The sequence below is a fragment of the Oceanisphaera pacifica genome, assembly GCF_017498065.1.
Classification (GTDB): Bacteria; Pseudomonadota; Gammaproteobacteria; order Enterobacterales; family Aeromonadaceae; genus Oceanimonas; species Oceanimonas pacifica.
In genome coordinates this window covers 1-90268 of record NZ_JAGDFX010000015.1, presented here as the reverse complement: position 1 = coordinate 90268, position 90268 = coordinate 1, and the positions used below count along the sequence as shown (strand labels likewise).

General features: G+C 47.8%; 80 protein-coding genes. 42 read left to right on the top strand and 38 right to left on the bottom strand.

The features are described from left to right. Positions 1 to 169: 169 nt before the first annotated feature. Positions 170 to 457: a hypothetical protein gene (locus J3U76_RS12420; protein ID WP_208006298.1), complete on the bottom strand. Its 288-nt coding sequence runs from the start codon at positions 455 to 457 to the stop codon at positions 170 to 172. 159 nt (positions 458 to 616) lie between these two features. On the opposite strand from J3U76_RS12420, the gene J3U76_RS12415 reads away from it, so the two are divergent. Next, positions 617 to 1315: a phosphatase PAP2 family protein gene (locus J3U76_RS12415; RefSeq protein WP_341534348.1), complete on the top strand. Its 699-nt coding sequence runs from the start codon at positions 617 to 619 to the stop codon at positions 1313 to 1315. On the opposite strand, the gene J3U76_RS12410 is transcribed toward J3U76_RS12415, so the two are convergent. Both J3U76_RS12410 and rnk read right to left on the bottom strand, forming a co-directional pair. After that, positions 1301 to 2257 (bottom strand): AEC family transporter, encoded by a 957-nt coding sequence (locus J3U76_RS12410; protein ID WP_208006296.1) that lies wholly within the window; start codon positions 2255 to 2257, stop codon positions 1301 to 1303. The genes J3U76_RS12415 and J3U76_RS12410 overlap by 15 nt on opposite strands. A 90-nt stretch (positions 2258 to 2347) precedes the next feature. After that, positions 2348 to 2755 carry a nucleoside diphosphate kinase regulator gene (gene rnk, locus J3U76_RS12405; RefSeq protein WP_208006295.1) on the bottom strand — a complete coding sequence of 136 codons (408 nt, stop codon included), beginning with the start codon at positions 2753 to 2755 and terminating at the stop codon, positions 2348 to 2350. Between the two features lie 243 nt (positions 2756 to 2998). On the opposite strand from rnk, the gene J3U76_RS12400 reads away from it, so the two are divergent. Beyond that, positions 2999 to 3607 (top strand): OmpW family outer membrane protein, encoded by a 609-nt coding sequence (locus J3U76_RS12400; protein ID WP_208006294.1) that lies wholly within the window; start codon positions 2999 to 3001, stop codon positions 3605 to 3607. Positions 3608 to 3695: 88 nt separating this feature from the next. On the opposite strand, the gene J3U76_RS12395 is transcribed toward J3U76_RS12400, so the two are convergent. After that, positions 3696 to 4985, bottom strand: a complete 1290-nt coding sequence (locus tag J3U76_RS12395; RefSeq protein WP_208006293.1) for a cation:proton antiporter — start codon at positions 4983 to 4985, stop codon at positions 3696 to 3698. A 240-nt stretch (positions 4986 to 5225) separates the two neighbouring features. Between J3U76_RS12395 and metH the strand changes: the two genes are divergently transcribed. Both metH and J3U76_RS12385 read left to right on the top strand, forming a co-directional pair. Further along, positions 5226 to 8906: a methionine synthase gene (gene metH, locus J3U76_RS12390; protein ID WP_341534347.1), complete on the top strand. Its 3681-nt coding sequence runs from the start codon at positions 5226 to 5228 to the stop codon at positions 8904 to 8906. A gap of 85 nt (positions 8907 to 8991) precedes the next feature. Further along, positions 8992 to 10314 (top strand): D-alanyl-D-alanine carboxypeptidase, encoded by a 1323-nt coding sequence (locus J3U76_RS12385; protein ID WP_243454238.1) that lies wholly within the window; start codon positions 8992 to 8994, stop codon positions 10312 to 10314. A gap of 659 nt (positions 10315 to 10973) precedes the next feature. Here J3U76_RS12385 and J3U76_RS12380 read toward each other — a convergent pair. The 3 genes from J3U76_RS12380 to J3U76_RS12370 all read right to left on the bottom strand — a co-directional run bounded on the left by J3U76_RS12380 (position 10974) and on the right by J3U76_RS12370 (position 12584). Continuing rightward, positions 10974 to 11453, bottom strand: coding sequence for a methylated-DNA--[protein]-cysteine S-methyltransferase (locus J3U76_RS12380; RefSeq protein WP_208006292.1), 480 nt, complete (start codon positions 11451 to 11453; stop codon positions 10974 to 10976). A 76-nt stretch (positions 11454 to 11529) separates the two neighbouring features. Further along, positions 11530 to 11841, bottom strand: coding sequence for a YqfO family protein (locus J3U76_RS12375; protein WP_208006291.1), 312 nt, complete (start codon positions 11839 to 11841; stop codon positions 11530 to 11532). Positions 11842 to 12011: 170 nt separating this feature from the next. Then, on the bottom strand, positions 12012 to 12584 hold the full coding sequence (locus J3U76_RS12370) for a PhnA domain-containing protein (RefSeq protein ID WP_208006290.1): 573 nt from the start codon (positions 12582 to 12584) through the stop codon (positions 12012 to 12014). Positions 12585 to 12713: 129 nt separating this feature from the next. On the opposite strand from J3U76_RS12370, the gene J3U76_RS12365 reads away from it, so the two are divergent. From J3U76_RS12365 to J3U76_RS12345, 5 genes are read left to right on the top strand one after another with little or no spacing between them, the layout of a single operon-like run. Then, positions 12714 to 13823: an MlaE family ABC transporter permease gene (locus J3U76_RS12365; RefSeq protein ID WP_208006289.1), complete on the top strand. Its 1110-nt coding sequence runs from the start codon at positions 12714 to 12716 to the stop codon at positions 13821 to 13823. Then, positions 13817 to 14611: an ABC transporter ATP-binding protein gene (locus J3U76_RS12360; RefSeq protein WP_208006288.1), complete on the top strand. Its 795-nt coding sequence runs from the start codon at positions 13817 to 13819 to the stop codon at positions 14609 to 14611. The genes J3U76_RS12365 and J3U76_RS12360 overlap by 7 nt, the downstream gene beginning before the upstream one ends. Positions 14612 to 14614: 3 nt before the next feature. Further along, positions 14615 to 15553 carry an MlaD family protein gene (locus J3U76_RS12355; RefSeq protein ID WP_208006287.1) on the top strand — a complete coding sequence of 313 codons (939 nt, stop codon included), beginning with the start codon at positions 14615 to 14617 and terminating at the stop codon, positions 15551 to 15553. Further along, positions 15550 to 16191: an ABC-type transport auxiliary lipoprotein family protein gene (locus tag J3U76_RS12350; protein WP_208006286.1), complete on the top strand. Its 642-nt coding sequence runs from the start codon at positions 15550 to 15552 to the stop codon at positions 16189 to 16191. The genes J3U76_RS12355 and J3U76_RS12350 overlap by 4 nt, the downstream gene beginning before the upstream one ends. After that, the gene (locus tag J3U76_RS12345; protein ID WP_208006285.1) at positions 16188 to 17918 is read left to right on the top strand and encodes a chloride channel protein; all 1731 of its coding nucleotides are present in this window, start codon (positions 16188 to 16190) and stop codon (positions 17916 to 17918) included. The genes J3U76_RS12350 and J3U76_RS12345 overlap by 4 nt, the downstream gene beginning before the upstream one ends. Before the next feature lie 148 nt (positions 17919 to 18066). Here the strand turns inward: J3U76_RS12345 and J3U76_RS12340 are convergent, their stop codons facing one another. Beyond that, positions 18067 to 18999, bottom strand: coding sequence for a PA2778 family cysteine peptidase (locus tag J3U76_RS12340; RefSeq protein WP_208006284.1), 933 nt, complete (start codon positions 18997 to 18999; stop codon positions 18067 to 18069). An 11-nt stretch (positions 19000 to 19010) separates the two neighbouring features. Next, on the bottom strand, positions 19011 to 19403 hold the full coding sequence (locus J3U76_RS12335; protein WP_208006283.1) for a PA2779 family protein: 393 nt from the start codon (positions 19401 to 19403) through the stop codon (positions 19011 to 19013). A 262-nt stretch (positions 19404 to 19665) separates the two neighbouring features. Between J3U76_RS12335 and J3U76_RS12330 the strand changes: the two genes are divergently transcribed. After that, on the top strand, positions 19666 to 20475 hold the full coding sequence (locus tag J3U76_RS12330; protein WP_481130286.1) for a glutaminyl-peptide cyclotransferase: 810 nt from the start codon (positions 19666 to 19668) through the stop codon (positions 20473 to 20475). 360 nt (positions 20476 to 20835) lie between these two features. On the opposite strand, the gene uvrA is transcribed toward J3U76_RS12330, so the two are convergent. Continuing rightward, the gene (uvrA, locus tag J3U76_RS12325; RefSeq protein ID WP_208006281.1) at positions 20836 to 23673 is read right to left on the bottom strand and encodes an excinuclease ABC subunit UvrA; all 2838 of its coding nucleotides are present in this window, start codon (positions 23671 to 23673) and stop codon (positions 20836 to 20838) included. Positions 23674 to 23819: 146 nt separating this feature from the next. Between uvrA and J3U76_RS12320 the strand changes: the two genes are divergently transcribed. Further along, the gene (locus J3U76_RS12320; protein ID WP_208006280.1) at positions 23820 to 25193 is read left to right on the top strand and encodes an MFS transporter; all 1374 of its coding nucleotides are present in this window, start codon (positions 23820 to 23822) and stop codon (positions 25191 to 25193) included. Between the two features lie 14 nt (positions 25194 to 25207). Next, entirely contained in the window at positions 25208 to 25807 is a 600-nt protein-coding gene (locus tag J3U76_RS12315) for a single-stranded DNA-binding protein (RefSeq protein WP_208006279.1), read from the top strand. Positions 25808 to 25882: 75 nt separating this feature from the next. On the opposite strand, the gene J3U76_RS12310 is transcribed toward J3U76_RS12315, so the two are convergent. Both J3U76_RS12310 and J3U76_RS12305 read right to left on the bottom strand, forming a co-directional pair. Continuing rightward, entirely contained in the window at positions 25883 to 26320 is a 438-nt protein-coding gene (locus tag J3U76_RS12310) for a YkgJ family cysteine cluster protein (protein WP_208006278.1), read from the bottom strand. 120 nt (positions 26321 to 26440) lie between these two features. Next, positions 26441 to 27664 carry a dicarboxylate/amino acid:cation symporter gene (locus tag J3U76_RS12305; RefSeq protein ID WP_208006277.1) on the bottom strand — a complete coding sequence of 408 codons (1224 nt, stop codon included), beginning with the start codon at positions 27662 to 27664 and terminating at the stop codon, positions 26441 to 26443. A 312-nt stretch (positions 27665 to 27976) separates the two neighbouring features. Here J3U76_RS12305 and J3U76_RS12300 point away from each other — a divergent pair, with 312 nt between their 5' ends. After that, positions 27977 to 29926 (top strand): EAL domain-containing protein, encoded by a 1950-nt coding sequence (locus tag J3U76_RS12300; RefSeq protein WP_208006276.1) that lies wholly within the window; start codon positions 27977 to 27979, stop codon positions 29924 to 29926. Here J3U76_RS12300 and J3U76_RS12295 read toward each other — a convergent pair. Then, complete coding sequence (locus J3U76_RS12295) at positions 29876 to 30832, bottom strand: 1-aminocyclopropane-1-carboxylate deaminase/D-cysteine desulfhydrase (protein ID WP_208006275.1); 957 nt, start codon at positions 30830 to 30832, stop codon at positions 29876 to 29878. The genes J3U76_RS12300 and J3U76_RS12295 overlap by 51 nt on opposite strands. A 175-nt stretch (positions 30833 to 31007) precedes the next feature. On the opposite strand from J3U76_RS12295, the gene J3U76_RS12290 reads away from it, so the two are divergent. From J3U76_RS12290 to J3U76_RS12240, 11 genes are all read left to right on the top strand, one after another. Then, the gene (locus tag J3U76_RS12290; protein WP_208006274.1) at positions 31008 to 32051 is read left to right on the top strand and encodes a rod shape-determining protein; all 1044 of its coding nucleotides are present in this window, start codon (positions 31008 to 31010) and stop codon (positions 32049 to 32051) included. Positions 32052 to 32087: 36 nt separating this feature from the next. After that, positions 32088 to 32972, top strand: a complete 885-nt coding sequence (gene mreC, locus J3U76_RS12285) for a rod shape-determining protein MreC (RefSeq protein WP_208006273.1) — start codon at positions 32088 to 32090, stop codon at positions 32970 to 32972. Beyond that, positions 32969 to 33457, top strand: coding sequence for a rod shape-determining protein MreD (gene mreD, locus J3U76_RS12280; RefSeq protein WP_208006272.1), 489 nt, complete (start codon positions 32969 to 32971; stop codon positions 33455 to 33457). The genes mreC and mreD overlap by 4 nt, the downstream gene beginning before the upstream one ends. Before the next feature lie 34 nt (positions 33458 to 33491). Beyond that, positions 33492 to 34085, top strand: coding sequence for a Maf family protein (locus J3U76_RS12275; RefSeq protein ID WP_208006271.1), 594 nt, complete (start codon positions 33492 to 33494; stop codon positions 34083 to 34085). Positions 34086 to 34148: 63 nt separating this feature from the next. Next, entirely contained in the window at positions 34149 to 35618 is a 1470-nt protein-coding gene (gene rng / locus J3U76_RS12270) for a ribonuclease G (protein WP_208006270.1), read from the top strand. After that, positions 35618 to 39385 (top strand): YhdP family protein, encoded by a 3768-nt coding sequence (locus tag J3U76_RS12265; RefSeq protein WP_341534345.1) that lies wholly within the window; start codon positions 35618 to 35620, stop codon positions 39383 to 39385. The genes rng and J3U76_RS12265 overlap by 1 nt, the downstream gene beginning before the upstream one ends. Before the next feature lie 102 nt (positions 39386 to 39487). Then, a complete protein-coding gene (locus tag J3U76_RS12260) occupies positions 39488 to 40306 on the top strand; it encodes a carbon-nitrogen hydrolase family protein (protein WP_208006269.1) in 819 nt (272 codons plus the stop codon). Then, positions 40306 to 41751 (top strand): metalloprotease TldD, encoded by a 1446-nt coding sequence (tldD, locus tag J3U76_RS12255; protein WP_208006268.1) that lies wholly within the window; start codon positions 40306 to 40308, stop codon positions 41749 to 41751. The genes J3U76_RS12260 and tldD overlap by 1 nt, the downstream gene beginning before the upstream one ends. A gap of 186 nt (positions 41752 to 41937) precedes the next feature. Further along, positions 41938 to 42468, top strand: coding sequence for a hypoxanthine phosphoribosyltransferase (gene hpt, locus J3U76_RS12250; protein ID WP_208006267.1), 531 nt, complete (start codon positions 41938 to 41940; stop codon positions 42466 to 42468). Positions 42469 to 42561: 93 nt separating this feature from the next. Continuing rightward, complete coding sequence (locus tag J3U76_RS12245) at positions 42562 to 43485, top strand: ABC transporter ATP-binding protein (protein WP_208006266.1); 924 nt, start codon at positions 42562 to 42564, stop codon at positions 43483 to 43485. After that, positions 43482 to 44255 carry an ABC transporter permease gene (locus tag J3U76_RS12240; protein WP_208006265.1) on the top strand — a complete coding sequence of 258 codons (774 nt, stop codon included), beginning with the start codon at positions 43482 to 43484 and terminating at the stop codon, positions 44253 to 44255. The genes J3U76_RS12245 and J3U76_RS12240 overlap by 4 nt, the downstream gene beginning before the upstream one ends. Before the next feature lie 577 nt (positions 44256 to 44832). On the opposite strand, the gene J3U76_RS12235 is transcribed toward J3U76_RS12240, so the two are convergent. The 8 genes from J3U76_RS12235 to dksA all read right to left on the bottom strand — a co-directional run bounded on the left by J3U76_RS12235 (position 44833) and on the right by dksA (position 51100). Continuing rightward, positions 44833 to 45519: a GNAT family N-acetyltransferase gene (locus J3U76_RS12235; RefSeq protein WP_208006264.1), complete on the bottom strand. Its 687-nt coding sequence runs from the start codon at positions 45517 to 45519 to the stop codon at positions 44833 to 44835. A gap of 156 nt (positions 45520 to 45675) precedes the next feature. Continuing rightward, positions 45676 to 46062, bottom strand: coding sequence for an aspartate 1-decarboxylase (panD, locus tag J3U76_RS12230; protein ID WP_279382287.1), 387 nt, complete (start codon positions 46060 to 46062; stop codon positions 45676 to 45678). A gap of 57 nt (positions 46063 to 46119) precedes the next feature. Continuing rightward, positions 46120 to 46965 carry a pantoate--beta-alanine ligase gene (gene panC / locus J3U76_RS12225; RefSeq protein ID WP_208006263.1) on the bottom strand — a complete coding sequence of 282 codons (846 nt, stop codon included), beginning with the start codon at positions 46963 to 46965 and terminating at the stop codon, positions 46120 to 46122. Positions 46966 to 46994: 29 nt separating this feature from the next. After that, a complete protein-coding gene (panB, locus tag J3U76_RS12220) occupies positions 46995 to 47789 on the bottom strand; it encodes a 3-methyl-2-oxobutanoate hydroxymethyltransferase (RefSeq protein WP_208006262.1) in 795 nt (264 codons plus the stop codon). 14 nt (positions 47790 to 47803) lie between these two features. Then, entirely contained in the window at positions 47804 to 48295 is a 492-nt protein-coding gene (gene folK, locus J3U76_RS12215) for a 2-amino-4-hydroxy-6-hydroxymethyldihydropteridine diphosphokinase (RefSeq protein WP_208006261.1), read from the bottom strand. Next, the gene (gene pcnB / locus J3U76_RS12210; protein WP_243454240.1) at positions 48292 to 49644 is read right to left on the bottom strand and encodes a polynucleotide adenylyltransferase PcnB; all 1353 of its coding nucleotides are present in this window, start codon (positions 49642 to 49644) and stop codon (positions 48292 to 48294) included. Before pcnB ends, folK begins: the two co-directional genes overlap by 4 nt. 115 nt (positions 49645 to 49759) lie before the next feature. Continuing rightward, entirely contained in the window at positions 49760 to 50641 is an 882-nt protein-coding gene (gene gluQRS / locus J3U76_RS12205; RefSeq protein ID WP_208006260.1) for a tRNA glutamyl-Q(34) synthetase GluQRS, read from the bottom strand. 6 nt (positions 50642 to 50647) lie between these two features. Then, complete coding sequence (gene dksA / locus J3U76_RS12200) at positions 50648 to 51100, bottom strand: RNA polymerase-binding protein DksA (protein WP_208006259.1); 453 nt, start codon at positions 51098 to 51100, stop codon at positions 50648 to 50650. Between the two features lie 288 nt (positions 51101 to 51388). On the opposite strand from dksA, the gene sfsA reads away from it, so the two are divergent. Beyond that, a complete protein-coding gene (gene sfsA, locus J3U76_RS12195; protein WP_208006258.1) occupies positions 51389 to 52150 on the top strand; it encodes a DNA/RNA nuclease SfsA in 762 nt (253 codons plus the stop codon). Positions 52151 to 52221: 71 nt separating this feature from the next. Here the strand turns inward: sfsA and J3U76_RS12190 are convergent, their stop codons facing one another. From J3U76_RS12190 to J3U76_RS14745, 7 genes are all read right to left on the bottom strand, one after another. After that, positions 52222 to 52989: an SDR family oxidoreductase gene (locus J3U76_RS12190; protein ID WP_208006257.1), complete on the bottom strand. Its 768-nt coding sequence runs from the start codon at positions 52987 to 52989 to the stop codon at positions 52222 to 52224. 10 nt (positions 52990 to 52999) lie between these two features. After that, complete coding sequence (locus tag J3U76_RS12185) at positions 53000 to 54010, bottom strand: ABC transporter substrate-binding protein (RefSeq protein WP_208006256.1); 1011 nt, start codon at positions 54008 to 54010, stop codon at positions 53000 to 53002. A 2-nt stretch (positions 54011 to 54012) separates the two neighbouring features. Beyond that, entirely contained in the window at positions 54013 to 54768 is a 756-nt protein-coding gene (locus tag J3U76_RS12180; protein WP_208006255.1) for an ABC transporter permease, read from the bottom strand. After that, entirely contained in the window at positions 54765 to 55514 is a 750-nt protein-coding gene (locus J3U76_RS12175; RefSeq protein ID WP_208006254.1) for an ABC transporter ATP-binding protein, read from the bottom strand. Before J3U76_RS12175 ends, J3U76_RS12180 begins: the two co-directional genes overlap by 4 nt. A gap of 12 nt (positions 55515 to 55526) precedes the next feature. Next, the gene (locus J3U76_RS12170) at positions 55527 to 56978 is read right to left on the bottom strand and encodes an acyl-CoA reductase (protein ID WP_208006253.1); all 1452 of its coding nucleotides are present in this window, start codon (positions 56976 to 56978) and stop codon (positions 55527 to 55529) included. Next, positions 56975 to 58072, bottom strand: a complete 1098-nt coding sequence (locus J3U76_RS12165; protein WP_208006252.1) for a LuxE/PaaK family acyltransferase — start codon at positions 58070 to 58072, stop codon at positions 56975 to 56977. The genes J3U76_RS12170 and J3U76_RS12165 overlap by 4 nt, the downstream gene beginning before the upstream one ends. 271 nt (positions 58073 to 58343) lie before the next feature. Then, on the bottom strand, positions 58344 to 58457 hold the full coding sequence (locus tag J3U76_RS14745; protein ID WP_424022312.1) for a diguanylate cyclase domain-containing protein: 114 nt from the start codon (positions 58455 to 58457) through the stop codon (positions 58344 to 58346). A 406-nt stretch (positions 58458 to 58863) separates the two neighbouring features. Here J3U76_RS14745 and hrpB point away from each other — a divergent pair, with 406 nt between their 5' ends. From hrpB to J3U76_RS12145, 3 genes are all read left to right on the top strand, one after another. Beyond that, a complete protein-coding gene (gene hrpB, locus J3U76_RS12155) occupies positions 58864 to 61308 on the top strand; it encodes an ATP-dependent helicase HrpB (protein ID WP_208006251.1) in 2445 nt (814 codons plus the stop codon). A 2-nt stretch (positions 61309 to 61310) separates the two neighbouring features. Next, positions 61311 to 63644 carry a penicillin-binding protein 1B gene (gene mrcB, locus J3U76_RS12150; RefSeq protein ID WP_208006250.1) on the top strand — a complete coding sequence of 778 codons (2334 nt, stop codon included), beginning with the start codon at positions 61311 to 61313 and terminating at the stop codon, positions 63642 to 63644. Between the two features lie 226 nt (positions 63645 to 63870). Next, positions 63871 to 64299, top strand: a complete 429-nt coding sequence (locus tag J3U76_RS12145) for a VOC family protein (RefSeq protein ID WP_208006249.1) — start codon at positions 63871 to 63873, stop codon at positions 64297 to 64299. Positions 64300 to 64310: 11 nt separating this feature from the next. On the opposite strand, the gene hemL is transcribed toward J3U76_RS12145, so the two are convergent. Beyond that, the gene (gene hemL / locus J3U76_RS12140; protein ID WP_208006248.1) at positions 64311 to 65597 is read right to left on the bottom strand and encodes a glutamate-1-semialdehyde 2,1-aminomutase; all 1287 of its coding nucleotides are present in this window, start codon (positions 65595 to 65597) and stop codon (positions 64311 to 64313) included. 145 nt (positions 65598 to 65742) lie between these two features. Here hemL and J3U76_RS12135 point away from each other — a divergent pair, with 145 nt between their 5' ends. The 4 genes from J3U76_RS12135 to J3U76_RS12120 are packed head-to-tail and all read left to right on the top strand — an operon-like array spanning position 65743 to position 67578. Continuing rightward, positions 65743 to 66375 carry a DUF6776 family protein gene (locus J3U76_RS12135; protein WP_208006247.1) on the top strand — a complete coding sequence of 211 codons (633 nt, stop codon included), beginning with the start codon at positions 65743 to 65745 and terminating at the stop codon, positions 66373 to 66375. Positions 66376 to 66430: 55 nt separating this feature from the next. Further along, positions 66431 to 66775, top strand: coding sequence for an iron-sulfur cluster insertion protein ErpA (gene erpA / locus J3U76_RS12130; RefSeq protein ID WP_208006246.1), 345 nt, complete (start codon positions 66431 to 66433; stop codon positions 66773 to 66775). Positions 66776 to 66823: 48 nt separating this feature from the next. Further along, complete coding sequence (locus tag J3U76_RS12125; protein WP_208006245.1) at positions 66824 to 67147, top strand: glutaredoxin family protein; 324 nt, start codon at positions 66824 to 66826, stop codon at positions 67145 to 67147. Continuing rightward, positions 67144 to 67578, top strand: coding sequence for an HIT domain-containing protein (locus J3U76_RS12120; RefSeq protein ID WP_208006244.1), 435 nt, complete (start codon positions 67144 to 67146; stop codon positions 67576 to 67578). The genes J3U76_RS12125 and J3U76_RS12120 overlap by 4 nt, the downstream gene beginning before the upstream one ends. 97 nt (positions 67579 to 67675) lie before the next feature. Here the strand turns inward: J3U76_RS12120 and J3U76_RS12115 are convergent, their stop codons facing one another. Beyond that, on the bottom strand, positions 67676 to 68962 hold the full coding sequence (locus J3U76_RS12115) for a peptidoglycan DD-metalloendopeptidase family protein (protein ID WP_208006243.1): 1287 nt from the start codon (positions 68960 to 68962) through the stop codon (positions 67676 to 67678). 170 nt (positions 68963 to 69132) lie between these two features. Here J3U76_RS12115 and tyrS point away from each other — a divergent pair, with 170 nt between their 5' ends. Further along, positions 69133 to 70329 (top strand): tyrosine--tRNA ligase, encoded by a 1197-nt coding sequence (tyrS, locus tag J3U76_RS12110; RefSeq protein WP_208006242.1) that lies wholly within the window; start codon positions 69133 to 69135, stop codon positions 70327 to 70329. A gap of 453 nt (positions 70330 to 70782) precedes the next feature. Here tyrS and J3U76_RS12105 read toward each other — a convergent pair whose 3' ends face one another. The 4 genes from J3U76_RS12105 to mtnN form a co-directional block, all read right to left on the bottom strand. Then, positions 70783 to 71412, bottom strand: a complete 630-nt coding sequence (locus tag J3U76_RS12105; protein WP_208006241.1) for a trimeric intracellular cation channel family protein — start codon at positions 71410 to 71412, stop codon at positions 70783 to 70785. 92 nt (positions 71413 to 71504) lie between these two features. Next, positions 71505 to 72341: a cobalamin-binding protein gene (locus J3U76_RS12100; RefSeq protein WP_243454237.1), complete on the bottom strand. Its 837-nt coding sequence runs from the start codon at positions 72339 to 72341 to the stop codon at positions 71505 to 71507. A gap of 4 nt (positions 72342 to 72345) precedes the next feature. Continuing rightward, positions 72346 to 73278: a cobalamin biosynthesis protein gene (locus J3U76_RS12095; protein ID WP_208006240.1), complete on the bottom strand. Its 933-nt coding sequence runs from the start codon at positions 73276 to 73278 to the stop codon at positions 72346 to 72348. A 2-nt stretch (positions 73279 to 73280) separates the two neighbouring features. Next, positions 73281 to 73979: a 5'-methylthioadenosine/S-adenosylhomocysteine nucleosidase gene (gene mtnN, locus J3U76_RS12090; protein WP_208006239.1), complete on the bottom strand. Its 699-nt coding sequence runs from the start codon at positions 73977 to 73979 to the stop codon at positions 73281 to 73283. A 208-nt stretch (positions 73980 to 74187) separates the two neighbouring features. On the opposite strand from mtnN, the gene arcB reads away from it, so the two are divergent. The 3 genes from arcB to J3U76_RS12075 all read left to right on the top strand — a co-directional run bounded on the left by arcB (position 74188) and on the right by J3U76_RS12075 (position 79821). Next, positions 74188 to 76584 carry an aerobic respiration two-component sensor histidine kinase ArcB gene (gene arcB / locus J3U76_RS12085; RefSeq protein ID WP_208006238.1) on the top strand — a complete coding sequence of 799 codons (2397 nt, stop codon included), beginning with the start codon at positions 74188 to 74190 and terminating at the stop codon, positions 76582 to 76584. After that, positions 76581 to 77948, top strand: coding sequence for a dGTPase (gene dgt / locus J3U76_RS12080; RefSeq protein WP_208006237.1), 1368 nt, complete (start codon positions 76581 to 76583; stop codon positions 77946 to 77948). The genes arcB and dgt overlap by 4 nt, the downstream gene beginning before the upstream one ends. A 613-nt stretch (positions 77949 to 78561) precedes the next feature. After that, positions 78562 to 79821 carry an inverse autotransporter beta domain-containing protein gene (locus J3U76_RS12075; RefSeq protein WP_208006236.1) on the top strand — a complete coding sequence of 420 codons (1260 nt, stop codon included), beginning with the start codon at positions 78562 to 78564 and terminating at the stop codon, positions 79819 to 79821. 38 nt (positions 79822 to 79859) lie between these two features. Here J3U76_RS12075 and rfaH read toward each other — a convergent pair whose 3' ends face one another. The 4 genes from rfaH to metN form a co-directional block, all read right to left on the bottom strand. Then, positions 79860 to 80366 carry a transcription/translation regulatory transformer protein RfaH gene (gene rfaH, locus J3U76_RS12070; protein WP_208006235.1) on the bottom strand — a complete coding sequence of 169 codons (507 nt, stop codon included), beginning with the start codon at positions 80364 to 80366 and terminating at the stop codon, positions 79860 to 79862. Between the two features lie 156 nt (positions 80367 to 80522). Next, a complete protein-coding gene (metQ, locus tag J3U76_RS12065) occupies positions 80523 to 81353 on the bottom strand; it encodes a methionine ABC transporter substrate-binding lipoprotein MetQ (RefSeq protein WP_208006234.1) in 831 nt (276 codons plus the stop codon). 18 nt (positions 81354 to 81371) lie between these two features. Then, positions 81372 to 82025 carry a methionine ABC transporter permease gene (locus J3U76_RS12060; protein WP_208006233.1) on the bottom strand — a complete coding sequence of 218 codons (654 nt, stop codon included), beginning with the start codon at positions 82023 to 82025 and terminating at the stop codon, positions 81372 to 81374. After that, positions 82006 to 83049 carry a methionine ABC transporter ATP-binding protein MetN gene (gene metN / locus J3U76_RS12055; protein ID WP_208006232.1) on the bottom strand — a complete coding sequence of 348 codons (1044 nt, stop codon included), beginning with the start codon at positions 83047 to 83049 and terminating at the stop codon, positions 82006 to 82008. The genes J3U76_RS12060 and metN overlap by 20 nt, the downstream gene beginning before the upstream one ends. Before the next feature lie 240 nt (positions 83050 to 83289). On the opposite strand from metN, the gene J3U76_RS12050 reads away from it, so the two are divergent. From J3U76_RS12050 to gmhB, 6 genes are read left to right on the top strand one after another with little or no spacing between them, the layout of a single operon-like run. Beyond that, positions 83290 to 84309, top strand: a complete 1020-nt coding sequence (locus J3U76_RS12050) for an ABC transporter permease subunit (protein WP_208006231.1) — start codon at positions 83290 to 83292, stop codon at positions 84307 to 84309. Further along, entirely contained in the window at positions 84302 to 85369 is a 1068-nt protein-coding gene (locus tag J3U76_RS12045) for an ABC transporter permease (RefSeq protein ID WP_208006230.1), read from the top strand. Before J3U76_RS12050 ends, J3U76_RS12045 begins: the two co-directional genes overlap by 8 nt. 15 nt (positions 85370 to 85384) lie before the next feature. Further along, positions 85385 to 87190, top strand: coding sequence for an extracellular solute-binding protein (locus J3U76_RS12040; protein WP_243454236.1), 1806 nt, complete (start codon positions 85385 to 85387; stop codon positions 87188 to 87190). A 23-nt stretch (positions 87191 to 87213) separates the two neighbouring features. Beyond that, entirely contained in the window at positions 87214 to 88194 is a 981-nt protein-coding gene (locus tag J3U76_RS12035; RefSeq protein WP_208006228.1) for an ABC transporter ATP-binding protein, read from the top strand. Continuing rightward, positions 88191 to 89255, top strand: coding sequence for an ABC transporter ATP-binding protein (locus J3U76_RS12030; RefSeq protein ID WP_208006227.1), 1065 nt, complete (start codon positions 88191 to 88193; stop codon positions 89253 to 89255). The genes J3U76_RS12035 and J3U76_RS12030 overlap by 4 nt, the downstream gene beginning before the upstream one ends. A gap of 54 nt (positions 89256 to 89309) precedes the next feature. Continuing rightward, positions 89310 to 89867: a D-glycero-beta-D-manno-heptose 1,7-bisphosphate 7-phosphatase gene (gene gmhB, locus J3U76_RS12025; RefSeq protein WP_208006226.1), complete on the top strand. Its 558-nt coding sequence runs from the start codon at positions 89310 to 89312 to the stop codon at positions 89865 to 89867. Positions 89868 to 90268: the final 401 nt, after the last annotated feature.

Here is a 90268-nt window from a genome sequence, read left to right as displayed (position 1 = left end):
TTTTTAAAAATTATGAAGACATCATGAGCAGCGTCTGCGAGGCCTGGAACACCTTTATTGAAAGTGCCGAACGCGTGACACAAATGTGCTCCAGAGAGTGGATAAATCTGACCAGTTAATTTTACAGGATGGTATAAGTTGGTATTAATCGTCGGGGCTTGTTCGTTCTTTACGAAGTCAGCGTTTGAACAATTTGCTGCCACTCTTGCTGGGTGCTGCAATTGGGGCGCTTTTTCTTGGCGCGGCCGTACCAGTAATCGGCATTCCACAGCACACCTTCTACATGATGTAAGTAAGCATGTACCCAGGCAGATGGCTGATCGGTATTATCACGGATCACTTCGTGAGCTTCTTCCCACTGACCATTGGCATCTAACCATAAGGCGGTAAGCGCATCGGATAGGCCGGCAGGCGGTGTGGGTTGCTTTAGGGAGGCGTTAAATTCTTTAAAGTTCATGCTGTGCATCCTTGTCTAAAAATAAAATTGGGACTGACCTATTTTAACATAGGCTGAGCACTAGCGAGTGGATTCACCCAAGAGGGTGTACGCTGGGCGAGTAGAAGAAAATTTCGTACAATGGCGCCTATAACAAAACATATAAAAGCAGAGGCTAGGGTGTCGTTACAATTTAATAAGTGGTTATTTTGGAATCTACTGGCGGCGGCTGTGTTGGCTAGCTGGTATTGGTTGCCAAACCATGGCTTTTGGTTAGATATAGATAAGAGTTTCTTTTATTACTTTAATAACAAAATTGGTAACAGCGATGCTTGGGTCAATGTCATTGCCATTGCTAACAACAGAGCTTTTGATGGGGTCGCTTTATTAGCGATGGGGCTAGTGTATTACAGCTACTATCGAGGGCAAAGCGATGAGCGGAAACGCCAACTGCTGATTATTGGCTTAGTTATGCTGTTAAGTGCAGTGGGGCTAAACCAATTAGGGCGTGCAATACCCGTAGAAAGGCCGAGCCCAACTTTGGTATTCGACAATATTTATCGCTTAACTGAGCTGGCCACCTTTAAAACCAAAGACTCATCGGGTGATAGTTTCCCCGGAGACCATGGTTTAATGTTAATGATTTTTACCGCTTTTGTATGGCGTTTTTTATCTTGGAAAGCGGGATTATGGGGCTGTTTGTTTGTGGTGATTTATTCAGCTCCTAGAGTTATGGCAGGCGCGCACTGGTGGAGCGATATCTACGTAGGCGCGCTTTCTGTTGCTTGTTTTGGTATGGCGTGGCTAATGCACACCGGCTTTTATGACGGACTAATTAGTTGGCTTGATCGCCACTTACCGCGGCTAAAGAAAGCCTAAACCTTTGAGTAAGGCGGCGCCTAGGCTGGTACTGATCAGGGAGCCTAAGGTGGTTACAGCGATAATGTTAGCGGCTAAGGCGGCATTGCCGCCCATGGCTCGCACCATCACATAACTGGCGGCGGCTGTGGGTGAGGCATTAATTAAAAACAGTATGCTGAGCTCCATCCCTCTAAACCCCACCCAATAGCCGCCAAAAGTAATGACTGCTGGTACCACTAATAATCGCAATATAGCGACCGTGGGTAGCAAGGCTGTGTCATCTTTGTGACCCTTTAGGCTTAAGCTGGCTCCAGTACAAAGTAATGCCAGCGGTAGAGAGAGTTGAGCAAGGTAAGCACCCGTTTTCATTAGTATTTCAGGCAGTACCCAGTCGCTGGCCGCTAAGGGTAAGGCGGCGACTATGCCAATAATTAGAGGGTTTTTTATAATATTTTTAGCCAGCAGACCAAGTTGCATATTGTCATTGTGATGAAGGCTTCGACTTAGGGTAAACACCGCCAATATATTAAATAAGATGGTCAGGCTGGCGACGTACATAGCCGCTGCAGCGACCCCCGAATGACCATAGGCATTATTCACATAGGCTAACCCCACTATGGCCATATTAGCCCGAAACACGCCTTGCACGACTATGCCCCGTAATCCTTGGTTGCTGACATATCGACTCGCCCACCACTCTAACAACACAAATACGGTTAAAGTGGCTGCAATGCCATAAAGGATGAGCTTAAGGCTACTCATTTGACTAAAATCAGTTTGCGCTATGCTAGTAAACAGTAACATGGGCAGAGCGATATTAAATACCAACTTACTGGCGCTATCAATAAAGCCGTCGTTCATCATTTGGCTACGGCGTAAAGCAAAGCCTAATAATAGTAAGAGACAAATAGGCCCTGTGATAGAAAGAGCAAATAGCAGGCTGTTAATAAATAAGTTCAAGTGTCACTCGTGGTTATGTTTTGCGAAAGTTAAATACTGCTTAGATAAACCTAAATAGAAAAAGGCGCACAATTGTGCGCCTTTTTCTATTTAGGTCTGATAATCGCCAGCACGCTCTGGTTGGTAGTCAAGCGCAGCAATGCTTACCTGCATTACTTTGCCATTAGGGGCGGGCCAGTCGATAGTTTGGCCCACGCTTAAGCCCAATAGCGCTGCACCTATGGGGGCTAATACCGAAATTTTAGTATTGCCGTTGTCCATATCGCGTGGGTAGCACAACGTTTTGGTAAAGGTTTCTTTACCCGTAGCGATAGCAAAGGTAATAGTGGAGTTCATGGTTACTATGTTGTCTGGTACCTCAGTGGGGGCAACCACTTTGGCGCGGTCAAGCTCGTTTTCTAGCCGGGTAACGGCATCGGACTCGGGCTGTTTTTCTAGTAAGGCTTCAAGGCGTACTAGATCTAGGGTAGAGACAGTAATGTGTGGCAACTTGGCCATATAAACCTCCATAAATAAAGCAGGCAACGCTAAAAGCGCTGCCTGAACCCGATGACTTAGATATACCTTAAGCGTCTGTATTTAGCTAGCTATTGGCTTTGTTATTTTTTATGAGAAGTAAAAAAGCAGTAATAAAGGCACTTTTACCAACAAGTTTGCGTTAAATCAAAAAGTGGTTATCTAGACTCAGGCAGACTAACTGCAATTAAGTTCAATTACTCGAAAATAAAGTAAGGATTAAGCATGAAAAAAGTTGCTTTGTTAGTTGCCGCAGCCTTAATGGCCCCTTCTGCTTTTGCTCACCAAGCCGGTGATATTCTAGTGCGTGGTGGCGCCGTGACTGTTACCCCTAACAGCAGTGGTGACGATGTGCTAGGTACTGGCCATTTAGATGTTCAGAGTAATACTCAGCTTGGCTTAACCTTTTCTTACATGCTGACCGATAACTGGGGCGTAGAGTTGCTTGGCGCGACCCCTTTCTCTCATTCAGTGAGAACAGCAGGCCTTGGCGAGGTAGCCAAGGTAAAGCACTTACCACCGAGTTTAGTGGCCCAGTACTATTTTGGTAACGCACAAAGTAAAGTACGCCCGTATGTAGGTGCCGGTATTAACTATACCTTCTTTTTTGATGAGAAAGGCCGTGGACCTTTGGCGGGCACCGATGTAGAAGCGGATGATTCTTGGGGCTTAGCGGCTCAAGCAGGTATTGATATGGCCGTGACTGATAAATTATTTGTTAACGGCTCTATCTGGTATATGGATATTGATACTGAAGTGACTACGGCAGTGGGTAATTTTGACACCAGCATCGACCCTATCGGCCTAATGGTCGGTTTAGGCTACCGTTTCTAAGTTATGCTAACCTGAGTTAAGAAACTTTATGTTTCAGTAAAAAAGGCAGGCCGTGGGCCTGCCTTTTTATGTTGAGCTTAGTTAACCATTATTCTATTGGAAAACCGGCTTTTTCGGCGGTCTTGGCCTTGTTGATCATAGGGGTAATGGTCATGCCTTGTACTATGATTGAAAACAGCACAATGGCGTAGGTCATCATTAGAATAATATCCCGTAAATCAAACTGTCCTTGTGCGCCTAGCTTAACGCCAGCAGGAATAGACAGCGCCATGGCGAGCGATAAGCCGCCTCGTAAGCCGCCCCAAGTAAGAATGCGTACCGAAAACTTGTTGTAGCTTCTAAAGCGACGAAACGCGAGGTAAGGTACAGAAACACTCAGAAAGCGGCTGGCCAGCACTAGGGGTACGCTGCACAGTATGAGTACCCATGCCTGCCAGTGAAACTCCACTAATAACATCGCCAAGCCAATCAATAAAAATAAAATGGCGTTAAGAAACTCATCTAACAAGTGCCAAAACTCATCTAGGTATTTTTCACTCTGCTCAGAAAAGCCGGTATAGCGGGTCCAGTTACCAATCATAATACCGGTGACCACCATAGCCAGGGCGCCAGATACTCCTAACAGATTAGCAAGTGCGAAGCCGGCGGTAGGAATACAGAGCGTCATTAACAGCTCCATAGAGCCATCGTCGGTGGCACTGATCATTAGGTGTGCCATCAGCCCCAATAAGGCGCCAAAAATAATGCCGCCAATGGCCTCGTGCATAAATAGGGTCATCACCGAGCTAACCGTGGCCTCGGTGCCGCTAAAAGCCACAGCAAAAATGGTTAAAAAGATGACCAAGCCAATACCATCATTAAACAAGGACTCGCCTTCAATTTGAATGGCAATTTGTTCTGGTGCCCCTAGCTTTTTAACGATGGCCAGCACGGCAATAGGGTCGGTGGGGGAAATAAGTGCGCCAAATAATAAACAATATACAAATGGCATGGGAATGGCAGCAAGATAGGCGAGTAACCAAAGCCCAAGCGCCACAATAGCGGTAGAAATAAGCACGCCAACAATCACTAAGATAGATATTTCCCACTTCTGAGTTTTAAGGGCGGGCAGGTTAATACCTAAGCCGCCAGCAAACAGTAAGAAGCCGAGAATTCCTTGTAATAAGAAATCACCAAAAGCGAGACTTTCAAGGGTATTAATGGCGTGGGTTTGTAGTTCTGGCCAAGCCGTTTTTCCGAGCACCAACATGATAATAGACATAATGAGGGCGCCAGAGGTGATGGCAATGGTGGTTTGTATTTTTATTATATATTGATTGACGAAAGCGATAGTGATCGCCGTGGCCGCCAAAAAACACAGGGTGTAATAGACGCTCATGAGGGACAGTTCCGGTAAGAGTTTTTATTATAGTTGCAAGCTTGCTGGTCTTTGCCAGCGGTATCTATTGTGCCTTATTTAGGTGTGCTTCCCTAGAAAAAACTGCGGTTAAATTGCACAACATTGGCCCTGAGCCTTGATCTTTTTTAGAGCTAGACATAGATGTCTAGATTTCTCGTTTGCCAGAGTGTGATAAGATGCAATTTGCGAAAGGGAACCCAGTTGTAACAGGAGTTAATAGTGTCTAGATCCCCCGTTTTTTCTCAGCTAGAACAGGCGCTTGCCGAGCGTATTTTAATTATAGACGGCGGAATGGGCACTATGATCCAGTCGCACCGTTTAGAAGAAGCCGCCTATCGTGGTGAGCGCTTTGCCGATTGGCCATCGGATCTTAAGGGCAATAATGATTTATTAGTGTTAAGTCAGCCGGAGCTGATTGCACAAATACATAATGATTATTTTGCGGCTGGTGCCGACATTGTTGAAACCAATACCTTTAATGCGACTCATATCGCCATGGCCGATTACCAAATGGAATCGCTGGCGGTAGAAATGAACCTTGAGGCTGCTAAACTGGCGCGCAAAGTGGCAGATGAGTGGACCGCCAAAGAGCCGCATAAACCGCGCTTTGTGGCTGGGGTATTGGGCCCCACCAACCGTACCGCTTCTATTTCGCCGGATGTAAATGATGCGGGTTATCGAAATATTTCTTTCGATCAATTAGTGGATGCTTACACCGAAGCTGCACAAGCGCTGATTGACGGTGGCGCACACATGCTCATGATCGAAACCATCTTCGATACCTTAAATGCTAAAGCCGCCGTATTTGCCATCGAAACGCTGTTCGACAAATTAGGTACCCGCATTCCGGTGATGATTTCGGGCACCATTACCGACGCTTCAGGCCGAACTCTCACCGGTCAAACCACCGAAGCTTTTTATCACTCATTGCGCCATGCTAACCCGCTGTCTTTTGGTTTGAACTGTGCGCTGGGTCCCAATGAGTTACGTCAATACGTACAAGAGTTGTCACGTATTAGTGAGACCTATGTGTCGGCCCACCCTAATGCGGGCTTACCCAATGCCTTTGGTGAATATGATTTAGAAGCCGATGAAATGGCGGAGCATATTCGTGAATGGGCTGAAAGTGGTTTCTTAAACTTAGTGGGTGGTTGCTGTGGCTCTAGCCCTGAACATATTCGGGTGATGGCTGAAGCGGTAGCGGGGATTAAGCCGCGCGTTTTACCAGAGATAACGTCTGCTTGTCGTTTATCAGGCCTTGAGCCCTTTAATATTTTTGCCGATAGCATGTTTGTGAACGTGGGTGAACGTACCAACGTAACGGGCTCGGCTAAATTTAAGCGCTTAATTAAAGAAGAAAATTACGATGAAGCGCTGCAAGTAGCATTGCAACAGGTAGAAAACGGCGCGCAAATTATCGATATCAACATGGACGAAGGCATGTTGGACTCGAAAGCCTGTATGACGCGCTTTTTAAACTTAATTGCTGGTGAGCCCGATATCTCACGGGTGCCCATTATGATTGACTCCTCTAAGTGGGAGGTGATTGAAGCCGGCCTTAAGTGTATTCAGGGCAAAGGCGTGGTTAACTCAATTTCAATGAAGGAAGGCGTTGAGCCTTTTATTGAGCAAGCCAAATTAGTGCGCCGCTATGGTGCCGCCGTTATTGTAATGGCGTTTGATGAAGTAGGGCAGGCAGATACCCGAGCGCGTAAATATGAAATTTGTGAACGCGCTTATCGGATCTTGGTCGATGAAGTCGGCTTCCCACCGGAAGATATTATCTTCGACCCCAATATTTTTGCCGTGGCCACCGGTATTGAAGAGCACAATAACTACGCCGTAGAATTTATTGACGTAGTAAAAGACATTAAGGCCAACTTACCTCATGCCATGATCTCCGGCGGTGTCTCTAACGTTTCCTTCTCGTTTCGGGGTAACGAAGTGGTGCGAGAGGCTATTCACTCTGTGTTCTTATACCATGCGGTAAAAAATGGCATGGACATGGGGATCGTTAATGCCGGCCAGTTGGCTATCTATGAAGATATAGATCCCGAGCTAAAAGAAAAAGTCATAGCTGTGGTGCTTAACGAAAGCGAAGAGGCCACCGAAGCCTTATTAGAAATTGCCGAACGTTATCGTAATAGTGGCAGTGAGGCGGTTGATCCGCGCGATTTAGAGTGGCGCACTTGGCCAGTTAATGAGCGCTTATCGCACTCTTTAGTGAAAGGCTTAACGGATTTTATTGAAGAAGATACTGAAGCAGCGCGCCTTGAAGCCGCCCGTCCTCTCGATGTGATTGAAGGGCCATTAATGGATGGCATGAATGTGGTGGGCGACCTATTTGGCGCCGGCAAAATGTTCTTGCCGCAAGTGGTGAAATCGGCACGAGTCATGAAGCGCGCCGTGGCTTATCTCAACCCTTATATTGAAGCCAGTAAAGAGGTGGGGCAAAGTAATGGCCGAGTTGTGATGGCCACGGTAAAGGGCGACGTACACGATATTGGTAAAAACATTGTGGGTGTGGTGCTGCAATGTAATAACTTTGAAGTGATTGATTTAGGGGTTATGGTGCCCTGTGAGAAAATCTTACAAACCGCGCGCGAAGTGAATGCCGACATGATTGGCTTATCGGGTTTGATCACGCCCTCGCTCGATGAAATGGTCAACGTGGCCAAAGAGATGCAGCGTCAAGGCTTTACCATACCGCTATTAATTGGGGGGGCCACTACCTCTAAAGCACACACAGCAGTAAAAATTGAACAAAATTACGATGAGCCAGTGGTGTATGTATCCAATGCCTCTCGTGCTGTGGGTGTGGTACAAACTCTGCTTAGCAAAGAAAATAAACCGGCTTTTGTTGAGCGATTAAATAAAGAATATGAGGTGGTGCGGGATCAGCACGCCCGTAAAAAGCCGCGCACTCGGCCTGTGACCTTGGCCGAGGCGCGGGCCAATAAAGTCGACATTGATTGGAACACTTATGTGCCACCAGTACCGGCTAAGCCTGGCATACATGAGTTTCATAACACGCCGATTTCTGTAGTGCGTGAATATATCGACTGGTCTCCCTTCTTTATGACCTGGGGGCTGGCGGGTAAATTCCCCCGTATTTTAGAAGACGAAGTGGTGGGAGTTGAGGCGACTAAGTTGTATGCCGACGCCCAAGCCATGCTCGATAAGCTAGAAAAAGACGCCACCTTGAGTTGTGCGGGCGTGATTGGGTTATATCCGGCTAACAGTGTGGGGGACGACGTAGAGATTTATACCGATGAGTCACGCACTCAGGTATTACAAACTTTACGTTTCTTGCGTCAACAAACCGAGAAAAAAGACGGCTTCCCTAACTATTGCTTAGCCGACTATGTGGCACCTAAAGGAACACAGCCAGACTATATTGGCGGCTTTGCGGTGACGGGGGGTATTGGTGAAGATGATATTATCCGTGCCTATAAAGACGCAGAAGATGACTATAACGCCATTTTAGCCGGCTCGGTAGCAGATCGTTTAGCAGAAGCCTTTGCCGAATACTTGCACTTGTTAGTGCGTCGCGAATATTGGGGTTATGCGGCCGATGAGACGCTGGGCAATGACGAATTAATTCGTGAGAAATACGACGGTATACGTCCGGCACCGGGTTATCCTGCTTGTCCTGAGCACACCGAAAAAGGTACGCTGTGGAACTGGTTAGAAGTAGAAAAACGTATTGGTATGCGCTTAACAGAGTCTTATGCCATGTGGCCTGGTGCTGCTGTGGCGGGCTTTTACTTTTCGTACCCCAATACCCGCTATTTTGCCGTTGCCCAAATTCAAGAAGATCAATTGCTCGACTATGCCGAGCGTAAAGGGATGACGCGAGAAGTAGCAGAGAAGTGGTTAGCCCCTAACCTAAGTGCGTAACGACCATTACTTGTTATAAAAAGGCGCCTATGGCGCCTTTTTATAATAGTGATCTTTTATTATTAAGGATGATGAGGAGCTTGCTATGTTAGTTTCAATACGTCAGATAACAAGCCAGTGGCTGCTAGCAATGGCGCTATTATGTGTAGGCATCGGGCAAGTGAATGCCGATACCCAGCAAGAAGGTGAGGGAGAAGATAACCCTAAATACGCGGCTATTATCGTCAATGCTAACAGCGGTGAAGTTTTGCATGCCGATCGTGCCGATGAGCCCCGTTACCCTGCTTCGTTAACCAAGATGATGACGCTTTATCTCCTGTTTGACGCCATGGATAATGGCTTAATGAAACTGGATACCCGTATGCCAGTATCGGCCCACGCCGCCTCTATGCCACAAACCAATATTTCATTAGCCGAGGGCGATCGGCTGCGAGTGCGCGATGCCATTCCTGCACTTATTGTACGCTCAGCGAACGATGCCGCCGTGGTAGTAGCAGAAGCATTAGGGGGAACGGAGCGCGAGTTTGCCAATATAATGACGGCTAAGGCCAAGGCATTGAATATGACAGCGACTACCTTTCGTAATGCGTCTGGCTTGCCCGATAATGAACAGCGCTCAACGGCCCGTGACTTGGCTATTCTCGCAATGCGTTTAATGAAGGGTCATGCTGATTATTACCACTACTTTTCGACACTTACTTTTACTTTTAATGGTAAAACCTACGATAGTCATAATCGCATGGTAAAAGATTATGCCGGTACCGATGGTATGAAGACGGGCTATATTCGTGCTTCTGGCTTTAATGTGGCCACCTCTGTACTGAGAGACGGTCAACGTTTAGTGGGCGTGGTGATGGGGGGGAAAAGCTCGCGCTCGCGTAATGCTGAAATGACAGCCCTGCTGGATAAAAGTTTTGTTCAAGCTGAACAGCTGGCGCAACTTTCCCCTAATGGCGCTAATAAAACCGTGGCGGCGCCGGTGAGTAATATTGTAATTAGTACGCAAACTGTGCGTAAAGTGACACGTAAAGCGCCGGATACCAAAGTGAATACACGATCACCCGCTGTGGTTGAGGTGGCGGCACAGCCGCCTGTGGCGCCTAAGCCGTTACCTGCAGCGGCATCGGTGCAGTCTTCAAGTCAGTCTACAGGCTCAGCTCTGGGTTGGGCGATACAAGTCGGCTCTTTTCAAGGTTCAAAGCAAGCGAAAACCAGAGCCGCTAATGCCCAACGCCAATTGGATAATATTAAGCCTTCTCAAATAAAGGTGAGTGAAGTTAGCTTGAGTGATCGTATTTTATACCGTTCACAATTAGTGGATTTGCAGCAAGAGCAAGCTAAGCAATCTTGCGCCCGTTTAGAGCGCCAAGGCATGGATTGCTTAGTGATTAAAATGCCCAACAGCTAGGGAGCCCTTCGGGCAGCGGTATGCTTTAAGCTGTTAGCTATCAGTTCAACACCGAAAATACGAAAAGAGAAATAGAAAAGGGGCAACCTAAGTTGCCCCTTTTTAGATCGTCTATGTGGTTTAGTCCATCAACCGATATTGCTCCCTGCAATCCCTGACGTGCCAGTTCCTTGTTAGCTTTCCTTTTCCCATATCCGTTGGGCAGTCCTTTTATCATCCTAATGGAACGTCCTCTTGACGTTACCGCTCTCAATCCTTGAGGTGTCCTGTTGTCATCTTGACGGCTCGTTTTCCTAACGATGCCTGCTCTCAATCCTTGAGGTGTCCTTGTGTCATCCTAACGGCTCGTTTTCCTAACGATGCCTACTCTCAATCCTTGAGCTGTCCTTATTGCCATCTTGGCGACCTAGCATTCTAGTAGGTGGTGCTTCCTGCGAGATAAATACTACCCCAGCGCCTAAGTAATTTACGCCACTAAAATGACCTATTTAATCTAGTTGTAAATTGCATATTTCATAAGGGTTTGAAAATATTGAGGTATTTTTATTTTGGTGGAGGATCGCGCCTAGATAAAGCGTATATTCCACGGGTGTTTTACGACTTGGCGCACCTTGGCTATGGCGAATGTCGCACACTGCTTTAATGGCGCATGTAATGCATTAAGCAACAACACGGGCTTCATGTTTTAACAGCCAAGCTTTGCGCTCGACACCACCGGCATAACCGACCAGCTTGCCACTGGCGCCAATCACTCTATGACAGGGAATAATGAGCGCAATTGGGTTGCGGCTATTAGCTAAGCCCACCGCCCGCACCGCTTTGGGATTATTAATTTGTTCGGCTATGGTTTTATAGCTGCAATGCTCACCAAAAGGGATCTTGAGTAGCGCTTGCCAAACGCCTTGCTGAAAATCGGTACCCTGCGGCGCTAGGGGTAAACTAAAGTGCTGGCGTGCTCCTGAAAAGTATTGGTCTAGCTGCCGGCAGGCTTCTTGCTGCAAAGGTGTTGAAGGGGCGCAGGGCTGTTCAATATCATCACTAAAGTTTAAGGCGGTGATCACCTCTTGCTGATTGGCATCGATGCTTGTTGCTAGTGTGAGCCAACCCAAGGGGCAAGGGTGAGTGCAAAAGGTAGACATAGCAGGCTCCAAAATAAAAAGCTTAGCAGCAAAGAGTCGTGGTGAGAAAGCCGTGAGTGTTTGGCTGAGTCGTTATTTAAAATTCACTAAGTTGCCAGGCATCAAAGGCGGGTTCTTCGTAAGGGTGAGCGGTACGAAGGGCGGCAATGGCGGGCCTAATTAGCTGATCATCGCAGACTAACTCCACGCGTACCTCTGCCACTTGTTCAAGCTGACCGGCTTTGCCAATAAAAGGGCTGGCGGCGGCCATGGGTTTAAACTGACCAGTGCCGCGAGTTTCAAAGCAGCATTGTTCATAATCGCCAATCTGACCCGCACCCGTAGCAAATACCGCTGATTTCACTTGTTCAAGATGCGACTCGGGTACAAAAAATACTAATTTATACATAGGAACCTGCTAAAAAATGTGAGGGGTAAAGCGTAAGAAGTGAAGGGTAAAGACGCTGTGCTTTGTAAGCTGGCGCTTTAGCTGCCAGCCATTCTATTACGCAAATATGGGGGTGCCTGTTTTGGCCCGTCCTCTTCACGCTTTACACTGCATCCTTTGCGTATCTTTTCTTACACTTTCTTTAAAAAGGCGGCCACTAATTGAATTTGCATGCCATTAACACGGCCCATAATGTGGCCAGGCAGGCTGGCATTAAGGCCAATATTTTTAACTAGAGTGCCGCGTTTGGCGGTAAAGCCGGCGCCTTTTACGTCTAAATCTTTGATGATAGTCACAGAGTCACCGGCCTGTAAGCGCACGCCATTGCTATCTAACAGTACTTCACTGTCATCTTCTTCTTCATCCGCCACACCGGCTTCAACCCATGCTTGTACTTCTGGCTCTAAGTACATCATATCTAATAAGTCTTGCGCCCAAACTTCAGTGGATAATTGTTTTAGAGTACGCCAAGCCAAGACTTGTACAGCAGGCTCTGTGTTCCACATGCTATCGTTTAAGCAGCGCCAGTGGTTTTGGTCTTGTGGCGCTGTTAATTCGTTGCGACACGTTGCGCACAGTAAAACACAATGTTCGGCCTGATCGCCATTATGAGGAGCCACGGCGTGTATGGCGAGCGAGTCGGTGGCGGCACAAAGTTCACAGCTGTGGTTGCTGCGGGTAAGTAATTGTTGTTCAACTGACATGGTTAGGCTTCTCACTTTAGTAAAAAATACGGCTATATCCTAGCATAAAACCGCCTTCTTGTTGTGGTTATAGCTGGGATGCCAGACAATAGGTGTTTCATTTGAGTTATTGTTTATAGGGGCTAATGCATGGGAGATGATCGCCCATCCCTAACGTTAGTGAAGGGATGCGCACAGCTGAAAGGGCCGTGGACTTTAGCGCATTATCGCCAATTAAAGCAGGACTTAGGCGCGGTCACCTCTGTTATCCATCAGTTGGATGTGCGCCAATTAACTGCGTTAGACACAGCCGGAGCCAGTTTGCTCATTGAGTGTGTAGGGGCCAATACCCTAAGCCAATTACTGCCCAGCGCTACAGGTCTATCTGCTGAACGCCGTGCCTTATTGCAGGCGGTGGCTGATGCTATTGGCACACCCGCGCCTGAGGCTGCTGTTGCGTCACATTGGACGGACAGCCTTGCCTATTTAGGTAAAAAAGTACTGAGTGGTTGGCAGCAGTGTGTGCTTTTGCTTGGCTTTATGGGGCTGACATTAAGTACCTTGGTTAGCTCATTATTTATACCAAGACGCTGGCGCCTGACGGCCTTAGTGGCGCAAATGCAGCAATGCGGACTAAATGCCGTGCCCATTGTTGCCTTACTCACTTTTTTAGTGGGCGCCGTAGTGGCGTTTTTAGGGGCCACCGTTTTGGTTAACTTTGGCGCAACCCTGTATACGGTCGACTTAGTTGCCTATTCTTTTTTACGGGAGTTTGGCGTTTTATTAACGGCTATCTTGTTGGCGGGGCGCACGGCGAGCGCATTTACCGCACAGCTAGGCTCAATGAAAATAAACGAAGAATTGGATGCGCTGCGTATTCAAGGGCTTGACCCTATTACATTATTGGTATTACCTCGACTATTAGCCTTAGTCATTGCCTTACCCTTATTGGCATTTATTGCCGTGTTATCCGGCTTAGCTGGCGGGGCCATGGTGTCGTTATTAGCGCTGGATATTTCATTCGTACAGTATCTGTCTATTTTGCAGCAAATTCCTCTGCGACACTTATGGATAGGCCTAGGTAAAGCCCCTATTTTTGCTTTATTAATTGCCCTTATTGGTTGCTTAGAAGGCTTTAAAGTCAGTGGAAGTGCACAGTCTGTGGGGCAACATACTACCTCGAGCGTGGTGCAATCTATTTTTGTGGTGATCTTATTAGATGCTATTGCGGCACTATTTTTGATGGAGATGGGATGGTAGTGCATACCAAACAGGTGATCATTGAGGTGCAAAACCTGGTGAATCGGTTTGGCAGCCATGTGGTGCATCAAGAGCTGGATCTGAGTGTTTATCGCGGTGAGATCTTAGGTGTAGTGGGCGGATCGGGTACGGGTAAATCAGTATTGTTACGATCCATTGTTGGATTACGTCAACCTAATGCCGGCACAGTGCGGCTATTTGAGCATAATATGCCGGCACTGGCCCCAGCCAAGCGCCACCAATTGCAACAGCGTATTGGGGTCTTGTTTCAAAAGGGGGCTTTGTATTCCTCCCTCACCATACAAGAAAATATTGCACTGGCGCTAATAGAACAGGCGGGGCTATCGCGCCAAGAGGCCGCGGCACTGGCCATGGTTAAGATCGGCCTGGTGGGGTTATCGCGAACGGCTGCGAATAAATACCCAGCGGAGCTTTCTGGTGGCATGGTAAAGCGTGCGGCGTTAGCACGATCGTTGGCGCTGGATCCGGATATTTTATTTTTAGATGAGCCAACTGCAGGGCTTGATCCTATTGCTGCTGCGGCATTTGATCGCCTGTTATTAACCTTGCGTGATGCACTTAAATTAACCGTATTTTTGGTGACTCACGATCTTGATACCTTGTATGCCTGCTGCGATCGTGTGGCAGTATTATCGCAAAAGCGGGTCTTAGTCGTCGATAGTTTGCCTAAGGTCGCATTGACCGATAATCCTTGGATCCGCGACTATTTTCAGGGTCCCCGAGGCCGCAGTGCTCAACAGTCGGCGAATGCTTTCGCTCAGGAGTAAATAATGGAAACCCGCGCCCATCATGTATTAATTGGTCTATTTACGCTGGCAGTGGCTGGCGGTATTTTGTTATTTAGCTTGTGGCTGGTGAAGGCGAGTGACCAACAAGATTCACAGTTATACGATATTGTTTTTCGTGAAGCTGTAACTGGGCTCAGTATAGGGAGCAGAGTCGAATACAGTGGCATTCGTGTGGGGGTAGTGACACAGCTGTCGCTTGATAAGCACGACCCTCGCCAAGTGTGGGCTAGAGTTAGGCTCACCGAGCAAGCGCCCATTAAAGTTGATACCCAAGCTCGATTATCTCTTGCCCTTATTACGGGGATTGCCAGCATTCAGCTGAGCCAAGGGTCGCCAAACAGTCCTTTACTCGAGAGTAAAAACGGCGACATACCTCAGATTGTTGCCACGCCTTCTCCTATTGCACGGCTCAGGCTCAACAGTGAGGATTTAATGCAGTCTGTGACCTTATTAGTTGATAATGCCAACCGATTATTTTCAAAAGAAAATAGTGAGCACTTTAGTCAAGTCTTGGCTAATTTAGAAACCACGACTGCGCTGGTGAGCGAGCAAAAAGCAGAATTGCGCCAAGGGGTGCAAGATATAGTGGCGGCGAGCCAACAAATGAAAATGGCCATGACCCGTGCCAATCGTTTAATTAGTGATGTCGAGCATCAGCTTGATCATAAAGGTGAGCGATTATGGAGTCATGCCGATAACGCACTGGCATCACTTAGCCGCAGCAGTGCGCAAATAGAGCATTTACTAAAGGATAACCAACAGGCATTAAGCTCGGGGTTGCAGGGCATGGGGGAGTTGCAACCCATGATGCGTGAATTGCGTAGCACCTTGACGAGGTTGGGTGAGCTTTCTCGACGGTTAGAGCAAGATCCTGTGAACTTCTTAATGGGTAGCGACAATATAACGGAGTTTCAGCCATGAACACCACCAAACTAAGACGCTATCAAACACTGGGGGTTTTGTTGTTACCTTTGATGCTGGCGGCGTGCTCAGTGTTACCTAAGCCTGAGCCGGTGACTCTTTATCACTTACCCTCGCAGCCCCTCGATCTTCAGACAGATACTGAGCGCCCCCTTGCCATTACCTTGCAGATTAATCGCCCTCAAGCCAATGGCTTACTAGCTGGCGAAAGAATAACGGTAAGCCCCAAGCCAAACCAGTTGAGTGTGTATCAAGGTGCACAATGGGCGACCTCTGTGCCTGTGCTGTTTCGCGATCAGCTCATCACTCGATGGCAACAATATAACCACTTTGAGCATATTATTAGTGATCATGAAGCCTTGCCAGCAGACCTTGAATTACAGGGAGCATTACGTGCCTTTTATACTGAATATCAACAAGATAAGCCGAGAGTCGTGATTTACTTTGATGCACAGTTAATTGAGCATCAAAGCCGTACCCTATTGGCCAGCAAGCAGTTTGTGGTGCATCAAGCCCCAGACGCGGTAGAGGTGCCAGCCGTGGTTGCAGCCTTTGGTGTGGCTCATGCACAACTGGCCGATGATATGCTGAGCTGGCTATTGGGCGTGATCGAAAATAAGGGGCGAGATGAATCATGAGCCATTCTAAAAGAACGCTACGCCAGTTATTTACTGGTCCGTCACACAGCCTATTACTGTTAGTGGTCATGGGCTGTGTTATTGGCGTGGTAGCGGGCTTAGTGATGGCAAGCTTTATTGCATTACTCAACCTGGTATTGGGTAGGCTAAATGGTGAGACTTTAGAAGACTTTGAATCACTGTCGATGGGGTGGCGTTTTGGCTTGCCCATATTAGGCAGTTGTTTGCTTATTTTGTTATACCGCTTTACCCCTAAGTCGGCGCAAAGTGTGGGGTTAGTCTATGTATTAGAGCGGTTGCAGTTTGGTCGTGGCCGCTTACCCTTGGCCAATACGCTGTTTCAATTTGTGGCGGCCCTTATTTCATTAGGATCTGGGCACAGCGTGGGGCGAGAAGGGCCTGCGGTGCAAATGGGATCTGGGGTTGCAAGCTTATTGGGGCAGTATACTGATCGGCCACCCAGCCAATTACGGTTGTTGGTGGGGTGTGGCACGGCGGCAGCCATTTCGGCGGCCTTTAATACGCCCTTAGCGGGAGTGCTGTTTGCCATGGAAGTGGTGTTAATGGAATACAGTATATTAGGTTTCGCCCCTATTATTGCCTCAGCCATTACCGCCTCTGCCTTTACTGGCTCACTGTTGGGCACTCATTCCATATTAACGCCAACTCGTTTGTCGTTGGCTGATTATGGTGATATTCCCAGTTTATTAATGACAGGGGTTTGGGTGGGAATCGTCGCGGTATTGTTCCACTATTTGGTGCGGCTGTTTTTACGTTTTCCTGTTAAATCTCGCGCGGTTCGTTTGTTATTAGCGGGATTTATTACGGGCAGTCTGGCGTTATTTGTACCGCAAATATTAGGCTCAGGTTACGATACGATTAATGCCACTTTGGCTGATCAGCTGCCTGTATTACTCTTGTTGTTGGTGCTGGGCGCTAAGTTAGTGGCCACGGCGGCCGCCATTGGCTTTGGTGTGCCTGGTGGGCAAATTGCCCCTATGTTAATGCTGGGGGTGTGTGCCGGAGGCATTGCCGGTGCCTTGGTACCGGGAGGATCTGAACCGGGCTTATATGCATTACTTGGCATGGCGGCCATGATGGGCGCCATGTTACATGCGCCGTTAGCCGCCATAGCCACAGTATTGGAGTTATCACTGAGTGCCGAAGCGATGTTTCCGGCCATGACGGTAGTATTAACCGCCAATTTAGTATGCCAACATGGTTTTCGCCAGCCCTCACTAATTCTCACCCTGCTAAAACAGCAAGGGCGTTTACTGCAAACTCACCCCTTGCGTGCTGCCTTGGCTCAGCGTTACCTGTCTGAGTTGGCGCATTTTGAATTTATAATAGTAGACTTGGGCGCTACTGAGCAGAAACGTCCCCCAGAGCATGACTCCATTGCAACCCTCATTGAGCAGCCAGCACTGTGGTTGGTTATTCGCCAACAAGAACAGTGCTATTTGTTGAAGAAGAGTGTACTGGAGCAGGCTTATCAACAACATGAGTCTGAACAATTGCCCACTTTAAATGAACTACTCACACCATTGCTTAAAGATAACTTACAGTTGATGGAGCTTAGTGAAGATGCCTCTTTGCTAACAGGTTTTAAAATTATCCAAAAAGAAGACATCCGTGGCTTTTTGATCCCCATCGGTCAACAAGGCCTAGGATTAGTCACCCGTCGTCGGCTGGTGAAAATGCTCACCTCAGACGAAGCCATGTATTAACCTGCCGCAGAGCGGCAATGTTGAATAAAATCGGGTTGTATTTTTGTAGGGTCCAATTCATTGGACCAAAATTGAGGCACAGGTTAACGGTCGATTGAAATCGACCCTACAAAATCCAATGCCATATTGTCTATTTATTCCACATTTATTAAAGTTTCGCTAATGCCTGCTTGGCTTGCGCTTGCCACTTGCCCGGCAGGGCTGCGGCTTTTTGTAAGCTGGCGCGGGCGGCTTCTATTTCACCCAGTCCTTGCTGCGTTAGGCCTAGGTTTAGCCAAGCAACGGCGAGGCTATCATCCGCTTGGGTGGCTTGAGTAAAGGCTTGGGCGGCGGCTTTTGGCTCACCGTTGGCGTGCAAGGCATTACCGAGGGCAAACCAGCCAAACGCCTGCTCTGGCCAACGACTCACCACTGCGTGCCAAGCGGGTAGCGCCTTGGTAGCAGAGTTGGCCGCTTCAAAGGCCGATATGCTATCCATAACGGCGGTGGGAGTCAGCGAGTGGGGTAATTGTGCTGGCGGTAACACCACCATGGCCCAGCGATCACTGCGTGCCCAGGTCGCATCAAAGCGGCTCATTTCTATGACCTGACGCGATTGTTCGCCGCTGTGCAAAATAAGGTGTTGGCGCTCTCTGTCATAACCAATAACCACGGCGTAGTGCCACATCGGCAAAAAAGATAAGCCTAGGTTTTGCAATACCACCACTGGGTGTCCGGCATTCACTTCTGTTAATAGCGCATCAAAGCTGCCATTAAGCGGATAACTAATACGCTGGTGGCGGCGCACTGTGGCGAGCATTTCGGGTTGTACGCTGCCTTCGCGGCCGGGCAAAAATACCTGAGGGATCAGCTCATCTACCGACGCAGACTGGCCGCTGGCAGCTAATGCCATCGATAAAGCCGCCGGGCCACATTGAAAGTCACGCTGACTATAAAAGGGCACCCCTGTAATATAAGACTGCTGGGGGAGCGCGGTTGCCGTGTCTTGAGATAACTGAGGTTGACTGGCACAGCCGCTTAGTAAGCCCAGCGTCAATAAGGCAAAAAGGCTCGCCATGCGAGCCTTTGTTAATAACATCATATTCTTCATCATTAGCGAGTAAAGGGATAAACGTTAGTTAAGCCCAGTAAGTCGGTTATCAGCAGCACGATAAACACCGTAAGCAGGGCGCCAATAACGGCGTTTGCACCGGCGGGCATATTGTCGAGCTGGTCGGCCATTTGCAGTACTTCTTGATCAGACATAGCCGCAACACGGGCTTCAACTTCGCTCATTTCTACGCCGTAATTTACTAGTTGCTCTTGTACCTCGGTGCGGGCCAATAAATCATTAATACGCTCACGTTCTGCACTAATCTGTACCGCATCTAATGCGCTTTGAGTAGAAACCAGCTGGCTGGGTTGCGCCTGTACAGCTATCGGCATGGTGCCCATCATGAGTGATAAAATAAGCAGCGGATTAAGAACGTTAAATAATTTTTTCATGGTGATGCTCCTAACTGAATGAGACATTAATAATGGCTGCGGTGATGATAATAAAGATGCAGCGGGACTCTCTTCTATTGTGCTATTAATATTAATTATTGTTAGCGCTTTAAATTTCTATCTAAATCGGTATAAGTGCAAGTTTTTTACTATGATTCAGAGGGTTACTTTTATCTAGACTAGCGGCTGAATTCTTACTCATCAATACTTTAGCCCCACTCTAGGCGTTTTTGTATTGCGACAACAATCGACACCTTGGCTTATCAGAGGGAGAAAAACCATTTATCTTATCAATATTCAGTGGCGTCTGCTGATACTGTTATTGTGTGTAATGACAGTTGCCAGCCCCGCTCGTGCCGTTGAGCAACTGGGGGTAAAAGTGATTGAGCGCCTACCTCACGACGCCAACGCCTTTACGCAAGGGTTGCACTGGCACCAAGGCGTATTCTATGAAAGTACCGGCTTATATGGTGCGAGCAGCTTACGTAAAGTGAACCCACTCACGGGTGAGGTGTTGGCGAGTGTGGAGTTAGAGCGCGCTTATTTTGGCGAAGGGCTAGCGCGGGTGGGGCAGCAATTAATTCAGCTAACCTGGCGTAAAGGGCTGGCACTGGTATACGACCTTGAGAGCTTAGCCTTAGTGCACACATTTGAGTATTCAGGCGAAGGCTGGGGCTTGTGCTTTGATGGTGATAATTTATGGATGAGCGATGGTTCTAGTCGCTTGTATCAACGCGATCCTCATGACTTTACTATGATAAAACAGCTAAATGTGACACTGAATAAAGAGACCGTACCCCAACTTAATGAGTTAGCCTGCGTGGGTGAGCATATTTACGCCAATGTTTGGAAAGAGCCGCGCTTAGTCCGCATTAATAAGGCGACCGGCCAGGTTGACGCAGAGATAGATGCCAGTCACTTAGTTGCTGAAAGTGGCCGCCGTCATCCCGAGTCGGTATTAAATGGCATTACTTATGACGAGCAAGCGCAGGTGTTTTACCTTACCGGCAAGCGCTGGCCCACAGTGTTTAAGGTGCAATGGCAAGCTCCTTCAAAGAGCCGTAAGCCGTAAGTTGTCAGTTTAAAGGGCTAGAGAGCTAGGCGCCTAGCTAAACAGAGATTAAAGATTTTTCGCAACGGAAGAACACGGAATTCACGGAAAAATGAAAACCTAAAGAGATTATTATTTGTAAGGGCGAAAGAAGGCTATACGCCATATGCTGTGCGAAAAAAACGTTGCCTCTTCGGTACAATGCGAGAGCAAGCATTCGCCTACAAAACCACCGCCAGAAGCAGCGGTTTTTACGTAAAGCATATGGCGTATAGCATACGAGTCTCAGCCTTTACTATTAAAAATCCCTTTCAGATCTTATCCCTATTTTTCTGTGGGTTCCGTGGATTCCGTTGCAACAAGCCCTTAGTCTTTTCGCTTTTAGCTAGACGCTGCTTTCTCCAACATAGGTTTCAAGAAGCGGGCTGTGTGTGAGGTGGGGTGTTCGGCCACGGTTTCTGGGGTGCCGGTTACCAAGATCTGACCACCGCCGCTGCCGCCTTCTGGACCAATATCAACAATCCAGTCGGCAGTTTTCACCACATCTAGGTTGTGCTCAATAATCACCACCGTATTGCCATGATCGCGCAAGCGGTTCAGCACGGTTAACAATAATTGAATATCTTGAAAATGCAGGCCAGTAGTGGGCTCATCTAAAATATATAAGGTTTGGCCGGTATCGCGCTTCGATAACTCTTTAGCCAGTTTTACCCGCTGCGCTTCACCACCCGATAAGGTAGTGGCAGATTGACCGAGTCGCACATAGGATAAACCAACGTCCATCAGGGTTTGTAGCTTGCGGTGAATAGCCGGCACGGGGGCGAAAAATTCGCAGGCCGCTTCTACCGTCATATCTAACACTTCGTGAATGTTTAAGCCCTTATATTTTATCTCTAAGGTTTCTCGATTGTATCTGTGGCTTTTACACACATCACAAGGCACATACACATCCGGTAAAAAGTGCATTTCCACCTTAATTAAACCATCACCTTGGCAGGCCTCACAACGGCCGCCTTTGACGTTAAACGAGAAGCGACCTGGTTTATAGCCACGAGAGCGTGCTTCTTGAGTGGCGGCAAATAGCTCACGAATGGGGGTAAAAATACCGGTATAGGTGGCAGGGTTGGAGCGTGGCGTACGACCAATCGGGCTTTGGTCAATATCCACCACTTTATCGAGCTTTTCCATGCCCTCTATGCTGCGATAAGGGGCGGGCTGGCTCACCGTCGCTTTATTGAGTTCGCGATGAGCAATGGGGAATAAGGTGTTGTTAATAAGGGTCGACTTGCCTGACCCCGATACCCCAGTGACACAGGTCATTAACCCCAGTGGTAACTGTAAGTCGACATTTTTTAAGTTATTGCCTGTTGCGCCTTTTAAAGTAAGCCAGTGCTCACTTGTTGGAGTGCGCTCAGCCGGAACAGCAATACTCTTTTTACCGGATAAATAAGCACCGGTTAATGACTCATCATTGGCCATTACCTCGGCGGGGGTACCCTCGGCCACTATCTCGCCGCCATGCACACCTGCACCAGGACCAATGTCTAATACATAATCGGCGGCAAGAATCGCATCTTCATCGTGCTCTACGACTATCACTGTATTACCCAAATCACGCAGGTGCACCAAGGTAGTCAGTAAGCGCTCATTATCGCGCTGATGTAGGCCAATGCTGGGTTCATCGAGTACATACATAACGCCCACTAAGCCGGCACCAATTTGGCTGGCCAAGCGAATACGCTGGGCTTCACCGCCCGATAAGGTATCGGCGCTGCGTGACAGCGTCAGATAATTAAGGCCCACGTTCACCAAGAACCCCAGGCGGGCAACGATTTCTTTAAAAATCTTATCGGCAATTTGCGCTTTTTGGCCGCTCAGCTCCATATTAGTGAAAAACTCATGGGCTTCACCAATCGCCATATTGGCCACTTGTGGCAAGGTGTGCTCTGCCACAAACACATTACGCGGCCCTTCTTTAAGGCGGGTGCCGCTACAAGTCGGGCAGGCTTGATGGCTTTGATATTTGGCCAACTCATCGCGCACCGAGTTTGACTCGGTTTCGCGATAGCGCCGGGTCATATTATGCACAATACCTTCAAAGGGGTGCTTGCGTACCAGCACATCGCCTCTGTCGTTCATGTATTTAAATTCGATGTTAGTGCGACCCGAGCCATATAGTACCGCTTGTTTCACGTCTTCTGTTAACTCTTGATAGGGCTCTTCTAGATCAAAATCATAATGCTCAGCCAGCGACTTCAGCATTTGATAATAGTAGTAGCTGCGTTTGTCCCAGCCGCGAATAGCCCCGCCCGATAAACTGAGCTCGGGATTGCTGATCACCTTATCGGGATCCACTACTTGCTGCGCCCCCAAGCCATCACAGGTTTCACAGGCCCCTGCTGGGTTATTAAACGAAAAGATACGCGGCTCTAACTCGGCAATAGAGTAACCACACTGCGGGCAAGCAAAGTTGGCGGAAAAGACCAACTCAGTATCATTGCTATCATCCATGGCCACCACAGAGGCAATGCCACCCGACAGTTCCAGCGCAGCTTCAAAAGATTCGGCTAAGCGCAGTTGCAGATCGTCGCGCACTTTAAAACGGTCGACCACCACTTCTATGGTGTGCTTTTTTTGTAGCTCTAGCGTGGGCGGATCCGATAAATCGCAGACTTCACCGTCGATTCGGGCGCGAATAAACCCCTGTGCCGAGAGGTTGTCTAGTAACTTGGTGTGCTCGCCTTTACGGTCACGCACCACAGGTGCCAATAACATCAGCTTTTCGCCTTCGGGCTGTGCTAATACCTTATCGACCATTTGGCTAATAGTTTGTGCGGTTAAGGGCAGGGCGTGTGTGGGGCAACGAGGCTCACCAACGCGAGCAAATAACAGTCGCAGGTAATCATAAATTTCGGTAATGGTGCCCACGGTAGAGCGTGGATTATGCGACGTTGACTTTTGTTCAATAGAAATAGCCGGTGATAAGCCTTCAATGTGATCTACATCGGGCTTTTCCATTAAAGAGAGAAACTGACGCGCATAGGCCGACAGAGACTCCACATAGCGCCGCTGCCCTTCGGCATAAAGAGTATCGAAGGCAAGGGATGATTTTCCAGAACCAGATAAACCTGTGATCACTATCAGCTTATCTCTGGGTAAATCCACACTGATATTTTTCAGGTTATGGGTTCGGGCTCCGCGTACTTCGATTTTCTTCATCTGCAACTGCACCTCGCTGTAAATTCGATCAACTAGTATGGCATTGCTTTAATAGCCAGCCAAGGAAGAATAAGCATTAATCTAGAGCGCCGCTCCGTGCTAAACTAGCGGCCATTTATTATCTACTACCACAGTGCAGAGGATTCATGAGCGACGAGCAAGGTTTTAGCCCCCGCGAACGGCGGGCCTCCTTTACCCTAGCAGGCATCTTTGGCATGCGAATGCTGGGCCTGTTTATGATCATGCCGGTGTTTGCATTATACGGTGACGAGCTGATTGGCTTTTCGCCTTTGTGGGTGGGTATCGTCATTGGTGTATACGGTCTAACCCAAGCGGCATTACAGATACCCGCCGGCTGGCTATCGGATCGTATTGGGCGAAAACCTGTTATTTATGGTGGTTTAGCGCTGTTTGCTTTAGGCTCAGTGGTTGCTGCTATGTCTGAGTCTGTTTATGGCGTGGCGATAGGTCGAGTCTTACAAGGTTCAGGGGCGATAGCTGGCGCTATTTTAGCCTTAGCCGCAGATATTACCCATGAAGAAAACCGCACTAAAGCCATGGCGATCATTGGCGTCTGTATTGGTATTTCATTTGCTATTGCCATGGTGTTAGGCCCAGTATTGGCCTCTTTTTTTGGTTTGTCTGGTGTGTTTTGGGCAACCGCTGTTTTGTCTATCGTGGGTATGGTAATGGTATATTTTATGTTGCCCAATAGCATACACAAAGGCCAAATTCGTGATGTAACCGCTGCACCTGAGTTATTTAGTCGCTTATTAAAAGATAAGCAATTGTTGCGCCTCGACTTTGGCATTATGCTGCTGCACTTAACGCTGACGGCCGTGTTTGTGGCATTTCCGTTGACCTTGCTAGATGCGGGGTTAGCGGCGGAGCGTCATTGGTGGCTATACCTTCCTATGTTGTTGTTATCATTCATATTAATTGTACCTTTCTTAATATTAGGGGCTAAGCGTAATATGAATAAACAGCTGTTTTTGGCCTCTATTTTAGTGATGATGGTGTCACTTATTTTAATGGCGACGGGCCAAGGTCATATAGCCGTATTGGCCGTTGCTATGTTGCTGTATTTTACCGCCTTTAATTTTATGGAAGCCTCATTACCGGCATTTTTATCCATGTTGGCACCAGCTGGCGCTAAAGGCACCGCCATGGGAATTTATTCCACTAGCCAGTTTTTAGGGGCTTTTTTAGGCGGTGTGCTGGGCGGTCTGTTATATCAAGAACTTGGCGGAGCGGGCGTGTTTTTATTAGTAGCCGCGTGTATGGCATTTTGGTTTTGGCTGGCCGCGGGCATGACAAATGTTAGTAAGGTGCGATCTCATATTCTGCCTATCGGTGTTAATATAGAAGATACAGCGCGCCGCGAGAGCTTGCTAACCCAGTTATTAGCCTTACCTGGGGTGCAAGAGGCGTTAATTATCCCAGAAGAGGGCGCTGCCTACCTTAAGGTAGACGGCAATGTTTTTGAATTGGATCAAGCAAAACGTTTGATTAACCTGTAAGTACGGAGCGAGTTATGGCCAATAGAGGCATTAATAAAGTTATCCTGATCGGCCACCTAGGTCAGGACCCAGAAGTGCGTTACATGCCTAATGGTAATGCGGTGGCAAACATTACGTTGGCTACCAGTGAAACCTGGCGTGACAAGCAATCCGGCGAGCAGAGAGAGCGTACCGAATGGCACCGGGTGGTGTTTTTTGGCAAGCTAGCAGAAATTGTGGGTGAGTATCAGCGTAAAGGCTCGCAAATATATATAGAAGGCCGCCTACAAACCCGTAAGTGGCAAGATCAAAGTGGCCAAGACAGATACACCACTGAAGTGGTGGTTGATATGGGCGGCACCATGCAAATGCTGGGCGGACGCCCACAAGGTGGCGGCGGTCAACAAGGTGGCTGGGGCGGCCAGCAAAATAACCAGCAGCAAGGTGGCCAGCAGCAGGGTAACTGGGGGCAGCAACAAGCGGCTCCGCAACAGCAGAGCGGCCAAGGCAATTGGGGTGGGCAGCAGCAAGGTGGGCAACCACAGCCTGCTCAAGCACCGCAAAATCCCCCAGCAGCACCGGCACCGACTTACAACGAACCCCCGATGGATTTCGATGACGACATTCCATTCTAGGACTCTTTAGAGCCTAGTGTTGAATGTTGAAATTAAGCCTCTGTTGATACAGGGGCTTTTTTGTTTGCGGATACTTTAAATTTTCTTCGTTTTAATCAGGTGTTGGTGTCTTTTATGGCGAGGAACTTGAGTGGTTAAAGGCGTCTGAGGGTCTACAGTAATGCCCTGTTTACGCATTAGCTGACGGTTACCAGCAATTAAGGGGTGCCAGTCGGCTAAGGGCTCACCTTGGTAGAGGCGGCGATAAGCACAAGACTCTGGTAACCAATTATATAAGGGAACATTTGCTGGCGTTAATTGATGGCAGTGGGGAACTTTTGCAAAACGGTGCTGATAATCACTGCAACGGCTTTGTTCTGCATCGAACAGTTCGCAGCCAATATTAAATACCCGAACCTCGTTTTTTCTCTCTTCACGTACTAAGCAACATTGGCCACAACCATCGCATAGGACTTCCCATTCTTTAGCGTTTAACTCTAAAAGTGAGTAACGCTCCCAAAATTTAGCGCGCATTGATATATCACTTCATATAATCAAACAGGCTAACATTAGACGATATTCGATACATTTAGTCTAATTTTGGGTTTGCTCGCCGCATTTTTGCTTGGTTGTGGCTTGTTACTGTTTGTTACTTTACCCCGTTGTGGTTGAGGGGTTTTCATCAATCACGGCGGCGCCAATGATATCGCCGGTTACGTTAGAAGCGGTGCCGCCCATATTAATTAAAGCATCGACACCGGCAATAAGTGCCACAATTTCTAAAGGTAAGCCAAATAAACTTAACACCGCAGATAAGGTGACTAAGCCTGCGGCTGGTACACCTGCGGTACCAATAGAGAGCAGGGTACCAATCACCACTATGGTCATTAAATCTATCCAAGCAAGATCAAGGCCTGTGATATTAGCGGCAAAAACCAGCGATACCCCCATGCGTAGGGCACCGCCGTCTGAGTTGAAAATGGCCCCTAACGGCAGGGCAAAGTTGGCGGTTTTTTCTGATACGCCCGCTTTTTTTGCTGAGGAAATGGCGATAGGTAAAGTGGCTAAGCTGCTCGTAGTAAAAAAAGCCGTGGCATAGGCTTCTTTTATATCCGCTAAAAAGCGCAGCACAGGGTGACCGGATAATTTTAGGAAGCCGGTGTAGACCAGTGCCCATAAAATTACTAAGCCTAAATAAAAAGTGGCGATAAAGACTAGCAACGACTTTAGCGTTGTCCAACCTTGGCTACCAAAGGTGGCGGCACTAATGGCAAACACGCCGATGGGGGCATACAGCAAAATCCCATCGAGTATTTTGTAAAATAACTCATTAAATGCGCTAAAAAAGCGCTCTAACAAAGCACCGTGGGCCTGCATCTTTTGCTCGCTAGAATAAGTCATGGCTGATATAGCCATGCCCATAATAATGGCGATAAATAAGATGGCCATGAGATCTCCTGCCGCAAAAGCAGAAAATAGATTGTTGGGAACTATCTTCAACAGCATGTCGGAGGCATGGGGCACTTCGGGTGGCTGCACGACGGTATTAGGTAAAGAGAGTTGGCTACCAGGAGAAAAGGTCAGCGCAAGCGTTACCCCAATAATGACCGCCATGGCGGTGGTTGCGGCATAGTAGAGTACCAGTTTGCCACTGAGCCTGCCCATTTGCCGAATATTCATGCGGCCAATGGCCAGTGCCACGGTTAAAAAGATAACCGGAGTGGCAATTAGGCTGAGCAAGCGAATAAAAATGTCCCCCAGAGGGCTGACAATATCGGCTTGCTCTCTAAAAATGAGTGCTACTAGGATTCCCAGCAAAAAGCCGGCAGACATTTTAAGAACGAGCGAAGTGTCTTTGTATGTTTTCCATATATTCAAGGTTGAAATGAGCCTTTTAGTGAAGCGCCAGTGAGACGTGATAAGTACAGATTCTAGTCAGTGTAAAGGGTTGTTAGTAAAGAATGAAATGTAAACTCGGTAATTAATATCTAAATATGGCATAAAGTTAAAGCACGCTGTACGGCACTGTATGTGTGCTCGGGCAATATAAGACTTTACTTGGAAAGCATTGGTATTTTTGTGGTTAGACCATGATAATGATAGTTATGAGCTGCTAGGGGGCAATGTGCTCCATTAAAACAGCATTCAAGGAAGAATACCGGCCGTGACCGGTGTTGTTAGGGACTAGGAATGAAACTTACTAATCAGCTTACTGCCACTATCAGTTTAAGCATACTAGCAACCGTTATCTTAATCATAGTGGGAGCAGGAGTTAGCTTTTATCAGGTAGGTGAAATATATCAGCAACGCCAAGTAGACAGCATAGTGCGTTCTGTAGATAACAGTGGGCAGTTAGACGCGCCTCAGCAGCAGATTATGGGTAATAAGCTACCTGCATTGCTGGAAGCGAATAGTGTGCTTAAGCTGGTGATACTAAAAGGCGAGACTCCTTTGTATCGCTATGATACTCCCCAAGTACTTTCTGAGAGCGAGTTATCTATAGAATATCAGCGCTCCCTTATTGAACATCCAGAGCTTCATATACAGTTAGAGTTACGCCCCCCTCTTTATGAAGTGACACATACCTTAAGTTCACTTTTTTGGCTTGCAGGTGCAGTTGCACTGGTCTTTATTGGCACCTTGTTTATGTTGCGTTGGCTTAGGCGGCAGCTACGTGGGGCTGAACTACTTGATTTGCGTGGACAATATATTTTGCAAGATAAGCAAAATACCTTGCAACATGACCCGCAGCAAGAATGGCCAAGCTCTGTAAGTCAAGCGCTCGATCGATTGTTGCTAGAGCTAGAAGACGCCAGTAAAGAGCGTAGTCGGTTCGATACCTTTATGCGCACTAATGTTTTTATGGATAAAAAGTTAGGTATTGGTAACCGGGCGTTTTTTGATAATCGCTTAGAGGCTATGCTCAGTGATCCTAGTAGCCATGCCGGTGCCTTGCTGATCGTTAAACTGCAAGATGTAGAAAGTATTAACTATTATTTGGGCTATGATCGCGGTGATGAGGTGTTGTCTGCGGCGGCTGTGTACTTAAATAATTTTATTCAGCGTATTCCTGGTGCATTACAAGCCCGCTACAGTGGTAACACCTTTGCTTTGTTATTACCTAATGTTGTCGAAAGTGAGGCGCAAGATATTGCACGCCAAGCGATGAGTGTGTTGCGTCGTTTGCACTGGCCGGATGCGGTACACGATCCGGCAATTTACATCGGCGGAGTTTGTTTTCGCTACAAAGAGTCTTTAGTACAAATTCAAGAGGAAGCTGAGTTGGCTTTGCGCAGTGCCGCGCTGCAGGGCGGTGAGGGTTACTTTATGTATTATAAAGGTATCACTGAGGCCAGTATGGGTAAGGGCACTGTGCGCTGGCGTACTCTGTTAACTCGTTTGCTAGAGCGAAATTTAATTCAACTAGATCGCCAAGGAATTTATACGGAGACTAACCGCGCTCCCATCATGTATGAATTATTAGCGCGTATTCAAGATGAGCAAGGCAAGGTGCTGTCGGCTGGATACTTTATACCCATGGCGGAAAAATGCGGGCTGTCCAAAGAGTTAGATAAAGCCTTAGTGGTGAAAACACTCGGCTACCTAGAGAGTGATGAGCATAAGATTGCGATGACACTCAATATTAGCGCTGCTAACTTGCTGGCCCGTGACTTTTATAGTTGGCTACTTTTTGAGTTAATTCAACGGCCTAAATCATTCCTTAATAGGTTGGTAGTCGAGCTGTCTGAAGCTCAGGTTAGCCGACATTATCAAGCATTAAAGAAACCGTTGCGTGGTCTTAAAGCACTCGGCTGTCAGCTAGCTGTAGACCAAGCAGGGCAAAATATTGTGAGTACTGAATATATACAAGATTATAATTTAGATTACCTTAAATTACATTCAAGCTTAGTGCGCGATATTAACGCCAAGCCCGCTAATCAAATGGCAGTGAGGAGCTTAATCGGTAACTGCGTCGATCGTGCTACCTTAGTGATTGCCATGGGTGTAGAAACACAAGAAGAGTGGCAATGCTTAGCGCAACAGGGCGTGTATGCGGGGCAAGGCTATCTTTTTGCTCGGCCCGAACCTTTAGCGCAGCTTCAAGGTACCACGGGCTCCTTGCAGTCCGCCGGTGTGTAAGAAGACTAGCTGACTACCTCTTGGGTATAAGCCGGCGGCGATATCGCGAAATAATCCTAATAGCGCCTTACCGCTATAAATAGGTTCAAGTGGTAAATTGAGCTGCTCGGCTAGCAAGTCGATGTTAGTTTTATCATTGACGGAGCATTTAGCATAACCGCCGCCGTGATGCTCTAAAGCTAAGCGCCAGCCATTATCAAGCGCCGCCTTAGGATAAAGACGACAAATTTCGTCGGATAGCCACCGCGCACCTTTTAATACCGCATAGCCGGTGACTTGTGTCTGTTGTGGGCGCTGAGAGAGTAAGCCGGCGAGTGTCCCTCCACTGGCAACCGGCACTATTAGATGGTCAATATTGGGTGCGTTTTGTCCCTGTTGCAAACTGAGCCCATAACGTAAGTCTTGCCACACTTCTGCCACGCCCGGTAACGCGGCGTCGCAGCTGCCACCTTCAGGCACAATTATATATTTTGGGTAGCGCTGACTTAGTTCGGCTAACCAATCCGCCTCTTGGCGACGGCGATATTGCTGGCGGTCGACAAATGCTAACTGCATGCCCCAATGCTGAGCATCGCTTAGGGTAGGGTTATCTTGGCTGCTAGCCTCGCCTCGCACTATGCCAAGGGTAGGTAAATTAAGGTGATGCCCAGCCGATGCCAAAGCATGCAAATGATTAGAATAAGCCCCACCAAAACTCAGTATGCCGTTACTATCCTCAAGTAAAGCATGACGTAATATATATTTTAGCTTGCGCCATTTATTACCCGAAATACTGGTGTGGCGTAAATCATCTCGGGCGACCCATAGCGTAAGCTGGTACTGAGTGAGTAAAGGATGATGTAATAGCTGTAGCCATTGTGCTGGGGGAGGAGTGCAATACAGTTGATACCATTTAGATAGTGGCATATAACACACATTAAACGAGCGAATAGGTTCAGTTTAAGGAACTTCTTGTTCAATTGAAACTCGTACTCACTCTTTGTGTGGTTTTAGCTAAGCTTGTTCCTTGCCAGTAGTGGGCTGCGTTGATAAAGTTAGCCGCACTGTAACCGCTTTCATAATCCAAGGTTCCCTTCAGCATATGTTTAAAAAGCTAAGAGGCATGTTTTCTAACGATCTGTCGATCGATTTGGGCACGGCCAACACACTCATCTACGTTAAAGATCAGGGTATTGTTCTTGACGAACCTTCTGTTGTGGCTATTCGCCAAGAAAAATCGGGCCAAAGCCAAAGTGTTGCCGCTGTAGGGCAAGCCGCAAAGCAAATGCTGGGTCGTACACCGGGTAATATTGCTGCCATTCGTCCAATGAAAGACGGTGTGATTGCAGATTTTTATGTCACAGAAAAAATGCTTCAGCATTTTATTAAACAAGTACACGACAATAACTTCTTTCGTCCAAGCCCTCGCGTATTAGTATGTGTACCTTGTGGCTCTACTCAGGTAGAGCGCCGTGCTATTAAAGAGTCGGCACTGGGTGCCGGAGCACGGGAAGTTTATTTAATTGATGAACCCATGGCTGCTGCTATCGGTGCAGGTTTGCCGGTGTCTGAAGCCACCGGCTCTATGGTCGTCGATATTGGTGGTGGTACCACAGAAGTGGCGATTATCTCCCTTAATGGTGTGGTTTACTCGCAGTCGGTACGTGTGGGTGGTGACCGTTTTGATGAAGCCATTACTAACTATGTGCGCCGTAATTATGGCTCTTTAATTGGTGAAGCCACCGCAGAGCGTATTAAGCACGAAGTCGGCTCTGCCTATCCTGGTGACGAAGTGCTCGAAATTGAAGTGCGTGGCCGTAATTTGGCTGAAGGCGTGCCGCGTAGCTTTACGCTTAACTCCAACGAAATATTAGAAGCGTTGCAAGAGCCATTATCTGGCATTGTTAGTGCGGTGATGGTGGCATTAGAACAGTCGCCACCTGAGTTAGCATCAGATATTTCTGAGCGGGGTATGGTGCTGACCGGTGGTGGTGCTTTGTTACGCGATCTAGACCGTTTATTGATGGAAGAAACCGGCATTCCGGTTGTGGTCTCTGATGACCCGCTCACCAGTGTTGCTCGCGGTGGCGGTAAGGCATTAGAAATGATCGATATGCACGGCGGAGACTTGTTCCATTACGACTAATAATAAGGCCGAGTTGCTCGGGCTGTCTGTTACGCCATGAAAACCATATTTGGCCGAGGTCCGTCACTGCCAATCCGCTTAGCATTGGCGGTGCTGGTGTCATTAGTGCTCATTATAGCAGACAGCCGCTACCAGAGTTTTAATGAGGTTAAAGTCTACCTCAATACATTGGTGAGCCCATTGCAATATATCGCGAATAGCCCACGCATATTGCTAGACTCGGCGTCTAGTCAACTGATGTCTAATCAAGCTTTGCTCGCTCAGTCTAAGCGACTCGAGCAAGAGCTTTTTTTGCTGCGTGATGATCTCTTACAACTCAGTCATCTTGAGCAAGAAAACAGTCGATTGCGCGGTTTGCTAGGGTCGCCGGTGCGTTTTGATGCTAGACGTATGGTGGCAGAAATAATGGCGGTTGACTCTGACACTTTCTCACACCAAGTAGTGATTGATAAGGGTAGCTTAAAAGGCGTGTTTGAAGGCCAACCGGTGCTTAACGAGCAGGGCGTGGTGGGGCAAGTGATGTCGGTTGGTAAAACCACGGCGCGGGTATTGTTAATTACCGACAGTAGTCATGGAATTCCGGTGCGCGTAGCGCGTAACGATATTCGCGCTATTGCCAGCGGTAGTGGGCAACTTAACCGCTTATCGCTGCATAATATTACCCGCAACACCGACATTCAAGAAGGCGATACCTTGTTGAGCTCTGGTCTGGCAGGGCGTTTTCCTGAAGGCTATCCCGTGGGCAAAGTGAGCCATGTTGGGTATGAAGAAGGTCAGCCGTTTGCCGATATTCAGGTTGAGCCTTTTGCTGCATTAGACAGAGTGCGTTATTTATTGTTGCTATGGCCTGAGCCTAAAATTATTGATGTGGATGCTGCCGTAGCTTTAGAGGCTGATGCTAAGGAACAAGTATCCCAATGAGACGATTTTCGCTAAAAGGACGTATGATGATCGCGGGGAGCTTGCTGCTCGCACTGGTGTTATCTATTTTGCCTTTGCCAGAGCTGATTGCGCCTTTTCGTCCCGATTGGCTGCTCATGACTTTGGTTTATTGGAGCATAGCCCTGCCGCACCGTGCCAATGTGGGAACCGCATTTTTTACCGGTTTGCTATTGGATGTCGTATTGGGCTCAGTGCTGGGCATGCATGCCTTGGCATTAGTTATTCCTGTTTATCTTGCTGCTTCTCAGTTTCAGCGCATGCGTAACTATTCGGTTTGGCAACAATCATTTGTATTGGGCGCATTGGCGATTTTAAACAAGTTGTTGATATTTTGGGTTGCCTATATGAATCGTGATATTCAGCTGGATTATCATTATTTTTGGTCCATCGTCAGCACTATGGTGTTTTGGCCATGGGTATTTCTACTGTTGCGCAAAGGCCGCCGTCACCTCGCTTTGGCTTAAAAACACACTCATTACCTCTTACGGTATACAGACAATGTCTCCACACATTTATTTAGCCTCTGGTTCCCCTCGTCGCCATGAACTCTTAGCCCAGTTAGGCATAACTTTTGCCGTGTTGCGCCCAGAGGTGGAAGAGCTTCGGCACCCTAACGAAGAGGCTGCAACCTATGTAGCACGCTTGGCCTGCGATAAAGCCAAGGCGGGGTTGCAGGTTGCTCCTACCCTCATTCCTGTACTCGCTGGCGATACCATAGTGGTGCTAGACGGCGACGTATTAGAAAAACCCATAGATAAAGCTGACGGTGTGGCTATGTTGCGTCGTTTATCGGGGCGTACTCATCAGGTAATGACCGCCATGGCACTGGCGACACCTAAGCCCCAAGCAAAGGGTCACTTACTAAACACCGTGACTGTGTGCACTCAGGTGAGGTTTCGTACGCTAAGTGACGCCGACATTGAGCGCTATTGGGCTAGTGGTGAGCCAGTAGATAAAGCAGGAGGCTACGGTATTCAAGGCTTAGGCGGGCGCTTTGTTGCGAGCATTAATGGCAGTTACAGTGCCGTAGTTGGCTTACCCTTGGTCGAAACCGAAGCCTTATTACATCTGGGTGAGGTTTTGTGGGACTGATTTCTTACCCTAAGGGTAATCTATGTTAGTTTAGAGCATTCACTTCTTCTATGGACGGTAAGCATGTCGGCTGAACTGATTATTAATGTCACTCCTGCAGAAACCCGAGTTGCGTTAGTTGAAAATGGTATTTTGCAAGAGGTACATATTGAACGTCAGTCTCGACGTGGCATTGTTGGCAATATTTATAAAGGCAAAGTGAGTCGAGTGCTGCCGGGGATGCAAGCCGCTTTTGTTGATATTGGTGGTGAGCGCGCCGCCTTCTTGCATGCATCTGATATTGTCCCTCATACCGAGTGTGTGGGTACCAAAGAGCAGGCACATTTTCAGGCTGGCAATATTGGTGAGCTAGTGCGCCAAGGGCAAGATATTGTGGTGCAAGTGGTTAAAGATCCGCTAGGGACTAAAGGCGCGCGCCTCACCACAGACATTACGCTACCTTCTCGTTATCTTGTTTTTATGCCTGGCAGCGCCTATGTGGGGGTATCGCAACGCATAGAGTCGGAACAAGAGCGTGAGCGCCTTAAGCAGATAGTGGGGGAATATGTCGATGAACAAGGCGGCTATATTATTCGCACTGCCGCTGAAGGAGTGGGCGATCTTGAATTAGCGCAAGATGCCGCTTTTTTAAATCGATTATGGCGAAAAATTCAAGAGCGTCGTCGAAAACTCTCTGCTTGCTCGATCTTGTATGAAGATCTTGGGCTAAGCTGTCGTATTGTGCGCGACTTTGTCGGCGCTGAGCTGGATCGAGTGCGAATAGATTCACGCAGTACCTGTGAGACTCTTAGCCACTTTGTGGAAGAGTTTGTGCCCGAGTTATCCGGTAAAGTTGAGTATTATCACGGCGATTCACCGATTTTTGACTTATATGATGTTGAAAATGAAATACAACGGGTGTTAAGTCGAAAAGTAGAGCTTAAATCGGGTGGTTATTTGATTATTGACCAAACAGAAGCCATGACCACGGTTGATATTAATACCGGTGCTTTTGTGGGGCACCGTAATCTTGAAGAAACCATCTTTAATACCAATATCGAGGCCACCCAAGCCATTGCTCGTCAGTTAAGACTACGTAATTTAGGCGGTATTATCATTATTGATTTTATTGATATGTACGATGCCGACCATAAACGGCGTGTCTTACAGAGCCTAGAAATGGCGTTAGCTAAAGATCGCGCTAAAACCAATGTAAATGGCTTTTCTCAGCTTGGGTTAGTTGAAATGACGCGCAAGCGTACCCGAGAAAGCTTAGAGCATGTGTTGTGTGGTGCTTGCCCCGAATGTGCTGGACGGGCACGAGTGAAAACAGTTGAAACCGTTAGCTATGAGATATTGCGCGAAATTACCCGTGTGAATAAAGCCTATGCCGCCGATAAATTTGTGGTGTATGCCTCGCTAGCAGTGGCCTCAGCGCTACAAGAAGATGAAAGTCATATGTTGGCGGAATTAGAAGTCTTTATCGGTAAGCAGGTAAAAGTACAAAGTGAGCCTTTGTATAACCAAGAGCAATTTGACGTGGTAATGATGTAGTGTCGGTGGTATTAAGGCGAGGTGTTAGCTGGGCCTGGTTAAGCGTTGCCTTGTTAGCTGTGCTATTAGCGATATTAGTGACGCTACTGCGCTTTGGCTCGCCTTGGCTGGCTAACTGGCAACAAGATTGGTTAGCCCGCCAACTCAATGATCAGCAATTAACGCTAGAGATAGGCGAGCTTGGCGTGAGCTGGCAAGATTACGGGCCTGTGCTGGTGGTTAATCAGGTGAGCCTACACCAAGAACAAGCCCCTCCCATTACGCTACGTCGTGCCCTAGTGGATATGCAGTTGTGGCAAAGTATACGGCAATGGCGCCCTGTGTTGAATGAATTAACGCTGGACGGTTTACGTGTGCCCATGGTGCTGGATAGCCACTCTGATGCGCCCCCCATGTCGATTGATTGGTCAAGCTTGCGTCATCTTGTGCTAGAAGGCGTTGAGCAGTTTTCGCTGCAAGATGGCCAGCTTATTGTGAGTAGCCCAGACAAAGACTTAATTGAATTACATCTACCCGATTTACATTGGCAAAATAAGCCCGGACTCCATCAAGGCCAGGGGCGATTAGGATTTGGCAGTGCTGCTCAACAACAGTTACAGCTCAACAGCTATTTTATCGGCTCAAGCGATAAGCTCTCGGGCCATGTTTATATGCAAGCCGATAATGTTGATGCCACTGAAGCTTTGTCGCTTATTCGCCCCCAAGATAAAGCGGTCACTGCCAAGGTTAATTTTGAGTTATGGCTAGAGTGGCAACAAGGGCAACTCAATGCGGGTGTGCTTGAGTTTGGCGACAACCGCTTTGGTTGGGGGGAGCAGCATAATGTGGCCGTTAAGGGAGGGCGCTTACAGTGGCAACCCACAGATAGCGGCTGGCAACTGGCCAGTAGCAATATCGATATTAGTGTAGATGATGAAATATGGCCAAGTTGGCAGCTGCAACTCGATAAACATAACGGCCGTTTGCAAGGATATTTAAACCGCCTAACCTTTACCGACTTAGCATTACTGGCGCAGTGGGGAGAAAGTTTTTGGCCAGAGCCGGCACGCCAACTGGCGGGTATAGCCCCGCAAGGTGAGCTCACTAAGCTGTATTTTTCTGCCGATAGCAACCTAGACCATTGGCGTTGGCAGGGCGAGCTCGAGGATATTAGTACCCAAGCGTTTGAGTGGGCACCCAGTACCCAAGGAGTGAATGGCCACTTCTCAGTGAGTGCCACTCAGGGGCAGCTGAGTGTGCAGCAAGATGAGGCGGCCAACTGGACCTTTGATAATGCCTTTAGAGCGGCTTGGCCTATGCAGCGACTTGCCGCCAAAGTGCAGTGGCAAAAACAAGCTGAGGGTTGGACATTATGGAGCCGAGACCTTGAGGTTGATACCGATGATTTAACCTTGCAAGGCTGGTTTAGCTTACTGCTACCCAAGCAAGGCACTCCTTTATTGAGTGCCTCGGCACGGGTCGATGTATTGCGTGCCGAGCAGGCTTTTCGTTATTTTCCTGAGCCTGTTATGGGCTCTGAGCTAGTGGATTACTTGCAAGGTGCCATTAAAGGTGGCCAAGCTAAAGGTGCAGAGGTGTTGTGGTATGGGCGGCCACTGGATTTTCCTTATCACGATAACAGCGGTATTTTTCATGCGCGGGTTCCACTGCGCCAAGCTCAGTTTCAATTTGACCCCGAATGGCAAGCCTTATCGGCACTAAGCCTAGATCTCTTATTTGAAAACGACGGCCTGTATATGCAGGGCGATACCGGTCGTTTAGGGCAGGTTAACGCCAGTAATATTGATGCTCGTATAGTGCCGCTAGATGAGGATGGAATATTAGAGCTGAGTGCCAACATCAATGGCAAAGGTGAAGCTGTTACCGATTACTTACAGCATTCATCGCTTGCTTCATCGGTGGGCATTACCTTAGAGCAAATACAGGTGGCAGGCCCACTTAATGGGCAGTTAGCGCTCAGTATTCCTTTAAATGGCGGTGAGGTTGCAGTGAATGGCCAAGTTGATTTTTTAGATAATAAGGTGCGAGTGAAGCCTCTTGATTTGCCGCTGCAAGCGGTGAGTGGGCGCTTGGTGTTTGATGAGCAGCAAACCCACTTTAAAGCAATGAAAGCCCAGTGGCATCAGCAGCCGTTGCAACTCGATTATAACGGCCAACAAACACCCGACAGTTATCAAGTACAACTAGACATAACAGGCCAACTGCAAGCGGCAAAGCTCAGTGCCTTTTCTCCGGCATTAAGCGAACTGTCGGGAAAGAGCGACTGGCAAGGGCAATTAGACTTAACCTTGCCCAACCAAGGACCGGTGTCATATCAGTTTCGTGCCAACTCTGCATTAACCGGCCTTGGCAGCGCATTGCCAGCGCCATTAAATAAAAAAGCCACACAAGCCAAGCACAGTGAGCTAACTGTTACCGGTGATATTGATAACGCACAACTGCAGTTAAATGTAGGTCCACATATTCGCGGACAAGCCAAACTGGCTTTTACTAAGGCTGGCCCTCAGGTTGAACGCTTATGGCTGTCGGCGGGGGTAAATACTCGCCCACATAGTGCACCCTTAGATATTGCCATTAACCAGCCTGATATGGTGCTGGATGACTGGGTTTCATTGTTCAATCAGCTACAAGCCGCGCCCGTGGCAGCTAACTCAACCGCAGCTAATGGTATTCGTTGGCCTAGTCCTTATCGTATTGATGTGCAGGCCAGTCGTGCTCAATTGTGGCAACAACCTTTTAATCAGCTCTCGTTATTAGTCGAGCCTCAGGGGGCTCACCGCCACCAGTTACACATACAATCTGAACAAGCTCAGGGACAGGTACTGTTTGGCGGAGCCCAAGCCTTGCAGGCTCACTTTAGCCGCCTATGGTTGGGGCAAAAGCCTGCTGTGGGCCAAGAAACCAGTGAAAAGTCAGAGATAGATGTGGCTCCTGAGCAAATACCGGCTCTGGCATTTAGTTGTGATGATTGTCGTTGGCAGAAACTGGCGCTCGGTAAGCTGAACTTTAGTTTGCAGTCTGAACCCAATAAGGTGTTATTAACAGAATTTGACCTTGATGGGCCGTTATTACACGCACAGGCACAAGGGCAATGGCTGCAAGAAGATCAGGTTAATTTAAGCCGTTTAGAGTGGCAGAGTAACAGCCCCTCGTTAGAACGGTTATGGAAAGCCTTGGGTAACACCTCGCCTTTTAGTGACACCTCAGCAAAACTTAGTGGCCAGTTACGCTGGTTAGATGTGCCTTGGCGGCCAGAGTTAGCGCAAATGAATGGGTCGCTTGCCATGAATACCGGCGCTGGTGTGTTGCGTGATATTAATGATAAAGGCGCCGGTTTGCTCTCTGTCATTAGCTTAGAGTCATTAATGCGCCGGTTGCGGCTTGATTTTAGAGACGTGTATGCGCAGGGATTCTACTTTGATCGCATTAGTGCGACGGGTGAGTTAAACAATGGCGTATTACAAAATAATGATCTGTTATTAAAAGGCGCGGCAGGTAATCTGCGAGGCCAAGGGCAGCTCGATTTTGCTAGTGAGCAATTAGATTATCAATTTGAACTTGTCCCTAACCTGACGGGAAATTTACCGGCTATTGCTGCTTTTGCGGTAACGCCGGTGGCGGGTTTATATGTGCTAGCGTTATCTAAAGTATTAGGCCCTGTGGTAGATGTCTTTACTCGTATTCGCTATCAAGTATCGGGGCCATTGGCCAAGCCTAAGGTGACTGAGCTTGGGCGGGATAAAAAACGGGTGACAGTGCCGGAGTAAGAACGGCGGTACGCCTTACGCCATACGCTGTAAGACAAGAAGCGATCAAGTTAACTTACGGTATATAGCGATGTTTTACGCCGTATAATGAAGGAGCTGATAATGGAATTGGTGGCGTTACAAATGACTGCAGGGCCTGAATGGCCGGTCAATCAGGCGCGTTTAGCTGAGTTATTACAGCAATTACCTACCCAGCGGCCACTATTGGTGCTATTGCCAGAAAACGTGGCGGTATTTGGTCGTAAAAGCGCCATACAAGAGGCGGCAGAGCCTTTGGGTGAAGGGCCAATACAACGCCAGTTTAGTCAGTGGGCCAAAGAGCACAATATTTGGTTGGTGGTCGGCTCAATGCCTACCTTGATTGAAGGTAGCGAGCGCCTACATGCCACCAGCTTGGTGTATAACGAGCGAGGAAAGCGGGTTGCCCATTATCATAAGCTGCATTTATTTGATGTGGATGTGGCGGATGTGCAGGGCAGGTATCGAGAATCAGACAGCTATGCGCCGGGGGATAACGTCTGTGTTATTGACAGTCCGTTTGGTCGTTTAGGCTTATCTATCTGTTATGATTTGCGCTTTGCACCACTTTATAGCGCCTTGCGTGACCAAGGTGCCGATATTTTATTGGTGCCTGCAGCATTTACTCGGGTTACCGGTGAAGCGCATTGGCAGCCGTTATTACAGGCTAGGGCCATCGAAAACCAGTGTTATGTACTGGCGGCCGGCTTATACGGTGAGCAAGGTAAGCGGCCTACTTGGGGGCACTCGATGATTATTAGCCCTTGGGGAGAGATTGAATGCTGTTTGCCTGAAGGCGAGGGGCTGGTGAGCACGCCCATAGACACAAAGCGACTGGCAGATATTCGTCGGCAAATGCCAGTGGCACAACATGGCCGCTTAAACGCGGTTTGGAGAGATTAATGAGTATTGAACAACTAAACAACAGCATTTTGGTGCCTAATGACTTAGATATGGCGTTGTTAAACGCTCAGCTGGGGCGTCTTAGCCGCCATCAGATTGACTTTGCCGACTTATATTTTCAAAACAGCGTACATGAGTCTTGGGTATTAGAAGATGGCATCGTAAAAGATGGCAGTTACAACATAGAACAAGGCGTGGGGGTTCGTGCCATTAGTGGTGAAAAAACCGGATTTGCTTACTCTGATGAGCTGACTGCAGCGTCACTTGATCAAGCGGTGAGTGCGGCACGCGGTATTGCTGAGAAGGGCGGTGATGGTCGCTTTAAAGTGGGGGCCGAGCGTCCAATCACGAGTCGTTATATGGGGGTGAACCCTTTAGATAGCTTAAGCCGCGAGCAAAAAATTGAGTTATTACAGCAAATGGATGCCTTTGGTCGCAGCCTAGCCCCTGCGGTGACGCAGGTCATTGCCTCTATTTCGGGTGTATATGAAGAAATATTAGTGCTGGCAACCGATGGCACTTTAGCCACCGATTTACGACCATTAGTACGCTTAAACTGCTCGGTATTGGTTGAGCGCAATGGTCGCCGAGAGCGTGGCGGCAGTGGCGGTGGCGGCCGTACTGGTTATGAATATTTTTTAGACGAGCTAGACGGCCAGCCCAGAGCCATGAGCTATGTCAAAGAGGCAGTACGCCAAGCGTTAGTCAATTTAGAAGCCATTGATGCCCCAGCGGGCACTATGCCAGTGGTATTAGGCTCAGGTTGGCCTGGAGTCTTGCTTCATGAAGCGGTCGGTCATGGTTTAGAAGGGGATTTTAACCGCAAAGGCTCCTCGGCTTATGCAGGGCGCGTGGGTGAGAAAGTGGCTTCTAGCCTCTGTACCATAGTGGATGATGGCACCTTGGCCGATCGTCGCGGCTCTTTATCTATTGATGATGAAGGCACGCCAGGTGCGTATAACGTGCTGATCGAAAACGGCATTCTTAAAGGTTATATGCAGGATAAGTTAAATGCTCGCTTAATGGGAGTAAATCCCACGGGTAATGGTCGCCGTGAGTCGTATGCGCATTTACCCATGCCGCGTATGACTAATACCTATATGCTGGGCGGTGAAGCACCGCCTGCCGATATTATTCAAAGTGTTAAAAAAGGCATTTATGCCCCTAACTTCGGGGGGGGGCAGGTGGACATTACCTCGGGTCGTTTTGTGTTTTCAGCGTCTGAGGCTTACCTGATTGAAGACGGCAAAATAACCACACCTATCAAAGGCGCCACCCTTATTGGTAATGGACCTGAAGCCATGAGTCAGGTGTCTATGGTGGGCAATGATTTAGCATTAGATGCGGGTGTGGGGGTGTGCGGAAAAGAGGGACAAAGCGTGCCCGTTGGCGTAGGTCAACCCACTCTCAAATTAGACCAATTGACGGTAGGTGGCACTCAGTAACTCGGGCCCTTCGGGCTGCGGTAAGCTGTCAGTTAAAGAAAAGGCACTGCATCTGTGGATACGGTGCCTTTTTTGTTTGGGCGCTAGATTGATGGCCGTTTGCGGCCTTACATGCAGAGCGTCTGAAATTCCGTTAGAATACGCCTTTAATCACAGTCGGGTGTTGTTATCCCGAGCGGAGCGAAAATGAAACACAGAGTAGATGTCCTGATTAGCACTGAAGAAGTTCATGCCAAGACTCAGGCCATAGGCGAGCAAATAAATAAGCATTATCAAGGCGTTGATGAGCTGGTAATGGTGGGGTTGTTACGTGGCTCCTGTATCTTTATGGCCGACCTCTGTCGTGAAATAACACTACCCGTACGACTCGACTTTATGACGGCTTCTAGCTATGGCAGCAGCACGGAAAGCAATCGAGACGTGCGGATATTAAAAGACTTAGATGATGAAATTCACGGTAAGCATGTGCTGATCGTCGAAGACATTATTGATACCGGTTATACCTTAAGTAAGGTAAAAGAGATTTTATCGTTGCGCCAACCGGCTTCACTGACTATCTGCTCGCTACTGGATAAGCCCGAACGCCGTGAAGTGGATGTACCGGTCGACTGGGTTGGCTTTACGATTCCTGACGAATTTGTGGTGGGGTACGGTATTGATTATGCCCAGCGCTATCGCAACTTACCTTATATCGGCAAGGTTGTGCCGCTGGACTAATTTAGCCGAGTTTTGCTATGACTATCAGCCTAGAGACAGGGCGACGAGGTGCTTGTTGACCGTCTCTGGGCTTTTGATTTTATGGAGCTATTAATGACCAAAGCGCTAGAAATTACCGACTTGCGTAAAACCTATGCTGGTGGTGTTGAAGCACTAAAGGGCGTTGATCTTACCGTTGAACAAGGAGATTTTTATGCCTTGCTGGGGCCTAATGGCGCGGGTAAGTCGACCACCATTGGTATTATTTCATCGTTAGTAAATAAGACTGCCGGTAAAGTGAAAGTGTTTGGCTACGATTTAGATACCGAGCTGGAGCAGGCGAAGTCGCATATTGGATTAGTGCCGCAAGAGTTTAACTTTAGCCAGTTTGAAAAAGTTGAACACATAGTGGTTAATCAGGCAGGCTTATATGGCATTGAGCGCAAAGAAGCGAAAGTGCGTGCCGAACGTTACTTAAAACAGCTGGATTTATGGGAAAAGCGTGCGCTTCCTGCGCGAACCTTATCCGGTGGTATGAAGCGCCGCTTAATGATAGCCCGCGCCTTAATGCATGAGCCTAAGCTGTTGATCCTTGATGAGCCCACGGCAGGGGTGGATATCGAAATTCGCCGAGCAATGTGGGATTTTCTTAAGCTGATTAACGAGCAAGGCATTACTATTATTTTGACCACTCACTACTTGGAAGAAGCCGAGTTATTGTGTCGTAATATTGGCATTATCGATAAAGGGCAGTTAGTCGAAAATACCAGCATGAAAGGCTTGTTAGGTAAGTTGAATGCCGAAACCTTTATCTTAGATCTTGCTGCTGATGGCCGAGAGCCTTTTCTGTCGGGTATGCACTGGCAGCTATTAGACTCACATACGCTAGAAGTGGAAGTGAAAAAGGAGCAGGGGCTTAATGGCGTATTCGCTCAGCTTAATGAGCAAGGCGTGCGGGTATTAAGTATGCGCAATAAAGCCAACCGCTTAGAGGAGCTATTTGTCACCTTAGTCGAAAATGGGAGAGCAAGTGCATGAGTCAGCAACGTTACTATGTCGCTTTTAAGAGCATACTACATAGCGAAGTGGTGCGCTTTGGCCGTATTTGGCTACAAACTTTGGTGCCGCCGGCCATTACTATGTCTTTGTACTTTGTGATTTTTGGTAATTTGATTGGTGGTCGCATTGGTGAAATGGACGGTTTTTCGTATATGGCCTTTATTGTGCCCGGTTTGATCATGATGTCGGTGATTACCAACTCTTACTCTAACGTGGCCTCGTCTTTTTTCAGCAGTAAGTTTCAGCATAATGTTGAAGAATTACTGGTAGCGCCTGTGCCGACTTATGTAATTATTGCCGGTTACGTTGGCGGGGGAGTGACGCGAGGGTTATTAGTCGGTTTGATTGTGAGTTTGGTGTCGTTGTTTTTTGTGGACTTGCACATAGAGCACCTGTTTAGTGTGATATTTACGATTTTTTTAACCTCAGTGTTATTCTCACTAGCCGGCCTATTGAATGCTATTTTTGCTCGTAGCTTCGACGATGTCAGCATAATCCCGACCTTTATACTGACGCCACTTACCTACTTGGGCGGGGTGTTTTACTCTATCAGCTTATTGCCCGAGGTGTGGCAAACGGTCTCTCACGCTAACCCTGTATTGTATATGGTGAACGCTTTTCGCTATGGCTTTTTAGGGGTCTCTGATGTGAGCTTAGGCACCGCCTATATGATTATTATCGGCTTTATTTGTGTGTTTTATAGTTGGGCTTGGTATCTTATTCATACCGGCCGAGGCTTACGCACTTAACCCCTTCGGGGAGCGATCAGCTTTAAGCCGTAAGCCTGTCACTTCATCACATCTTTTTGTTGATATTTGGGTAAAAGTCAAGCAGAGCGCACTGCTCCGCTCGACTCGCCGCTGGGATAGCCACCTTTGCTGGGTAACGGCTGCAAATATTCACAGGATATTTGATCCATTACCCAACAAAGGTACACGGCAGCAAGCTGCCCCATACGGGCTCCGCCGCGCCCTCCCTGGCGCGGAGGGTCGACGGAGCAGACACCCTCTGCCTTCCTATTGGCACCGAGTTGCCTGAATGTGTAGGTGAACGCTTGCTCTCGCATTGGGCCGCAGGCGCAAATTAGCTTCTTTCGGGAAGTGGCTTGATTTCAACCATTCGCTCAAGGGTATCGGTAATCGATACCAATAGGAGACACCGAGGTGTGTGTCCGGATAAAGGGAGCTACTCCACCGACCATCACATAACAGGGATGTTATGTGCTGAGCGTTACATGGATGTACTTGCAGCGTGTCGGTGGAGTAGACCCTTTGTTCGGCAGTTATGCAGGAAAAACCGACTACATCATGCACCTCATTTTTATTTTCAGATGTCGCCTTTGGTCGTCATACTGGACTTGCTCCGGTATCTTTCTTTCGCTTGGTTTTTGAACTTATCTGACGGCTGATCGCTGTGTGTTCGGTGCATTAGCCAAGTCTGTGCATCCAGCAGCGTGGGCGTGGCTGTAATATGAAAACCTAATCTTTGGTAGAAGTGTACGTTGCTCAGCTTATCGGTTTCTAGGTATAAGCTCACACCATGAGCTTGGTTAATGGCGTACGCCATTAACGAGTGGCCTATACCTTGGCGCTGCTGGTCTGGGGCCACTGCCAATGGCCCTAAATGCCAGTGTGGAGTATCAGGGTCGAGTTTGGCCCAGTTACTCAGCCAGCTGTAGGTTTTCAGCAAGCCCAGCGCAGAGTTACTGGTTAATAAAGTCGGCATCAATCGAAGCATATCTCGCCAATGAGGTCGGCAACATAGGGGGCGTAAACGGCCTAATACTCCCACCAGCTGACCATCGGCATAGGCCCCAATTAAGTCACCATTGCGATTGATGTAGGGGAATAAACCGCTAAAGAGTCGTGTTAACCGATGCTGGCGCTTATCAGCAGCTTGGCCAAATACTGTTATATGTAACGGGTTATCGGCCATGGCTAACGCACAAAACCGCGCCGCCGTGTTTATGTCGGATGGGGGTAGCGGCTGAAGGCTAATGGTGTTGGATGGCATATTAGGTTGGCACTCCTTAGGCTTTATCGTTATCTGAGCGCTGACGGCTTAACGCTGATAGCTGCCGAGGGCTCGACCATACCAACAAAAACACCGAGCATCGGCTCGGTGTTTATTTTTAACTGGCCGCTGATAGCTTACGGCTGACAGCTGGTTTTAAGCCAATTGCAGCGGAATGTTTTTGCTGGTGCGTACAATATTGTTCTCTGCATCTAGGTAGACCAGGTTCGGATCATAGCTTGCAATTTGCTGCTCGCTCATGGGCGCATAAGCACAAATGATAATACGATCGCCAACGGCGGCTTTGCGGGCAGCGGCACCGTTGAGCGAAATCATTTTCGAGCCACGCTCACCCGAAATAGCATAAGTGTGAAAACGCTCGCCATTTTCAATATTATAAATATCAATTTGTTCGTATTCACGAATATTGACCGCGTCGAGTAAGTCTTGATCGATGGCACAAGAGCCTTCGTAATTAAGCTCGGCGTGAGTGACTCGGGCTTGATGTAGTTTGCCTCTGAGCATGATGCGTTGCATATCCATTAATCTTATCTCCATGGTAATAATAAGGCCGAGAGGGGACTGCCCTGCTAACAAGACTTATAAAGGAACAACTTGGTTATCTATTAATCTGGCTTTGCCAAGAAATGCCGCCATTAAAATGACCACAGCTTGGCTGTGCTCATTAATGGGCCCAAGAGTATCGGCATCCACTATATCTATGCTGTCTGTGCGAAATCCGAGACTGTTTAAATGGGCGCTGGCTTGGTTGGCTAAGGCTGTCATATCTGACTTACCTGCCGTCATTTCTTTAGCAATATGGCGCATACTGGCGGCTAACTCAGGGGCCAGTTTTAGTTCGTTTGGGGTTAAGTAACCATTGCGTGAACTAAGTGCTAAGCCATTTGAGTCGCGCACTGTTGGCAAGCCGATAATATCGATCGGCATATTTAAGTCTTTTACCATAGTACGGATCAAGGCCAGCTGCTGATAGTCTTTTTCGCCAAAGTAGGCCACATCTGGCTGTACTAAATTGAATAACTTACAAACCACTGTGCTTACGCCATCAAAATGGCCCGGTCTGAGTACGCCTTCTAGTACGTCGGCAATGCCGGGTACGGTGACCCGTGTGTGTTGTTGCTGGCCACTGGGATACATAAGCTCAGATGTTGGCGTAAAAACCGCATCGGCAAGTGATTCTAACTGCGTGCAATCTTGCGCTAACGTGCGGGGGTAGGCCGTTAAATCTGAGGCATTATCAAATTGCATTGGGTTGACAAAAATACTCACGATAACCTTATCGCAGTGTTGTTGTGCCGTTTTTACAAGCGCAAGATGACCTTGATGCAAGTTACCCATGGTTGGCACAAAGCCAATACGCAGGCCTTGTTGTCGCCAGTGGGTGATGGTATTTCTTAAGGCTGCAATATTATCAAGTAGCTGCATATCAGCAAAATGCTCTCTGTGTTATTTGATTAATTAAAGCTGTGCTCAGGGCCAGGAAAACGCCCTTCGGCTACGTCATTAACATAAGCGGCAATGGCGGCCTGTACTTGACCGTGCTCAGCCAAAAAATTCTTAGTAAACTTAGGCACATAGCCACTGGTTAAGCCTAAAGCATCTTGCATCACCAATACTTGACCGTCGGTTTCTGGGCCTGCACCAATGCCAATCACAGGAATAGTAAGCTGTTCACTGATATCTTTAGCCAGTTGCGTTGGCACACACTCTAACACCAACAGCTGGGCACCGGCGGCCTCGAGTGCCTTGGCATCTTGCTTTATTTGCGCCGCTTGCTCTGCAGCTCGCCCTTGTAGCTTAAAACCACCAAACACATGAACCGACTGGGGGGTTAAGCCTAAATGACCACAAACAGGTATGCCTTGGCGCGTAAGCTGGGTGATGGTTTCTGCAAGCCAAGCGCCGCCTTCTAATTTCACCATATGTGCTCCAGCGCGCATTAAGCTGGCTGCATTACTACAGGCCTGTTCTGGATTGCTGTAACTCATAAAGGGGAGATCGGCGACAATTAGTGCCTTTTCGCAGCCATTAGCAACACAGCGAGTGTGATAGGCCATATCCTCTACCGTTACCTTTAAGGTGCTGCTCTCACCTTGTAGCACCATGCCTAATGAATCACCAATTAATAGTGCATGCACACCGGCCTTATCGAATAACGCGGCAAAGCTGGCATCATAGGCGGTGATCATGGCAATTTTTTGCTGCTCTTGCTTCATGGCAAGCAGGCGGGCTGTGGTTATTTTACTCATGAGTTATTCCTTTACTACGACTGCGAAGGTAGAAGGGTCAGTCCATTGGTGGGGCAGGCTTGTATCAGCTCTGCCAGTACACTGCCACAAGGCAAAATTAAGTCAGGCGCTAAATCAGCCAGCGGATAGAGGACAAACTCGCGCTGTTTCATGCCATAGTGCGGCACTGTTAGGCGCGGCTCATCGATAATAAGGTCACCATAGAGCAAAATATCTAAGTCTAAGGTGCGTGGCCCCCAACGTTCTTCTTTTCTTACTCGCCCCTGAGCCTGCTCTATGGCTTGTAGCGCATCGAGTAACGCAAGAGGCGACAAGGGGGTATCAAACATAGATACCCCATTGGTATACACCGGCTGATCGGCAGGCCCCATGGGCTGACTTTGATACAGCGGAGAGTGCTGTAGCGTCTCTGGGGTGGCTAGGTCGACTAACGCCTGCTGTGCTGCCGTAACTTGTGCCAATGGTTGGTGCAAGTTGGCCCCTAGGCCGATAAAAACCCGGGTCATGCTTCTTTTTTCTTACGCGGCCGACGACGAGGGCGCTTACGGGGTTTGCTTGAGCTATCACCAAATTTATTATGTTTTGCTTTGGCTTGGCGCGACAGCTGCTGGCGATCAACAGGGTTGGCTTCTTGAAACTCAGTCCACCACTCGGCCAGCTCTGTGAGCTTAGGATTTAACTCGGCTCTAAGCAGTAAAAAGTCGTATCCGGCACGAAACTTAGGATGCTCTAACAGACGGTGAGGGCGCTTGCCACTGCGTCTATTAAGACGGTCTTGTATCATCCAAATATCGCGTACTACAGAGCTAAAGCGGCGCGGAATAGCCACACATTTTACCTGACGGCTCAGCACTTCATCCATGGCCATCATAAAGGCGTCGTAATAACTTAAGCCCCCTTCATGCATAAACTGCTGGGTGCGTGTTTCTACGGGGCCCCATAACAGCGCGGCATATAAAAAGGCCGGTGTAACGCGCATATTATTGGCAAGACGCTCATCGGTATTAGTGAGCGCAAGCTCAAGAAAGCGACCATAGTTATTATCCCCTTGTCCCATCACCTCAGCGGCTTCAGGAAACAAAGGCGCAAACAGGCCGTAATACTTTAAGGTGCGATAGGTTTTTAACCCTTGGCCTGCCATTAATAGCTTGAGTGTTTCTTCAAACAGGCGTGCTGGGGGTATATCCGACAGTAAAGGAGCAAGCTCACGAATGGGCGCTTCGGTGCGAGGGCTAATAGTTAAATCTAGTTTAGCGGCAAAGCGCACCGCACGTATCATACGCACTGGGTCTTCACGATAACGCGTTTCGGGGTCACCAATTAGCTCAAGGCGGCGTGCTTCTAAATCTGCTAGCCCATTAGCAAAACCCACCACACTAAAGTCGGCAATATTGTAATACAGGGCGTTAACGCTAAAGTCGCGACGCTCAGCATCTTCTTCAATGGTGCCATAGACATTGTCGCGCAGTAACATACCTTCTGATGACTGAGCTGAGATATCTTTGCTGTTATTTACCTGGTGGTGATGGCCACGAAAGGTCGCCACTTCAATAACATCACGACCAAATAAAATATGTGCCAAGCGAAAACGACGACCCACCAAACGACTATTACCAAACAGCTGCTTCACTTGTTCTGGTGTGGCACTGGTGGCAATGTCAAAGTCTTTGGGTTGTCTGCCCAGTAGCAAGTCACGCACCCCACCGCCAACCAAGTAGGCTTCAAAGCCAGACTTGTGTAGACGATACAGTACTTTTAGGGCGTTTTCGCTGATTTGACTGCGCGAAATACCATGTTGGTCGCGCGTTAACACTAGGGGTTGCAAGGGCAACGCCTCCTGTTGTCGGGTCAGCAGCTTTTTACAAAAGCTAGCAATCTGGGAAAAAATAGGACACCTCGCAAGGCCTTAAGCTAAAAAAATTGGCGCACTATAATAGCGCAGAGTGTTGAAAATGCGAACTACCAACGCATTAGAGTTCAATATTGATTTTATTCGGCACCTTTTTTAAACACCAATGTTGCTGCGCCCAATCAAGCTGCTCCTCGACAGGGGCTGCTTGTAGTGCAACAGGCGGCTGTTGGCCAAGAAAGTGCAACCCAGACCAAAGTGCTTTACTAGGGAACCTAATATCTAGTGCCGGCGCATGATTTTGTTTTGATAACTTTAAGCCAGCACTAGATACCAAGGGTAGATGCAGCCAACGGGGAGTAGGCATCTGTAACAGCTGATAGAGTGCGATTTGGCGGCCCGTGGGCTCCAGTAAATCGGCTCCGCGCACCACTTCACTAATGCCTGCGTGTGCGTCATCCAGTACCACGGCTAAATTATACGCATAAAAACCATCGCGGCGGCGCACAATAAAGTCTTCTTCAGCCAGTTTAGGAGCAATATCTATCTTGCCTTGCAACTGATCATCAAACTGATAGATAGGTTGCTGCATGATTAAGCGTGTGGCGGCATGTGCTGGGCTGAGTGCTAGCTGACGACAATGGCCATCATAACAGCCGCCTCTATTGGCAATCATTTTGCGCGTGCAGTGGCAATAATAAGTCAGCCCTGCTTTTGCCCAGTCATCAAGCACGGCTTGATAAGCGTCAAGTCGTTGGCTTTGATAAACTAAGGGGCCGTCCCAATGTAGGCCAAAGACGTCTAGGGTGCGCAAAATTTCATCCGCCGCGCCTGGTACTTCTCGCGGTGGATCTAAATCTTCGATACGCAGCAGCCATAGACCTTGCTGACTTTTGGCTTGTAAATAGCTGCCTAGTGCAGCAATCAGCGAGCCAAAATGCAGGGGGCCACTGGGTGAGGGAGCAAAGCGCCCAATATAAGGCTTGGGCGCACTGTTATTCATACTCGCTTAGTAACCAGCCATTTGTTTTTCTTTGATTTCGGCCAGAGTTTTACAGTCTATGCATAAATCGGCTGTGGGTCTGGCTTCTAATCGACGAATACCAATTTCGATGCCGCAATGTTCGCAGAAGCCAAAATCGTCTTCTTCAATTTGCTGCAGGGTTTTGTCGATTTTTTTGATCAGTCTACGCTCTCTATCACGGGCGCGTAATTCAAGTGCAAACTCTTCTTCTTGAGCGGCTCTGTCCACCGGATCGGGGAAGTTGGCTGCTTCATCCTTCATATGGCCTACGGTGCGATCAACTTCTTCGCGCAATTGATTGCGCCAAGCACCTAGAATTTTACGAAAGTGCGTTTTCTGCTCTTCGTTCATGTATTCTTCGTCGGGCTTGGCCTGATAAGGCTCAACACCGGCAATGGCCAGAATACCGAGAGATTTTTTGGTTTCAACTGCTGGCATTCCGTATCTCCTAAAAAGCTATAATAGCGCCAACCAATATTAAGAAGCGGCTATCTATACACAAAGCATACCAATAACGCAATTGTGTTTTACCGTTTCTGTAAAAATAATGCTTTAAACTTGATCCTATTCATGGTGTTACTCATGGCTGTATCATTGAATAGAGTGCAGCCTTTTAGTAACGACACCACCATATGGGGGTAAAAAGTTGGCTTTTCAAGAGCTAGTAGAAAAAGAGTGTTTGGCTCTTTTGTTAACCGTATTCAACGATGGATTATAGGAGAAATTGTGCAGTTTTCTTCACCGTTACAGCAAGGCAGATTAATACAGCGTTATAAACGTTTTTTAGCAGATATAAAGCCGAATATATTGCAGAACAACGCCATAGCAGAGGAGGTGCTAACGATTCACTGTCCTAATACCGGTAAAATGACCGGCTGTGCCGAACCGGGTTGGGCTATATATTATTCAACCTCTCATAATACTAAGCGTAAATATGCTCATACTTGGGAGTTAGTAGAAAATCCGCAAGGTGACTTTATTTGTGTTAATACCGTTCGTGCTAATCAATTGGTGGGTGAAGCATTGCAGCAGCGTACTATTGCTACGCTAGCACACTATGGCGAGATAAAAGCCGAACAGGCTTATGGCAGTGAACGTAGCCGCATTGACTTTTTATTGCGTCAAACCGGTGAGCCCGACTGTTATGTAGAAGTGAAAAGCGTCACCTTATTAGATAATGACGTATTACCTGGCGCCACGTCTTGGCTCTCTCAAGGACAGGGCTTTTTCCCTGATACTCAAAGCGTGCGAGCACAAAAGCATGTGCGAGAGCTAATGGCCTGTGTACAAGACGGACAGCGCGCCGTCTTGCTGTTTTGCGTCTTGCACACCGGCATTAAGCAAGTCAGCCCAGCCCATCATCTAGACCCCGTATATGGGAGTTTAGTGTCTGAGGCCATGGCGATGGGGGTGGAATGTATCGCCTGGCGGGCGGATATTAGCCCCACCGGCATGCAATTAGTGGAGCCGCTGCCATTTATAGTGTGAAGACCGCCTTGGTAATGCAACCTAACTATTAACTCATGACACAATCGGGTAACTCACCACATAACTGGCCTTTAACTCATCACAAAACCACCGTCAACATACAGGGTTTGTCCGGTTACAAAACGCGCCAAATCAGACGCCAAAAACAGTACAGGCCCTGCAATATCATCTGGCTGCGCTAATCTGCCTAAAGGCGTTTGAGCAATAATATGCTCCTTTATAGCCTCTTTGGTGTTTTGGCTAGCGGTGGTTGGGTACACCAATCCAGGGGCTACGCAGTTGACTCTAATACCTAAGGGGCCTAATTCAGCGGCTAAGTTTTTACTGTAACTAAGCACGGCGCCTTTAGCAGTGGTGTAATCTAAATAGGGTACAATAGGGCGTGCAATTAAGTTAGTTATAATATTGACCATGCAGCCACAGCCTTGTTTTTTCATTATCGGCAGTACGGCTTGGCTAATATGATAAACAGAGCGTAATGAGCCCTCTAGTTGTGTGTGATAATCTTCCCAGCTGAGTTGCCAGGCAAGTTTTCGCCGCTCAGGATCAAATTGATAAGATCTAAAGGCATTATTAACCACTATATCCAGTCGACCTAACTCTAAGTCAATATCTTGGATCATGCGCTGTACTTGCTCTTCACAGGTGACATCAGCAGCGATCGCCCATGCATCTCCTCCTGCCGCTTGGCAGGCAGCAACCACCTTCTCTGCAGATGAGGAGTCTTGTAAATAGTTAATAATGACAAAGGCTCCCTCACGAGCAAACTCTTGCGCAATGGCAGCGCCAATGCCTTTACTGGATCCAGTGACTAAGACGACTTTTCCTGCAATTTTCACAAGCCACTCCTTATTCTGTGGGCAAACGATATTGTGAACTAATGGCGCTGCTTATATCTAGCTGTTGTGAAATGAGTCCAAGTTGGTAATAGTGATTAGCAACATCTTGTAAGTTTTGTGGATCTAAGAGCCCAAGTTCTGTTTTATCTTGAGAAATAGGCATACTTGATGCGTTGCGTAAGTTAATAATACGGAGGTTGTGTGCGGTATTTTTGCCATCAATGGCATAGCTTACCGCAAGCTCTGCTGCAGCCTCAGGCTCAGCCATCATCCATTGCACACTGTCTTTATAGCTTGCTAAAAAATCATCGAGTATCGACTTTTTTTGCTGATAGGCTTGTTCGGTGACAACAAATAAATCACTTGAATAGTTAAAGATCTCTTTAACTTCAATCACATTCACATCACCGAGTCCTTTGGCTTTCCCGGTGGCTAAGCCCGTATCTGTGGCGGCGGTGGCATCCACTTGGCCTTGCATTAGGGGAGAAAAGTTGAGTACACCTGTTTCAATAATCTCCACATCATCTTCAGTGAGGCCTACCTGATGTAGTAACATCAATAAGTTTTGTCGGGTGCCGCTAGAGAGGCTGTAAACACCAACTTTCTTTCCTTTTAAATCTTGGGGTTGTGTAATATCGCTGTCTGCTAACGAGACCACATTAAATACGTTTTGTGGATAAATATTATACAAAGCTAGCAGTTTTTCGCCTTTATCAAGTGCTGAAAAGAAAGATCCAGGATCGGTAAATGCAATATCTGCCTTGCCTGAGGCAATGTTTTTTATGGCATCGCCGCCCCCTGCACCAGGAATAAATTCCACATCAATATTATTTTTCTTAAAGAAGTCTTTATCTTTCACTAATAAGTTTGTTTGTTCAGTTATTGGCTGGCTCCAACTTGCAACTCTCACAGTAACAGGGTCGGCTTGTTGAGTATTTTTCTTGTGTTGGTTTGTATCATTGCAAGCTGAGAGCATCACACTGACAGCTATGAGCACAGAGGTCATTGTTTTTTTCTTCATTTCTATCTTTCTCCTTGATAAAAGTATTTCTTTAATAGTGTTACTTCTATTAAATTAACCAGTCCATATAACAACATGCCCAATACTGTGAGCAGTATGAGTACTGCAAACATTAATGGGGTATCCATCATACCTTGTGAGGCAATGATTAATGCGCCAAGCCCTTGGTTGGCACCAATAAACTCACCTACAACAGCACCAACTAACGCTAATACTACAGCTACTCTAAAACCACTCATAATAACGGGTAAGCCTTCAGGTATTTTAAGGTGTATAAGTGTCTGCCAGCGTGAAGCTTGTAATACTTTAAATAAATTTTGTTTGTCTTTGTTCGTATGCCTAATAGCCGTCATAGTACTTTCTAATAAAGGGAAAAAGCATATTAAAGCGGTAATGACAACTTTAGAGCTAGTGCCAAAGCCAAACCATAAAACAAAAAGTGGAGCTAGGGCGAGCTTAGGTATGGCTTGGCTGGCAATAACATAAGGCGAGAGCATTTGACCTAGCCACTTTACTTCCCCCATTAGCACTCCCATGGTTATGCCAAAGAGACTGCCAATGAGTAAACCGCCTAGCACCTCAGTGGTAGTTTGAAAAACATGTGCATTAAAGTAACCAGAGGTTAAGTCAGACCATAATAACGGGAAAACAACTGATGGCGCAGGCAGTACCAATTGCGACATATAGTAGCTTGCCCACTCCCATAACCCCAGTAAAACAATGAATAGCCCTAAAGAGACAAAGTGAATCTTTTTCATAAAGAATCTCCCCCCTCTAGTGCTTGGCGTAATTTATGGCTTAACTGGTTGAATTCCTTGCTATATCGCACCTGAGATAGGCGAGGTTTGGCTAAAGGAATATGAGTGTTATAAATAATTTTTCCTTGACCTATTACAGCTACATTATCAGATAAATAAATTGCCTCAGCAATATCATGGGTAATGAAGATAACCGTTGTGTTATGTGTGGCGCATAAACTAATAAGATCTTGCTGTAGCTCTTCACGAGTAATTGCATCTAGTGCAGCAAAAGGCTCATCCATAAATAAGAAAGGTGGGCTTTTAATTAAGGCGCGAGCAATGGCTACTCGACTTTTCTGCCCGCCAGATAGTTGCAGAGGATACTGATGAGCCAACTCGGATATTTTCATTAGAGAGAGTAGGTAGTTTGCTCTTTCTTTTTCTTGCTGAGTGCTTTTTCTTTTTATTTCTATTGGGAATAAAGTATTTTGTAATACGGTTTTCCACTCTAGCAAAGTGGGAGATTGAAAAACAAAGCCTGCCTCTGCTATGGGGCCACATAGAGGAGCGTTATTAATCATCACTTGTCCCTCTTGAGGGATAAGTAGCCCTGATGCTATATTTAATAACGATGTTTTACCGCAGCCGCTACGTCCAATTAAAGAGTAAAATTCCCCATTATTTATTTTTAAGTCAATATTACTTAAAATAGGTTTATTGTTCTGGTAGTGATGGCTAACATTTTTGATTAGTAAAGTGTTCATTTTATAATACTCTTAATGTCGGTACGAAGAGTAATGTTCTGCTGCTTGCTCTGCACTTAACTCTAAGTCTACCATGCGTACTAAATCTAATAAGTTAGCACTACCATCGTGATGCCATCCCGCCTCTGGAGCTGTCATGTTACCAATAGCGGTAATGCGAGTAACGCCGAGTTCAGCGACCATGGCTGACAGCTTAAAAAGTTCAGTTGGTGCCGCAGCTATGCCTACGGTTTGTAAATAGGCACGGTAGGGGGCGATTAAAGCGGGGATGCAAGTTAAGTCTGCGACTTCTATTACCCGAACAGTACGATTAAGTGGGCTAGGCACAAAAGCGGTAGCGGCCGTTTCATAAACTACCGACCAGTCTCCAGATTCTGGGCTAATAACCTGCTTATCTGTTTGTTGATAAGTGCTCATCTGCTCTTGTTGCTGCCAGGCGACAAGTTGCGTTTGCTCGGCAAAAGATAATGTCTGTCGGGGATACTTTTTTTGGTAGTTGGCTAACTCACCCGCTAATAGCTCACTAAAGTCTTTTGCATCCACTTGGCCCCCTTTTTCTATAAAGAAGCAATGGGGAGAAAAGCAGGCTTGTTGATCATAGTTGATCACATCAAATGCAGCATTATGAGCCGTTTGTTTGGCATTGTTTGCATTTAAGCTGGTATTCGCTATTAGGCCAAAGGCAATTTTATGGCCGTAAGCTAAAAAGCGGCTAGTAACGGGCACGCGAGATTGCATGGCTGATAAGGCGGTGTTGCCGCCATAGGCCAGTACAATATCTGAGGCGTTGAAAAGTTGTTTTTCTTTTACTTCGTCTCCGCCTCGCCACCATAAAATAGCAAGACAGTCTTTGAGTTTTGGTTCTATTTCAGTGATAAGTTGAGCAACCCAACCGGCAAATAATGGCTCCGAACTAGATACCTTACCAATGGTGCCGCCTTTTACTAATAATCCAGAGAGCAGGCTCCATAAGGGAAGGCCAGGCACATTTCCCGCCCAAATATGAGTCATTAACTGTGGCCCAACGGCTTTAACATAACCGCCTTTTGCCCGAGGTTGAAAGCCATCTAACAAGAGCGGATTATTAAAGTCTTCCACTAAAAACTTGAGCAACTGAGGTTTGCGAAAGGTTTTAAGTGAAGCGGTGAGCCCTAGGCGGATCATCTGTGCATCAAAGCCTGTAATGATGGGTAGTAGTTGCTCGGCCTTTTTTCGATACCGGTTATTGCTGTCTAGCAGTTGATGCACGGCATTATCAATAATATCCACCAACTCAATCACAGTGAAGTTTTGCAAGAGGCTATTTCTAGCTGTGGTGACTTTTTCTATCACCTGAGTGAGCTGTGTGGCCGTTAATACCGGCACTTGTACACTTAGTTCAACCCCGTTTTGGGTAAAATTTAGGCTGTCATAAGTGATATTATCTTCGGCGAGTTGGGGAATAAATCCGGCTTTCTCTATCATGGGTTAGCACTCGTCAATGAGTGCATAAATTCATTTAGTGCTAAAGAGCAGCCTTTAGCTTCAGCGCCTTGCACTCGGCCTAAAAAAAGAAAGCCGTTGTCTTTTTTAATGCCTATATCTTCGGTCAAAATAGCAGCAACGGAATTGTAGTTTGCCAAGTCTATTTGCACTAATACACCAGGCTCGCCCTCGGAAACCTCTTCACCGGTTGTTGGATTAACGACACGAGTTCTTATCCAGTGTGGGCCTGTAATGGTCGCAGGCAAGGTCTGACTGCCTTGAGTATAAAGCTGACTACTTAGCTCAGTCATACCAAACATATTAATACAGTGGCTAGGCTCAACCCCAAGGTAGTACGTCATTTGTTGATAGAAAGTGTCCGTATCAAGGGCAGAGGATTGATTCTTATAGCCACCAGTATCAAGTAATTTACTGCCTTTAGGTAAGACAAAACGTTGGTTTCTGGCAGCTAAAGCCTCAAATAGATGCACAAAACTAAAGGAGGCACCCAGCAGTGCATAGGGTTGATTAGCCGCAACTCGCACTTCTAGCTCTGCAATTAGCTCATCCACTAACAAGCCCGATTCATTAATAAAATAACGGGTATCTTGCTGACCAAACTCTTTAGAAACCAAGGCTAAATAGTGAGCCAAAGAGGAGTTAGGCAGCGCCTGTGGTGTAGGAAATAGCAATCCCATCGGAATTGAAGGGGTTGCTCCCATAACAGCGGCTTTAAAGTGAGTTAAGGTAGATAAATTATAAACCGTTAACTGTGGATGATAATGCTTGCCTTTGTTGCCGCTTGTGGTACCACTGGTCATAAAAGTAGCACTTGCCCGTTCGGCATCGGTACAACTTAGTGTCACTTCTTTGAAGGCATTAATAGGTACCGCAGGGATATCTTGCCAGTGCTTAACTATTCTGGGGGTTTTACCTTTGGTGCGACAATAGACTTGGTAGGGGCGATTATAAGTAAATTGATATTTAAAGAGGGCTAGGGCTTGTTCGTTAAAATCAGCATCTGAGCTGGTTTCTTGTTGTATGAAGCGCAAGGTTTGCGCCATTATTTCTTGATCCATCTTGTCAATATCCATCTAATATACCTATTTCTAATGGTAAGCACTGCTTTAAGCTACAAAAGAGTATAACAAATACCGCCCAGTGTTCTTAATACAGGGCGGTATTTATTTTTGTTATCAAAAATTGACGCAGGTAAGGCAGCAGCGCTTGTCTGTGCAAAGGCCCAGTTGGAAGGTGTCAGCAGTGAGCCGAGAGCTATGAGCAAAACCTCAGCGCGTTTAGTTGGTGATCATTTACCGTCTCATACTGGATGACAAGAACGAAAACTGATTTTTTCCTGATCATTTAGAGTGATACATGGCAAGATCGGCGTTGTGCAATCTTTATTAATAAACGCCCGCCGCGCTCATGACCTGCGGTATCATTCACCCATTTAAAATTATCTAAGTCTAAATAAATAATGGATTAAGTGTCGTCTATGACGGCTACTTGTGCATTAATCACTGTTGTTAGTAATAGCTTTTGCTTATTTCGTTTAGCAATGATGCTCAAATGAGTATAACAATAGCCCGCAGCAAATATTAAAATAAATATGATAAACGGATAAATGCTGCTGAGTCTTTTCTGAAACATCCCTGTCACCTTGCTCTCTAAGAATAAATATTAGCTATTTGCTGTTCTTAGATAAAATTGACAGCATTATTTTTAATAATTGTATTGCTATTACTTTAAATAACAATCTTACTTCAGTAAAATTACTATTTTTTACCCTTCTTCTGAAAGATCGCGATTAAATCGCGTCATATAGCCCTGAGTCAGTCTTTTTGGCATAATATATTGGTTGTTTTCCCCCTTAGGTAATCGTGTGAACCAGCTGCCCATTGTTGAAGTACTGCCGCAATTGCAAGCGGCACTCTCGGCGTCTCAAATTATTATTGAAGCCCCGCCTGGGGCGGGTAAATCAACCTGGCTACCGCTGTGGTTATTAAAGCAGCAGGGCATAGCTGGGCGTATTATTATGCTAGAGCCCAGACGATTGGCAGCCCGTAGTATTGCTCAATATTTGGCTTCGCAATTGGGTGAGTCACCGGGTGGACAGGTAGGCTATCGTATGCGCGGTGAGCAAAAAGTGGGTCAACACACGCGTCTAGAAATCGTCACCGAGGGCGTGCTCACTCGTATGTTGCAGGCGGATCCTGAGCTAAGCGGGGTGAGCTTGCTGATCTTCGATGAGTTTCATGAGCGCAGCTTACAAGCAGATTTAGCACTGGCATTTGCCTTAGAGTGCCAAGCACTGCGTGAAGACTTAACCCTAATGATAATGTCGGCCACCTTAGAAGGGCTGGCACTCACTGAGCTATTACCCGAGGCAGTCAGTATTAGCAGTGCAGGGCGCAGCTTTGCGGTAGAGCTGAGTTATCAGCCGCGCAATCAGCACACTCGATTAGATGAAGCCATGGGGCGCGCCATCTTAATGGCATTAACCACACACAGTGGCAGCGCCTTGGCCTTTTTGCCCGGTGAGCGAGAGATAAAGTCGCTACTCACTTGGCTATCAGATAAAACTGATTCTAATGTCGAGTTGCGACCTTTATATGGTCGATTGTCTTTAGCGGAACAACAAGCCGCCATTGCACCTGCTGCAAACGGGCGGCGTAAGGTGGTACTGGCCACCAATGTGGCAGAAACCTCCCTTACCATAGATGGCATAAGCATAGTGGTGGACTCAGGGTTAGAGCGACGGGCTGAGTTTGAACCGCAATCAGGCATGACCCGCCTATATAGCCGACAAATAGGCCAAGCGTCTGCCACGCAACGTGCCGGGCGTGCTGGGCGCTTACAGCTGGGCCATTGCGTGCGCCTGTGGAGCCAAGAGCAGCAAGCACGGCTAGCCCCTAAACGCCCTGCTGAAATTGAGCAAAGTGACTTGAGCAGTTTTGTACTTGAGTGCGCCGCATGGGGCGCACCGCCTGAGCAGTTGTCGTTATTAACCCCGCCGCCGGCACCATTACTGGCAGCGGCGCATCATCAATTGGCCGCACTTGGGTTATTAGCGGAGGGAAAAATCACTACCCTAGGCCAGCGCGTATGGCAGCTTGGGTGTGAGCCTTGGCTGGGGCAGTTGTTACTGAGTGCTCAGGCTTGGCAGCAACAAGGGCATCAAGGCGCCTTGGCTGATGGCGTCTATTTAGTGGCCTTATTAGAAGAAGGGCGCTGGGGGGCTGGGCCTTTATCAGGGCAAATATTGGCGCGGCAAGGGGCATTAAAGGCGTCGGCACGGCGCTGGTTTAGCCGCTTACAGGCCGCAGAATCTTCGCCTAGTGGGCAGTATATTGGCGTTTTATTAGCGAATGCCAAACCCGATTGGGTAGGTTTATTGCGCCCTCAGTCAGGCCGGCAAGCTCGCTATGGCTTAGCGGGGGGCTTAAGTGCCGACCTACCTCAAGATAGCCCCTTGCAAGGGAAAACCATGCTGGCGATAGCGGCATTAGGGCGCAATGATCTTGGGGTATTTATTCAAGCCGCAGAGCCGGTCACCTTGTCGCAGCTACAACAAACCTTGCCCCAGCGCTTTGCGCACCGTGACCAATTACATTGGGATGCAGACGCAAATCGGGTGCGTGCCGAGCAACAATGGTGCTTTGGTCAATTGATTTTACAGCGCAAGCCATTACAAAAAATAAGCCCAGAGCAAAAAGCCCAGTGCTTACTCACCGAAGTACAGCGACGTGGCTGGTCGGCGCTACCCCTAGACGAAACCGCGCAGCAATATTGGCTGAGATTACAACTGGCCGGACAAAAACTGGCCGATAACGGCTTTGCTGAGTGTGATGAAAACACTTGGTTGACGCAAGCCGAACACTGGCTACTGCCTTATTTGACGGGGCTTGGGCGTTGGGATGAGCTGGCGCGGTTAAACTGGCGTGATATTTTTAAAAGTCGACTAGACTGGTCACAACAACAATTGCTGGATACCCTGCTACCCAGCGCTGTGACCTTGGCAACGGGCAGCCGTGCTCGCATTCGCTATCGGGCTAATGAAGACCCTATTTTACCGGTGCGGTTACAAGAAATGTTAGGCCAAGCTTGCGGGCCCGAATTAGCCTATGGGCGGGTGCCATTGGTGTTAGAGCTATTATCACCGGCACGACGACCATTACAAATTACACGAGATTTAGCCGCGTTTTGGGCGGGATCTTATCAAGACGTAAAAAAAGAAATGCGTGGGCGCTACCCTAAACACCACTGGCCTGACGATCCGGCACAAACAGCCCCAACTCGACACACCAAGAGGCATATAAAGCACTGATTATGGCAAAACAAACTCGTAAGAAAAAATCGAAAAAAAAACCGGCAAAAACATCCCGTTTTTGGTGGGGCTTGCTGCTTAAATTAACCCTGGTGTTTGCAGTGCTTATGGGTATTTTTGGTATTTACCTCGACAGCCAAGTGAGAGAGCGTTTTGATGGCCAAAAATGGGCACTACCAGCATTGGTGTATAGCCGTCCGCTAGAGCTATATCCCGATCAGCGACTGTCTCATGCGCAAATGCTGCGTGAATTACAGCTGTTAAATTACCGTAAAGTGGCCAACCCCAAGCGCCCAGGCGAATATTCGGTGGGCACTAATCGCATTGAAATTTATCGACGCTCTTTTAACTTTTCCGATGGCGCAGAAAAGTCTCGTCGCTTCTTGCTGAGCTTTTCGGGCCAGCGACTCACGCGTATGCAAAACCCCGACAATGGCCGCGAGTTAGGTTATGGGCGCATGGATCCGGTGTTGCTTGATCGGTTAAATGTAGAAAAGCGCGAAGATCGTTTATTGGTGCGCCTTGATCAAGTGCCTGAATTACTAAAAACGGCCTTGATCACGGTAGAAGACAGAGATTTCTACCAACATGGCGGTGTCTCGCCACTGGCTATTTTACGGGCGCTTGTGGTGAATATTAAAGCGGGGCGAACCGTGCAGGGGGGCAGTACGCTTACCCAGCAGCTCGCCAAAAACTTCTTTTTAACTCAAGACCGTAGTTTGTGGCGTAAAGTGCAAGAGGCTTATATGGCCTTGATTATTGATTTTCGTTACAGCAAAGATGACATACTCGAAGCCTATTTTAACGAGGTTTACCTTGGGCAAAATGGTAACCAAGGAGTGTATGGCTTTGGTTTAGCCAGCTACTTCTATTTTGGCGTACCGCTGAATGAGCTAAACCCTGATCAAATTGCTCTTATGGTGGCACTGGTGAAAGGGCCGTCTTTTTACGATCCTTGGCGTAATGGTGAGCGTGCCCAAAAGCGTCGCGATTTAGTATTACGCCTGTTAGCCAACGACGGCCATATTGACCGCGAGACCTACGAGCAAGCCAGCAGTACGCCACTGCGTTTAATTAAACGTGGCCAAATGGGCTATGGCCGCACACCTGCTTTTATGGGGCTGCTACGCCAAGAGTTGCAAGACCGTTTTGGTGGTGAATTTTTACGACAAAACGGCTTAAAAATCTTTAGTAGTTTAGACCCTATTGCTCAACACAGCGCTGAACAGGCGATTAGTGAGCAATTAACTCAGCTTAAAAAACGTACTAAAAAGAAAGATTTAGAAGCGGCCATGGTGGTCACTAACTGGCGCAAAGGCGAAGTAAGTGCGGTAGTGGGGGGCGCCGATCCTAGCTTTGCCGGCTTTAACCGTGCCCTGGCCGCCCGTCGTCCTATTGGTTCTTTAATTAAGCCGCCTGTTTATGCACAAGCCCTAGCAGATGGCTTTACCTTAGGCTCTGCCATTGAAGATAAACCCATTAGCTTGCGCAGCGCCGGTGGACAAGTCTGGAAGCCCAATAACTATGATCGCCAGTTTCGTGGTCAGGTCATGCTGGTGGATGCGTTGGCAAAATCATTGAACGTGCCCACGGTTAACTTAGGCATGGCAGTGGGGCTCGATAAGGTGATTAAGGGCCTCAAGCGCATGGGGGTGAGGCAAGATATACCGGCTTACCCATCTTTGCTATTGGGGACGCTGGAGCTTACGCCGCTGGAGGTTAACCAGCTGTATCTGACCTTGGCCAATCAGGGGCTTTATCAGCCGTTAACCTCCATTCGGGCCATTCAAGATGATGAAGGTGAGTTGTTATATCAACATAATGCCAAAGCTACGCAAGTGTTGTCACCCGAAGCGGGATATTTGGCGCTTTATGGTATGACACGTGTGGTGGGCGGCGGTACGGCCTCACATTTAGCGGCGCGCTTCCCTAATCGTAATATGGCGGGTAAAACCGGTACCACTAATGATTTGCGTGATGCTTGGTATGCCGGTTTAGACAACGAAGAGCTCGCCAGTGTGTGGGTAGGGCGTGACAATAATGGTGTAACGGGACTAACCGGTGCCAGTGGGGCGTTACGGGTGTATAGCCGCTATTTAGATAGCCGTGGTGTGGACTCGTTGCAGCTTAGGCCGCCTGTTGGTGTTGATCAGGTGAACTTTGCTTATAGCGATGGTATGCCGGCGGACCCACGTTGTGAAGAAACCCGTTTGTTACCCGCTAAGTCAGCAGACTTACCCAGCATTCGTGGGTGCGAACCCAGTATGCCATCCCTACCTGAAGCGGGCGAAAAAGTGGGAGATTGGTTAAAAGATATTTTTAACTTTGCTCGCTAAATAGCTATTTTACAATACTGTAAAGGTTAATTTAAGAAAAATAGGCCCCTGATATATATCAGGGGCCTATTTTTATGTTTAGAGAGTCACAGGGGTCTTTGTTTTTAATTCAACTGTTTAGATCAATATCAAAGGTAAGCGCTGGCGATTAGCGAAGAGTGTAACACCGCCCTTTACCACTGTAATTTTCGCCTATGCTCAATAGTATGTTATGGGGGAATCAGTTATGTTTTCTTTTCATCACGTAACCTTGAGTGTACGTGACTTATTGGTCTCAGAAGGCTTTTATAAAGGGCTGGGGTTTGAGTCGGTATTTCGCTGGCAGGATGAGGCAGAGCAATTACAAATATGTCACTTAAGGTTAGGAGCGGCGATATTAGAGTTGTACTGCTTTAGGCCTGAGCACGAGTTTGATGCAGTAAGATCATTTCCACCATGGGCAAATGGCTTTCGTCTGGGGTTACGGCATTTTGCTTTGCAAGTTACTGATTTAGATGAGGCATTAAATGCCTTATATGAAGCCGGCGTATTGGATGAAAAGCCATCCGTAACTTATGGGCAAAGCTGTGCTCGTTATGTGTTTATTGTTGACCCCGATGGTAACGGAGTTGAGTTATTAGAAAGGCCGCTGGTTAATATCCAGCAGCCTGAGTAAAGTAACTTAAATTAACCTTTCATAGTGGCGAACGCTTTATCGGCGGCCGCTATGGTGTGGGCAATTTCTTGCTCGCCATGGGCCAGTGACATAAAGCCGGCTTCAAACGCAGAAGGGGCCAAATATACACCTTGGTCCAACATTAAGTGGAAGAAGCGTTTAAAGGCCTCGCCATCACAGCGGGTCACTTGCTCATAACCGAGAATGTCTTTTTCATCGGTAAAGAAAAAGCCAAACATGGCGCCCACTTGATTAGTGGTAAAAGGAATGCCGTGTTTGTCGGCGGCGGCTTGTACACCATCAAGTAAAGCTTTGGTGCTTTGCTCTAACTGCTCATGTACACCAGGTTGGCTCAGGGCATTTAGCGTAGCCAAACCGGCAGCCATGGCCACAGGGTTACCCGATAAAGTACCGGCTTGATAAACAGGGCCTGTGGGTGCTAGGTATTCCATTACATCGCGGCGGCCACCAAAGGCACCCACTGGCATACCACCGCCAATAATTTTACCCAAGGTGGTTAAATCTGGGGTGACGCCAAAGCGTTGCTGAGCCCCACCCAGTGCCACACGGAAACCACACATTACTTCATCAAAAATCAATAAAGCGCCATATCGGTCACAAAGGGCGCGTAAGCCTTCTAAAAACCCAGCCGCAGGAGGAATGCAGTTCATATTGCCGGCAATCGGCTCAACAATAATACAAGCGATATCATCAGGCGCGGCGGCAAAAGCGGCTTCAACGGATGCTAAATCATTAAAAGTAGCGGTAAGTGTGTGCTTGGCAAAATCAGCCGGTACGCCCGGGGAGTTGGGTTGGCCTAAAGTGAGCGCGCCTGAGCCGGCTTTTACTAATAAGCAGTCGGCGTGGCCATGATAACAGCCTTCAAATTTCAAAATTTTATCGCGATTGGTAAAGCCACGGGCCAAGCGAATGGCGCTCATGGTGGCTTCGGTGCCCGAGTTCACCATGCGTACTTGTTCCATAGAAGGCACCAGCTCATTGACCTTCTCGGCCATGGTCACTTCTACTCCGGTTGGGGCACCAAAGCTTAAGCCTCGTTCAGCGGCTTCTATTACAGCTTCGCGTACTGCTGGGGCATTATGGCCTAAGATCATCGGGCCCCAAGAGCCGATATAATCTACATAAGACTGGCCATCGGCATCATAAATATAAGCGCCATCGGCACGTTCAATAAAGCGAGGTGTGCCGCCTACGCCATTAAAGGCGCGAACAGGAGAGTTAACGCCACCGGGAATAACCAGGCGCGCTTTGGTAAATAAATCATCAGACTTGGACATGTCAGCATCCTTTGAATAGGGTCGGTCGCAGCCTGTGCTGCTAAGGTAGGCAGACTATAACAAAGATTGCCCAACGCTTGAATCTTGCTGGCGCCACGCCTCGGGCTTTGGCACAATTCGCCGCCAATATTGAGAGGAGCTGACTATGCCGTCGCCGTTCAAGCGCCGTTTAATTGTATTATCTTTGTTATCTGTATTATTGCTGTTGTGTTCGGGTTATTTAGGGATGCGTTATTATGACCAAACTCAATTGCTTATCGAGCAGCAACACAGCTTAGCGCGCCAACAGCAACATCTATTGGCGCTGAATGTTGATATGCAAGCCTTATTGAGTGCACAAGAGGCTCGGCAAGTTAAGCTAGATTTGCAAGCACAACAACTAGCGGAGCAAGCGCAAGAGCTTGCGCTTTATCAGGTCGTTTTGTCGCCTAAAGGCGGTAAGCTTGCGCTAGTACAGCAAGAGATAGTGCCAGCCTCAGAGCCTAGGGTATTTGCTTATCGGCTCGTGTTATTGCAGCCTAGGCAAGGTGCGCGCAAAGTAACAGGGCAAGCGCAATTAAAGGTGCGCGCAATACACAATAAACAGTCGCAGATACTCACGGGCGAGATGTTAGGGGTTGCTCCCGTTACCTTAGATTTTCGTCACTTTCAGGTGTTAATGGGGCAATTGCGTTTACCGCTTAACAGTCAAGCACGCACATTAGAGTTACGACTCACATTAGATAACAGGGCGGATCGAACCTTAAGTATCCACTGGCCTGTATCGGACAATACTTGACCTATTTGGTGGGGTACTGGATAATTTCAGGCGATAACTAATTTAAGAGGTAGTGATGAGTGAAGCAATTCCTTTGCCAATCCAAATGAGTGATGCGGCAGCCAATAAGGTATTAGCCTTAATCAGCGAAGAAGAAAACCCCGATTTGCGCTTGCGCGTATATATAACGGGCGGGGGATGTTCGGGCTTTGAGTATGGTTTTACCTTTGATGAGAAAACCAATGATGGCGATACAGTGGTAGAAAAAAATGGCGTCACTATGGTGGTGGACAGCATGAGCCTGCAATACCTTGTGGGTGGTACGGTCGACTATATTGATGGTCTAGCAGGTTCGCGATTTTTGGTGACTAACCCCAATGCGACTAGCACCTGCGGCTGTGGCTCTTCGTTTAGTGTCTAGTTCGCATCAGTCTAGTGAGATGAGTACCAAAAGCCAAAGAGGGTAAATATGTCGGTATTTGATTGGTTTAAAAGTGGCGTATCTGAATCAATTTCTGCGCCAGCGGTAGCGTCGAATGATAAATTAGCGTTATATCGCAGAGACTGGTGCCCTTTTTGCGATCGCGTACAAAGCGTGCTGGATGACCTTGAACTTGAAATAAATGAGTGTGATACCACTCAGCCCGAGCACTTGCAGGCGCTGGTGAATGGCGGTGGTCAGCGTATGGTGCCTTGTTTGCGTATTGAGCCGCAACCGGGCGAATATGTTTGGCTATATGAATCGGCAGATATTATTGCCTATTTGCGCCGTCATGCTGAAGGCCTTAAATGAACGAGTTTCAGTTACACCCTCAGTTAGCAGCAGATACGCAGTGTTTGGGTGAATTCCCACTGAGCTTGGTATTGTTAGCCAATGATTGCCAATATCCTTGGCTTATCTTAGTGCCTAAACGTGCGGATATTCGCGAAATACACCATTTAAGTGAGGCGGATCAGCAAACCTTGATGTGCGAGTCTTGTGCAGTGGCATGCTTAATGGAGTCTGTGTTGGCGGCTGAAAAAATTAATGTGGCGGCACTGGGGAATATGGTGCCCCAGCTGCATCTGCACCATGTGGCACGATTTAGCACTGATGCTGCTTGGCCTGCGCCTATTTGGGGCAAACACCCCGCCATTGTCTACGCTAATCTAGGCGATGAAGTGGCGTTATGGCAACAGCGCTTAAGTAAAGTCGACGGCTTTACCCCCGAGCAGTGCGCCTAAGGCCTTACGTCATACGTTAAAAATAAACGTCGGTGCTCGGCGCAGCCGTTGCACTTGTTCTAACTGACTGCTGATGGCTTATAGCTCCCCGTAAGGGTTAATTTTTTGCCACCATAATGCCACTCACCTTACCCAATTGTGCCATTAACTGATCGGCTTTGGGCTTAAACTGAGCCAACTCAGATTTAGATAAGACGGCGGCTTGAGGCATATCAACGGTTTTAGGGTTTTTGTGAACCCCATTAACCAAAAACTCATAATGTAAGTGCGGGCCCGTTACACGGCCTGTCGCGCCTACTGTGCCTATTTTTTGCTCCTGTTTTACCTTTTGACCTTGTCGTACTAAGCGCTTATTTAAGTGCAAATACTTAGTGACATAAGTGCTGTCGTGGCGAATAAACACATAGTTACCATTAAAGCGGTTATAGCCTGACTTCATCACAGTACCACTGCCTGCAGCTAATACAGGTGTGCCGGTGCGCGCGGCATAGTCAATGCCTCTATGGGGGCGAACTTTGCCGGTAACAGGGTGTAAACGGCGCGGGTTAAAGTTAGAACTAATATGGGTAAAGCTCACGGGGGCGCGTAAAAAGCTCTTGCGCATAGCACGGCCATCGGCAGAGTAGTAATTACCATCAGTGTGGCGCACTGCTTGATAGCGTTTGCCTTGGTTAATAAACTCGGCAGCTAAAATCTTCCCTGTACCCACTTTAAAGCCGTTTTTGTAATGCTGTTCATATAAAACGGTAAAGCTGTCATTGGCACGAATATCAAGGGCAAAGTCTACATCCCAAGCAAACATGGCCGCTAAGTTCATAATTTGATTTGGCGTTAAGCCGGCCTTGGCGCCTGCATTCCAAAAGTTAGAGGTGACGGTAGCTTGGGCGTAGGCAGTTCTACTTTCGAGAGTGGCACTGCTTGTTTTAGCTTGTAAGCCATTCGGGGTTTGTTCTATCTCAAGAGTATGCTGGTTATCTATTGGATAGCGCAGTCCTGCAAACTGGCCCGACTCTTTAAAAGAGAAAGTAATTTGCTTACTAGGATAAATTCTTTGTAAGCCTGTTGCGGCTTTACCCAAGCGGGTGATATCCCGTAATAAGCTTGAAGGTAGGTCATTACTTTCAAAAATTGCTGATAAAGTATCGCCTTTCTTTATGGTGACAACATGCTCTTGCTGAGCGAGTTGGGCTGCCTGACTGGTAGGCAGATCAGTCAGCTCAAGCGGCAAAGGCTGGCGTTCGCCGGAGTTTAAACCTGCCGCCGGTTGTGAACGACTGGCCAATGCGAGTTCTGTGGGTGCCATAAATAATAGCCCTACTAAGGCACTGAGTAGGGAAATGGCTACTTTATGTTGGCGAGGCAACGCTTTAAAACGATGAATCATGATGAGTCGCTACTCTTCCTTGTAATGTATAAAGGATTTTACATTCTTTCCAATTTATCTGCCATTCCAGTAATATGCTCAATTTATTTTATTTGGTTTGTCTACATAGCCGTTTCGGATCACAATAGGTATTTAGAACAGCTATTTAGGTGCACAGGAGTGGAGTGGTCATGTCTCAGCTAGAAACGGCGTTAGCAGAAATTAAACGCGGTGTAGAAGAAATATTGGTTGAAGAAGAGCTTGTTGCCAAGCTAAAGCTGGATCGCCCGCTGCGGGTTAAGTTGGGAATGGACCCAACTGCACCTGATATTCACCTTGGGCATACGGTGATTTTAAATAAATTGCGTCAGTTTCAAGACTTGGGGCACCAGGTCTTATTACTGATTGGTGACTTTACCGCCCAAGTAGGGGATCCCAGTGGTAAAAATAGTACTCGCCCACCATTAACAGCTGAACAAGTTGCAGCGAATGCGAAGACCTATGCCGAGCAAGCCTTTAAGGTATTGGACGCGGATAAAACAGAGATTGTTTATAACTCCAGCTGGTTAGGTGAGTTAGGCGCCACCGGTATGATCAAACTCGCTTCTCGATTAACAGTGGCGCGCATGTTAGAGCGTGATGATTTTAAAAAGCGTTATAGCTCGGGTCAGTCAATTGCCATTCATGAGTTTATGTATCCCTTATTGCAAGGTTATGACTCTGTGGCGTTGAACGCCGATATTGAGCTGGGGGGAACCGACCAAAAGTTTAACCTGCTAATGGGCCGTGAGCTGCAAAAAGAAGAAGGGCAGCCTGCTCAAGTGGTGATCACTATGCCATTATTAGAAGGGTTAGACGGTGTTAAGAAAATGTCTAAGTCGGCGAATAACTACATTGGTGTAGATGAAGCCCCAGGAGAAATGTTCGGTAAGGTGATGTCGTTATCTGATGAGATGATGTGGCGTTACTTTGAGCTATTGTCACGCCTAAGCCTAGATGAGCTGGCGGCGCTAAAACAGTCTGTCGCTGATGGATCTAACCCTCGTGATATTAAGATCTTATTGGCAAAAGAGCTGATTAGTCGCTATCACAGTGAAGCTGCGGCTGAGCAAGCGCATCAAGACTTTGTAAATCGCTTTCAAAAAAATGCCATTCCTGATGATCTGCCAGAAGTCACCTTAAATGTGGCGGCTGATGGCATGGCCATTGCTAATCTGTTAAAAGAAGCGGGGTTAGTGAACTCGACCTCGGATGGATTACGCATGATCAAGCAAGGGGCGGTTAAAATAAACGGTGAGAAACTCGAAGATACCAAGCTGATAGTACAAGCCGGAGAAGCTGTCTATCAGGTAGGTAAACGTAAGTTTGCTAAGGTGACAGTGGCGTAACAAGCGCCGAGCGCCAAGCTAAAAGCCTCCAACATGGAGGCTTTTTTTGTGTTTATACCAAATACACTAAATATTTGTTCTATTGAAAACCTGCATAAGAGAGGAAGCTGAGTCACCTCCCAAGACACGCCATAAACCCATCTATGGGGGCTCGGGAAATGCCGTCCATGGCATTTCACGGTCGTGGGAGGCGATCTCAGCCGCCTCTTATAAAGCTCAGAGTTGTCTGTGAGACTGCTAACAGGCGACTCAGTGGCTGATGGCCGGATAAAGGGAGTGACTCCACCGGCCATCACATGACAGGGACGTCATGTGTTGAGCGCCACAGGGATGTGCTTGCAGCGTGTCGGTGGAGTTACCCCTTTGTTCGGCTTTTGTAGCAAGCAAACTGACTGCTTCTTTAATATGATTAGTATTAGTCGTAAGACGTATGGCGTACCGCAGTATCTTCCGTTAGCGGTTTAACGAAAAGGCGGGTAGTGATAAATGCCAACGAATGGCGGCGACTCTTAGAGTAAAGGTACCTAACATGCCAAATAAAGTGGCTAATAAAGGGGTAATGCCGATTTCTAATGAACAGGTATATAAGATGCCGCCTAAAATACAGGCAGTGGCATAAATTTCTCTTTGTAACACCATGGGGACTTCTCTGGCTAAAACATCGCGGATCATGCCGCCAGCCACCCCAGTGATCACCCCCATAACCACCGCAACCATGCCAGAAGTGCCATGATTGAGCGCCTTTTCGGTGCCAATAATGGTAAAGGTGGCTAACCCAAAGGCATCCGCCAGCGGTAGAATATACCAAGGTAAGCGCCGTGGCAGCTTAGCAATATATTGCCCCAATAGTGCAGTAGCCAAAATAACCCATAAATACAGCGTATCTGCAGTCCAAAAGACGGTATCGGCCTTAATGATCAGATCCCGTATAGTGCCGCCGCCAATGGCGGTGACCGCAGCTAACACAATCACGCCAAAGCCATCCATACGCAGTCGTCCGGCGACCAGTACGCCAGAAAAAGCGAACACAGTCGTGCCGAATAAATCACTCCAATAAAAGACAGACTCAACCAAGGGCTGCATTAGCACTTACCTTCTTTCAATATAAACAATTACGCTAAAAATGGGCGCTATTGTATAGAGACGATTAATTGAACATAATTTGTACTTAGTGTTTAGTCGCTCCGTGCCTTATCAAGTTGTGAACATAGCTGGCGAATGCCTTGAGGGGTGCGCGGGGTAAAGCGGTGCATCAGCTGGGCATCTATGGTGAGCAAATGCTGATTTTCTACCGCTCTTAGGGCGGGCCATTGTTGCCAATGAGCCAGCTCCTCTGTGCTTTTTGCCATTATCACTTGTGGATTGTGTGCCAATACTTGCTCGGGGCTGAGTTGCGGATAAGGCGCCGGACTATCAGCCATAATATTAATGCCTCCACACAAGTTAATTGCCTGCCCCATCCAAGTACTGGCATTGGCCGACATTAGCGGTGTGCTGGCTATTTGATAAAACACAGTTACCGGGCTGGCATCTTGATAGGCTTGTGTTAGCTCATCAATTTGTTGCTGATACCGCGCAGCAACCTCAGCCGCTTGTGATGCGTGCCCGGTTAGTGCCCCCAGTTGATTTAACTCTTCGTTTAACTTGGCAAAGGTCGCTGGGTCTGAATAAAAAATTGGAATACCCAGTTGCGCTAAAGGTTGCACCATTTGCTGCTGAGCACTGCCCCATACCACCACTAAATCGGGCTCTAATGCTAATAACTGCTCCATATTCAGCGAGCGATAATTAGCTACCTTGGGGAGATCTTTTGCCTGCGTGGGATAATCGCTGGCCTTATCTACCGCCACCACCTGTTGACCGGCGCCTATGGCAAACAACATTTCGGTAATATGAGGCGCTAAACTAATAATGCGCTCTGCATGATGCGTCGACATTTCCTGAGCTTGCCCTGATGTGCAGAGCAGCCATAGTGCCAGCCCTATAGTAATAGGGCGACAGTGAATCTTCATGTTATTAAACATTGAATAGCATCACTAAAGTAAAAGCCCAGCCTAATGACAGCCAAAATAACAAAGCCATTATAATGCGTATGAACAGTGCGCGGGTAGCGCTACCATTGAGGTAGTTTTTAGTGCCAAGCTTAGGGTAGTAAGTGGTGGCATCTGTATAGCGTCTTGGTCCACCTAGCCCTATGTTCATACCCGCTGCGGCAACTGCTAATAGGCGGCCACTGGCGGGGTAGGCCCAAAGTTTACCTTGTGGCCAAGCCTTTATGGCGCGCATTGAGCCAGGATAAATCAATAAGGTTAATGCCAATAGCTGAAACGGTAGCCACGCCATAGCGCGATATAGCCATGAGGCAACAGTGCCAAAGGCACGCCACTGCTCTATTTTAAAAGGCCAGGCTTGTGCACCATAACGTAATAAGGCAAATATTAAGGCGGCGTACACTCCGCCCCATACATACCAGCACAATAAGGCCGCATCGGCGGCTAAACGCAAGGTGGTCATTTCTGCCATGGCTTTATACAAGCCTAGAGGCGATAAGGGATCGGTTTGGCGTAAGCACAAAGGAGCTAAGGCCAACCGCGCCATTTCTTTTTGTCGTTCATGGGGTTGTAAGCAGCTAGGCAAGGTGCGGCTCAGTCTTCCTAAATCTAAACAGCACCACAACAAGAGTGGCTCAAGCAAACTGGGTGAGGGAGCCAAGACCGATAGTGCCCAGTAGGTTGCCACTAAAGGCAACAACAAACACAGTAAAACGGCTCCTCCTGCTACCTTCAGATAACGGGCGCTGTAACGCGCGCCATTAAGGCGCAGGCCTAAGGTCTGCAAGCTTTGCGTTAACCATTGCTGCATGCGTGTGGCGGGCAGCAACAAGCTAAGAACAATCGCTATGGTCAGTAAGGGGACGGGCTGTTCTAGCAGCGATAAGTAATCGGTCATGGTTAATTAGGCATACGTGCAATCATGGCTAATACCATGGCGCTAGAGTGCTGTGCTGCTACTTCTAAGAAAGCTTCAAACGATTCGACCTGTTCTTTGCCGGCAATATCAGACAAAGCACGTACTACCACAAACGGCACCTGAAACTGATGACATACCTGGCCAACAGCGCCAGCCTCCATTTCACAGGCTTTCATGGTGGGGAACTGAGTGATGGCTTTTTGCAGTTGATCGTCTCTGTGCATAAACTGATCGCCAGTACAAATAAGGCCGACGGCAGAGTTAATCTCATTTTGCTCAGCTAGGCAGTCTTGCGCTAGCGTAATAAGTTGAGTATCGGCGACAAAGGCAGCAGGCTGCTGCGCCATTTGCCCTATTTCGTACCCAAATGCGGTGACATCTACATCATGAAAACGTACTTCACTAGAAATAACCACATCGCCAACGCTTAGCTCAGGGTCAAAGCCACCGGCAGAGCCAGTATTAATCACGGCGCTGGGTGAGAAACGCTCTAACAGCAGGGTAGTTGCAATACTGACGGCTACTTTACCAATACCAGAGCGAGTAATAACCACCTTTTTGCCAGCTAGCGTACCCTGATAGAATTCACATCCTGCCACGGTAATCGTTTGGGGGTTGATAAGCTGCTCGCGAAGCACGGCCACTTCTTGCTCCATGGCACCAATAATACCGATAGTCATAATAAATACTCTGCTGATGAAAATTAAAGCTAGTTTATCATTATAGTATCTAAAGGCCGATCATTGATTATTGGCTTTATATGTAACCGTATTGCTCTTTTGTATGCTTGCTGATGACGCGGATTATGTGGTTCTTATGCGCTAAACCTTGGTTTTCAAAGCGCGAAATCGGTATGCTGTTTCTTCTATCTAATGGACGGAAAAAGACATGAAACCCATCAAAACTTGGGCCCAGTATTATGTCGACTTAATGACTAAGTTGGGCATAGTACGTTTTAGTATGTTACTTGCGGCCTGCATTATCCTACTGGCTATTTTTATTCAGGTGGGCGTGACGCTATTTTTGCGCGGCACCTTTGAACTCGTTGATATGGTGCGTTCAGTTTTTTTTGGCTTATTAGTCACCCCTTGGGCGGTGTATTTTTTATCGGTAGTGGTGGATCAGCTAGAAGACTCACGGCAACGTTTAAGTCGCTTAGTGCAGCGATTACAACAAATGCGCGAGCGCGATCTGGATCTTAATAACGAGCTACAAGAAAAAATAGAACAGCTGAATTGCCAAATAGAAGAAACGCACAAAGCGGAAACCGCACGCCAGCAGGCAATTGAAGATTTAGAGGCGGAAGTATACCAGCGCGAAAAAGCGCAAATGGAGTCACAAGAGCGCATGGCACTATTGCGATCCTTTATCGATACCTCGCCTGACTTAGTGTATTACCGTAACGAGCGAGAAGAGTTTTCTGGCTGTAATCGCGCCATGGAAAAGCTACTGGGGAAACAAGAGAGTGAGTTAATTGGTTTAACGCCTTTTGATGTTTATTCTGCTGATGTGGCAGAAAAAGTAGTAGAAACCGATAAAGAGGTGTTTGGTCGTAACGAAAGCCAGACTTATGAGCAATGGTTGCAATATCCTGATGGGCGCGATGCCTGCTTTGAACTGCGTAAAGTGCCATTTTTTGATCGCAGCGGCCAGCGTTTAGGCTTGCTCGGTTTTGGCCGAGATATTACAGAGCGTAAGCGCTACCAAGAAGAGTTAGAAAAAGCCAGTCGCGATAAAACCACTTTTATCTCAACCATTAGCCATGAGTTGCGCACTCCCTTAAATGGTATTGTGGGCTTAAGTCGTATTTTATTAGCGACTCGGCTTGATAAAGATCAGCAGCAGCATATAAAAACCATTCATTTTAGTGCCGTGACCTTAGGCAATATTTTTAACGATATTATCGACCTTGATAAGTTAGATCGCAGCCGGTTAGAACTGGCCCCAGAACCCATGGACTTTCCGGGATTTTTAGATGACTTAGAAACTTTAACCCGATTACAAGCTGAACAAAAAGGCCTCTATCTACATTTTGATCGCGACGGTGATATTCCCGACTGGATCTTGGCTGATGGCACCCGTTTGCGCCAAGTACTTTGGAACCTAGTGGGCAATGCGGTGAAATTTACCGACGCTGGTGGCGTCACCATTCGTTGCATGGCCGATGAGCTATCCCCAGGGGAAGTCACACTCAGGTTTGATATTGAAGATACCGGCATTGGTATTCCTCAGCATCTACAAAAAGACATTTTCTCACTCTACTTTCAGGTGGAGGGTAATAAATACGCCACCGGAACCGGCATTGGACTTGCGGTATCAAAGCAATTAGTAGACGCAATGCACGGCACCATTGAATTAGACAGTGAACCCAATGAAGGCGCGTGCTTCAGTGTCACTATTAATGCACTGCGTGCTACAGCGCCAGTGGAAGATCCTGTCGTTGCTCATTTACCGACTTTATCTATCTTGCTAGTAGAAGATGTAGAGTTAAATGTCACTGTGGCCTGTGCCTTATTAGAGAAGCTAGGTCATAAGGTGGCGGTTGCACGTGATGGCAAAGAAGCCTTGGCGCTATTGGCTCAGGTGGACTTTGATCTCGTCTTTCTTGATATTCAGTTACCAGATATGACCGGCTTTGATATCGCTGCCCATTTGCGCCAAGAAGCCAAAGAAAAAGCGAAACAACTGCCGCCTTTGGTCGCTCTGACCGCAAATCTGATCAGCGATAAGCAAGCATACCTAGCTAAAGGTATGGACGATGCGATTAGTAAGCCCTTGTCTTCTAAAGCGATAAAAGGCGTATTGGCTCGCTTTTTTACACACAGGCCGCTTAAACAAGCCCGTCGCACCCTCACGGTTGACCCAGAGACTAACCTTGCACTCAAGACTAAGCGCACTGCTGAGACAGAGGCTCCTGCAACCGTGCAAACAGATGAAGAGATAATATTAGATACGGTCTTTTTAACTGACTATGTAGATACCGTAGGCGCAGCTATTTTGCTCTCAAGTGTTGATATGCTCGATAACATGGCCGGCGATTATTTGACGCGATTAAACGGCTTTGTGGCCGATAAAGAACAAAGCCGCATTGTTGAAGAAGCGCATAAAATTAAAGGTGCTGCAGGATCGGTCGGCTTAAAGCGAGCGCAACAGCTAGCGCAACAGATTCAAAGCCCTGATATTGCCGACTGGTGGCTGCAGTTAGAGGGCTGGGTGGTGACACTTAATGAGTATCTACCTCATGACTTAGCCGTGCTACGGCGTTGGTTAGAGAGCAGAGTATGAGTGATTATCAGCACTTTATTGTCAGTGATCGTCTAAGTACGCCGAACAAGATTGAGACGGAACTAAGTGCCATAGAAGTGGATCGTAATCGTATTGTACAGTGCTCACCGGTGCGGCGCTTACAACAAAAAACGCAGGTATTTCCACTTGATGTTAAAGCCTCGGTACGCAGCCGGTTAACGCACTCATTAGAAGTAAAAGAAATTGGTCGTCAGCTAGCGCTAATGGTGTTAACTGAGTTGAGAGAAGAGCAAGGCTTTGATGTCGATCAGCAAGCTTTTGTCAGCCTAGTTGAAATGTCTTGCCTATTGCATGATGTGGGGAACCCGCCTTTTGGTCATTTTGGTGAAGCGGTCATGATTGACTGGCTACGCACGCGATTGCCCCGTTTATTTAAGCAGGCGGTCGGTAAAGGTTCACGCCAGTGGCCTATGTTGATTACCGACTTGCAGCAGTTTGAAGGTAATGCTCAAAGCCTGCGATTATTACATAGCTTGCAGGGGTTAAATCTTACCCTAAGCCAGCTTGCGGCATTACAAAAATACGTGCGTGGCGCCTACCAACGACAAAGTCAGGCGCCTTGGCAACAAAAACCTGGCCATTATTTTAGCGAACGTCCCCTTATTCAACAGATGAGAGCGCTGTTTCCTACCACGGTACGCGGCCGTTACCCCCTCACTTTTTTAATGGAAGCCGCTGACGATATGGCCTATGGCGTTGCTGACTTAGAAGATGCGATTGATCGTGGCGTACTCAGTCTTGCAGAGCTGGAGCTTGCGGTATTAGGGGAAGGGAATGACTACCTTAAAACTTGCTGGCAGCAAGCTAAGGTAGGGGATCCTGACTTTTTTAGCCGTTTTCGACAGCAGCTTAATGATGACTTACAGCGGCTGGTGAGTCAGCAGTATTTAGCGCATCATCAGGCTATTTTAGCCGGTCAGCATAATGAACCCTTACTGGCGGTTGAGCAGGCACCTGCCCAAGCGCTGCAATGGCTTAAAGATTTTGCGCGCCGTCAGGTGTTTAATCGCCGTGAAGTTGAGGCCCTAGAGCTGTCGGGGTTTGCTGCACTAAAAGGAGTATTGGAAGCCTTTGCCCCCTTGTTAGCCTTGCCCGCGCAGGAGTTTGCTCGGTTAGACAGCCGCCAAGATGCGGAAAGCTTAGTATTGCGCCGTTTATACCACAGGTTGCCGCCCCGTCATTTAGCCGCTTATCAGCGAGATAGTCGTCAGACTGCCTTATTTGAAGACGCTACAGAGCGAGAGTGGTACTTTAGAGTGCGCTTATTACTCGATTTTGTGAGCGGCATGACTGACACCTATATATTAGAAGAATATCGTTTATTATGCGGTTTTCAGGGATAAATATGTGAAAGGCCGCTATAAGCCGTATGCTATCAGCCTGTCACTTAGTCACAAATGTGTAAAGTGCCATAGTGTATGAAGAGCCAGCAGGCTTGCCTGCGCCAACTCGCTTAATCCGCATCCCTGCGGCGCTCGTCAAATGCCGTCCCTGGCATTTGACGGTTGGCTACGACAATGCCTCCCGTCTCTTCTTCATGTTTTGGTGCCGGCTGTTTGCAGTAATAGTCAACTCGGTGCTAATGGGAAGGCAGAGGGTGTCTGCTCCGTCGACCCTCCGCGCCAGGGCAGAAAAATGCTCCTGCCATTTCTGCATTTCCGCCATCCTTGGCGGTCAGATGGCGCGGCGGAGCCCGTATGGGGCAGCTTGCTGCCGTGTACCTTTGCTGGGTGATGGACCAAATATCCTGTGAATATTTGCAGCCATTACCCAGCAAAGGTGGCTAGCCCAGCGGCGAGTCGAGCGGAGCAGTGCGCTCTGGCTGACTTTTACCCAAACATCAACAAAAAGATGTGATGAAGTGGCAGGCTATCAGCTGCCATTGACCCTAGGGCATACAGCGTATGGCTTCCCATGTTTTCTCTTTACTCTGCATAAGGACTGACAACCTTAAATATGACCAGCAGCTTAGGCTTATTTCTCTTATTACAAATATTGAGTATTGGCTTGCTCGCGTCGAGCGCGTGGGCGGCTATGCCTTTAGTCGCCATGCATCAGGTGAAAGAGGGCGAGACATGGCGCTTATTGGCCGAGCATTATGGCTTAAGTGAGCGTGAGCTGCGCCATGATTTTAACCCTCAGCGTTTTTTGGTGCCGTTAGCCGCCGGTGACTGGGTGTGGGTGCCAAACCATGCCGATGTAGCTAGCCCTCAGCAACTGACTCAAGTGCAACCAGCCACTCCCCCCGTGATAACAAAGGCTATAACCAAGGCGACAACCAAGACGGCTCCAAGTCGGGCTCAGTCTCAGCCCCAAGCCTCTGCTTTGCCACAATTAGGTCGCCCCGATCCGACGTCAGCCCCCAAGGCCGATAAAGTATTATTCACCTTAGCCTCTGCGGCTAAAGCAGCAGCACTCAACAACATAGATAAGTTTGTGGAGCAGCAAAGTAGTCATATTGCAGACAGCACGCTGTCGTTTGGCTCTCGTCAGCTAAGCTCTTTGTTATGGCTAAGCCCAGAATCTTGGAGCTGGGATTATCAACTGCCATTATTTGATAAAGACCCTCAATTACGCAGTCGTCTAGCACTTCCTGTGCGGCGGAACTGGCAAGGTGAGTTGGGGGTAGATTATCGAGATGATCGGTTAACCTATCAAGCCGGCCTACACTTTGAGCAGCCGTTAACGCACAGAATTAGCGGCCATGTTGAACCTATTCTGGATTATCAAGCCGGCCAAGATCACCAAAGAGGTGGTTTATTGTTATTTCTAGAGCATCCAGATTGGACGCTAGGAGCAGGGCAATACCAGCCATTATCTGACTGGCAGCAACAAGCCGGACGACAAGAGCGCCCAGCGGCTGGGCAATTATTATTTGGTGAAGGGCGTTTGGGGTGGGTGCCGGGCTTAAGTATTTCAGGAGAATATTATCAATGGCAGGGCAGTCAACTTGATTTATATGGCAGTGGCGATAAATACAAAGCTCCCCTGTCCCGCCAATGGTCACTTAATTATTCTCCTTGGCAGGTGCTGACATTGAAAAGCGCGTTGCTGAGTAATAGCAAAGATAAGTTTGAATCTAAAATCAGCTTAGGGGTTGAGCTACCTCTGGGCGTTTCTCCCACACAATGGTGGCAGAGCCTCACCGACACAAGCCGCTACGATCATTACCAGCCATTACAACATCATAAAGTGATGGTAATAGAGCACCAGTAATGCGCCTTTTGTTCAGCTTACAGGCTGCCGCCGTGTTTTTACGTTTTTGGGACTCTGGAAAACTCATCGTTGGCAAAGCTGGTGGGGGTGGCGTTTTGCAATAGAGTGAGCAGCAAAATGGCACGAGTTTCACCGTCGGCTTCTTGATAAATGGCTTCTAGGCCCGCAAAAGGGCCGGTTTCTATACGAACGCTGTCACCCTTTTGGGGAAGATCCGTTAACTTATCCCTTAGCTCATCGCTATCGCAATGATGCATCAGCTCTATCACTACCTCTGTGGGTACTTCACAGGGGCCCGCACCAAAGCGAACTAAATGACGTACGCCGCGCGTTGAGCCTATGGTGCTGGCACTGGTCACGTTTAAATCGGCTTTAATAAAGATATAGCCCGGAAATAACGCTTCAGTACGGGTAACTAGCTTACGGCGGTACAGCTTTTTAACCTCGGCATAAGGATAAAAGGCTTCTATATTTTGGTTGCTCAGGTTTTGCAGTGCCCGCTCTTCCTCTCGGGGGCGACAATGCGCTAAATACCACTTTTGCATGCAAGACCTCTAAAATGTGAGAAACAGGAATAATTATGACAGCCTCAATAAAAAAGGTCACGGCAAGCCGTGACCTTAATCGATATTGTTATTGGTTGGCCTACGCCGCCGTTTGTCTTTTTGTTTAAACTGACCGCTTATGGCTGCCCGAAGGGCTTACCAGCCTTTAACCACACCGCCTTTAAATAGCTCTAAGGCCGCTTCATAGACTTCTTCACTTTGAAACGCCTTTACAAAGTCTTGAATGCGCTCATCATCTTGGTTGTCTTTACGTGCCACAATCAAGTTGGTGTAGGGTGAGTCTTTGTCTTCTACAAATAAGCTATCGCGACCCGGTAATAAATCAATTTGTGACGCATAAGTGGTGTTGATCACCGCAAAAGTCACATCATCTAATGAACGCGGCAGCTGTGGTGCTTCTAACTCAATAATCTTAAGATCTTTTGGGTTAGCGGTAATATCCAATGGCGTTGCCGCCAAACCTGCGTCTGCGTCCACTTCAATAAGACCTTGCTGCTCTAGCAACAACAAAGTACGGCCTAAGTTAGTTGGATCGTTAGGCACAGCGACGTTAGCGCCCGCTTCTAGCTCATCCAAAGACGCAATCTCTTTTGAATACGCTGCAATAGGATAAACAAAGGTTTTACCCACAGGTACTAACTCATAACCGCGATCAGCAATTTGCTTATCAAGATAAGGCTGGTGCTGAAAGGCATTAATATCTAGGCTGCCATCGCTTAATGCCACGTTAGGTGTCACATAGTCACTAAACGCCACTAGTTCAACATCTAGATTATATTGCTCTTTTGCCACCTTAACTGCCACTTCTGTGACTTGTTCTTCGGCCCCAGAAATAACCCCTACGCGCAGTGGCTTAAGCGGCTCCGCTTTTTCTGATGCGGCGGTATCTGTTGCTTGCTCACCGCAACCGGCTAAGGCAAGTGCCAGTACACTGGCGGTGGTGAATGCTTTAAAACCCAGTTTCATAAATAACTTCCTTTTTAATTAACGATTATCTACATAAGCGACTAAACGCTCGCCAACACTTTGAATGACTTGTACCAATATCACTAACAACACTACCGTAATCAGCATCACTTGTGGATCGAAACGCTGATAACCATAACGAATACCGACATCCCCTAAACCACCGCCACCAATGGCTCCGGCCATGGCTGAATAGTTCACCAAGGTGACCAGGGTAATAATGATGCCGTTTAACATACCGGGTAGGGCTTCGGGTAATAAAACCTTAGAAACAATTTGTAGGCGTTTGGCGCCCATGGCCTGTGCCGCTTCAACTAAGCCTGCGGGCACCTCCATCAGGGCGCCTTCCATCAGTCGAGCCACAAAGGGAATGGCGGCAACCGTTAGCGGTACTACGGCGGCAAGGGTACCAATACTGGTCCCTACCACGAAGCGGGTAAAGGGAATAATGGCCACTAACAAGATAATAAAAGGAATAGAGCGGCCAATATTGATTACTGAGCCTAATATTTTATTAAAAACGCGGTTTTCCCAAATCTGTCCAGGCTTACTCACATGCAAGGCAATCCCCAAAGGGATACCGAGCACGCAGGCTATTATGCCTGAACCAAAGGTCATGATCAGGGTTTCCCATGTTGCCGATAACAGCAAATTAATCATGGCGTCGGACATAACCCAGTACCTCTACTTGAATTTTGTGATCTTGCAAATAAGCCAATGCGGCTTGGGTTTGTGTGGGCGCACCTTCAAGCTCGGCCAGCATAAAGCCAAACTTAACCCCACCAGCATATTCCATGTCGGCGCTAAGAATGCTGACATCCACATTAAGCTCGCGGCTTAAAATCGAAATTAAGGGGCTATCTACGGTCTCACCACTAAAGCCTAACCGCACCAAGGGCAAGGCGCCTGCTATGGGCTCGGCGACTAAGCGTTGCTGATATTCCTCAGGGATCTCTAAGTTAATAGTGGAGGCAATAAAACGCCGCGCGAGTTCTGTTTTGGCATTGGCAAAAAACCAGGCTACATTCCCTTGTTCGACGAGTTCACCGTCGTTAATAATAGCCACCTTGTCGCAGATACTTTTAACCACCTGCATTTCGTGGGTAATTAACAATATGGTTAATCCCAGCTGGCGATTAATATCTTTAAGGAGCGTTAAAATTTGTTGGGTGGTTTGCGGGTCTAATGCCGAAGTGGCCTCGTCACACAGCAATACCTTAGGGTTAGGTGCCAAGGCGCGCGCAATGGCCACTCGCTGCTTTTGCCCGCCAGATAATGCGTTAGGATAGGCATCACCACGGTGGCTTAGTCCCACTAAGGCTAATAATTCATTCACGCGCTGTTTTATGGCGGCTTTGTTCATGCCGGCCAGCTCAAGAGGCAGAGCGATATTAGCGAACACGGTACGAGAGGACAGCAAATTAAAATGCTGAAAAATCATACCTATATTGCGACGTGCCGCGGGAAGTTGGCTATTATTGAGCAGAGTGAGGTCTTGGCCATCAACAATAACGGCCCCCTCTGTTGGGCGCTCTAGCATATTAACACAGCGGATCAGGGTGCTTTTACCCGCACCCGACTCGCCAATAACGCCCATAATATGGCCAGAGGCGACCTCTAAATTAATATTACGTACGGCATGAACGGCAAATTCGCCTTCACCGTAGCGTTTACTGATATTGGTTAGCTTGATCATCGGAGGATGAGCCTTTGCGATATGGTTATCCACTACCTTAACAGGGCAGTGTAGATACAAGTCATGCGAACATGACTAATAGCAGAGAATGCTAAGCCGTCCAGATGGCTGAGTCAACGTAAAGTTTATCAACTCTGCCCAGCGTGCGCGCTGGGCCTCTATCTTGCTTATTAGTCGGCACTTGGGATAGTGTGCAAACAGCTTTGTTGTGTTATTCAAGGACTGAATTTAAGGAAAGCCATGGGCCAGTATTTTCTGCGTCGCTTATTACTGCTAATTCCCACCTTTTTAGGTATTACTTTGGTGGTCTTTGCCATTACTCGCTTTGTACCCGGCGGGCCGGTTGAGCGCATGCTCATGGAAAGTCAAATGGCCAGCAGCGAATTTAGCCAAAGCTCGCGTGGCAGCCAAGTATTATCATCAGATCAAATAGACGAGCTTAAAGCGTTTTATGGTTTAGATAAGCCGGTATTTACCGCCTATTGGGAGTGGCTGGGTAAATTAGTTCGGCTCGATTTAGGCGACTCTACCCGCTATTACTTACCGGTATGGGAGCTGATTAAAGAGCGGCTGCCGGTGTCTGCGTTCTTTGGCATTAGCACCTTTATCTTGAGCTATTTGGTGTCTATTCCGCTCGGTATTCTTAAAGCCGTTAAACACAACAGCCGTTTTGACAGTATTAGCTCCATGCTCATTTATGCCGGTTATGCGCTACCGGCTTATGTGGTGGGTATTTTTCTACTAACGGTATTTGCCTTTCAGCTGGATTGGTTTCCTATGGGGGGCTTTGTGGGCGATGACTTTTATTACCTGGAAGGTTTTTGGCCAAAAACCCTCAACCTCTTCCATCATGCCTTTTTGCCATTAATCGCTTACGCCATTGGTGACTTTGCGGTACTCACCATGACCATGAAAAACAGCCTAATGGAAAACCTGTCGGCAGACTATGTTCGCACTGCTGTGGCTAAGGGGTTGCCCTTTAATAAGGCGGTTACACGCCATGCGCTGCGTAACAGTATGATCCCCATCGCGAGTCACTTTGGTAATGTGATTTCGGTGTTTTTTGCCGGCTCTTTTTTAATCGAAGTGATCTTTAATATCGACGGTTTAGGTTTGCTGGGGTATGAAGCCATAGTGGAGCGAGATTATCCGGTAGTAATGGGCATTTTGGCGGTTACCTCCATCATGATGTTAGTGGGTAATATCTTATCGGACATTTGTGTGGCGATAGTCGACCCTAGGGTGCGTTTTGATGGCTAGACTCTTTTCTGATCTAACGCATAAAAAGCTGCGCCGCTTTCGCAGTATTCGTCGCGGCTACTATGCCTTCTTGTTGTTTATGTTGATGGTGGTGCTGGCGCTGACCGCTGAACTATGGGCCAATAACCGTGCTTTAATTGTTAAATATGATGGCCAGTTGCATTTTCCTACCTATGGTGCAGTGATCACCGGCGATACCTTTGGCTTAGAATATCAATATGAAACTAACTATCGCGAGCTAAAAGCTCACTTTGCCGAGCAAGCTCGCCATTCATCCACCAAGGCGCACAATTGGGTATTACTGCCCATTGTTCCTTGGAGCCCCTTTGAACAGGATTACAGTAATCAGGGCTTTCCGCCTACTGCTCCTAGCATCAGTCAGCAACATTATTTGGGGACCGATAGCTCGGGGCGCGATATTTTGGCGCGCTTGGTCTATGGGTTTCGCACCGCGGTAGGCTTTGCTTTTATCGCCTTAACTGCCAGCTATACCATTGGCGTGTTACTTGGCTGTATGATGGGGTTTATGGGCGGCAAATTTGACCTGTTTTTTCAGCGCTTTATTGAAGTTTGGTCTCAGGTGCCGTTTTTATATGTGATCATGATTTTAGTGTCCTTAACCCAGCCCAATTTTATGCTGTTTGTTGGCATTAATGTGTTGTTTGGCTGGATGGGTATTACCTGGTATATGCGCACCCTGACGTATCGAGAAAAAGTGCGCGATTATGTATTAGCGGCACGGGCGCAGGGGGCAGGGGCGTGGCGTATTATTGTGCACCATATTTTGCCCAATACCATGGTGATGATAGTGACGCTGGCGCCCTTTACGGTGGTGGCTAATATTTCACTGTTAACGGCACTCGATTATTTGGGCTTTGGCCTAGCGCCGCCCACTCCCAGTTGGGGGGAGCTATTGCGCCAAGGGGTGAACCACTTGGATGCCCCTTGGATAGTGGCCTCGGTAGTCACGGCGGTGTCTTTGGTATTAATCACCGTCTCTTTTATTGGCGAAGCCATTCGTGAGGCATTCGACCCCAAACACTTCTCTCGTTATGAATAGGCAGGGATGCAAACCATGATCAAAAAACTATGCATTGTTTTAGCGGGCTGGCTAATGTTAAGCAACGTTTATGCCGCCGAGTTACCCGCAACGCTGGCGTGGCAAACCAATAATGAAGATCCCATTTTTGCCTCACCTAATGCCAAGCGGGGTGGGGTGCTAAACAGCTGGTTGTTGAGTTTTCCATTAACTTTTCGCACCGTGGGGCCCGACTCTAATACCTCGTTTCGCTCTTTTATTCTCGAAAACCAACTGGGCCTTTATACATTACATCCCGAAACTGAGCGGCCCATTCCAGCATTGGCAACGCACTGGGCCTTTGGGGATGACGATAAAACCATGTACTTTAAGTTAAACCCTGCGGCACAGTGGTCCGACGGCACGCCCGTAACCAGTGAAGACTTTGTGTTTGCACTAAAAATGATGCGTTCTGAGGTGATCCGCGCCCCTTGGTATAACAACTATTTTAGTGAAGAGATTGTTGATGTCACCGCCTTCGATAAGCACACCTTGTCGGTGACGGCGGGGAGCGCAAAAAGCCCACGGGAATTATTAAATACCTTAGGGTTGGCTCCGCAGCCGGCTCACTTTTATGAATTAACTGACGACTGGGTGCGCCGTTATAACTGGGCGCAAGCCCCGGTTACCGGCGCTTATGTTATTGATAAAGTAAAGCGCGGGCGCTCTATTAGCTTTAAACGGCTGGATGACTGGTGGGGGAATGATCTTAAATACTATCGCCACCGTTTTAACGTCGATGAAATTCGCCTCAATGTGGTACGGGATATGAATATTGCCTACCGTCACTTTTTACGCGGCAACATCGACACCTTTGGCCTAGTGCTCCCTGAATGGTGGCACGATAAAACCGATACGCCCGAGTATCGCAATGGACTTATTAATCGTATTTGGTTTTATAACGACATGCCCCACGGTGCCCAAGGTTTTCACCTAAACACAGCCCACCCTAGACTCAGTGATGTACGAGTACGCAAAGGCATAGCCCACGCCCTTAATATGCAGCGCATGCTAGACACTATATTGCGTGGTGATTATGAACGCATGAATACCTTTGGTGTTGGCTATGGTGACTTTATCGACCCCGATATTCGAGCACGCAACTTTGATATTAAACGTGCGCGAGAGCTGTTTGCACAAGCGGGCTATAACCAACAAGGTCCCGGCGGTATTTTGCGTAATGGTGCAGGGGACTCTATGAGCCTGGCGGTGACTTACACCACTCAAGAGCACACCTCGCGTTTGGCTATTTTGCGTGAAGAAGCTCGCAAGGCGGGGCTAGATCTACAACTCAACTTGGTGGATGGTGCCACCGGCTTTAAAGCCATGCTTGAGAAAAAGCATCAAGCCGCTTGGCTTGGCTGGGGCGGCGGGGGGCTGTACCCGCAATATTGGGAGTTTTTTCATTCTGCTAACGCTGATAAGCCGCAAACCAATAACTTGTTTAATATTAGTGACCAGCAACTCGATACCCTAATAGCAGATTATCGCATTACCATGGATTTAGATGATAAGGCCGAGCTGTCTCGTAAAATACAGCGCCGAGTTGATGAGCTGGCTATCTTTATTCCTGGTTATCAGGTGCCGTACACCCGTGAAGCTTATTGGCGTTATGTGAAACTGCCCGATACCAAAGGTACGCGCCATTCGCCTTCTTTATTTTGGCCCATGGAGGGCGCGCCCTATAGTACCGGTGGCTTATTTTGGATTGATGAGGCGCTTAAAAAAGAAGTGAAATCTGGCAAGGCTCGCTTTGAGCCCGAGCTAGAAATAGATGAAACCTGGCGGACGACAGCTCAATAATGGCACCGCAAGAGGTTAAGTACATGGAACCCTTATTACAGGTTGAGCATTTAGCCGTTAGCTTTGCCACTGAAAATGGGCAGTTTCGGGTGGTGGATGACGTGAGCTTTTCGCTGGCGTCAGGGCAAACCTTAGGTTTGGTGGGCGAGTCAGGCTGCGGTAAAAGTGTTACCGCGCTTAGCTTGCTGGGGCTATTGCCCAGACCCGCAGGCGAAGTCGTTGGAGGGCAGGCTCTGTTTCAGGGCCAAGACTTATTGAGCTTAACCGCCGAGCAAAGCTACCAGGTGCGAGGCAATAAGATTGCCATGATCTTTCAAGAGCCAATGACAGCATTAAACCCCGTGCATACGGTGGGGCGTCAGCTTATGGAAGTGTATCAGTTGCATCAGCCAGAGATGAATAAAGGCCAACAGCAACAAGCCGCCGTCGATATGCTCACGCAAGTGGGCATTCCTGAGGCTAAAGCACGGCTAAAAGCCTACCCTCACCAACTATCGGGCGGCATGCGCCAACGAGTGATGATTGCCATGGCGCTGGCCTGTGAGCCAGACTTACTGATTTGCGATGAGCCGACCACGGCGTTGGATGTGACCATTCAAGCGCAAATTTTACACCTGATCCAAGCGCTACAGCAAAAAACTGGCATGGCGGTATTGTTTATTACCCACGACTTAGGCGTAGTGGCGCAAATTTGCGATCACGTCTTGGTGATGTACGCTGGGCGCAGCGCCGAGCAAGCCGATGTGATCACCTTATTTGAACAGCCGCTGCACCCCTATACTCAAGGGTTACTGTCGGCCATTCCACGACTCGAACAATCCAGTAAAACACCACTGGCCACCATAGAGGGGCAAGTCCCTTCATTAGAAGCACTGCCCACAGGCTGTCGGTTCGCCAATCGCTGCGCTTATATGACGCCGGCATGTGAGCAGCAACCCCACAAAGCGGTGGCGGCAAGGGGGCATAATGTGTGGTGCCATCACTGGCGGGAGTTAACCCCATGAGCGCTGAATCTAACAAAGTTGCACCAAGCTTACTCAAGGTCGAGCAGTTAGCACAACACTTTACGCTAGGCGGCGGTCTCTTGCGGCGCGGTAGCACTTTATATGCGGTAGATGGCGTCAGCTTTGAATTAGCTCCTGGGCAAACGTTAGGGTTAGTGGGGGAGTCTGGTTGCGGTAAATCGACGCTGGCGCATGCGGTACTTAAATTACAAGAGCCCAGTGGCGGGCGTATTGTGTTTAATGGTCAAGACATCAGTCACTATTCATCAACAGAAATGCGTCCGTTACGTCAGCAAATGCAAATGGTGTTTCAAGATCCTCAAGAATCATTGAATGGTCGCCATACTATAGGTGCCATACTCGAAGAGCCCTTTATTATTCACCGTTTAGGAACAAGCCAAGAGCGACGCCAGTGGGCGGCAGAGTTATTAGCACGAGTGGGGCTGCCCGAGTCGGCATTAAGGCGTTATCCCCACGAGTTTTCGGGCGGGCAGCGCCAACGCATTGGCATTGCGCGGGCCATGGCATTAAAACCTCAGCTATTAGTGTGTGATGAGGCGGTGTCGGCCCTGGATGTGTCGGTACAATCGCAAATTCTTAATTTATTACTCTCGCTGCAACAAGAATATCAGTTGGCGATACTCTTTATTGCCCACGATCTCTCTGTGGTTAAACACATTTCGGATCATATTGCGGTGATGTATTTAGGGCGTATTATCGAGTTGGCACCAGCTGAGGTGATCTATCAAGTGCCAAAGCATCCTTATACTCAAGCCTTACTGGCGGCCATTCCAAAGCCTGATCCACGCCAACGCCAAGCACCCATTATGCTAGAAGGAGAACCGCCGTCACCGGCCAATCCTCCTTCTGGTTGCCACTTTCGTACCCGTTGCCGTTATGTTGGCGAAATATGTGCCAAGCAAGTACCGCCTTTGGCGAGTGACAGTGATAATGGCGCTCATAAAGTGGCTTGCCACTTTCATCAGGCTATTAGCAGTGGGCAACGCTTGCCTCAAACGCCCATTAGCTATGATATTATTCCCTCAGTTACCACGCCTTAACCAAAGGTTTTCAACTCGATCTTCAACGCAATCTTCAACAACAGGACACCTTTAATGAGCACAGCCGCAATTTTTCTTGACCGAGACGGTGTTATTAACCAAGACACTGGCTATGTATCTAAAAGAGACGATTTCATTTTTATCGACGGTGTTATCGACGCCATGAAATTACTAAAAGAAAAAGGCTATCAGCTGGTTATTATTACTAATCAGTCAGGCATTGCCCGGGGCCTATTTAGTGAAGACGACTTTATTAGCCTGACCGAATGGATGGACTGGTCACTGAGCGACCGAGGCGTAGATCTAGATGGTTTCTACTTTTGCCCGCATCATCCAAGCGAAGGCAGTAGCGAGAATACCCAAGTGTGCGATTGTCGCAAGCCCGCTCCGGGTATGTTCATTGATGCCATTGATGATCTTGGTATTAATGCTGGCGCCTCTTATATGGTTGGAGACAAGGTATCTGATCTTCAGGCGGCCCAAGCGGCAGGTGTTGGTCATCTTACTTTGGTGCGAACCGGTAAAGCGATCACCGAAGAGGGTGAAGCCTTAGCAGACGCTGTTTACCCATCACTGGTTGAGTTTGCACAAAAGGTCGCCACTTTGGCGTAATTTAGTGCGCTTTGCGTTAAAACTAATCGTTTGGTTAGTTTTGTGAAAATAAGTCTTGCGTCAAATCTCTGTTTCCCTATAATGCGCATCCACTGACACGGGGCAAGTTGCTCACGGTCACAAGAGTTTGCAGAGAGCAGAAAATAAGTTCAAACAAACACTTGACGAACATTACGGAATGCGTAGAATACGCATCCCTGACCTGAACAAGGTCAACCGCTCTTTAACAATTTATCAAGCAAACTGTGTGGGCACTCGCAGAGCGTTGAGAACAAAAAAATATTGTTTTTCAATGTCTTGTGAAGTGCAACTAGAAATAGCAGTACATCAGTAATTCATTGAGCTAGAACTTTTAATTGAAGAGTTTGATCATGGCTCAGATTGAACGCTGGCGGCAGGCC

Bases quoted from the DNA above. Each gene is read 5' to 3' on its own strand.
- J3U76_RS12420 (WP_208006298.1), bottom strand. From the start codon at position 457: ATGAACTTTAAAGAATTTAACGCCTCCCTAAAGCAACCCACACCGCCT.
- rnk (WP_208006295.1), bottom strand. From the start codon at position 2,755: ATGGCCAAGTTGCCACACATTACTGTCTCTACCCTAGATCTAGTACGC.
- J3U76_RS12400 (WP_208006294.1), top strand. From the start codon at position 2,999: ATGAAAAAAGTTGCTTTGTTAGTTGCCGCAGCCTTAATGGCCCCTTCT.
- J3U76_RS12395 (WP_208006293.1), bottom strand. From the start codon at position 4,985: ATGAGCGTCTATTACACCCTGTGTTTTTTGGCGGCCACGGCGATCACT.
- J3U76_RS12385 (WP_243454238.1), top strand. From the start codon at position 8,992: ATGTTAGTTTCAATACGTCAGATAACAAGCCAGTGGCTGCTAGCAATG.
- J3U76_RS12380 (WP_208006292.1), bottom strand. From the start codon at position 11,453: ATGTCTACCTTTTGCACTCACCCTTGCCCCTTGGGTTGGCTCACACTA.
- J3U76_RS12375 (WP_208006291.1), bottom strand. From the start codon at position 11,841: ATGTATAAATTAGTATTTTTTGTACCCGAGTCGCATCTTGAACAAGTG.
- J3U76_RS12370 (WP_208006290.1), bottom strand. From the start codon at position 12,584: ATGTCAGTTGAACAACAATTACTTACCCGCAGCAACCACAGCTGTGAA.
- J3U76_RS12365 (WP_208006289.1), top strand. From the start codon at position 12,714: ATGGGAGATGATCGCCCATCCCTAACGTTAGTGAAGGGATGCGCACAG.
- J3U76_RS12360 (WP_208006288.1), top strand. From the start codon at position 13,817: ATGGTAGTGCATACCAAACAGGTGATCATTGAGGTGCAAAACCTGGTG.
- J3U76_RS12355 (WP_208006287.1), top strand. From the start codon at position 14,615: ATGGAAACCCGCGCCCATCATGTATTAATTGGTCTATTTACGCTGGCA.
- J3U76_RS12350 (WP_208006286.1), top strand. From the start codon at position 15,550: ATGAACACCACCAAACTAAGACGCTATCAAACACTGGGGGTTTTGTTG.
- J3U76_RS12345 (WP_208006285.1), top strand. From the start codon at position 16,188: ATGAGCCATTCTAAAAGAACGCTACGCCAGTTATTTACTGGTCCGTCA.
- J3U76_RS12340 (WP_208006284.1), bottom strand. From the start codon at position 18,999: ATGATGTTATTAACAAAGGCTCGCATGGCGAGCCTTTTTGCCTTATTG.
- J3U76_RS12335 (WP_208006283.1), bottom strand. From the start codon at position 19,403: ATGAAAAAATTATTTAACGTTCTTAATCCGCTGCTTATTTTATCACTC.
- uvrA (WP_208006281.1), bottom strand. From the start codon at position 23,673: ATGAAGAAAATCGAAGTACGCGGAGCCCGAACCCATAACCTGAAAAAT.
- J3U76_RS12320 (WP_208006280.1), top strand. From the start codon at position 23,820: ATGAGCGACGAGCAAGGTTTTAGCCCCCGCGAACGGCGGGCCTCCTTT.
- J3U76_RS12315 (WP_208006279.1), top strand. From the start codon at position 25,208: ATGGCCAATAGAGGCATTAATAAAGTTATCCTGATCGGCCACCTAGGT.
- J3U76_RS12310 (WP_208006278.1), bottom strand. From the start codon at position 26,320: ATGCGCGCTAAATTTTGGGAGCGTTACTCACTTTTAGAGTTAAACGCT.
- J3U76_RS12300 (WP_208006276.1), top strand. From the start codon at position 27,977: ATGAAACTTACTAATCAGCTTACTGCCACTATCAGTTTAAGCATACTA.
- J3U76_RS12295 (WP_208006275.1), bottom strand. From the start codon at position 30,832: ATGCCACTATCTAAATGGTATCAACTGTATTGCACTCCTCCCCCAGCA.
- J3U76_RS12290 (WP_208006274.1), top strand. From the start codon at position 31,008: ATGTTTAAAAAGCTAAGAGGCATGTTTTCTAACGATCTGTCGATCGAT.
- mreC (WP_208006273.1), top strand. From the start codon at position 32,088: ATGAAAACCATATTTGGCCGAGGTCCGTCACTGCCAATCCGCTTAGCA.
- mreD (WP_208006272.1), top strand. From the start codon at position 32,969: ATGAGACGATTTTCGCTAAAAGGACGTATGATGATCGCGGGGAGCTTG.
- J3U76_RS12275 (WP_208006271.1), top strand. From the start codon at position 33,492: ATGTCTCCACACATTTATTTAGCCTCTGGTTCCCCTCGTCGCCATGAA.
- rng (WP_208006270.1), top strand. From the start codon at position 34,149: ATGTCGGCTGAACTGATTATTAATGTCACTCCTGCAGAAACCCGAGTT.
- J3U76_RS12260 (WP_208006269.1), top strand. From the start codon at position 39,488: ATGGAATTGGTGGCGTTACAAATGACTGCAGGGCCTGAATGGCCGGTC.
- tldD (WP_208006268.1), top strand. From the start codon at position 40,306: ATGAGTATTGAACAACTAAACAACAGCATTTTGGTGCCTAATGACTTA.
- hpt (WP_208006267.1), top strand. From the start codon at position 41,938: ATGAAACACAGAGTAGATGTCCTGATTAGCACTGAAGAAGTTCATGCC.
- J3U76_RS12245 (WP_208006266.1), top strand. From the start codon at position 42,562: ATGACCAAAGCGCTAGAAATTACCGACTTGCGTAAAACCTATGCTGGT.
- J3U76_RS12240 (WP_208006265.1), top strand. From the start codon at position 43,482: ATGAGTCAGCAACGTTACTATGTCGCTTTTAAGAGCATACTACATAGC.
- J3U76_RS12235 (WP_208006264.1), bottom strand. From the start codon at position 45,519: ATGCCATCCAACACCATTAGCCTTCAGCCGCTACCCCCATCCGACATA.
- panD (WP_279382287.1), bottom strand. From the start codon at position 46,062: ATGGATATGCAACGCATCATGCTCAGAGGCAAACTACATCAAGCCCGA.
- panC (WP_208006263.1), bottom strand. From the start codon at position 46,965: ATGCAGCTACTTGATAATATTGCAGCCTTAAGAAATACCATCACCCAC.
- panB (WP_208006262.1), bottom strand. From the start codon at position 47,789: ATGAGTAAAATAACCACAGCCCGCCTGCTTGCCATGAAGCAAGAGCAG.
- folK (WP_208006261.1), bottom strand. From the start codon at position 48,295: ATGACCCGGGTTTTTATCGGCCTAGGGGCCAACTTGCACCAACCATTG.
- gluQRS (WP_208006260.1), bottom strand. From the start codon at position 50,641: ATGAATAACAGTGCGCCCAAGCCTTATATTGGGCGCTTTGCTCCCTCA.
- dksA (WP_208006259.1), bottom strand. From the start codon at position 51,100: ATGCCAGCAGTTGAAACCAAAAAATCTCTCGGTATTCTGGCCATTGCC.
- J3U76_RS12185 (WP_208006256.1), bottom strand. From the start codon at position 54,010: ATGAAGAAAAAAACAATGACCTCTGTGCTCATAGCTGTCAGTGTGATG.
- J3U76_RS12180 (WP_208006255.1), bottom strand. From the start codon at position 54,768: ATGAAAAAGATTCACTTTGTCTCTTTAGGGCTATTCATTGTTTTACTG.
- J3U76_RS12175 (WP_208006254.1), bottom strand. From the start codon at position 55,514: ATGAACACTTTACTAATCAAAAATGTTAGCCATCACTACCAGAACAAT.
- J3U76_RS12170 (WP_208006253.1), bottom strand. From the start codon at position 56,978: ATGATAGAGAAAGCCGGATTTATTCCCCAACTCGCCGAAGATAATATC.
- J3U76_RS12165 (WP_208006252.1), bottom strand. From the start codon at position 58,072: ATGGATATTGACAAGATGGATCAAGAAATAATGGCGCAAACCTTGCGC.
- mrcB (WP_208006250.1), top strand. From the start codon at position 61,311: ATGGCAAAACAAACTCGTAAGAAAAAATCGAAAAAAAAACCGGCAAAA.
- J3U76_RS12145 (WP_208006249.1), top strand. From the start codon at position 63,871: ATGTTTTCTTTTCATCACGTAACCTTGAGTGTACGTGACTTATTGGTC.
- hemL (WP_208006248.1), bottom strand. From the start codon at position 65,597: ATGTCCAAGTCTGATGATTTATTTACCAAAGCGCGCCTGGTTATTCCC.
- J3U76_RS12135 (WP_208006247.1), top strand. From the start codon at position 65,743: ATGCCGTCGCCGTTCAAGCGCCGTTTAATTGTATTATCTTTGTTATCT.
- erpA (WP_208006246.1), top strand. From the start codon at position 66,431: ATGAGTGAAGCAATTCCTTTGCCAATCCAAATGAGTGATGCGGCAGCC.
- J3U76_RS12125 (WP_208006245.1), top strand. From the start codon at position 66,824: ATGTCGGTATTTGATTGGTTTAAAAGTGGCGTATCTGAATCAATTTCT.
- J3U76_RS12120 (WP_208006244.1), top strand. From the start codon at position 67,144: ATGAACGAGTTTCAGTTACACCCTCAGTTAGCAGCAGATACGCAGTGT.
- J3U76_RS12115 (WP_208006243.1), bottom strand. From the start codon at position 68,962: ATGATTCATCGTTTTAAAGCGTTGCCTCGCCAACATAAAGTAGCCATT.
- tyrS (WP_208006242.1), top strand. From the start codon at position 69,133: ATGTCTCAGCTAGAAACGGCGTTAGCAGAAATTAAACGCGGTGTAGAA.
- J3U76_RS12105 (WP_208006241.1), bottom strand. From the start codon at position 71,412: ATGCAGCCCTTGGTTGAGTCTGTCTTTTATTGGAGTGATTTATTCGGC.
- J3U76_RS12100 (WP_243454237.1), bottom strand. From the start codon at position 72,341: ATGAAGATTCACTGTCGCCCTATTACTATAGGGCTGGCACTATGGCTG.
- J3U76_RS12095 (WP_208006240.1), bottom strand. From the start codon at position 73,278: ATGACCGATTACTTATCGCTGCTAGAACAGCCCGTCCCCTTACTGACC.
- mtnN (WP_208006239.1), bottom strand. From the start codon at position 73,979: ATGACTATCGGTATTATTGGTGCCATGGAGCAAGAAGTGGCCGTGCTT.
- arcB (WP_208006238.1), top strand. From the start codon at position 74,188: ATGAAACCCATCAAAACTTGGGCCCAGTATTATGTCGACTTAATGACT.
- dgt (WP_208006237.1), top strand. From the start codon at position 76,581: ATGAGTGATTATCAGCACTTTATTGTCAGTGATCGTCTAAGTACGCCG.
- J3U76_RS12075 (WP_208006236.1), top strand. From the start codon at position 78,562: ATGACCAGCAGCTTAGGCTTATTTCTCTTATTACAAATATTGAGTATT.
- rfaH (WP_208006235.1), bottom strand. From the start codon at position 80,366: ATGCAAAAGTGGTATTTAGCGCATTGTCGCCCCCGAGAGGAAGAGCGG.
- metQ (WP_208006234.1), bottom strand. From the start codon at position 81,353: ATGAAACTGGGTTTTAAAGCATTCACCACCGCCAGTGTACTGGCACTT.
- J3U76_RS12060 (WP_208006233.1), bottom strand. From the start codon at position 82,025: ATGTCCGACGCCATGATTAATTTGCTGTTATCGGCAACATGGGAAACC.
- metN (WP_208006232.1), bottom strand. From the start codon at position 83,049: ATGATCAAGCTAACCAATATCAGTAAACGCTACGGTGAAGGCGAATTT.
- J3U76_RS12050 (WP_208006231.1), top strand. From the start codon at position 83,290: ATGGGCCAGTATTTTCTGCGTCGCTTATTACTGCTAATTCCCACCTTT.
- J3U76_RS12045 (WP_208006230.1), top strand. From the start codon at position 84,302: ATGGCTAGACTCTTTTCTGATCTAACGCATAAAAAGCTGCGCCGCTTT.
- J3U76_RS12040 (WP_243454236.1), top strand. From the start codon at position 85,385: ATGATCAAAAAACTATGCATTGTTTTAGCGGGCTGGCTAATGTTAAGC.
- J3U76_RS12035 (WP_208006228.1), top strand. From the start codon at position 87,214: ATGGAACCCTTATTACAGGTTGAGCATTTAGCCGTTAGCTTTGCCACT.
- J3U76_RS12030 (WP_208006227.1), top strand. From the start codon at position 88,191: ATGAGCGCTGAATCTAACAAAGTTGCACCAAGCTTACTCAAGGTCGAG.
- gmhB (WP_208006226.1), top strand. From the start codon at position 89,310: ATGAGCACAGCCGCAATTTTTCTTGACCGAGACGGTGTTATTAACCAA.